At 68.7% G+C, this 113,259-nt stretch carries 99 protein-coding genes, 1 tRNA gene and 2 pseudogenes (2 of these 102 running past the window's edge); 47 read left to right on the plus strand and 55 right to left on the minus strand.

What is annotated here, in order from left to right; translation table 11 throughout:
* The 3 genes from FBZ87_RS01755 to FBZ87_RS01765 form a co-directional block, all read left to right on the plus strand.
* A protein-coding gene (locus FBZ87_RS01755; protein WP_145608663.1) for a substrate-binding periplasmic protein crosses the window boundary here: on the plus strand, positions 1-691 show its 3' portion. It extends 53 nt beyond the left edge of the window; 691 of the gene's 744 nt are visible here — the last part of the coding sequence; the start codon falls outside the window, past its left edge; the stop codon is at positions 689-691.
* 107 nt (positions 692-798) lie between these two features.
* Complete coding sequence (locus tag FBZ87_RS01760; protein WP_186291382.1) at positions 799-1,203, plus strand: hypothetical protein; 405 nt, start codon at positions 799-801, stop codon at positions 1,201-1,203.
* Positions 1,204-1,251: 48 nt separating this feature from the next.
* Positions 1,252-1,452, plus strand: a complete 201-nt coding sequence (locus FBZ87_RS01765; protein ID WP_088873784.1) for a helix-turn-helix transcriptional regulator — start codon at positions 1,252-1,254, stop codon at positions 1,450-1,452.
* Here the strand turns inward: FBZ87_RS01765 and FBZ87_RS01770 are convergent, their stop codons facing one another.
* Both FBZ87_RS01770 and FBZ87_RS01775 read right to left on the minus strand, forming a co-directional pair.
* Entirely contained in the window at positions 1,453-2,136 is a 684-nt protein-coding gene (locus tag FBZ87_RS01770; RefSeq protein WP_145608664.1) for an alpha/beta fold hydrolase, read from the minus strand.
* 88 nt (positions 2,137-2,224) lie between these two features.
* Positions 2,225-4,492, minus strand: coding sequence for a tetratricopeptide repeat protein (locus FBZ87_RS01775; protein WP_145608665.1), 2,268 nt, complete (start codon positions 4,490-4,492; stop codon positions 2,225-2,227).
* A gap of 177 nt (positions 4,493-4,669) precedes the next feature.
* On the opposite strand from FBZ87_RS01775, the gene FBZ87_RS01780 reads away from it, so the two are divergent.
* Complete coding sequence (locus tag FBZ87_RS01780; RefSeq protein WP_145608666.1) at positions 4,670-5,011, plus strand: BufA1 family periplasmic bufferin-type metallophore; 342 nt, start codon at positions 4,670-4,672, stop codon at positions 5,009-5,011.
* Positions 5,012-5,051: 40 nt separating this feature from the next.
* Here the strand turns inward: FBZ87_RS01780 and FBZ87_RS01785 are convergent, their stop codons facing one another.
* Entirely contained in the window at positions 5,052-6,878 is a 1,827-nt protein-coding gene (locus FBZ87_RS01785) for a tetratricopeptide repeat protein (RefSeq protein WP_145608667.1), read from the minus strand.
* Between the two features lie 277 nt (positions 6,879-7,155).
* On the opposite strand from FBZ87_RS01785, the gene FBZ87_RS01790 reads away from it, so the two are divergent.
* Positions 7,156-8,517, plus strand: coding sequence for a chloride channel protein (locus FBZ87_RS01790; protein ID WP_145608668.1), 1,362 nt, complete (start codon positions 7,156-7,158; stop codon positions 8,515-8,517).
* 111 nt (positions 8,518-8,628) lie between these two features.
* Positions 8,629-9,726, plus strand: coding sequence for an alpha/beta fold hydrolase (locus FBZ87_RS01795; RefSeq protein WP_145608669.1), 1,098 nt, complete (start codon positions 8,629-8,631; stop codon positions 9,724-9,726).
* A gap of 23 nt (positions 9,727-9,749) precedes the next feature.
* On the opposite strand, the gene FBZ87_RS01800 is transcribed toward FBZ87_RS01795, so the two are convergent.
* On the minus strand, positions 9,750-10,613 hold the full coding sequence (locus FBZ87_RS01800; RefSeq protein WP_145608670.1) for an MBL fold metallo-hydrolase: 864 nt from the start codon (positions 10,611-10,613) through the stop codon (positions 9,750-9,752).
* Between the two features lie 105 nt (positions 10,614-10,718).
* Between FBZ87_RS01800 and FBZ87_RS01805 the strand changes: the two genes are divergently transcribed.
* The 4 genes from FBZ87_RS01805 to FBZ87_RS01820 all read left to right on the plus strand — a co-directional run bounded on the left by FBZ87_RS01805 (position 10,719) and on the right by FBZ87_RS01820 (position 14,489).
* On the plus strand, positions 10,719-11,039 hold the full coding sequence (locus tag FBZ87_RS01805; RefSeq protein WP_211106812.1) for an ArsR/SmtB family transcription factor: 321 nt from the start codon (positions 10,719-10,721) through the stop codon (positions 11,037-11,039).
* Positions 11,036-11,461 carry a YeeE/YedE family protein gene (locus FBZ87_RS01810; RefSeq protein WP_145608671.1) on the plus strand — a complete coding sequence of 142 codons (426 nt, stop codon included), beginning with the start codon at positions 11,036-11,038 and terminating at the stop codon, positions 11,459-11,461. The genes FBZ87_RS01805 and FBZ87_RS01810 overlap by 4 nt, the downstream gene beginning before the upstream one ends.
* 4 nt (positions 11,462-11,465) lie before the next feature.
* Positions 11,466-11,912, plus strand: coding sequence for a DUF6691 family protein (locus FBZ87_RS01815; RefSeq protein WP_145608672.1), 447 nt, complete (start codon positions 11,466-11,468; stop codon positions 11,910-11,912).
* 135 nt (positions 11,913-12,047) lie between these two features.
* Positions 12,048-14,489 carry a methyl-accepting chemotaxis protein gene (locus tag FBZ87_RS01820; RefSeq protein WP_145608673.1) on the plus strand — a complete coding sequence of 814 codons (2,442 nt, stop codon included), beginning with the start codon at positions 12,048-12,050 and terminating at the stop codon, positions 14,487-14,489.
* A gap of 205 nt (positions 14,490-14,694) precedes the next feature.
* Here the strand turns inward: FBZ87_RS01820 and FBZ87_RS01825 are convergent, their stop codons facing one another.
* From FBZ87_RS01825 to FBZ87_RS01835, 3 genes and pseudogenes are all read right to left on the minus strand, one after another.
* Positions 14,695-15,303: a hypothetical protein gene (locus tag FBZ87_RS01825; protein WP_088873792.1), complete on the minus strand. Its 609-nt coding sequence runs from the start codon at positions 15,301-15,303 to the stop codon at positions 14,695-14,697.
* 302 nt (positions 15,304-15,605) lie between these two features.
* On the minus strand, positions 15,606-15,848 hold the full coding sequence (locus FBZ87_RS01830) for a hypothetical protein (protein ID WP_145608674.1): 243 nt from the start codon (positions 15,846-15,848) through the stop codon (positions 15,606-15,608).
* A 119-nt stretch (positions 15,849-15,967) separates the two neighbouring features.
* A pseudogene (locus tag FBZ87_RS01835) lies at positions 15,968-16,354 on the minus strand (DUF3291 domain-containing protein); the annotation flags it as partial.
* 315 nt (positions 16,355-16,669) lie between these two features.
* Between FBZ87_RS01835 and FBZ87_RS01840 the strand changes: the two are divergent.
* Entirely contained in the window at positions 16,670-16,987 is a 318-nt protein-coding gene (locus tag FBZ87_RS01840) for a chorismate mutase (RefSeq protein WP_145608675.1), read from the plus strand.
* 12 nt (positions 16,988-16,999) lie between these two features.
* Here the strand turns inward: FBZ87_RS01840 and FBZ87_RS01845 are convergent, their stop codons facing one another.
* Complete coding sequence (locus tag FBZ87_RS01845; RefSeq protein ID WP_145608676.1) at positions 17,000-19,408, minus strand: FecR family protein; 2,409 nt, start codon at positions 19,406-19,408, stop codon at positions 17,000-17,002.
* A gap of 184 nt (positions 19,409-19,592) precedes the next feature.
* Between FBZ87_RS01845 and FBZ87_RS01850 the strand changes: the two genes are divergently transcribed.
* Positions 19,593-20,264 (plus strand): hypothetical protein, encoded by a 672-nt coding sequence (locus FBZ87_RS01850; protein WP_145608677.1) that lies wholly within the window; start codon positions 19,593-19,595, stop codon positions 20,262-20,264.
* A gap of 386 nt (positions 20,265-20,650) precedes the next feature.
* On the plus strand, positions 20,651-21,646 hold the full coding sequence (locus FBZ87_RS01855; RefSeq protein ID WP_277908287.1) for a heme-binding protein: 996 nt from the start codon (positions 20,651-20,653) through the stop codon (positions 21,644-21,646).
* 98 nt (positions 21,647-21,744) lie between these two features.
* Here FBZ87_RS01855 and FBZ87_RS01860 read toward each other — a convergent pair whose 3' ends face one another.
* On the minus strand, positions 21,745-22,614 hold the full coding sequence (locus FBZ87_RS01860; RefSeq protein ID WP_145608679.1) for an alpha/beta hydrolase family protein: 870 nt from the start codon (positions 22,612-22,614) through the stop codon (positions 21,745-21,747).
* Positions 22,615-22,709: 95 nt separating this feature from the next.
* On the opposite strand from FBZ87_RS01860, the gene FBZ87_RS01865 reads away from it, so the two are divergent.
* The 3 genes from FBZ87_RS01865 to FBZ87_RS01875 all read left to right on the plus strand — a co-directional run bounded on the left by FBZ87_RS01865 (position 22,710) and on the right by FBZ87_RS01875 (position 24,606).
* Positions 22,710-23,258, plus strand: coding sequence for a TetR/AcrR family transcriptional regulator (locus FBZ87_RS01865; RefSeq protein WP_186454516.1), 549 nt, complete (start codon positions 22,710-22,712; stop codon positions 23,256-23,258).
* Between the two features lie 38 nt (positions 23,259-23,296).
* Positions 23,297-23,992 (plus strand): aspartate/glutamate racemase family protein, encoded by a 696-nt coding sequence (locus tag FBZ87_RS01870; protein WP_145608681.1) that lies wholly within the window; start codon positions 23,297-23,299, stop codon positions 23,990-23,992.
* An 86-nt stretch (positions 23,993-24,078) separates the two neighbouring features.
* Complete coding sequence (locus FBZ87_RS01875; RefSeq protein WP_145608682.1) at positions 24,079-24,606, plus strand: hypothetical protein; 528 nt, start codon at positions 24,079-24,081, stop codon at positions 24,604-24,606.
* 38 nt (positions 24,607-24,644) lie between these two features.
* On the opposite strand, the gene FBZ87_RS01880 is transcribed toward FBZ87_RS01875, so the two are convergent.
* The gene (locus FBZ87_RS01880) at positions 24,645-25,487 is read right to left on the minus strand and encodes a hypothetical protein (protein ID WP_145608683.1); all 843 of its coding nucleotides are present in this window, start codon (positions 25,485-25,487) and stop codon (positions 24,645-24,647) included.
* A gap of 186 nt (positions 25,488-25,673) precedes the next feature.
* On the opposite strand from FBZ87_RS01880, the gene FBZ87_RS01885 reads away from it, so the two are divergent.
* Entirely contained in the window at positions 25,674-26,105 is a 432-nt protein-coding gene (locus tag FBZ87_RS01885) for an OsmC family protein (RefSeq protein ID WP_004272298.1), read from the plus strand.
* 77 nt (positions 26,106-26,182) lie between these two features.
* On the opposite strand, the gene FBZ87_RS01890 is transcribed toward FBZ87_RS01885, so the two are convergent.
* Positions 26,183-27,577 carry a class II 3-deoxy-7-phosphoheptulonate synthase gene (locus FBZ87_RS01890; RefSeq protein ID WP_145608684.1) on the minus strand — a complete coding sequence of 465 codons (1,395 nt, stop codon included), beginning with the start codon at positions 27,575-27,577 and terminating at the stop codon, positions 26,183-26,185.
* Between the two features lie 341 nt (positions 27,578-27,918).
* Between FBZ87_RS01890 and FBZ87_RS01895 the strand changes: the two genes are divergently transcribed.
* The 3 genes from FBZ87_RS01895 (at position 27,919) to FBZ87_RS01905 (ending at position 31,660) form a co-directional block, all read left to right on the plus strand.
* Positions 27,919-30,297: a S8 family serine peptidase gene (locus FBZ87_RS01895; RefSeq protein WP_145608685.1), complete on the plus strand. Its 2,379-nt coding sequence runs from the start codon at positions 27,919-27,921 to the stop codon at positions 30,295-30,297.
* A 116-nt stretch (positions 30,298-30,413) separates the two neighbouring features.
* Positions 30,414-30,920: a DUF1993 domain-containing protein gene (locus FBZ87_RS01900; RefSeq protein ID WP_145608686.1), complete on the plus strand. Its 507-nt coding sequence runs from the start codon at positions 30,414-30,416 to the stop codon at positions 30,918-30,920.
* Positions 30,921-31,063: 143 nt separating this feature from the next.
* The gene (locus FBZ87_RS01905; RefSeq protein WP_145608687.1) at positions 31,064-31,660 is read left to right on the plus strand and encodes a glutathione S-transferase family protein; all 597 of its coding nucleotides are present in this window, start codon (positions 31,064-31,066) and stop codon (positions 31,658-31,660) included.
* Positions 31,661-31,802: 142 nt separating this feature from the next.
* Here the strand turns inward: FBZ87_RS01905 and FBZ87_RS01910 are convergent, their stop codons facing one another.
* The 3 genes from FBZ87_RS01910 to FBZ87_RS01920 form a co-directional block, all read right to left on the minus strand.
* Positions 31,803-33,107, minus strand: a complete 1,305-nt coding sequence (locus tag FBZ87_RS01910; RefSeq protein ID WP_145608688.1) for a metal-dependent hydrolase family protein — start codon at positions 33,105-33,107, stop codon at positions 31,803-31,805.
* A gap of 4 nt (positions 33,108-33,111) precedes the next feature.
* Positions 33,112-34,224 (minus strand): isoaspartyl peptidase/L-asparaginase family protein, encoded by a 1,113-nt coding sequence (locus tag FBZ87_RS01915; RefSeq protein WP_145608689.1) that lies wholly within the window; start codon positions 34,222-34,224, stop codon positions 33,112-33,114.
* A 102-nt stretch (positions 34,225-34,326) separates the two neighbouring features.
* Positions 34,327-34,776 carry a monooxygenase family protein gene (locus FBZ87_RS01920; protein ID WP_145608690.1) on the minus strand — a complete coding sequence of 150 codons (450 nt, stop codon included), beginning with the start codon at positions 34,774-34,776 and terminating at the stop codon, positions 34,327-34,329.
* A gap of 61 nt (positions 34,777-34,837) precedes the next feature.
* Between FBZ87_RS01920 and FBZ87_RS01925 the strand changes: the two genes are divergently transcribed.
* Positions 34,838-35,425: a TetR/AcrR family transcriptional regulator gene (locus tag FBZ87_RS01925; protein ID WP_211106813.1), complete on the plus strand. Its 588-nt coding sequence runs from the start codon at positions 34,838-34,840 to the stop codon at positions 35,423-35,425.
* 96 nt (positions 35,426-35,521) lie between these two features.
* Entirely contained in the window at positions 35,522-36,865 is a 1,344-nt protein-coding gene (locus tag FBZ87_RS01930; RefSeq protein ID WP_145608692.1) for an AmpG family muropeptide MFS transporter, read from the plus strand.
* On the opposite strand, the gene FBZ87_RS01935 is transcribed toward FBZ87_RS01930, so the two are convergent.
* Positions 36,835-37,404, minus strand: coding sequence for a hypothetical protein (locus tag FBZ87_RS01935; protein ID WP_145608693.1), 570 nt, complete (start codon positions 37,402-37,404; stop codon positions 36,835-36,837). The genes FBZ87_RS01930 and FBZ87_RS01935 overlap by 31 nt on opposite strands.
* Before the next feature lie 255 nt (positions 37,405-37,659).
* On the opposite strand from FBZ87_RS01935, the gene FBZ87_RS01940 reads away from it, so the two are divergent.
* Positions 37,660-37,734 (plus strand) — tRNA-Met (locus FBZ87_RS01940).
* Between the two features lie 97 nt (positions 37,735-37,831).
* On the opposite strand, the gene FBZ87_RS01945 is transcribed toward FBZ87_RS01940, so the two are convergent.
* From FBZ87_RS01945 to FBZ87_RS01975, 7 genes are all read right to left on the minus strand, one after another.
* Positions 37,832-38,353 (minus strand): META domain-containing protein, encoded by a 522-nt coding sequence (locus FBZ87_RS01945; protein WP_186454517.1) that lies wholly within the window; start codon positions 38,351-38,353, stop codon positions 37,832-37,834.
* Between the two features lie 113 nt (positions 38,354-38,466).
* Positions 38,467-39,396, minus strand: a complete 930-nt coding sequence (locus FBZ87_RS01950; protein WP_211106814.1) for an alpha/beta hydrolase family protein — start codon at positions 39,394-39,396, stop codon at positions 38,467-38,469.
* A 149-nt stretch (positions 39,397-39,545) separates the two neighbouring features.
* Complete coding sequence (locus FBZ87_RS01955) at positions 39,546-40,421, minus strand: class I SAM-dependent methyltransferase (protein ID WP_145608696.1); 876 nt, start codon at positions 40,419-40,421, stop codon at positions 39,546-39,548.
* A 10-nt stretch (positions 40,422-40,431) separates the two neighbouring features.
* Positions 40,432-40,743, minus strand: coding sequence for a helix-turn-helix domain-containing protein (locus tag FBZ87_RS01960; protein ID WP_145608697.1), 312 nt, complete (start codon positions 40,741-40,743; stop codon positions 40,432-40,434).
* Complete coding sequence (locus tag FBZ87_RS01965; protein ID WP_145608698.1) at positions 40,736-41,113, minus strand: type II toxin-antitoxin system RelE/ParE family toxin; 378 nt, start codon at positions 41,111-41,113, stop codon at positions 40,736-40,738. The genes FBZ87_RS01960 and FBZ87_RS01965 overlap by 8 nt, the downstream gene beginning before the upstream one ends.
* Positions 41,114-41,359: 246 nt before the next feature.
* Positions 41,360-42,496: a tRNA 2-thiouridine(34) synthase MnmA gene (mnmA, locus tag FBZ87_RS01970; RefSeq protein WP_145608699.1), complete on the minus strand. Its 1,137-nt coding sequence runs from the start codon at positions 42,494-42,496 to the stop codon at positions 41,360-41,362.
* A gap of 205 nt (positions 42,497-42,701) precedes the next feature.
* A complete protein-coding gene (locus FBZ87_RS01975) occupies positions 42,702-43,016 on the minus strand; it encodes a ferredoxin family 2Fe-2S iron-sulfur cluster binding protein (RefSeq protein WP_040848268.1) in 315 nt (104 codons plus the stop codon).
* Between the two features lie 214 nt (positions 43,017-43,230).
* On the opposite strand from FBZ87_RS01975, the gene FBZ87_RS01980 reads away from it, so the two are divergent.
* Complete coding sequence (locus FBZ87_RS01980; RefSeq protein ID WP_145608700.1) at positions 43,231-43,929, plus strand: hypothetical protein; 699 nt, start codon at positions 43,231-43,233, stop codon at positions 43,927-43,929.
* 110 nt (positions 43,930-44,039) lie between these two features.
* Positions 44,040-46,049: a CocE/NonD family hydrolase gene (locus FBZ87_RS01985; protein WP_246134184.1), complete on the plus strand. Its 2,010-nt coding sequence runs from the start codon at positions 44,040-44,042 to the stop codon at positions 46,047-46,049.
* A gap of 25 nt (positions 46,050-46,074) precedes the next feature.
* On the opposite strand, the pseudogene FBZ87_RS01990 reads toward FBZ87_RS01985, so the two are convergent.
* From FBZ87_RS01990 to cysE, 4 genes and pseudogenes are all read right to left on the minus strand, one after another.
* Positions 46,075-46,818, minus strand: a pseudogene (locus FBZ87_RS01990) (YoaK family protein); the annotation flags it as partial.
* Between the two features lie 173 nt (positions 46,819-46,991).
* Positions 46,992-47,672 carry a hypothetical protein gene (locus FBZ87_RS01995; protein WP_145608702.1) on the minus strand — a complete coding sequence of 227 codons (681 nt, stop codon included), beginning with the start codon at positions 47,670-47,672 and terminating at the stop codon, positions 46,992-46,994.
* Between the two features lie 81 nt (positions 47,673-47,753).
* Positions 47,754-48,989 carry a cysteine desulfurase family protein gene (locus FBZ87_RS02000; protein ID WP_246134185.1) on the minus strand — a complete coding sequence of 412 codons (1,236 nt, stop codon included), beginning with the start codon at positions 48,987-48,989 and terminating at the stop codon, positions 47,754-47,756.
* Positions 48,959-49,714 (minus strand): serine O-acetyltransferase, encoded by a 756-nt coding sequence (gene cysE / locus FBZ87_RS02005; RefSeq protein WP_145608703.1) that lies wholly within the window; start codon positions 49,712-49,714, stop codon positions 48,959-48,961. The genes FBZ87_RS02000 and cysE overlap by 31 nt, the downstream gene beginning before the upstream one ends.
* A 260-nt stretch (positions 49,715-49,974) precedes the next feature.
* Between cysE and FBZ87_RS02010 the strand changes: the two genes are divergently transcribed.
* A complete protein-coding gene (locus FBZ87_RS02010; RefSeq protein WP_145608704.1) occupies positions 49,975-50,631 on the plus strand; it encodes an alpha/beta hydrolase in 657 nt (218 codons plus the stop codon).
* Positions 50,632-50,722: 91 nt separating this feature from the next.
* Entirely contained in the window at positions 50,723-51,532 is an 810-nt protein-coding gene (locus FBZ87_RS02015; RefSeq protein WP_186454519.1) for a substrate-binding periplasmic protein, read from the plus strand.
* An 11-nt stretch (positions 51,533-51,543) separates the two neighbouring features.
* Here the strand turns inward: FBZ87_RS02015 and FBZ87_RS02020 are convergent, their stop codons facing one another.
* Positions 51,544-52,323 (minus strand): SDR family NAD(P)-dependent oxidoreductase, encoded by a 780-nt coding sequence (locus tag FBZ87_RS02020; protein ID WP_145608706.1) that lies wholly within the window; start codon positions 52,321-52,323, stop codon positions 51,544-51,546.
* Between the two features lie 157 nt (positions 52,324-52,480).
* Between FBZ87_RS02020 and FBZ87_RS02025 the strand changes: the two genes are divergently transcribed.
* From FBZ87_RS02025 to ybaL, 7 genes are all read left to right on the plus strand, one after another.
* Positions 52,481-53,383, plus strand: a complete 903-nt coding sequence (locus FBZ87_RS02025; RefSeq protein WP_145608707.1) for an AraC family transcriptional regulator — start codon at positions 52,481-52,483, stop codon at positions 53,381-53,383.
* A 152-nt stretch (positions 53,384-53,535) separates the two neighbouring features.
* Positions 53,536-54,807, plus strand: coding sequence for a tyrosine--tRNA ligase (gene tyrS, locus FBZ87_RS02030; RefSeq protein WP_145608708.1), 1,272 nt, complete (start codon positions 53,536-53,538; stop codon positions 54,805-54,807).
* A 29-nt stretch (positions 54,808-54,836) separates the two neighbouring features.
* The gene (locus FBZ87_RS02035) at positions 54,837-55,127 is read left to right on the plus strand and encodes a hypothetical protein (RefSeq protein WP_145608709.1); all 291 of its coding nucleotides are present in this window, start codon (positions 54,837-54,839) and stop codon (positions 55,125-55,127) included.
* Between the two features lie 258 nt (positions 55,128-55,385).
* On the plus strand, positions 55,386-56,579 hold the full coding sequence (locus tag FBZ87_RS02040) for a hypothetical protein (RefSeq protein WP_145608710.1): 1,194 nt from the start codon (positions 55,386-55,388) through the stop codon (positions 56,577-56,579).
* A gap of 138 nt (positions 56,580-56,717) precedes the next feature.
* Positions 56,718-57,608 (plus strand): ABC transporter ATP-binding protein, encoded by an 891-nt coding sequence (locus FBZ87_RS02045; protein ID WP_145608711.1) that lies wholly within the window; start codon positions 56,718-56,720, stop codon positions 57,606-57,608.
* Between the two features lie 53 nt (positions 57,609-57,661).
* On the plus strand, positions 57,662-61,294 hold the full coding sequence (locus FBZ87_RS02050) for an ABC transporter permease/M1 family aminopeptidase (RefSeq protein WP_246134186.1): 3,633 nt from the start codon (positions 57,662-57,664) through the stop codon (positions 61,292-61,294).
* 195 nt (positions 61,295-61,489) lie between these two features.
* Positions 61,490-63,235 carry a YbaL family putative K(+) efflux transporter gene (gene ybaL / locus FBZ87_RS02055; protein ID WP_145608712.1) on the plus strand — a complete coding sequence of 582 codons (1,746 nt, stop codon included), beginning with the start codon at positions 61,490-61,492 and terminating at the stop codon, positions 63,233-63,235.
* A gap of 54 nt (positions 63,236-63,289) precedes the next feature.
* On the opposite strand, the gene FBZ87_RS02060 is transcribed toward ybaL, so the two are convergent.
* Positions 63,290-66,619, minus strand: coding sequence for a S41 family peptidase (locus FBZ87_RS02060; protein WP_246134187.1), 3,330 nt, complete (start codon positions 66,617-66,619; stop codon positions 63,290-63,292).
* A gap of 310 nt (positions 66,620-66,929) precedes the next feature.
* Here FBZ87_RS02060 and FBZ87_RS02065 point away from each other — a divergent pair, with 310 nt between their 5' ends.
* Positions 66,930-67,823, plus strand: a complete 894-nt coding sequence (locus FBZ87_RS02065; protein WP_145608714.1) for an amino acid ABC transporter substrate-binding protein — start codon at positions 66,930-66,932, stop codon at positions 67,821-67,823.
* Positions 67,824-67,835: 12 nt separating this feature from the next.
* Here FBZ87_RS02065 and FBZ87_RS02070 read toward each other — a convergent pair whose 3' ends face one another.
* The 7 genes from FBZ87_RS02070 to FBZ87_RS02100 all read right to left on the minus strand — a co-directional run bounded on the left by FBZ87_RS02070 (position 67,836) and on the right by FBZ87_RS02100 (position 72,354).
* Positions 67,836-68,234, minus strand: a complete 399-nt coding sequence (locus FBZ87_RS02070) for a hypothetical protein (RefSeq protein ID WP_145608715.1) — start codon at positions 68,232-68,234, stop codon at positions 67,836-67,838.
* 1 nt (position 68,235) lies between these two features.
* Entirely contained in the window at positions 68,236-68,754 is a 519-nt protein-coding gene (locus FBZ87_RS02075) for a T6SS effector amidase Tae4 family protein (RefSeq protein ID WP_186454520.1), read from the minus strand.
* Positions 68,755-68,866: 112 nt separating this feature from the next.
* Positions 68,867-69,355 carry an arsenate-mycothiol transferase ArsC gene (locus tag FBZ87_RS02080; RefSeq protein ID WP_004272607.1) on the minus strand — a complete coding sequence of 163 codons (489 nt, stop codon included), beginning with the start codon at positions 69,353-69,355 and terminating at the stop codon, positions 68,867-68,869.
* Between the two features lie 8 nt (positions 69,356-69,363).
* The gene (locus tag FBZ87_RS02085; protein WP_004272608.1) at positions 69,364-69,864 is read right to left on the minus strand and encodes a UPF0262 family protein; all 501 of its coding nucleotides are present in this window, start codon (positions 69,862-69,864) and stop codon (positions 69,364-69,366) included.
* Between the two features lie 12 nt (positions 69,865-69,876).
* A complete protein-coding gene (gene hisD / locus FBZ87_RS02090; RefSeq protein WP_145608717.1) occupies positions 69,877-71,169 on the minus strand; it encodes a histidinol dehydrogenase in 1,293 nt (430 codons plus the stop codon).
* Complete coding sequence (gene hisG, locus FBZ87_RS02095) at positions 71,159-71,917, minus strand: ATP phosphoribosyltransferase (RefSeq protein ID WP_145608718.1); 759 nt, start codon at positions 71,915-71,917, stop codon at positions 71,159-71,161. The genes hisD and hisG overlap by 11 nt, the downstream gene beginning before the upstream one ends.
* A 155-nt stretch (positions 71,918-72,072) precedes the next feature.
* Positions 72,073-72,354 carry a cysteine rich repeat-containing protein gene (locus FBZ87_RS02100; protein ID WP_145608719.1) on the minus strand — a complete coding sequence of 94 codons (282 nt, stop codon included), beginning with the start codon at positions 72,352-72,354 and terminating at the stop codon, positions 72,073-72,075.
* A gap of 179 nt (positions 72,355-72,533) precedes the next feature.
* Here FBZ87_RS02100 and FBZ87_RS02105 point away from each other — a divergent pair, with 179 nt between their 5' ends.
* The 4 genes from FBZ87_RS02105 to FBZ87_RS02120 are packed head-to-tail and all read left to right on the plus strand — an operon-like array spanning position 72,534 to position 74,953.
* Complete coding sequence (locus tag FBZ87_RS02105; RefSeq protein ID WP_145608720.1) at positions 72,534-73,406, plus strand: sterol desaturase family protein; 873 nt, start codon at positions 72,534-72,536, stop codon at positions 73,404-73,406.
* Positions 73,403-74,017: a sigma-70 family RNA polymerase sigma factor gene (locus FBZ87_RS02110; protein ID WP_145608721.1), complete on the plus strand. Its 615-nt coding sequence runs from the start codon at positions 73,403-73,405 to the stop codon at positions 74,015-74,017. Before FBZ87_RS02105 ends, FBZ87_RS02110 begins: the two co-directional genes overlap by 4 nt.
* Positions 74,014-74,448, plus strand: a complete 435-nt coding sequence (locus FBZ87_RS02115) for a hypothetical protein (RefSeq protein ID WP_145608722.1) — start codon at positions 74,014-74,016, stop codon at positions 74,446-74,448. Before FBZ87_RS02110 ends, FBZ87_RS02115 begins: the two co-directional genes overlap by 4 nt.
* A gap of 46 nt (positions 74,449-74,494) precedes the next feature.
* Positions 74,495-74,953: a periplasmic heavy metal sensor gene (locus FBZ87_RS02120; protein ID WP_145608723.1), complete on the plus strand. Its 459-nt coding sequence runs from the start codon at positions 74,495-74,497 to the stop codon at positions 74,951-74,953.
* A gap of 18 nt (positions 74,954-74,971) precedes the next feature.
* On the opposite strand, the gene FBZ87_RS02125 is transcribed toward FBZ87_RS02120, so the two are convergent.
* On the minus strand, positions 74,972-75,679 hold the full coding sequence (locus tag FBZ87_RS02125; RefSeq protein WP_211106815.1) for a LysE family translocator: 708 nt from the start codon (positions 75,677-75,679) through the stop codon (positions 74,972-74,974).
* A gap of 482 nt (positions 75,680-76,161) precedes the next feature.
* Complete coding sequence (locus tag FBZ87_RS02130; RefSeq protein ID WP_145608724.1) at positions 76,162-77,643, minus strand: catalase; 1,482 nt, start codon at positions 77,641-77,643, stop codon at positions 76,162-76,164.
* A gap of 156 nt (positions 77,644-77,799) precedes the next feature.
* Here FBZ87_RS02130 and FBZ87_RS02135 point away from each other — a divergent pair, with 156 nt between their 5' ends.
* Positions 77,800-78,687: a hydrogen peroxide-inducible genes activator gene (locus FBZ87_RS02135; RefSeq protein WP_145608725.1), complete on the plus strand. Its 888-nt coding sequence runs from the start codon at positions 77,800-77,802 to the stop codon at positions 78,685-78,687.
* Positions 78,688-78,702: 15 nt separating this feature from the next.
* Here FBZ87_RS02135 and FBZ87_RS02140 read toward each other — a convergent pair whose 3' ends face one another.
* The 4 genes from FBZ87_RS02140 to FBZ87_RS02155 form a co-directional block, all read right to left on the minus strand.
* Positions 78,703-81,966, minus strand: coding sequence for a DUF3857 domain-containing protein (locus FBZ87_RS02140; protein ID WP_186454521.1), 3,264 nt, complete (start codon positions 81,964-81,966; stop codon positions 78,703-78,705).
* Positions 81,967-82,095: 129 nt separating this feature from the next.
* Positions 82,096-84,675 carry a DUF3141 domain-containing protein gene (locus tag FBZ87_RS02145; protein ID WP_246134188.1) on the minus strand — a complete coding sequence of 860 codons (2,580 nt, stop codon included), beginning with the start codon at positions 84,673-84,675 and terminating at the stop codon, positions 82,096-82,098.
* Between the two features lie 224 nt (positions 84,676-84,899).
* The gene (locus tag FBZ87_RS02150) at positions 84,900-85,313 is read right to left on the minus strand and encodes a hypothetical protein (RefSeq protein WP_145608727.1); all 414 of its coding nucleotides are present in this window, start codon (positions 85,311-85,313) and stop codon (positions 84,900-84,902) included.
* Between the two features lie 157 nt (positions 85,314-85,470).
* A complete protein-coding gene (locus FBZ87_RS02155) occupies positions 85,471-87,171 on the minus strand; it encodes a methyl-accepting chemotaxis protein (RefSeq protein WP_145608728.1) in 1,701 nt (566 codons plus the stop codon).
* Positions 87,172-87,640: 469 nt separating this feature from the next.
* Between FBZ87_RS02155 and FBZ87_RS02160 the strand changes: the two genes are divergently transcribed.
* Positions 87,641-88,597 (plus strand): hypothetical protein, encoded by a 957-nt coding sequence (locus tag FBZ87_RS02160; protein ID WP_145608729.1) that lies wholly within the window; start codon positions 87,641-87,643, stop codon positions 88,595-88,597.
* Between the two features lie 6 nt (positions 88,598-88,603).
* Here FBZ87_RS02160 and FBZ87_RS02165 read toward each other — a convergent pair whose 3' ends face one another.
* From FBZ87_RS02165 to FBZ87_RS02175, 3 genes are all read right to left on the minus strand, one after another.
* On the minus strand, positions 88,604-89,965 hold the full coding sequence (locus tag FBZ87_RS02165) for a DUF3667 domain-containing protein (RefSeq protein WP_186454522.1): 1,362 nt from the start codon (positions 89,963-89,965) through the stop codon (positions 88,604-88,606).
* A gap of 123 nt (positions 89,966-90,088) precedes the next feature.
* A complete protein-coding gene (locus FBZ87_RS02170) occupies positions 90,089-90,784 on the minus strand; it encodes an HAD family acid phosphatase (RefSeq protein ID WP_145608731.1) in 696 nt (231 codons plus the stop codon).
* A gap of 10 nt (positions 90,785-90,794) precedes the next feature.
* Complete coding sequence (locus FBZ87_RS02175) at positions 90,795-92,282, minus strand: metallophosphoesterase (RefSeq protein ID WP_145608732.1); 1,488 nt, start codon at positions 92,280-92,282, stop codon at positions 90,795-90,797.
* Between the two features lie 297 nt (positions 92,283-92,579).
* Here FBZ87_RS02175 and FBZ87_RS02180 point away from each other — a divergent pair, with 297 nt between their 5' ends.
* Complete coding sequence (locus FBZ87_RS02180) at positions 92,580-93,530, plus strand: beta-galactosidase (protein WP_145608733.1); 951 nt, start codon at positions 92,580-92,582, stop codon at positions 93,528-93,530.
* A 97-nt stretch (positions 93,531-93,627) separates the two neighbouring features.
* On the plus strand, positions 93,628-94,515 hold the full coding sequence (locus FBZ87_RS02185) for a DUF4349 domain-containing protein (RefSeq protein ID WP_145608734.1): 888 nt from the start codon (positions 93,628-93,630) through the stop codon (positions 94,513-94,515).
* Here the strand turns inward: FBZ87_RS02185 and FBZ87_RS02190 are convergent.
* Genes FBZ87_RS02190 through FBZ87_RS02210 form a run of 5 tightly spaced genes read right to left on the minus strand, consistent with a single transcriptional unit; the run spans position 94,512 to position 99,254 of the window.
* Positions 94,512-95,261 carry an SDR family oxidoreductase gene (locus FBZ87_RS02190; protein WP_145608735.1) on the minus strand — a complete coding sequence of 250 codons (750 nt, stop codon included), beginning with the start codon at positions 95,259-95,261 and terminating at the stop codon, positions 94,512-94,514. The genes FBZ87_RS02185 and FBZ87_RS02190 overlap by 4 nt on opposite strands.
* A gap of 9 nt (positions 95,262-95,270) precedes the next feature.
* The gene (locus FBZ87_RS02195; protein WP_145608736.1) at positions 95,271-95,990 is read right to left on the minus strand and encodes a histidine phosphatase family protein; all 720 of its coding nucleotides are present in this window, start codon (positions 95,988-95,990) and stop codon (positions 95,271-95,273) included.
* A 4-nt stretch (positions 95,991-95,994) separates the two neighbouring features.
* A complete protein-coding gene (locus tag FBZ87_RS02200; RefSeq protein ID WP_145608737.1) occupies positions 95,995-97,122 on the minus strand; it encodes a phosphotransferase family protein in 1,128 nt (375 codons plus the stop codon).
* Complete coding sequence (locus tag FBZ87_RS02205; RefSeq protein ID WP_145608738.1) at positions 97,119-98,006, minus strand: SDR family oxidoreductase; 888 nt, start codon at positions 98,004-98,006, stop codon at positions 97,119-97,121. Before FBZ87_RS02205 ends, FBZ87_RS02200 begins: the two co-directional genes overlap by 4 nt.
* A 3-nt stretch (positions 98,007-98,009) precedes the next feature.
* A complete protein-coding gene (locus FBZ87_RS02210; RefSeq protein ID WP_145608739.1) occupies positions 98,010-99,254 on the minus strand; it encodes an acyl-CoA dehydrogenase family protein in 1,245 nt (414 codons plus the stop codon).
* Positions 99,255-99,361: 107 nt separating this feature from the next.
* Between FBZ87_RS02210 and FBZ87_RS02215 the strand changes: the two genes are divergently transcribed.
* The gene (locus FBZ87_RS02215) at positions 99,362-100,315 is read left to right on the plus strand and encodes a LysR family transcriptional regulator (RefSeq protein WP_145608740.1); all 954 of its coding nucleotides are present in this window, start codon (positions 99,362-99,364) and stop codon (positions 100,313-100,315) included.
* A gap of 32 nt (positions 100,316-100,347) precedes the next feature.
* Complete coding sequence (locus tag FBZ87_RS02220) at positions 100,348-101,334, plus strand: tetratricopeptide repeat protein (RefSeq protein ID WP_145608741.1); 987 nt, start codon at positions 100,348-100,350, stop codon at positions 101,332-101,334.
* A 28-nt stretch (positions 101,335-101,362) separates the two neighbouring features.
* Here FBZ87_RS02220 and FBZ87_RS29040 read toward each other — a convergent pair whose 3' ends face one another.
* The 5 genes from FBZ87_RS29040 to FBZ87_RS02240 form a co-directional block, all read right to left on the minus strand.
* Positions 101,363-102,919 carry an EAL domain-containing protein gene (locus tag FBZ87_RS29040; protein ID WP_186454523.1) on the minus strand — a complete coding sequence of 519 codons (1,557 nt, stop codon included), beginning with the start codon at positions 102,917-102,919 and terminating at the stop codon, positions 101,363-101,365.
* A gap of 114 nt (positions 102,920-103,033) precedes the next feature.
* The gene (locus tag FBZ87_RS02225; RefSeq protein WP_211106816.1) at positions 103,034-104,623 is read right to left on the minus strand and encodes an MFS transporter; all 1,590 of its coding nucleotides are present in this window, start codon (positions 104,621-104,623) and stop codon (positions 103,034-103,036) included.
* A 98-nt stretch (positions 104,624-104,721) separates the two neighbouring features.
* Entirely contained in the window at positions 104,722-106,176 is a 1,455-nt protein-coding gene (xylE, locus tag FBZ87_RS02230) for a D-xylose transporter XylE (protein WP_145608742.1), read from the minus strand.
* A gap of 53 nt (positions 106,177-106,229) precedes the next feature.
* Positions 106,230-107,297, minus strand: a complete 1,068-nt coding sequence (locus tag FBZ87_RS02235; protein ID WP_145608743.1) for a LacI family DNA-binding transcriptional regulator — start codon at positions 107,295-107,297, stop codon at positions 106,230-106,232.
* A gap of 224 nt (positions 107,298-107,521) precedes the next feature.
* On the minus strand, positions 107,522-109,825 hold the full coding sequence (locus tag FBZ87_RS02240) for a TonB-dependent receptor (protein ID WP_246134189.1): 2,304 nt from the start codon (positions 109,823-109,825) through the stop codon (positions 107,522-107,524).
* Between the two features lie 352 nt (positions 109,826-110,177).
* Between FBZ87_RS02240 and FBZ87_RS02245 the strand changes: the two genes are divergently transcribed.
* Complete coding sequence (locus tag FBZ87_RS02245) at positions 110,178-111,833, plus strand: tryptophan halogenase family protein (protein WP_246134190.1); 1,656 nt, start codon at positions 110,178-110,180, stop codon at positions 111,831-111,833.
* Between the two features lie 19 nt (positions 111,834-111,852).
* On the opposite strand, the gene FBZ87_RS02250 is transcribed toward FBZ87_RS02245, so the two are convergent.
* Positions 111,853-112,902 carry a LacI family DNA-binding transcriptional regulator gene (locus tag FBZ87_RS02250; protein WP_004274201.1) on the minus strand — a complete coding sequence of 350 codons (1,050 nt, stop codon included), beginning with the start codon at positions 112,900-112,902 and terminating at the stop codon, positions 111,853-111,855.
* A gap of 280 nt (positions 112,903-113,182) precedes the next feature.
* Here FBZ87_RS02250 and FBZ87_RS02255 point away from each other — a divergent pair, with 280 nt between their 5' ends.
* Positions 113,183-113,259, plus strand: partial view of an MFS transporter gene (locus tag FBZ87_RS02255; protein WP_186454525.1) — the 5' end (the start) only. Its footprint extends 1,438 nt past the window's final position; only the first 77 of its 1,515 coding nucleotides appear in the window; the start codon lies at positions 113,183-113,185; the stop codon falls past the right edge of the window.

Raw genomic sequence — 113,259 nt, forward strand, 5'->3', positions numbered from 1 at the left:
GTTCTTATTGGCCGCCGCCTTATGGGGCGCGGCCGGACGCGATGCCGGGGCGCAGACGCCCGCCATCCGTATCGGCGGCAACCCCGCCTGGTTCCCCTACAGCTGGGAGGAGGGGGATCGGCTCCGTGGCCTGGGGGCCGACAAGGCACAGGCAGCACTGGATCACCTGGGACTGGCGGCCATACCTTTGACGTTCGGTCGCTGGCAAAGGGCACTGGCGGCGCTGGAGCACGGCCGGGTGGACCTGCTGGTCTCCGCGCTGTGGAACGCCGAGCGCACGGACCGCATGCTTTATACCGCCCCTTATGCCACTGACGACGTGCGCGCCTTCGTGCGCAGTCCCGATGTGGGCCGCTACCGCACCGTCGCCGATTTGTTCGGCCGGGCGGGTGTTGCCCCGCTGGGCAGCGCCTATGGCGCCGAGATGGACGCGCTGGAGTCCCGTGGCCTGAACCTGGAACGCAGCGGCACGACGGAGGGCATGCTGCAGCGCGTGCGCTACGGCCGGGCGGATTTTTGCGTCCTGGTTCATCGCAACGGACTGCATCTGCTGGAGACACTGCATTTGGCAGGCGAGTTGGCCCCCCTGCCCTTCGCGCTGACGCGTGTGCAAATCCGCATGCTGATCCGCCGCGACGGTCCCCTGGCCGACCGGCTGGACGCCTTGAACACCCTTATCACCGACGCGTGACGCACCACCAAGGCAACGACACCGCCATGTCGCGCATACTTGTCTGGGTGAGCGACCTGTCTGTATTCTCCGGGGGATAGCCCCCGCCCGTCCAACGGATCCCACGCATGCCCGGCAAACGCTATCTCATCGAATTCGTGGTGGCCCTGCTGGCCTACGGCCTGCTGATGACCCTGGCCCTGATGGCCTTGAACAACGGCTGGGTCCAGGGCGGCACCCGTACCGTGGTGGCCTTCGCCCCTATGGTGGCCTGCGTCGGCATCTGGTGGGCCGTGGTGCGCCACCTGCGCCGCAGCGGGCCGGAAGAGGGACGGGTGCAGCTGATCGCCATCGGCTTCGCCTTCGCCGGCACCGCCCTGCTGACCTTCACCTACGGCTTTCTGGAGGTCGCGGGCTTCCCGCGCCTGTCCATGTTCACGGTGTGGCCGCTGATGGTGCTGCTGCTGGTCGTTGGCCAGTTCCTGGGCCGCTGGCTGCAGGCGCCGGAGGGGGACGAGAATGACGAGGAGTGACGGCCCGCCCCGCCCTGGGAAGGGCCGCCATCACGACGGGGTGCCCGCATGAACAACCGCCTGCGTGAGATGCGCGCCCGCTATGGCTGGACCCAGGCCGACCTGGCCCGCCGGCTGGACGTATCGCGCCAGACGGTCAACGCGCTGGAGACGGGACGTTACGACCCGTCGCTGCCCTTGGCCTTCAGGATTGGGCGGCTGTTCGGCCTGCCCATTGAGATGATCTTCCGCGACGACGCGACGCCCTGATTAGGCCAGCGCCTCGGCCACGGCGCGCAGCACGTCCGGATTACGGCACATGGTGACGTGGGCACCATGCACCGCCACCACGCGGCCCTGTGGTTCCGGCACCCAGCAGCTTTGCCAGGCGACCACGCCATCGTCACGGCTGTATATGGCGGTGGTGGGCATGGACAGGGGTTGGGACAACTGCCCAGGCTCAAGATCCTCGGGATAACGGCGGGCAATGAGTCGGATCAGGGGTTCCAGGGGCGTGGCCGTGGGCAGGCGCACCGGGCTGCCGATGGTGATCACGCGACGCACCTGGTCCGGCCTGTGCTGCGCCAGGTCGCGGGCCAGCAGGCCGCCCAGGCTGATGCCCACCACATCGATGGTCGTGCCCGTCGCGGCGCAGATCTCATCCAATCGGCGGCGCAGGCCGGCACGCGCCGATGCCGTCGGCCCCCAGTTGATGCCCAGCCCCCAGGTCTGGGGCGCATGGCCGCACCGGGCCAGGAAAGCCCGCAAAGGCTGGGTAAAGAGATCGGCGGTGAGGAAGGCCGGTATGACCAGGACCGTGCGGTCGCCCGCCGGCAGGGGCGGTGGCGGCTCGGGACGATAGCTGGGCAGCGACCAGATCTCGCCCAATAAGCCGCGATAGGGAGGGCGGTCCATCGCCCCCGTACGATCGAAAACGTCTGTCAGATCCCGCATCACCACCTCACCCCTTAAACGATTGGCGGTGGGGTGGGGCGGTTCAAGCGCCACGATGGCACCCTAACCCAAAAGACCGGCCTTCCATTCAAACTGCGCCGGGAATCTTTCCTACAGGGGCGCCCATGGACGCCCCCACATAGGCGGACAGCGCATCCGCCAGGGCAGCGACCACGCCGGCCCAATCGCCGGGGTGGGCCTGGCGGAACAGGGTGGCGGTGGGGTACCAGGGGCTGTCCGTTCGCCGGGTCAGCCAGCGCCATTCCGAACCGGTATCCAGCATCAGCCACAGGGGCCGGCCCAAGCCGCCGGCGAGATGAGCCACGGCGGTGTCCAGGGTGATGACCACGTCCACCTGGGCCAGGATGGCGGCCGTGTCGGCGAAGCTGCGCAGGCCGTCGCCCACGTCCAGGAAGTCCTCGCGCACCGTCAAAGGCAGGTTCACCGTTTCCAGATCCCGGCGCCCATCGTCCGTCTGCACCGACACCCAGCCCACGCGGCCGGCCAGGCGCGCATCGGTCAGCAGCGGCAGCAGGGGTGCCAAGCGGGGCGCCCGGTGGCGGTGGTAGGGAAACAAGGTCGAGCCCGCCCAACTGAGCGCCACCCGCACCGGCGGCAGGGTGTCCAGCACCCCGGCCCAGCGGGCAACGGCATCGGCCGGCGGGGCCAGGTACGGCACCGTGTCCGCCGCCCAGCCCAGGCCCGTGCCCGCCAGGGCCAGCAGGGCCATGCAGTCCGCCTGCACCCACTGATGCCCTGGCCTGGGCGACGGCAAGGGGTCGCGTAGGGTGCCGACGTCCTCCACCAAATCAGAGGCCGCTAACAGGTCCAGCAGGATGTCCATGCCCCGGAACACCACCCGCATGCCCGCCGCCCGCAGCGGCCGCGCATAGCGGATGAACTGCATCACGTCGCCATGCCCCCGGGTGGCGGTGATGACCAGATGCGCGCCCGGCCTCACCACGCCATCCCAGGGCGGCACATCGGCCAAGCCTTGGCCCTGGCCGGGCATATGCCGACGCCAGGCGAAATGCGGGGCGCCGCGCACTACGTCGCCCAGCTGCAGCAGGGCCATGCCCAACCCCTGGTGCAACACCGCGATGTTGGCGTCGCGCGTTGGCGGATGACGGTCCAGCGCCGTGCGGAAACAGGATTCCGCCGTCACGGGATCCCCGCGCCGCAGGGCGATGAAACCCTGGTTGGCATGCGCTTCGGCCGAGTGGGGGTCAAGATCCAGGGCAGCCGCCACATGAGCGGCCGCCTCGTCAACGCGGTTGGCGTCGATGCAGGCGGCCGCCGCGGTCACGCGCAGATCCGCGCGTTCCGGCGCCGCCTCCACCGCCCGCAGGATGGGTGCCAGGGCGGCGTCCGGGTCATACGCCGCCAGCAAGACGATGGCCAGGTCGCGCCAGGCGTCCACCCCCGGTACGCCCGCCGCCCGCGTCTGCGCCACGGCCACCGCGTCGCGCGCCAGGCCACAGGCGCACAATGCCCGGGCCAGGTTACCCTGGACGCGGAAGGCGTCGATACCGGAGACCACCCCCTGGGCCTGTTCCTGCGCCAGATAATCCAGCGCCAGCCGATAGGCCGCGGCGGCGGCGACGCTGTCCCCCTGGGCGAAGCGGGCATCACCCAACTGGGCCAGCAGGCTGGCGCGCGCGCCGATAACCGCCAGGGCGTTATTGATCACCTCTGCCGCCTCGGCCGGCCGACCCAGCTGATACAGGGCGGCGGCTTGGTTGCTGTGGTGGGCCACATTCTGGGGCGCATGCCGCACCGCCGCCGCGAAATGCTCGACAGCGGCTTCGTCACGCACCTGCAGCGCCAGCACGCCCAGCATGTTCCAGGCGTCGGCATACGTTCCATCCGCGGCCAGGGCTTCGCGGCACAGGGCTTCCGCCGCCCCCAGGTCGTCCGTGCGCAGCCGCTGCCGCGCCAGGGCGAGCAAGGCCACAGCATCCCCCTGCGGCGGCGGCGCGGGAACCGCGGGCACGGCGGCCAGTCGCGCCGCCACCTCGGGCACCCAGGGGGTGCCGGGCGCCGCCAGCGCCAGGGCCCGCCGCCAACTGGCGGCAGCCTCCTCCAGCCGTTCCAGGTCCGCCAGCACCAGGCCCAGGCTGGCGTGCAGGTCGGCCATGGCGTCGAAGCGCGTCAGGGCCTGGCGGATATGGGACTCCGCCTCCCTTAGGCGGCCGGTCTGGGCAAGCAGCATACCCAGCAGATGGGCGGCGTCGCCCCGGCCGGGGTCGCGGTCCAGGACCTGGCGATAAATGGCCGCCGCCGCCTCGTGCTTGCCGGCCTTGTGCAGGCCCACGGCGTAACGGACGAGGTCATCGGTTTGGAAGGTGTCGGTCATGGGCGGAGGCTTTCCTTCAGGCTTTCCCGTCTTTCGAGACCTGCACGCACGATACTATCCGTTTTGTCGCACGATCCGCGCTAAAGGCTGTTTTGCAAGTATCGCCGCCTGCCCTATCTTCCCCCTAGCCGGAGGGGCCGACGCGGCCGTCACCCGGCCCCAACAGGAGGAAGGCCCATGTCTCAATCCCGTGTTTCGTCCACCGTCCGGCAGACCGCCGACGTTTCTGCCACGCCGCAGACGGCCGTCACCGTCGCGGCCGCCCTGGCCGGCGCCCTGGCGCTGGCGGCGTTCGCCGGCCCGGCCCACGCCGCCGACGCCACCGAGAAGTGCTATGGCATCTCCAAGGCTGGGCAGAACAGCTGCGCCAACGCCTCAGGCACCCATTCCTGCGCCGGCCAGTCCACCAAGAACTATGACGGCCAGGATTGGAAGGCCGTGAAGGCCGGCACCTGCGCCAGCATGGGCGGCAAGACCGAGGCGTTCAACGGCACCGGCACGCCGAAGGACGGCAAGTAAGTTCCGGCGGCGGGGCCCGGCCATCCAGGCCGCCCCGCCGCTATTCCGCGACATGGCCGCGCAACGCCGCGGCCATGTCAGCGACCACGCCCGGCCAATCGCCGGGGCGCCGCTGCCGGAACAGGCGGGCGGTCGGGTACCACGGGCTGTCCTCCCGCCCCGAGAACCAGCGCCATTCGCTGCCCGTGTCCAGCATCAGCCAAAGCCGGCGCCCCAGGGCCCCGGCCAGATGGGCCACGCCCGTATCCAGCGCGATGACCAGATCCGCCTGCGCCAGGATGGCCGCGGTGTCGGCCAGGCTGCGCAGTCTATCACCCAAATCCAGGAAATCCGCCCGGTCGGCCAAGGCGGCACCCACCGTCGCCAGGTCGCGCCGCCCATCGTCGGTCTGAACGCAGACCCAGCCCACCCGGCCCGTCAGCGCCGGATCGTCCAGCAGCGGCAGCAAGGGCGCCAGGCGCGGCGCCCGGTGGCGGTGGTAGGCCAGGCGGGTCGACCCCGCCCACACCAGCGCCACGCGGAACGGCGGCAGGCCATCCAGCACCCCCGCCCAGCGCTGGACCGCGTCCGCCGGCGGCGTCAGATAGGGCACGGTATCAGCGGCGAAACCCAGGGATGTCGCCGCCAGGGGCAGCAGCGCCAGGCAATCGGCCTGCACCCAGCCGGCATCCGGCGCAAGCGGCTGGGCCAAAGGCCCCGCCCCCTCCACCAGGGCGGATGCGTTCAGCAAATCCACCAGGGCCGCCATGCCCCGGAAGATGACCCGCATGCCCGCCTGGCGCAGGAACGGGGCATATCGGATGAAGTGCATGACATCACCCAGCCCTTGGGTTGCCGTCACCACCAGCGCGACACCGGGCCGGACCACGCCATCCCATACCGGGACGCCGGCCAGCGCCGGACCCAGGCCCGGGATCCGATAGCGCCAAGCGAAATGGGGGGCGCCACCGGCGATGTCGCCCTGGCGCAGCAGGGCCGTGCCCAGGCCCTCATGCAGGGCAGCCAAGGGAAGGCCACCGCCAGCGGGCGTGCCATCGAGGGCGGCACGGAAAGCGGCGGCGGCCCCGGCGGCATCGTCCCGGCGCAGAGCGATGAAGCCGCGGTTGGCCTGAGCCTCGGCCATGTCCGGCGCCAGGGCCAGGGCGGCCGCCACCTGGGTCGCCGCCTCGTCGATGCGGTTGACATCGATCAGCACGGCGGAGGCGACGACGCGCAAATCGGCCCGGTCGGGTGCCAGCGCCACAGCGGCCAGCGCCGGTTCCACCGCCGCGTCCACCTGGCCGGCTGCCAGCAGGGTATTGGCCAGGTCGCGCCAGGTGAGGGCGCCGGGCGCCGACGTCACCCTTTCCCGCGCCACCGCCACCGCCTCATCCCACCAACCGCAGGCGGACAGGGCACGCACGAGATTGCCCTGGACCCGTATCTTCTCAGGGCCGGGCGCCAGATGGTCCAGCCCGGCGCGATAGGCCGTGACGGCGCCCGGGGTGTCGCCCAGGGCCATCCGTGCGTCGCCCAGGGCCGCCAGCAGCCCGCCGTGGGGGCCCAGCAGGGACAGGGCGCGGCCGAGCGCCGCGGCGGCGTCCGCCGAGCGCCCCATCTGGTGAAGCGCGCCGGCGAGGTTGCGGTGATGCTCCAGCACCTGGGGGCCGTGGCGGACAGCCTGGGCGAAACACTCCGCTGCCGTCGCGTCCCGACGCTGCAGCAACAGGGCGCCCAGCATGTTCCACGCGGCGGCGCAGGCGGGATCCTGGGCCAGCGCGTCGCGGCACAGCGCCTCCGCCCCCGCGCCATCGCCCGCATCAAGCCGCGCGTGCGCCTGGGCCAGCAGTATACGCGCGCGCTCGTCGGCGTCGGGCATGTCTGTCATGGGCGATCACGTCCTTTGAGGCATGAGGGTCCGTCAATTCGCCGCACCTTACAGCCAGTGGACCCAATTGGCACTCGGGCCGAATTGAAACCGCCGCCGCGGCCTGGATATCGCCAGGGCCGCCCACCCCGAGGCCGCAGGCATGACAGGCCGACGGGCCTGCGTTCACCTTTATGAAGGACAGGATCAGGTCGCCCCCGGCCGGATCATGGTCTAGGGTGCGTCGACATCCTCACCGTCCCTCCAGACACAATTTCCCGAGAAGGGGCCCCCTCCCATGGCATTGGCAGCATACCGACGCACCCGCCGCCTGTGGCTTTCCCGCGAGGGGTGGCAACGGCGGCTGGTGTTCTGGGGTGGTGGCGTGCTGGTGGGTCTGGCGGCCGTCGTCTTCGCCGCCCTGGCGGACAAGGCGCAGGAACTGTTCGGCGGCGCCATCGCCGGCCGGCCTTGGCTGCCCCTGCTGCTCACCCCGGCGGGGCTGGCGCTGTCAGCCTGGCTGACGCGGGCCTATTTCCCCAATGCCGGCGGCAGCGGCATACCCCAGGCCATCGCCGCCCGGGAGCTGCGCGACCAGCGGGAACGGACAGCCCTGGTCTCAATCCGCTTGGCGGTGGGCAAGATCGTGCTGACCCTGGTGGGGTTGGCGGTCGGCGCCTCCATCGGGCGCGAAGGGCCGACGGTGCAGGTGGGCGCCTCGCTCATGCATCGGGTGGGCGCCACCTTCGGCGGACGCTTTCCCGGCCTGTTGCTTGCCGGCGGCGCCGCCGGCGTGGCCGCCGCCTTCAACACGCCCCTGGCCGGCATCGTCTTCGCCATCGAAGAAATGGGGCGCGGCTTCGACATGCGGACCGGCGCCCTGGTGCTGGCCGCCGTGACGGTGGCCGGCGCCGCCCCGCTGGCCATCCAGGGCGACTATCTCTATTTCGGGCAAAGCACGGCCCATATGGCCACCTGGCAGGACTGGGCGCTAGTGCCGCTGTGCGGCGCCATCGGCGGCCTGGCCGGCGGCGCCTTCAGCCGGGTGGTGGTCCGCATGGCCAAGGGCATCGGCCACTGGCCCGGCCACGCCGGCCGCGCCGGGCGCTGGATCAAGGCCCATCCCGTCCCCTTCGCCGCCCTCTGCGGCCTGGCGCTGGCCCTGCTGGGCCTGGCCACCGGCGGCGACACCTATGGCACCGGCTATGCGCAAGCCAAGGCCCTGCTGGAGGCGGCGTCCCATCCGCAGGCCGCCGCCGCGGTATCCCCCATCTTCGGGCCGGCCAAGTGGCTGGCCACGGCCCTGTCCTCCGTCAGCGGCATTCCCGGCGGCATCTTCTCCCCCTCCCTGGCCGTGGGGGCCGGCTTGGGTGCGGAACTGGGGCACCTGCTGCCGGGCGCCAATGCCGAGGTCGCGGTTCTGGTGGGCATGGTCGCCTACTTCGCCGGTGTGGTGCAGGCGCCCATCACCGCCTTCGTCATCGTGCTGGAAATGACGGGCAACCACGCCATGGCCGTGCCCATCATGGCCGGCAGCCTGATCGGTTGCGGCGCCGCCCGCATGATAGGGGCGGAGGCGGTGTACCACGCCCTGTCCCACGGCTTCCTGGACCGGGCGCACAAGGCCATCGCCGCGCGGGGACCGTCCGCCGCGCGCTGACCCTGGCAGGGTCGCACCCAGGGATGGGAACCGACCAACGGAATATACCGGGTTGGGTGAATGTCGGCGTATATTGCATACGATAAGAACCCCGCCTGGAGCCTTCACGCCATGATCCGATCCCTCGCCCGCGCCGTCGGCGCGCCCTTGTTGTTGGGCGCCGCCCTGCTGGCCACCGCTGCCGCGCTGGCCGCCGAACCGGTGAAGCCCGTCACCAAGGAGGGTGACGTGACGGTGAAGGACTTCAGGTTCAAGACCGGCGAGACCCTGCCCGAGGTGCGGCTGCACTACACCACCCTGGGCACGCCGCACCGTGACGCCAAAGGCCATGTCGACAACGCCATCCTGATCATGCACGGCACCGGCGGCACCGGCGCCCAGTTCCTGCGCCCGCAGTTCAGCGACGTGCTGTTCCAGCCGGGCGGCGTGCTGGACCCGGCGCGCTATTACATCATCCTGCCGGACGACGTTGGCCACGGTAAGTCCAGCAAGCCCAGCGACGGCCTGCACGCCCATTTCCCGCAGTATGACTACGACGACATGGTGGCGCTGGAACATCAGCTGGTGACCAGGCTGGGCGTGGACCATCTGCGCCTGGTCATGGGCACGTCCATGGGCTGCATGCACGCCTTCGTCTGGGGCGAGACCTACCCCGACGCCATGGACGCGCTGATGCCGCTGGCGTGCCTGCCGCAGACCATCGCCGGACGCAACCGCCTGTGGCGCCAGATGTCGATTGCCGCCATCAAGGCCGACCCCGCCTGGCAAGGCGGCGAGTACAAGGCCCAGCCCAAGGAGGGCCTGCGCACCGCCGCCGCGCTGTTGTCCATCGCCGGCAGCGCCCCCATCCAGATGCAGAAGGCCTATCCCACCCGCGAGGCGGCCGACGCCGCGGTGGACAAAATCCTGGACGTGAGCGGCATGGAGGCCAACGACCTGATCTATCAGCTGGACGCGTCACGCTTCTACGACCCGTCCCCCAAGCTGGAGACGATCAAGGCGCCGGTGCTGTGGATCAATTCCGGCGACGATTTCATCAATCCGCCGGAACTGGGCCTGGCCGAACAGCTCGTGAAGCGCATTCCCAAGGGCCAGTTCATCCTGATCCCGGCCAGCGACCAGACCCACGGCCACGGCAGCCACACCTGGGCGGTGCTGTGGCAGGACAAGCTGGCCGACCTGCTGGCCCGCACCACGCCCAAGAACTGAGCGGCGGATCGCTGAGCGACCGGTTACAGGGCGTCCAGCGGGATTTTCAGGTAGCGGACGCCATTCCCCTCGGGCGGGGGCAGGTTCCCCGCCCGCACATTGACCTGGACCGAAGGCAACAGCAGGCGGGGCGTGTCCAGGCCCGCGTCGCGCTGCCGCCGCAGGACGACGAACGCGGCCTCATCCACCCCGTCGCGCAAGTGGATGTTGCGGGCGCGCTGCTCCGCCACCGTGCTTTCCCAGGCATAATAGTCGCGACCCGGCGCCTTGTAATCGTGCGCGGTGAACAGTCGCGTGTCCGGCGGCAGGTCCAGCAGGCGCCGGACGGAACGGTAGAGCGTGGCGGCGTCGCCCCCGGGGAAATCCGTGCGCGCGCTGCCGTAATCCGGCTGGAACAAGGTATCGCCCACGAAGGCCGCGTCACCGATCACATAGCTGACGTCGGCCGGCGTGTGACCGGGCGTGTGCAGCACCCGCACCGTCAGCCCGCCCAAGGCCGCCGCCTCCCCATCCTGGAACAGATGGTCGAACTGGCGGCCATCGGTCGCGAAGTCACCCCCCAGGTTGAACAGGCGGCCGAAGATGGCCTGGGTCTGCCGCACCTCCGCCCCGATGCCGGTCCGGCCTCCCAACGCCCGCTGCAGATAGGGGGCGGCGGATAGATGATCGGCGTGGATGTGGGTCTCCAGAATCCACTGTACCGACAGGCTCCGCGCCCGCACGGCAGCAATGATCCGGTCGGCCGAGGCCGTGCCCGTGCGCCCCGATTTGGGATCGAAATCCAGCACGCTGTCGATGATGGCGGCCGCCCCGCTGGCGGGGTCGGTGACCAGATAGGTCACGGTGTTGGTGGCATCATCGAAAAAGGCCTGCACGTCGGGGGCCATGGCCGCTGTCCCTTTCAAGGAGATGTCCGGCAAGCGCCGGAACGCTTGCCTGAAGCTGATGCCTTCCTATATATTAGTCAAGTCTAATTTAGAAATTAGGAATGTATGATGGATTTGCCCGACCCCTCGTCCCTCGAGGCCCGCGCGGCTGAGGCGGAGGCCTTCCTGCGGTCGCTGGCCAGCCGGCACCGGCTGATGATCCTGTGCGCCCTGGTGCAGGGGGAGATGACGGTGGGCGCCCTGGGGCAACACCTGGGACTGGCGCAGTCCAACCTGTCGCAGCATCTGGCGAAACTGCGGGATGAGGGGCTGGTGGCCACGCGGCGGGAGGGGACGGTGATCCACTACCGCATCGGGTCCGACAAGGTACGCCCGATGCTGGAGGCGTTGTACGCCCTGTTCTGCGCGCCGGAGGAACAACCATGAACGGCTTCACCCCCGCGGATGCCCTGATGGGCGGCGCCCTGATCGGCGCGGCGGCAGCCGTGCTGTGGCTGGGCCTCGGTCGCATCGCCGGCATCAGCGGCATCGTGGGTGGCCTGATGACCGCCGCACGGGGCGATCGGGTTTGGCGCTTGGCTTTCCTGGCCGGGGTCATGGCGGCGCCGGTGATGTACCGTCTGGCGGGCGGCCCCGTGCCAACCGGCGCACTCGGGGCCAGCCCCACGCTGGTGATCGTCGGCGGGCTGCTGGTGGGGGTGGGCACGCGGTTGGGGGGCGGCTGCACCAGTGGCCACGGCGTCTGCGGCCTGGCCCGGCTGTCGCCGCGTTCCGCGACAGCCACCGGGGTCTTCATGGCCGTGGCCGCATTGACCGTTTTTCTCCACCGCCATGTCCTGGGGGGCTGAGCCCATGCGCGGTCTCATTCTAGCCTTGGCGGCCGGCCTGATGTTCGGGTTCGGCCTGACCGTGTCATCCATGATCAACCCGGCCAAGGTGTTGGCCTTCCTGGATGTGGCCGGCGGCTGGGACCCCAACTTGGCCCTGGTCATGGCGGCGGCGGTGCCCGTGGCGGCGGCCGGCTTCGCCCTGGGGCGCCGTCGGCAGGCGCCCCTGGCGGCACCCGCCTTCCAGCCGCCGGCCGCCCGTGCCATCGACGGCCGGCTGGTGGCCGGGGCCGCCCTGTTCGGCATTGGCTGGGGATTGGTGGGTTATTGCCCCGGTCCGGCGCTAGCGGCCCTGGGCGTCGCGATGGCCGACCCAAAGGGGGCGGACCTGGTGGGCGCGCCCCTGTTCATCCTGGCCATGCTGATCGGGATGGCCACCGTCGCCATCATCGATCGCCGCGTGCGGAAGTAGTTTAGGAAATTATTTTCCGAATGAACTGCCCGTATTCTTCGGTATAGGTTTGCGCCACATCAATCACAGATCGATAAAATAAACGACAAAGGCCGGACAACGCAGCCAGCGCCAATAATTGGCAGGACAAATGACATGCGCGACACCGGCCCAGTGACCCAAAACGAAATCCTGGTCGGCGAAGGGGAAATGCTCGTCTCCAGAACCGACGACAAGGGACGCATCACCTTTGTCAACCAGACCTTTATCGCCATCAGCGGCTTCAGCGAGGCGGAACTGCTGGGTGCACCGCATAATCTGGTGCGCCATCCCGATATGCCGAAGGCCGCGTTCGCCGACCTGTGGGCCACGGTCCAGGCGGGACAACCGTGGGAAGGGCTGGTGAAGAATCGCGCCAAGTCCGGCGACCATTACTGGGTGCGGGCCAACGTCACTCCGGTGCAGGAGGACGGCCGCATCACCGGCTATATCTCCATCCGCACCAAGCCCGGCCGGGCGGAGGTTGCGGCGGCGGACCGGTTATACACCGCCCTGCGGCAGGGCGGTGGCGGCGTCCGCCTGGCCGGTGGGCAACTGCACGGGACCGGAGTGGCGCACGCGATCGCACGCTGGCTGGGCGGCTTGAACGCCCGGCTGGCCGCCTTGGTGCTGGTGCCCACCGCCGGCCTGGCCGCCGCCACCGCCGGCCTGCCCGCCGGGTGGGCGGCGGCGTTGGCGGTGCCCCCGACCCTGGTCCAGTGCCTGACCCTGGCGCGGCGTCTGCGCACCATCCTGCACCGCCAGGTTCAGGACATCGACGCCCTGATCCAGGGCGACCATTTGCACGTCATCGACCTGCCGGCCCTGCGCGATTTCCAGGCCGCAGCCGGCCGGCTGCGGGCCCTGAGGGCCATCCTGGCCTATCAGGCGCGGGAGCGGGTGGAGTTGGAAGCGCGGGAGCAGGAAACCACCCGCCGCACCCTGCTGGAGACCTGTCAGCTGATCGAAACCGACCTGGAGGCCACTTGGCGCGACATCAACCGCACCTCCGCCGAGGTGGAGAACGCCGTGACCGGCCTGCTGGGTAACATCCAGGAGGTGCAGCAGGATACTGTGGTGGTGGCCGCCGCCGCGACGCAGGCCAGCGGCACCGCCGCCACCGTGGCCGCCGCGGCCGAGGAACAGGGGGCGGCGGGGACGGAGATCGCCCACCAGGCGTCACGATCCAGCGATATCGCCCGCCGCGCCGTGCTGGACGCCCGCAACGCCGCCCAGGCCCTGCACCGCATGGAACATGCGACGGCCGAGGTGGGCCAAGTGCTGGCCCTGATTGGCGACATCGCCAGCCAGACCAACCTGCTGGCGTTGAACGCCACCATCGAGGCGGCGCGCGCCGGCGATGCCGGCAAAGGCTTTGCCGTCGTGGCCGGGGAGGTGAAGAGCCTGTCCGCGCAGACCGCCAAAGCCACCGAGCAGATCGCCCAGCAGGTGACGGACATCCGCAGCGCGGTGGACGGCAGCGTTCAGGCCCTGCACGCCGTCATCCACACCATTGAGCTGATCGACCAGGCGGCTACCGCCACGGCGGCGGCGGTCGAAGAACAGGCCGCCGCCAACGCTGAGATCGGCCGAGGCGCCGCGCAATCCGCCGACGTCGCCACCCAGGTGTCGAGCAGCGTCAACCACATCCGCGGCCAAGCGGACACCGTGTGCTTGGCCGCCGGCACCGTCAGCCGCCAGGTGGCCGCCACCAACCAGGCCGTCAGCCAGATGAAGACGCGCCTGCTGATGGTGCTGCGCCAGTCGGTGGCGGGGGACCGGCGCGAGTCCGACCGCATTCCGTGCGACCTGGCAGCAGCGGTGACCCTGGATGGGCGACGTCATCCGGCGCGCGTCCTGGACCTGTCGCTGGGTGGGGCCGTGGCGGCGCTGGCGGATAAGGACGTCGCGTTGCCACCGGACGGCGCCGCCGCCGTGCTGCATCTGGACGGCGTGGGCAATCTGCCCTGCAACCTTGCGGCCCAGAGCCCCGCAGGCCTGCATGTACGTTTCCACCAACTGGATGCCGCTGTGCGGGAGCGCTTGAAAGGCACTTATTACGCCATGATCGCCGCGGATGAAGGGCTGATCACCGCCGCGCGGAAGGTGGCCACCGACATTACCGCGGCCCTGATCCAGGCGCTGCGGGACGGTCGCATCACCCACGACGCCCTGTTCAGCGAAGCCCTGGACCCCGTTCCCGGGACCTCGCCGGAGCAATACATCGCCCCCTACACCGCCTTGGCGGATGAGCTGTTCCCATCTCTGCAGGAACCTGCGCTGGCCCAGGACGGTCGTATCATCTTCTGCGTGGCCGCGGCCACCAATGGTTATGTACCCACCCACAACGCCCAACCGGACGGCAAAACCCGCAGCCGGCGCCGCTATCTGGATCGCACCGGCCTAGCGGCCGCGCGCAACAGCCGCCCCTTCCTGATCCAGGCCTACAACCGTGACCTGGGTGATGGCGGATCACGGCGCATGAAGGAGATCGATTGCCCCATCGTGGTCGATCGCCGCCTCTGGGGAAATGTGCGGTTGGGGTTCGTCTTCACCTAGGCCGGCTCAGGCTCGGTACCTTGGCCCGCCGCTCAGGCGCCCCGGGGGGAATGGCCCATGCCGGTCAGGTCGTCGCCGGCAATAAGAGGGCTGGTCACAACGAAACCCCCGGGGACGGGCCCCCGGGGGTTTCGCACAACGCGCCTGAAGGGAGATGGACGGTGCCTCACAAGCGCGCGTCCGGCCGCACCTTACAGACGGGGCCTTACAGACGGGGATTGTCCGGCTGGCTGGTCGAACCGGTGGTGCCGCTGTCCGGACTGGACGGAGCCGGGGGCGGCGGCGCGGCCTCCTCCGGGCTCTGGCCGGGATCGGTCTTCTTCTGGGCGGTGTGCTTGGCCGACTTCCTGGCCTTGGACGACTTCGCGGCCTTGCCCTTGTCGTCGTTGGGGTCATGCGGCGGCAGCGGTTGCACCACGGGCGGTTTTTCCGTCACCGCCTGCCCGGAGGACGAGGACATGGAGCCGCTCTGGTCCGACGGGGCCGGAGGCATGGTCGACGGCGACGAAACGTCCGGTTGGTTCATACCGGGCTGCTGGCCTGGCTGCTGGCCCATCCCGGCGCGGTCACCCGGCAGGCCGTGGGAATTGGACGGGCTGGGACTGGTGGCATCCGGCGCCGGCGGCAGGGTCGACGGCGTGCCGCTGCGGGTCGTGTCTTCGGATTGTGGTGTGCCCGGCATGGGCGTGCCCTCGGGCGGCGCGGTCTGCGCCCAGGCGGCAGCGCTCAAGACGGGGGCAGACGCCAGGCCGGCGGCCAGGGTCAGCGCGGTCGCCGTGCGGGCCCAGCCCGCGGTGGTCAACTTCGTGAACATGGGTCGTCCTCCATTCCTTGTAAGAAAGGCGTGACATCAGGGGACCGCCCAATGGTGGCGAAAAAACGTCGCAACACCGCAAACAATGTGGTCCGGGCGGGGGTATACCCTTTGCCCCAACGGCACCCCTGGGATGGGCCGGATCCTGGAACCGGGCCGGCGGGTAAGCGGAGCAGAACGGATATGAAAACGCCCTGGGGACCGTAAAGTTCCGCCAAGGCGTTTCATCTGGGGCCGAAAGCCGGCCAATTGGCGGGGTACCCCGCAAAAGTGGGCCGGCCCCCGGTCGCCGTTACCCGGCTTTAGCCATGGGGATGATGCACGGGGGCGTGATGCGCCACATGGTGCACGTGGTGATGGTGGTGATGATGGTGGCGGTGATGCACCACGCGATGATGGACCACCTCGGCCTGGGCGCTGCCGGCCGTCATGAACGGCGCCAACGCCAGGCCGAAGGCCAGGGCCAGGGCAGCGATCCCGCGACGACGCCAGGACAGGCCGACGGACGGGGAGGCGCTGGTGGTGGAGCGGGTCAGGACGGGCATGGTCTCGATCCTTTCGACATGGACAGGTCCCGGCCTCGCCGGGCACTTTCATGACACCGCCCAAAGGTGGCGAAAAAACGCCACCCCCCGGGATTTAATGCGACCTTCCCGGGGCGCGCTCACTCCCAGCCGACGCAATGCGGTTCCGGCGCCATGTCCTGAGGCGCCGCGGGCGGGGCGGCCGGGTGCGGGTACTTCTGCTTGAAGGTGAAAGCGTCGGGCGTGGCCCCGTGCCGTTCCAAATGGGCCAGACGCTCCAACCCCTCCCGCGGGGTGGGGCGATGGCCGGCGGGAACCCACCAGAGGACCTGGTACATGTCCACGGGCCGTTCGAACCACTCCCGCCGCCGCGCCATGACGGTGCGATGGGCGGATTTGTAAACGTAATCGAACAGTGCCTCGGCCGAGGCCCACACCGACATGTTCACCAAGAAGCGCGGATTGTCGCTGACCAGGATGTCGGTGGCGTTGCCGCTGTCGGACTGCAGGCGCCAGACGAAGCCGGGGCTGCCTTCGGAAGGCGTTGATCTCGTCCAGCTGGTTCACGAAATTGGCGATGCGCGGGTCATCCATGGCGTAGAGCGCCGTGCCGACGTTCATCTGCGCCAACTGCCAGCCGCCCGGCGCGGCCCCCGTCTCTCCCCCGGCCTCCATGGCCACCCCCGTAAATTTGGTTCAGGAAGGTCTGAATTTATGCATCGGCTGTTGCGGCTTCCAGCGCACACACGACCGTTTGTTATAAAAGCCCCTCATAATTTTCACTGACGACGGTCGGCGGCGGATTGTACTGTCGGGCCCGTCCGTGATCCCAAGGAGTGGCCATGTCCGGCGCCGAGCACCCTGCCCCCGCCATTCATCCCGAACTGAAGCGCCTGCGCGACAGCATCGACAACATAGACGCCGCCCTGATCTACATGCTGGCGGAACGGTTCAAGTGCACGCAGCAGGTCGGGGCGCTGAAGGCGCGTATTGACCTGCCCAGCAGCGACCCAGGCCGCGAGGCGGCCCAGATCGAGCGCCTGCGCCGCCTGGCCGAGGGCGCCCACCTGGATCCGGACTTCGCGGCCAAGTTCCTGAACTTCATCATCAAGGAAGTGATCCGCCACCACGACGGCTTCCGCACGGCTGAACAGGTCTGATCGCCATTCCCGTCAGTTGTGATGGGGCTGGCCGGGATCGTTGGGGCGGCCCGGCGCTTGCTGATGTTGCGGCTCAGCGTGCGGTTGAGGCTGTGGGTGCTGCTGCGGTTGTGGATGTTGCAGGGGCTGTGGATGCGGTGCCTCCGGCCGCGCCTGAGGCGGCGGCATGCGCTGCGGTTCGGGCCGGGGGGCCATATCCATATGCGGCCGGGGCTCCGGCGGTGACTGCGGCCGCATCTGCGGCTCCTGCGGCCGGGACGGCTGATGGACTTCGTGCGGAGGTTGGGGGCGCTCGGCCTGGTGCGGCGGCTGCGGCCCCCGCGGCTGGCGCCGTTCCTCAAAGTTTGGCGTGTCGGGCCGCTGGCGTTCCCCATGCGGGACCGCCGGCGCCCCCTGCGGACGTTCGGGCCCGGGCTGTTGGGCGGGGCCCGGCTGGCCCTGAGGCGGGTGGGCCGCCGAATGCGGGGGGCCGCCCGCCCCCCCTTCCTGGTGATTGGGTTGCTGTGGCGGTCCATCGGGCCGCTGCGCGGGAGGGGACGCCTGACCGGCTGTGGGTCCGGGGCGTTCCTGCGCCGCCTGATGAACCGGCGGCGGGCCGGGCGGCTGGTTATGGTCGCGCAAGGTCGGCAGCCCGCCAGGACCCCGGTTGGCCCAGGCAGCGCCCTCAGGTCGGTTCGTCCCTGGTTGGCCCGGATGGAATCCCGGCTCATCCGGCCGGCGGTCCGTCGGACGGAAACCACCAGGCTGGTCGGTCCCGGGCCCGTTGCCGTTGGCCCCGTTACCATTGGGCCCATTACCGTTGGAATGCGGATCGCCCGGCCGGAAAGCACCGGCCTGCGGACCTCCGGCAGGGGCACCATTAGGCCCGCGCAAATCCAGGGGCCGGGGACCTGCGCCTTCGGCCCGTGGCTCGAAACGGGGGCCGGGGTTGGCTGGGTGCGGGACGGGAGTGCCGCCCGGCGGGCCGGGCAGGTGCAGATGCTGCGCCACCTGCGGCGTCACACCGGCGGTGGCGACGGTGGGTTGCAACGGCGGTCGTCCCACAACGGCGCGCGCGTTGGCGAGCTGATGCTCGTCCCAAGGCCGGGCGCCGCCGTTATAGCGGCCGTAGCGGCCGGCCACCATGGCGTCCGCCGGCATCATCGAGGCGCCACGTCGGTTGGCGTAACTGTTGATGGTTATGTTGGTGACGTTGTTCACGACCGTCAGGTTGCGAACCACCGGCCGGTTCACATACTCCACATAGCGCGGGCTGGCCCGGTACCAGGGGTGGTATGGTTCCTGCCAGCCCAGCGGGCACCAGCCGACGGGTGGGTGCCCCCTGTCGTCATAATGGGGGCCGCCGATGCTGACGCCGATGGCCACGCCAGCCCCGAAAAAGGCGACCAGCGCCGGGGCGTAGACCGGCGGGGGCGGCGGCCCGCCGACAACGACGGTGCCGCCCGGTGCCCAGGCCCAGCGGCCACGGATATCCACCCACCGCCCGTAGTGGAAGGGGGCGAATCCCCACGGCGCATCATCGATCCAGGTCCATCCCCAGGGGGCGACATAGGCCCAGTGACCGTCGCGGTAGGGCGCCCAGTCAGGCGCGACCTGCGGATACCAGACCTGCCCATAGTCGGGCGTGGCCTGCCAGCTGCCGTATTCGCCCAGGTCGTCGGCGCCCGGCATGGCCATGACGTCCGGCGGGGGCGTGGAAGAGCCGACGCGGTCGGTGCGCAGCATGGCCGTCAAGAAGGGGTCGTGTTCGGCGGGTCGCACATTGACGTTGGGCGGATTGTCGCCCGTGATCTCCCCCGTCTGCCCACCATTGATCCGCAGGGACAGGCCCTGGCCGCTGAGTTGCGCCGACCCTTCCAGCACGGTGACGCGGGTGGGGGTGTCAGTATCCCCGGCCGAAACCTCGTACTTGCCGGGCCCCTCCAGCGTGACCAGGCCGCGCGGCGTGCGCAGGCTGTAGCGTTCGCCGGGCAACAGGCCCCGGATGCGCACATAGACCTGGCCCTGCGCGAGGTCGGCGGTGAAATCGCGGTCGTCCAGGCTGTCGATATCCAGCTCGGTGGTGCCGTCCATGATCAGCCGGGTGGTGGAGATATCGACCGTGGCGCTGGCCCCCGGCTCGGTCCACAGCGCGTTGCCGCTGGTGAGGGGGTAGTTGGGGGTGGCGGGGTCCCACTGGGTGCCGTCGGCGGTGTGGAAGGAGACGGTGCCCTGCACCCGTGCCAGCCGGCCCACCCGTGCCGGCGGATCGCCCGCATATTGGTCGCCGCCATCGTCGTAGGCCGGCGCACCCTCTTGGGCGCGCGCCAGATCGCCCATGAACGGGGGTATGGTCATCAGCAGCGCGAGCGCGGTCATGGCGCCGTAGCGAAGGCCGAGGCGCCGGGCCATGGGGCGTTCAGGTACCGCATAACTGGACATGATGGCAGGTTCCACCCTGGTTCTCGTCAATCCATGTCAGGCTGCGCGCGCATGGTGGCATAACTGCGACGAATGATGGCCCCTATTTGGACGGTGGGCGAATCCTATTGCCCGGGGCCAAACGCCGCGCGCAGAGTGCGCCCGCCCGGTCACGGAGGCCGGTTGGTGTAAGGGTTCCAGAATCATGCAGCAGTCGTTGGATACCGTGCGCGGCGCCTTCGAGGCCGATAACGCCCCCCTGGTCCCCCGTGTCCGGGCCTTCCTGGCCGATGTCCTGCGCACGCCCGCGTCCCATGCCCGCTTCATAAACGAGCTGTCGTTGATGGAGCATATGGGCAGCAACAAGATCATGGCGACCCAGCATGGCGCCGGCATGGACCTGCCCACCCTGAAGCACCTGGCGGAAGAGGCACGCCACGCCTTCTTCTTCAAGCGCCATGCCGAGGGCGTGGCCCGCCGCCCGCTGGACTATGTCCAGGCCGACCTGCTGTCGCCCGCCGCTGGGCGTCTGTATTTCCAGAAGCTGGACATCGCCGTGGAACAGGCCCTGGCGGGCGAACCGCCCCGCTCCAAAGTGCTGTACCTGCACATGTCGCTGATCGTGGAGTTCCGCGCCGTGTGGTTCTACCACCTCTATGAGACGGCGTTGCGCGGGGCGGGATCCAAAATCTCGCTGAAAAGCCTGCTGGCGGAGGAACAGGGCCACCTGTCCGACATGGCGACGCGGCTGGGCGCCCTGGGCGCGTGGGAACCCGCCCGCCTGGTGCGGATATGCCAGACGGAAACCGCCCTGTTCGGCACTCTGCTGGGCCGTCTGGAACGGGCGGTCGCCGCCCCCGCAGCCGTGGCGGCCTAACCTAAATCACCCATAGCGCCCAGGCGGTTGTGCGCTGCGGGCTGGGACGGATGAGTCCCGGCAGGTTGGCATCCATCGATGGCCAGCACGCCGCTACCTTGGCCGCCCGCCGGGTCAGCGGCGCGCCGGCGCGTAGCCTAGAGGCATCCCCGTTGCCGCCTGCTTGGATCCCCCGCGTGAGGGCGGCTTATTGCTACAGCTAAACCGTGCTTAACCTCCATTATTTGCAATTTACCTGTCACTTTTGATCACATATGCAATTAAGAGATGTTTTGACTCGCAGTAATCTTTTTTGGTGCTACACCCCGAGAATTGCACCTCTGTGGTTGTGTCGGCGGCCCCTTGCACCACCGGCACCCATGTGCAGCGATTCAGAGAGGCCGAATATGACGGGGGAAAATGCGCCTGGTTTGAGGCGCCGCATCTTAACCGCGCAACAGAATTCGCCGGCACTGGGGCCACTGGCCCAGTTGCCGGGTCATTGGGTGGGCAAGGGCCGCGGTTGGAACATGATCGCCTTGCCGGTCGATGCTGCGCATTCCGGGGGGGTGTCGGGCAAGTTCCGTATCCTGTTCAATCAATTCGATGAAAGCTTGTCCTTCACCCACGAACTAAACGACGTGCCCAATCGCGGCGCGCCCAATGATCAAAAGATCGTAGGGTTGCAGTACATCCAGAATGTCACGCAGGTTGCCGCCATCGACTCCATGGGATCGCAGATTTCGCCCCTGAAGGCCGGCGAGGGTATTCACCGTGAGCCGGGGTTCTTCCTGAACCTGACCAATGAAGTCACGATCAGCGCGAACACCCCGCCCATGAACGGCCTCCCGCTGAATGTCGCGCGTGTGGGCAGTATTCCCCACGGCGACACCATCACCACGCTGGGTGTGTCCATCGACGTCACCAACGCGCCCATCAGCCTGGCCCCGGCCACCATCGGTGATTTTTCCGCCCTGCCCATCGGGGCGGGACCACGCGACCTCAGCAACCCCTACCTGGCGCCCTACAAACAGTTTCATGACACCCCCTTTAAGGGTGATGTGCCCTCGTCGGGCTTCCCCGGCTTCGACCCGACCGACCCGCTCAGCCTGCTGACCTTCCCGGCGGCGGAAACCTTCTCGAAAATGACCGTGCTGCTGATGGATACGACGGTGCAGGGGGGTATCGAGAACCTGCCCTTCATCGTCAAGAACGCCAATGCCACGGAGATGCGCTTCGTCCTGTGGGTCGAGGAACTGCCCGGCCATACCCCGGACCAGCCGAAGCTGCAGTTGCAGTACGCCCAGCGCGTCATCCTGGAGTTCTTCGATTCCCCCGAGTTCCCGGGACGGAAGATCCAGTGGCCGCACATCACCATCAACACCCTGCAACTGGTGCCGTGATACCACTCGCGGCCGAGCCACCGGCCGCCCAACCTGCCGTGGAAGGGGGCCGGGTCAGCTCCGCCGTCCGGTCGCATGGTACCGGACGGCACCGGCCCTTACGCGGTGCCGTCCAGCAGCAGCGGCCAGGCCCAGGCGTTGCGCTCGGTGAACAGGCGCAGATGGCCAATAGCTTTGGACCCGGCCTCCGCCGGGGTGATGACCCGGTGGCTGATGGTGGCCGCCGGGTAGAAGTCCGCCAGGCGGCGCACCCGTTCCGGCGGCATCATCTCATCATCCGCGATGCCCACCAGGGTGACGGCCCCCGTCATGCGATCGGGCATCGGATAGGGCATGGCCCGGCCCCAATCCACCCGGTAAAAGGCGCGTGAGGTGCACCAGCGCCGCCACTGCCAGAACACCCCCTTAGGCAAATCCGCGCCCAGGCCCAGCAGCCGCCCCGGCAGATACCCGCAAAGCAGGGTAGCCAGCGGCCCCAGCAGGAACCAGAAAGCGATGACCGAGGGCATGTAGCTCAGCGGGTGCTTGGTCCAATGCGCGGGACCGGAGGCGACGGCGATCAACCGCGCCACCCGTCCGGCGTTGGCGTGGAAAGGCAGGCACATGCCACCCAGGGAATGGCCGACCACCCAGATTTCGGCCTCTGGATACCGATCGCATAGCCAGTCCAGCGCCGCCGCCTGGTCGACCACACCCCACACCGCCATGGTGGCGTCGGACCGGGTGACCGGCCCGGCGGCCGACGCGCCGAAGTCGCGGTAGTCATAGGTCAGCACCGCCGCGCCCCGGGCTGCCGCCAGCCAGGCGGCGAAACGCGTGTAGTAGTCGCGCGGCACGCCGGTGGCGCCATGCAGCACCACGGCCAGCCGGGGTTCACGCCCGTCCGGCGGCAGGGCCAGGCGGCCGGCCAATTGGGCGCCATCCGGGGTGGTGATGTGTACCGATTGGTCGCTTGTATCTTCCGCCATCGACGCGTCCCCCGTCCGCTGCGATCCGTTCTATGGTGACCGCCATAGAACGGGATATCACTAGACCGACCGACATACAATTGGCATTAAGGGGCATGCCGCGCCTGTCAGATGCCAAGAAGCTTTTCGTCGATACCGCCGTGACCCTGTTTCGGCGCAAGGGCTACAATGGCGTGGGCCTGAACGAGATCATCGCCGTCAGCGGCGCGCCCAAGGGTTCGTTCTACCACCACTTCCCAGGCGGCAAGGAAGAGCTGGCGGAAGAGGCAGCCCGCCTGGCCGGGCATCGCATCGCCCGCATGATCGACCAGGCCTTCACCGACGCCCCCACCTTCGCCGACGGCGTGTACGCCCTGGCCGACACCATCGCCGACTGGTTCGAGGCCTCGGACTGGCGCGATGGCTGCCCCGTCACGGCCTTGGTCATCGGCGCCATCCCCGACTCCGCGCGCCTGTCCGCCGTGGTGGCGGAGGTGCTGGAGGACTGGGCCGTGCGCACGGCAGGCCATGCCGAGCGCCTGGGCGTCAGCGACCCGCGGGAGCGGGCGGCGCGCTTTTTCATCGCGCTGGAGGGCGCCTGGCTGCTGGCCCGGGTGCAACGCACCCGTGCGCCGTTCAAGCTGGCGGCCGCCATGGTGCTGTGAGAGCGTTTCCCGTGCACGAGGCGAAGGGGGCGTCCACCATGCGTATGCTAGGCCTGATCGGCGGGATGAGCTGGGAAAGCACCACGCTCTATTACCGGCATCTCAACACCATTGCCCGTGACCGGCTGGGCGGGCTGCATTCCGCCCGCGTGCTGCTGTGGTCGGTGGATTTCGCCGAGGTGGCGGCCAAGCAGCATGCGGGTGACTGGGCAGGCGCCGGGGCCCTGATGGCCGATGCCGCCCGCCGCCTGCAGGATGCGGGTGCCGAGGCGCTGATGATCGGCACCAACACCATGCACAAGTCGGCGGACGCCGTACGCGCCGCGACCAGCATCCCCCTGCTGCACATCGCCGACGCCACCGGCCGCGCCCTGAAGGCCGCCGGCAGCACCCGCCCGGTCCTATTGGCCACCCGCTATACCATGGAGCAGGACTTCTACCGCGGCCACCTGGCCCAGCACTATGGCGTGGATGCCCTGGTGCCGGATGCCGCCGGCCGGGACACCGTCCACCGCGTCATCTACGAGGAACTGTGCCGGGGCATCGTGCTGCCCGGCTCCAAGGCCGCCATCCTGGCGGAGGTGGATCGCCTGCGCGCGGCTGGTGCCGATGGCGTCATCCTGGGCTGCACGGAAATCGGCATGATCATGGGTCAGGACGACAGTGATCTGCCAGTATTCGATACAACGCGACTGCATGCTGAAATGGCCATGGACTTCGCGTTAACAGATTAATATCTGAATGTTTTACGCCTATGGATTGCAATCCTCCATAGGAACGCTAGCATGGCGCCAGCGCGTCGGTTGGCGGGGTATGGGTGTTGTCCAGGTGGGTGAAGGGGGCCTTAGGCCTGGCCATCGTGGCCATCGTCGTTGCCGGATGGAATCTGGTCAGCGTCACCCTGCCCGTGGCCCGCGCGCTGGACCAGGATCCACGCAACACCCCGGTCCATATCGTCACCTATCACCGGGCCCTGGTGCTGCCGGGCACCCTGGTGGTGGACGTCTGGGGCACGGCGCCCACGGCCACACCGCTGGATGTGCTGCGCGTCCTGATGCAAGCCGCCGCCACCTTGCATGAGCGCAGTTATGACACCGTGGTCCTGGCCTATCGCGGCCGGCCCCGCTTCACCCTGCCCGGCTTTTACTTCCAACAGCTGGGCCATGATTACGGCCAAGGCGAGAATGCCACCGCCCTGATTCGGACCCTGCCGCAGAACGTGCGCACCCTGGACGGCAATGCCGCGTTCGAGACCTGGACCGGCGGCATGCTGGGTGTCCTGGACCGGCAGATGGACGACGTGCTGACCTTCAGCCGGCGCTGGTGGATGGAACCCCACACCTCTTGAGCCCGATACCTCTTGAGCCCGATACCTCTTGAAACGTGCTACCGCTCTCGCACAAGGTGCACGCCGCCCACGGTGCGCTCCAGACTGGCCAGCACGTCCGGAGGCAAGGGCCCCGCCGGCGCCTCCAGTCCCATCACCCCGTAGCGGCCGGCCAACAGGGCTGGCGCCAGGCACCACCACACCTGGTCGCGTGCCACGCCGGGATGATCGGCCAGATAGGCGTCGGCCGCTTGGTCAATATCATCCAACAGGGCCGCGGCGACGCCCCACTCCCCATAGAGCGCCGCGATGGCCTGGCGCAATCTGGCGGCGTTTTGGCGGCGGGCGGCCAGGATGGCTTCCACCGTGGCATCCCCCAGGTCAGGCGGCGTCACGGTCACGCCGTCCTGGGCCAGATTGGGAATCTGGCCACGGACAGCGTCCATCTGCGCCGTCAGGTGGGCGCGGGCATCGGCCGTGTCGCGCGGGTCCAGGCTGTTGGTCGAATGGAATTCCACCACCCCGCCGGGCGCCACAATCTTGCGCCGTCCCGCCAGGAAGGGCAGCAGGGCGCAGGCGGAGGCGCATCGCCCCTGGACCATCACGTCCAACTGCCGCCCATGGATCAGGCGGGCCATTTCCAGAGCGACCGCCACGTCGCCGCCCCCGGAATCCAACACCAGCGTCCGTGTCTCCGGCGTCAGGTTACGCGCCAACAAGTCAGCGTCGCCGAGCGGATGCTCGCCCGGCAGGAAGCGCCGGGGCAGGATTTCACCGTGGAAGGCCAAGGTGGCGGCGTCCACCCTCTGCCACGCCCTGTCCTGATAGGCCTGGGCGCGTACCACCATCGGATGCAGCAGGGCCACGGTCAGCAGGCTGGCCCACAGGAGCCGGCACCTCACGGCGTGGCCGGGGGACAATGCGGGCGGCGCGGAAGATCGTGCATGGACGGCCTGGAATGGTTGCGATCAGCGCATCACGGGGGTCGCCGCATGGAACTGACACGATAGCTTGCTACTCTACCCGCAGCGCCCAGGCCCCCGATAGAGCGGCCAAGGGTGTATTCCATTGCATCGAGGAGGATCGTCATGGCCCAGTTGAAGCGCACCGCGAACGCCGTCTGGCACGGGACCGGGAAGGATGGCGACGGCACCCTGACGACGCAGAGCGCCACGCTGTCCAGCGTGCCCTATTCCTACATCGCCCGCTTCGGCGATGGCAAAGGCACCAACCCCGAGGAACTGATCGCCGCCGCCCATGCCGGCTGCTTCAGCATGGCGCTGGCCTTCATGCTGTCAGGCGCCGGCTTCACCCCGGAAGAGATCAAGTCCGACGCCGTGCTGACCATGGAAGGCGAAGGCGGCGGCTGGCGCATTTCCGCTGTCAAGCTGACGGTGCGCGCCAAGATTCCGGGCATCGAGCCCGGCAAGTTCCAGGACCTGGCCGCCGAGGCCAAGGCCAACTGCCCGGTGTCGCGGGTGCTAAACGCCGAGATCACGCTCGACGCCGCCCTGGCCTGATCAGAACGGCCCAGCGCCAAAAACAACGGGCGGGGCCTCGCGCTCCCGCCCGTTTTATTTCGATGGCGAAACAGTCCTTATTCGGCTGCCTCGGTCCGGCGCGGCTGGCCGGACCGGCTGGCCTTCAGTCCCTCGGCCACCAGGAACGCCAATTCCAGCGCCTGGTTCGCGTTCAGGCGCGGGTCGCAGGCGGTATGGTAGCGCTGGGCCAACGCGTGCTCGGTGATGGCCTGGGCGCCGCCCGTGCACTCCGTGACGTCCTGGCCCGTCATTTCGAAATGCACGCCGCCGGCATGCACGCCCTCGCCCCGGCAGGCGTCGAAGAAGCCGCGCACTTCGGCCAGGATGCGCTCGAACGGGCGCGTCTTGTAGCCGGTGGCCGACTTGATGGTGTTGCCGTGCATGGGGTCGCAACTCCACACCACGGTGCGGCCTTCGTCGCGCACCCGGCGCAGCAGCGGCGCCAGCTTGTCCGACACCTTGTCATGGCCCATGCGGGCGATCAGGGTCAGGCGGCCGGCCTCGTCCGTCGGGTTCAGGATGTCGATCAGGCGGATCAGCTCATCCGGGTCCGTGGTCGGGCCGCACTTCAGGCCAATGGGGTTCTTCACGCCACGCAGGAATTCCACATGCGCGCCATCGGGCTGGCGGGTGCGGTCCCCGATCCACAGCATGTGGGCGGAGACGTCGTACCAGTCGCCGGTGGTGCTGTCGACGCGGGTCAGCGCCTGCTCATAGGGCAGCAGCAGCGCCTCATGGCTGGTGAAGAACTCCGTCTCGCGGATCTGGGCGGTGGTCTCCGCCGTGATGCCGCAGGCAGCCATAAAGGCCAGCGCCTCATCCAGGCGGTTGGCCAGGTCGCGGTACCGCTCTCCCTGCGGGCTGCGGTCGACGAAGCCCAGGTTCCACTGGTGCACCTTGTGCAGGTCGGCATAGCCGCCCTGGGCGAAGGCGCGCAGCAGGTTCAGCGTGCTGGCGGCCTGGTTGTAGGCCTGCACCATACGCTCCGGATCCGGCACCCGCGCCTCGGCCGTGAAGTCGAAGCCGTTGATGATGTCGCCGCGGTAGGAGGGCAGTGAGACGCCGCCAATATCCTCCAGGTCGGCGGAGCGCGGCTTGGCGAACTGGCCGGCCATGCGGCCCACCTTCACCACTGGCGTGGCGCCGCCGAAGGTCAGCACCACGGCCATCTGCAGCATCACGCGGAAGGTGTCGCGGATGTTGTTGGGATGGAACTCCGCGAAACTTTCGGCGCAATCGCCGCCCTGCAGCAGGAAGCCCTGGCCCTTGGCCACTCGCGCCAAGTGGTCCTTCAGGCGCCGCGCCTCGCCGGCGAAGACCAACGGCGGATAATTGGCGAGGCGGGCCTCCACGGCTTGCAGGCGCTGGGTGTCCGGATAGGCCGGCATCTGCCGCACTTCCCGAGACCGCCAGCTATCGGGCGCCCAGCGCCCCGCCTTATCCAGTGCCATGACCCACCTCGTGAAACCCGAAAGCCAGCCTGAATTCCAAGACTTTAAGAGTAGCGACGGAGGTATCCGACGGTCGCGGGCGCGAACGCCCCTTCAAGTCTGGCAGCAAGCCGGTCTCGTTATGTACTGCCCTGTTTTATACTTTTCCAGTCTTCTTGAGGCCCTTTCACGCATTACTGTTACCCGGCAAACGCGGTTGCCGGTCGCGCCACCCCTTGAACAAAGCCCTACCCTATCCAGATGGCCGAGTCCCGGCCTAGGCAAGATGGCTTAGACTGTTCCCCTTCACGGGTCCAAAACGGGCCGGCCATGGGTCGTCAAAGGCGATCGGGAGAGGCGGTATGATGGTCCAGAACACGCGCGCCCGCGCGTCCCTGACGCGGCTGGTCCGGGTCGGCCTGCTGGCGGGCGCCTGCCTGCCCAGCGCCGCCGCGGCGCAAACCTACGCCACCGGCTACTCCGCCGGCTGGTGGTCGCAACTGGGCCTGACCAACGCCATCGAGGTGGCGGCCACCGGCGGCAGCGGCATCACCATCGGGCTGGTCGATACCGGCGTGGTGGCGACCCAGGCGGACGTCACCGGCCGCGTGTCCACCGCCTCCGCCTGCGCCGCCCGCACCTTCACCTGCCCCAGGGGCTACACCGACGACAACGGCCACGGCACTGCCACGGCCGCCATCGCGGCTGGCGCCGTCACCAGCACCGGGGCCGGCATGGCCGGTGTGGCGCCCAAAGCCACCATCCTGTCGGAGAAGGCGCTGAACGTCGGCGGCAGCGGGACGGACACGGATGTGGCCAATGGCATCATCAAGGCCGCCGACGCCGGCGCCAAGGTCATCAACCTGTCGCTGACCTACCTGCCCACCAACGCCATCGTCACCGCCATCAACTACGCCGCGGCCAAGGGGGCGGTGCTGGTGTTCGCCGGCGGCAATTCCGCCACCGCGCTGAATGGCGGTGCCAATTCCACCGGCCTTTCCGCCGCGGCCCTGACTCACCTGGCCTTCGCCGGGTCGGTCAGCGGCGCCAACAAGCTGTCCAGCTTTTCCAACACGCCCGGTTCCGGCTATGCCGTCGCCGGGACGACGCGGGTCAGCTACGCCTCCCTCTGGCTGATGGCCCCGGGCGAAAGCATCGTCGCGCCCGGCATCCAGTACGGCGTCAATGCCCTGGCCTATTGGAGCGGGACATCCATGGCCGCCCCCATGGTGTCCGGCGCCGTCGCCCTGCTGGAGGCCACCTGGCCCGTGCTGTACCGCAACGGCACCGCCACCGCCGTCCTGTTCGCCTCGGCCGCCGACATGGGCACCAAGGGCGTGGACTCGACCTATGGCAACGGCCTGATGAACCTGACGACGGCGTTCAAGCCGTTGGGCACCCTGTCGGTGGTGGAGGCCAACGGCAAGTCCCTGCCCGTCACCAGCCTGACGGGCAGCCTGATCACCGGCGGCGCCCTTGGCGCGCTGGGTAGTGTCAGCGCCCAATTGGCCAGCTATACCGCCTTCGACGGTTACCAGCGCAACTTCACCGTCAACCTCAGCGGCCTGATCGCCAAGCAGCCGGTCTCCGCCTCCTCCATCACCGCGGCCCTGCCCGCCCCCACCGTCACCACCAGCAGCACCAAGTTCGCCGACGGCGGCGGCCTGACGCTGGCTTATACCGACAGCCCCAGCCTGGGCACCACCGGCCGCCCCCAGGCCCTATCGTCCCGGGACGGCTATGCCGGCCATGACGGCTGGGCCCTGTCCTACAGCCAGGGCGGCATGACACTGGCCGCCGGCCAGGGCTTCCCGGCCGCCGCCTCCTTCGCCCAGGCGCTGTGGGGCGACGCGACGTCGGTGGCGGATGCCGCCGGCACGACCGCCGGCACGCTTGGCGTGTCCACGGCCCTGACCGGCCTGGCCCAGGGCGGCGGCTTCGCGGCCCTGGGCACGGATCTGGACGGTTGGGTGGGCCGCGCCCTGGGTGGCGCCCGCCTGGCGCTCAGCTGGTCGGGCGCGCCGGGGACGGACAGTTTATCCCGCCGCGACCTGGCGGGCGGCGACTGGAACCCGTGGCGCGGGCCCGTGCTGACTGGCGGCGGGCTGGACCGCCAGGCCGACGCCGTGGCCGCCGGCCTGAACTGGACCCTGGGGCCGGGCTGGACCACCAGCCTGTCGGCCAGCCTGCTGGATGAGCGCAACGGCCTGCTGGGCAGCCGCTATCGCGGCGGCGGCGTGGTGGGCCTGGGCGACCATAACGATACCGTGTCCCTGGGCTTGGCCACCGCCGTCACCCTGTGGCCGGGCGGCAGCCTGATGCTGGACGCCAGCTTGGCCCGCACCGGCGCCGCCGACAACGCCCACGGCGTCGTCAGCGGCATCGGGCCCCTGCTGGCGCGGTCTTACGGCCTGGCGCTGGCCCAGCGCGACACGGTGACGGAGGGCGACAGCCTGACGGCCGTCTGGCGCCGTCCCCTGCGCGTGGTCGCCGGCACCGCCACCCTGCTGATGACCAGCGTGGACGACCAGGGCTATGCCACCACCACGCCTATGCGGGTGTCCCTGCGGCCGGACGGGGCGGAGACGGACATGGCGCTGAGCTACGCCGCCCCCGTGGCCACCGGCCGCTGGGGCCAGGCGCTGAGCGTGACCGGCAGCCTGGAACTGCGCCAGGACGCCGGCAACATCCGGGGCCTGACCGATCAGGTGGCGCGGGTCGGCCTCAACTTCCGCTTTTAAAAGCTGTTCGCCACATCGGTCATGTAAAATTCAAGCGCCAGGGTGACCGCGCGCACATCCGCCACCTGGGGCGCCCGTATCTTGGCCGCCATCCCAACCCTATCGGAGTGCACCCGATGTCGCTTTCCATGTACCAGGCGTCCGTGCCGGTGTTCCTGCGCCTGCTGGGCAATCTGTCCGCCATCCTGGACAAGGCCGTCGCCCATGCCGAGGCCAAGAAGATCGACCCGGCGGTGCTCGTGAATGCCCGCCTGGCCCCCGACATGCACCCGCTGGCCCGCCAAATCCAGATCGCCAGCGATGCCGCCAAGGGCGCCGCCGCCCGCCTGGCCGGCGTCGAGGTCCCCAGCTTCGCCGATACCGAGAGCACCTTCGCCGACCTGCAGGCCCGCATCGCCAAGACGGTCGATTTCCTGAAGAGCGTGACCCCGGCCCAGATCGACGGCAGTGAAGAACGCACCATCACCCTGAAGATCCGGGGCGAGGATGTGCCTTTCCCCGGCCAGGCCTTCCTGCTGTTCTTCGCCATCCCCAACTTCTTTTTCCACGTCACCACCGCCTACGACATCCTGCGCCACAATGGCGTGGAGCTGGGCAAGATGGACTTCCTGGGCCGTCCGTAAGCGACATCCGGGTCTTACCAGTGCGGAAGGCGGCGTCCCCGGGGCGCCGCCTTTTTCATGCGCGCGCTACTGCCATATTCTGTCAGCAGCATATCGTAAAGTGACCCCCAAGACAACCACCGACACCCTTGGGAGACGTCGCGATGCTCACCTTCTTCCACTGCCCCAGCACCCGCTCGTCCAGCATCCATTACCTGCTGGAGGAACTGGGCGTGCCCTATGAGAGCGAACACATCGACATCCGGGCCGAAGGCGGCGCGCCGGAAAGCTATCGCGCCATCCAACCGCACAAGAAGGTGCCGGCCGTCCGGCATAACGGCGTGGTAGTGACGGAGCGCGCGGCAATCACCCTCTACCTGGCTGATGCCTTTCCGGAGGCGGGCCTGGCCCCCGCGCTGGACGACCCGCGCCGCGGCCCCTACCTGACCAGCGTGGTCTACATCGATTCCGTGGTCGACCCCTGCCTGGTGGCGCACATGAACCAGTGGCCCTACGACGGCAAGGGGGCGGCCTACGGCAAGTTCGAGGACATGGTGACCAACCTGGAGCGCACCTTGAGCGCCCACGACTACGCCGTCGGCGACCGCTTCACCGCCGCCGACACCCAGTGGGGCGTCATGATGTACTGGGCCCTGGACGTCATGGGCCTGTTCAAGGACAAGCCCGTCTTCCGCGCCTACCTCAGCCGCCTGGCCGAACGTCCCGCCTTCCAACGCTTCGTCCGGGCCATGGCCGGATAATTCGGAGACCCGGAATCTCCCGCTGGCTGGCCGAGGGGGGCCTTAGCCCCCCATCGGCGCATCCCAGGGATTCAAAATGGCGGCCCCGCTATGTCTCATGTCCTGGACGCTACCCTAACACCATTCGCGACACCACCAGCCCTCATGGCTTGCGGACCACCGCGCCACCCTTCATGACAAAGACGACGTTGGCCACGGCGCCGATGTCCTGGGTGGGGTCGCCGGTCACGGCCACCAGGTCGGCCAGCAGGCCGGCGTGGATGCGGCCGAAATGGTCGGCTTGGCCCAGGATGCGGGCGTTGGTGGCCGTGGCCGCCGTCAGCGCCTGGACCGGGGTCATGCCGTAGCGCACCATCCACACCAGCTCACGCGCGTTCTCGCCATGGGCGAAGACGCCCACGTCGCTGCCGCAGCCGATGGTGACCCCCACCTTCAGCGCCCGGCGGAAGGCAGCCTCCGCCGCCTGCATGGCCGGCGTGGGCGGGGTCTGGCCGGGGACGTAGCCCTTGAAATAGCGGCTGGTGGCCTCCGGCGCCGTCAGGGTGGGCAGATAGGCGACGCCGCGCTTGGCCATTTCCTTGAAGGTGGTGTCGGTGCCGTCATAGCCATGCTCGATGGTGTCCACGCCGGCCAGCACCGCCCGGCGCATGCCCTCATCCGACGCGGCGTGCGCCGCCACCGGGCGGCCGGTGTCGTGGGCGGCGGCGATCAGGGCCGCCATTTCCGCCTGGCTGAAGGTGGGGCGGGTGCCGCCGTCCGGCCCTGTGCGATAGTCGGCATAGAACTTGATCCAATCCGCGCCGCGCGCCGCCTGACCCCGGGCGGCGGCGGCCACCGCCGCCTCACCGCTCGCCTCTTCCGCCCCCTGGGGCAGGTCCATATCCTCGCGGAACTTGGCAACGGAAGGTCCGTAGGCGCCGCTGGCCACGATGGCACGGGTGGCGACGAACAGGCGCGGTCCAGGGATCAGCCCATCCTCGATGGCCTTCTTCAGCCCGATGTCGGCATAACCCGCCCCCTCCGTCCCCAAGTCACGCAGGGTGGTGAAACCCGCCAGCAGGGTGGCCGTGGCCTGACGCCCCGCCCGCAGGGTGCGGTAGGACAGGCTTTCGCGCAGCACCTGGTCGTCCCACGACGCCTCGTTATAGGGGTGCAGGAACAGGTGGGAGTGCAGGTCGATCAGGCCGGGCAGCAGCGTGGCGTCCGGCAAATCCAGCACCGCCACATCGGCCGGCGCGCCCAGGGACGCCTCAGGCCCCACGGCCTGGATGTGGTCACCCTTGACCAGGACGGCCCAACCGGCGTGGGGTGCCGTCTCCTCCGCCGTCCAAACCCGTGCCGGGCGGATCAGCAGCAAGGCATCGTCCGCCCGTGCCACCAGCGGCAGCAAGAACAGGACCGTGGCCACGCAGGCCGCGAGCAGCCCCCTTGGAGTGAACCGTCGCATGGGATCAGGGCTCGTTCTTCGGATGGGCCTTGGCGACGCCCTCGTCCTTGAAGATGCCGAATTCCGGCGTCCCGCCCTGCTTCACCCGGATGCGGTACATGCCGGTGGTGTTGAAGCCCCAGGCCAGCGTGCCGTCGGGGGCGGCGGCGATGACGCCGCCGTCGCCGCCCAGGGCCGTCAGGCGGTGCTGGATGACCTCATCCACCGCCGCCTGCAGCTTCATATGCTGGTACTGCACCAGGGCGCAGATCTCCCGCGCCACCGTCAGGCGGATGAAGTACTCACCCGACCCGGTGGCGGAGACGGCGCAGGATTGGTTTGAGGCATAGGTGCCGGCGCCGATGATGGGGCTGTCGCCGATTCGGCCCGGCCGCTTGGCGGTCATACCACCGGTGGAGGTGGCGGCGGCCACGTTGCCCTTGGTGTCCACCGCCACGGCGCCCACCGTGCCGAAGCGATGGGCGTCAGCCGGCTCGAAGTTTCTGAGGTCCAGCAGGGTATGCTTGTCCGGCTCCGCCGGCGCCCCGGCCGGACGCGGCGGTACCGGCACGCCCTTGTCCGTCAGTTCCTTCACCAGCGCCTGCCAGCGCCGTTCGGTGAAGAACCAGGCGGGGTCGGCCTGTTCCAGGCCCGCCTCCTTGGAAAAGGCGTCCGCCCCCTCGCCCGCCAGCAGGACGTGCGGCGTCTTTTCCATGACGGCGCGGGCCAGGCTGATGGGGTGGCGGGTATGGGTGACGGTGGCGACGGAACCGGCCTTCAGGGTGGCGCCGTCCATGATGGCGGCATCCATCTCATTGCGGCCGGCGGCGGTGAAGACGGCCCCCCGGCCAGCGTTGAACAGGGGGTCATCCTCCAGCACCTTGACCGCGGCCTCAACCGCGTCCACCGCCGCGCCGCCGGACTTCAGCACGGCGGTGCCGGCCTCCAGCGCCGCGGTCATGCCGGCCTGGTAGGCGGCCGCTGCTTCCGGTGTCAGCTTGGCGGGATCGACCGTGCCGGCACCACCATGCAGCTCCAGCGCCCAGGGATGCGTTTTTTCGGCCGCCAGCGCCGTGCCGCCCAGCAGCGTCCACCCTAAAGCCACACCCGCCAGCATCCGCGCACCGGTCGTCGCCATGCCCCTGTCCCCTCAACGCCGTTATCCCTGACCGTCCCTCAAGGACGGCCGCCGATCATCCCGCAGAACGGATAAGGGATAAAGGCCCATCAGCCAGGAACGTCAGCCCGCGGCCAGGCGCTCCCGCGCGCTCATGAACGGACCGGTGGGGGTGCGGGCGGTGGCGAAGGCGCCGAAGCCGATGGGGCGGGGCATGTTGACGTACACCGCCTCCATCCCGCCCTGGCGGCGGTAAGTCTCATGCCAGAAGCCCGCACCGGCATCCTTGGCCAGGAAATCCCGCCACCAGGTCTTGTGCGGCTCGCTGCGGGTGAAGCGCTCCAGGCTGTCCAGGTCGCGCCAGTACTGCCGCATGCCGATGTGGCGCAGGCCATAGATCATCCGTTCATGCGCCAGCAGGCCCTCGGGAAAATCCCGGGCGATGCGATTCAGGCCCTGGCCCAGCCGCATCAGGCCCCGGATGCCGCGCAGGCTGTTCACATGAAAGCCCAGGTAGATCACCACCAGGTCGGGATAAGCGGACAGGTCGACCGAGGCGCGGCGCTGTTGCATGACAGCCTCTCAATGAAGTTTACTTCGTAAACATACGGCATTTAAAACAGGGATGTTTACAGTGTCAACTGAGAAGGCTGCCTATCATCACGGCAATCTGCGCGACGCCCTGGTGCGCACGGCGCTCAGCCTGCTGGAGGAAAGCGGGGTGGAGGCCCTGACCCTGCGGGCGGCGGCGCGGGGGGCGGGGGTGTCGGCCATGGCGCCCTACCGCCATTTCGCCGACAAGGCCGACCTGCTGGCGGCGGTGGCGGAGCAAGGCTACGCCGATCTGCGCGACAGGCTGGCCCGGGCCGACACGGCGGCGGACCCGCGCCAAGCCCTGGTGGAACAAGGCGTGGCCTATGTGCTGTTCGCCCTGGAACGCCCGGCCCTGTTCCGCATCATGTTCGGGGCGTCCCTCGGCAGCGGCCTGCCGCCGAAACCACCACCCACCGCTGGAAGCGCGTACGGCATCCTGGCCGCCCGGGTTGCCGGCCTGGTGCCGGAGGAGAAGCGCGAGGCCGCCGTGGTGGCCGCCTGGTCGCTGGTCCACGGCCTGGCCTGCCTGACGGTGGACGGCCGACTGACCCCCCAGGCCGATGCAGCGTCGCCCGAGACCCTGGCGCGCCAGGTGACCGGCCTGTTCGCGGCGGGGCTGCCGGCGTGATGGCGTGAAGCCTGGACGGGGGCATGCCGCGCAGGCGATGATGCCGCCGTCCCAGACGTCCCCGACAAGGGCCCCATCAAGGGCAGCGCCGCCTCCATGACCGTACCGTCGACTCCGCCATCCGCCGCACCTGCCCCCGCATGGACCCTCTGGCTGGATCGCCGCGTGCTGACGGTGCTGTTCCTGGGCTTCGCCAGCGGCCTGCCCTATTTCCTGCTGTTCTCCACCCTGTCGGCCTGGCTGACGGAGGTGCACGTCAGCCGCACCGCCATCGGCCTGTTCGCCATGGTGCGCAGCCCCTTCACCTTCAAGCCGCTGTGGGCGCCGCTGATTGACCGGCTGCCCCTGCCCCTGCTGACGCGCGCGCTGGGCCAGCGGCGCGGCTGGGCCCTGGTGACCCAGGCGGCCCTGATGCTGGCCCTGCTGGCCATGGCGTCCAGCGACCCTGCCGCCAACCTCTATTGGCTGGCGGTGGCTACCGTCGCCACCTCCTTCGCCTCGGCCAGCCAGGACATCGTGCTGGACGCCCTGCGGGTGGAGTTGCTGCCCGACACGCTGCAGGCGCCGGGGGCCGGCGCCTATCTGGTGGGCTATCGCCTGGGCATGATCGTCGCCGGCGCCGGCGCCCTGTATCTGTCCACCCTGGTGCCCTGGTCCACCGTCTACGTAGTCATGGCGGCGCTGGTGGCCATCGGCATGGTGGCGGTGCTGCTGGCGCCGGAGCCCGCGCGTCCGCCGGCCCCGCCCCGCCAGCGCTTCGATGTCTGGGTACAGGATGCGGTGGTGGCGCCTTTCACCCGCTTCGCCACACGGCGCGGCTGGCTGGCCATCCTGGTGTTCGTGGCCATTTACAAGCTCGGCGACGTCTATGTGAACGTCATGGCCACCAACTTCTTCCTGAGCGACGGCTACACCAAGGTGGAGATCGCGGCGGTGACGAAGATGCTGGGCATGGCCTGCGCCATAGCCGGCGCGATAGCCGGCGGCACAGTGGCCGGGCGCACCGGCGCGGTGCGCGGCCTGTTCCTGTGCGGCAGCTTCATGATCATCACCAACCTGATGTACGCCGTGCTGGCGACCCAGCCGCACAGCGTGACCCTGCTGGGCTTGGTGGTGGGGCTGGAGTTCTTCGCCGGTGGCATGAGTGCCGCGGCCTTCACCGCCTTCCTGTCCCGCCTGTGCGACACGGGCTTCACCGCCACGCAATACGCTCTGCTGTCCAGCCTGGCCACCCTGCCGCTGGACATCCTGTCAGGCGGCACCGGTTGGCTGGCGGACCAGCTGAATTCCTGGCCGCTGTATTTCGCCGTCAGCGCCGGCCTGGGCATCCCCGGCCTGATGCTGCTGGCCTGGCTGGCGCGGCGGGCCGACATCCATCACCGGCCGGCGGAAGAAGAAGCCGTTGCCGGTCAGGACGGGCCGCGACCCCTGCCGGCGTGATCGGCAAGCGGTGCCGCCTCCACCGTCACCGCCCCCAGGTCGATGCCAGCCTCCCCTCCCTTGCCCGACAGCCTTACGCTGCCACCCACCAGGCTGACGCTGTTGCTGATCCCGGCGCCGCCCAGGGTGCGATTCACGCCCGCCAGCAGACCGCGCAGATTGATGGGCCGATCGGCATAGATCACCGGGTCCAGCACCTGGGTGCGCAGCACCAGCCGGCCGCTGGTCAGCGAGGCCAGCGGGTCCACCTCCACCACCGCGCGGGCGGCGGTGATGGACGGCCGGTCGGGCGTCAGGGGATTGGCCAGGCTGAGGTCATGCAGCACCAGGCGGGCGATGACCCCGCGCTGCACCTCCGGCTCCGCCCGCACCACCACGCCGCTGGCGGGGTCGTCGCTCAGGCGCGCCATGACGGTCTGGGCCCAGCCGGGCAGATCCACCGCGTAGGGGAAGACCACCACCAGGACGACCGCCATGAGAATGAGGAACCCCACCAGGCGGAACAGCAGGCGGAAGGGGGCCGTGATCAGGGACAGCATGCGGGTTTGGCGGCGTCCAGGCGGATAGGATGCGGCGGTGACTGTATCGGTGGTACCCTTGCCCCGCCACCTGTTCTTCGCGGCGCCGATCGCCCGGCGCGGGAGGGATTGGCGCTTGATAAGGGCCGCGTTCGGCGGCGCATCGGACCCATGCCGAAAAATGCGCCGTGGCTTTGGCGAGGGCCTTGACAGGCCCCGGTCAGGTGTCCTACATGACGGCCCTCACCAACGCCGGCCCGTCCGGCGGTGGTTTATGGCAGCGTAGCTCAGTGGTAGAGCAGGGGAATCATAATCCCTTGGTCGGGGGTTCAAATCCCTCCGCTGCTACCAATTCGGTGGTGTCTAACCCGCACCCGCCGCTTACACGAACCCCTGGGGCGACCTGCACGGACCCCAGGGGTTTGTTGTTTCTGAACATCGCGATAGCTTACTGGCCCACGGTGTTGCCGACCGACCCCGGTTCCGGCGTCTCCCCACCCAGGACACGCACGAACAGCAGTTCGTCGCCCTCGCTGCTGGCCAGCGTCAGGGTATCCAGATCGCGGCCGGGATCACGCTCGCGGGTCAGGGTGGTGGCGTTGGCCAGGACGTTCAGGTAGTCCTGCTCCAGCTTGGCGCGTTCCGGCGACAGGCAGGCCATGCGGGTGGTGGCGGCCGGCAGCACCTGCAGGTATCCCCCGCCCAGGGTATAGCCACCGCGATAGCGGTTGCAGCCGGCACTGCCCGACAGGATGTTGGCCGCCCCATCGCGGCTGAAGCGTATGCTGATAGGCCCGCCGTTGCCGCCGGGCATGAGGGGATAGGCGCCGCCGTTGCGCTGCTGCCAGTGCTGCAGTTCCCACCCCGTGCCGGCCAGGTCCTCCGCCGAGACGTTGGACACGGGCGTGGGCATGGAGCACCCGACCAGGGCCAGAGCCGCCAGGCACATGATCGCAACGGTACGCAGCATCCTCATCCTCCCCAAGGTGTCGGCAAGCCCTTGTTCCGCATGCCGAATGTGGTGAGGTCAGACTACGCGCGGGCAAAACCGCTGGCGATACCCCTTAAGCGTGCGCCGTCCGGCTAGGGGGCCTTGCCCTCCGGCCTAAGCGGGTCCGTTTTCCAGAACCAGGCGAAGGCGCGGGCGTATTCCGCCGCCGTCTCCGCCGTGCTGCCGGGCGTGGTCGCCAGGCTGTGGTCGGCACCGGAAATGCGCCGCAGGGTGACGTCGCGTCCATTGGCGAGCAGCGTGGCGGCCGTCAGTTCCAGTGACAGCAGGGGTGTGGCCTGGTCCTCCGTCCCGCCGGCCAGGTAGACCCTCGCCTTGGACCGCCGCAGTTCCTCCGCGGCCGAAACCCGCAAGAAGGAACTCCACCGCCGATAAGGGTGGCCCCAGACGAAGGTGGTGGCGTTGTCGGGGTCGGCGTTGATGGCCCGTACCTGGTCCGCCAACCCGTCCAGCCCGTCACGCCCGACATGGGCCCAGCCGCCGCCCAGGTAGGCGAAGGCGATGATGTCGAACAGTTGCGTGGGCCCGCCGGCGCCGAAGGCCGCGACATCGGTGATGGTGGCGTCGTGCCCCGCCAGCAAGGCCGCCATCACCGCCCCTTCGGAATGGCCGAAAGCCAGGGTGCGGGCCCCGTCCACCCCCGGCTGTCCCCGCGCGTCGGCCAGCGCCGCCTGCAGCGCGGCCAGCCAGCGCTCCGCCGTGAAGTCCTGGTTGAAACGGGCATCGCAGCCTTCCGCCCCCGTGCCCTTCGCCCCCTCGGGCAGGCCGGCATAAGGCTTGTCCACCGCCAGCACGGTGAAGCGGCCATCCTTGAGGGCGGCACCCAAGGCGAAGAAGCGGGTGCTCCTGCGGCCGTCCGTGTCATGGAACAGCGCGGCGCAGCCGGACCCCTGGATGATGACGGCCAACGGCCGCGGCCGCCCCTGGGGTATGGACAGATAGTAGGTGATGTCGCGTCCCAGAGAGTCGGTGACATGGTGTTCCAGCACCGGCCAGCCCGGCACCGCCGTTCCGGCCGAGGGGGCCGCAGCCGCCCATCCCGCGCACATACAGCCCATGCATGCCCAGCCCGTCAGGGCCAGGCGGCCCATCCGTCCCCGCATCATCCACCCCCATGTCGTCCACTTACCGGAGAGTGTATGAGGCGCCAGAGCTACAATCCATGTGATGTTGGTGACGGCTCGGTAACAGCCGCATGCACCAGACGGCTGATACCGCCCAGGACCAAGCCATCGGCGCGTCCCGCGAAGTAGCGGGGGTTCAGCTCCACCGGGCCTACATCCTCCACCGCGCCGTAGCCCAGGCGGCGCAGCTCGGCCCCCAGCGCATCAGGGGTGAAGAAGCTCCGCCACGGCTCACCCTCCGCCGCCGCGCGGTCGGCCATGGCCTGGAAGGTGGTCTGCTGGGCCTTTGTCAGGCGGTCGGGCGGCAGGCTGTAGTCGAAGACGATGGCGCTGCCGGCGGGCAGGGTCGCCACACGGCGCAGGGTATCCAGAATGGCGTCCCGCGTCAGGTAGACGGTGACGCCCAGCCAAGCGATGAAGGCCGGACGGTTCCAATCGAACCCGGCGCGGGTGAGGGCGTCCGTCAGCGTGTCGCGCTCGAAATCGATGGCGGCATAGGCCACGCCGGCGGGCGGCGCGATACCCGCCGCCTCCAGCATCGCGCGTTTCCAAGCCTGGGTCGCCGGGTGGTCGACCTCGAACACCCGCACACCGGGATGGGGGTTGCGATAGGCAAAAGTGTCGAGCCCGGCGCCCAGCACCACGTACTGGTCCACGCCGGCGGCCACGGCCATCGCCAGCCTATCCTCGGCGAAGCGGCTGCGCGCCACCAGGGCCGCGCGCAGGAAGCGGGCGGGCGGCGCGTGCAGCCGCGCCTCATCCGCCCGGATGCGGGCCTCGGCGTCCGGCCCCAGGATGGGCAAGGCCACCGGGTCGGCGAAAATGACGGGCGCATCCATCACCTGATGCGCCGCCCGTAACGCGGCAACCGCCAGGGCGGTACGGCTGGGACGGCCGGCTTCCATTAAAGGAACCTCAAGCAGCAACGGCGGTGTGCGCCTTGCCCTTGGCGGGCGTCAGGCGAATTTCCACATCCACATCCAGATCATTCAGGAAACGCAGCAACCGATCCAGGGTGAAGCCCGACAGCTTGCCCCGAACCAGGGCAGACACCTTGGGCTGATCAATGCCTAGGATTTGCGCTGCCTGGACCTGGGTCAGCTTACGTTCTTCGATCACGTCACTGATGCGCGACGCAATTTCCGCCTTGACCTGGCGTATCTCCGGGTCAGGCAATCCCAAGTCCGCGAAGACGTTGCCGCTACTCACCATTACGTCGTCATTCATTGCGCTTATCCTTTTGGCGCCGACGATGATCTTCTTCAGCCAACTTCAGGCGGGTCCTAATTAAATCCATATCCGCTTGAGGGGTCGCGATCCCCCTCTTCGATTTCTTCTGAAAGGCATGAAGGACATAGATGGCATCTTCAAAGCGGACCGTATAAACGCACCGGTACGCATCCCCATCATGGTCATCAAGCAATTCTAAAATCTGACTTCCGCCAAAGCCCTTAAGCGGCTTCGCATTGGGGTGCTTTTTCCCAATTTGGGCTTGGTAAAGTCCAAAGCCCACCAAATCTTGAACATCCTCAGGGAATTCCCTCAAATCCTTATGGCTTGAGGCTATCCATCGGACTTCTCGCCTTCCCAAAACCATAACCAGTATGCCCCTCCTTAGGGCCGGCTGAATGGGTGGTCATTTCAGCTTCTCCTTCATCGTCAGGTCGTCAGGTCGTCAGGTCGTCAGGTCGTCAGGTCGTCAGGTCGTCAGGTCGTCAGGTCGTCAGGTCGTCAGGTCGTCAGGTCGTCAGGCACAATATGCCAAATTTAGCATTCCTTCAAGCGCACAGCGCTCCGCTGGATTCCTAGCTGGGTCTACGGGCTCAATTTGTGTCGCGGCAGCTTAGGCCGCGCCCACGATCCAGCCGCCGCCCAGCACGCGGTCGCCCTGGTAGAAGACGGCGGCCTGGCCGGGGGCGACGCCGAACTGGGGCTGGTCCAGTTCAACGGTGGCTGCCCCCTGGGTATCCAGGAACAGGCGGGCCGCCAGGGCCGGCTGGGCGGAGCGCAACTTGACCGTCACGGGCACGCCATCGGTTGGGATGGCACCGCCCAGCCAGTTCACCTCGCGCACGGTCACGCGGGTCCTGGCCAGGGCCGCGCGCGGGCCCACCACCACCTGGGCGCTGGCGGCATCCACGCGCACCACGTAAAGCGGGTCGGTATCGCCGCCGGGCTCCACCGCCAGGGTGGCGTTGCCGCCCAATCCTAAGCCCTTGCGCTGGCCCACGGTGTAGTGGATGACGCCGTCATGCCGGCCCAGCACACGGCCGTCGACATGCACGATCTCACCCGGCGTGACCGCGCCGGGACGCAGGCGGTTCACCACCGCCGCGTAGGAGCCGTTGTGGACGAAGCAGATGTCCTGGCTGTCCGGCTTGTCGGCCACCGGCAGGTTGTAGCGGTCGGCCAGCGCCCGGGTTTCCGTCTTGGGCATGCCGCCCAAGGGAAAACGCAGGAAGTCCAGCTGCGCCTGGGTGGTGGCGAACAGGAAGTAGCTCTGGTCCTTGGACGGGTCGGCGGCACGGTGCAACTCGGCGCCGTTTGCCCCTTGCACCCGGCGCACGTAATGGCCGGTGGCCAGCGCCTCCGCCCCCAGGTCGCGGGCCTGGTCCAGCAGGTCACGGAACTTGACCCGCTGGTTGCACCGCACGCAGGGGATGGGCGTTTCGCCGCGCAGGTAGCTGTCGGCGAAATCCTGCATCACCGCGTCGGAGAAGCGGGATTCGTAGTCCAGGACGTAATGGGGGATGCCGATGGTCTCGGCCACGCGCGAGGCGTCGTAGATGTCCTGGCCGGCGCAGCAGGCGCCCTTGCGCCCCACGGCCATGCCGTGGTCGTACAGCTGCAGGGTGACGCCAACCACGTCGTAGCCCTCCTCCTTCAGGAGGGCCGCGGTGACCGAGCTGTCCACCCCGCCGGACATGGCGACCACCACGCGGGTGTCGGCCGGCGCCTTATCGAAGCCTAGGGAATTCATGGGCCCGCATATGGGCCAAGATGCGCCAAAGCGCAAGCGCGGCCTGGCGGTCATTCCCGCAAGGCCGGCCTGTGTGTTTGCACGCCCTCAGACGCCGGGCGCCCGCATCCGCGGGCTTGGCTTCCTCGCTCCGCCCTTCGGTGCTCGCTCCGGCGCCCGCGGTCGCGGGCTACAACGGCATGAGGAGAACCTCATGCCGTCGGCATCACTTGGCGCCCGGCAGCTGCACGACCAGGCCGTCCAGCTCTTCGGAGATGCGGATCTGGCAGCCCAGGCGCGAGGTCTTGGTCAGGCCGAACGCCAGGTCCAGCATGTCCTCCTCATCTTCCTTGGCATCCGGCAGCAGGTCGTACCATTCCGGCGCCACGACGACGTGGCAGGTGGAGCAAGCCAGCGAGCCCTCGCAGGCGCCTTCCAGATCGATGTTGTGCCGACGCGCGACCTCCAGGATCGACAGGCCCAGCGGCGCGTCCACCTCGCGGCGGGTTCCATCGGTCTCAACGAACGTCATCTTGGGCATGGGATCTGGATCACTCTGATAAGGGTTGGCCAATAAATGGATCGTCACCGGCGGGCGCCCCGGACGCCGCCCGGATCAGCCTGCTTTGGTAGAGGGCGGCGGCCCACTTGTAAAGATGGCGTCACGCATGCCGGCCGCCAACGGTGCGCCTGCGGCCGGGCGCGTCATGGAATCGACACGGACGGCGCTGTATGAAGGTCGGGAATCGCTGCCCATGACAGACAAGGCCCGTCCCATGCTGCCCCTTCGCTGGCTGTTGCCATCATTCCTGGCCCTCGCCCTGATGGCCCAGCCCGCCGTCGCGGCCAAACCCCAGGGCACAAAAGCGGCGCCGGGCGATGGTCCCCAGGGCATCGCCAACCTAAATCCCATCGCCCTTGAGTACGGCGTCAACACGCTGGACAACTTCGCCCCGGACGGCCGGACGGCCATCGTCATCCGCGCCTGGCGCGATAACGGCAACGCCTGGGGCCACGCCACCTACATGGTGTTGATGAAGCCGGCCGGCGGCGACCGCCACGGCTGGAACCTGGTGTCGGTGGAGGCGGAGACACCGCCCGGCGTCGCGGAAATCGTGCGGGACAGCCCGCACACCGGGGAGGACGCATTGCGATCCGTCGTCTTCGCCCACGGCACGGTGGAGGGCAAGCCGCAGACCTTGCTGTTGATCGCCACCCGCAAGATGGGTGACTCCGTCCCCGACCCGGCCCCCACCACCATCGCCGTCTATCAGCTGACCGCCAACGCCCAGGACGACGACCCCGTGGGCACCACCCCCGACACCTTCCGCCGCATCCGCAGCTGGCAGACCAAGAAGCCCTATTGCAGCAGCGACGCCGCGCTGGCAACCGAGCTGCACATCCCCCGCCCCGCCGACAGCGAGGCGCCGGAGACGGCCGACGGCTGTTCCTGACCCCATCCCAATCGCCGCTTCCGCCAGGATCCGTAATGGCTTAGCTTGACGGCCAAACGGTTCGGGCGCCGGATCGCCCGCAATTGGGCATTGGCTGGATGGGGAATGGCATGACGATGGGCAAGGGCGCGGCGTGCGCGGTGGCCGCCTTGGGTTTGGCGTTGACGCTGGCGGGGCCAATGGCGGCACCGGTGGCCCTGGCCCAAGGGGCGGCCCAGGGGGCCGCGCAACAGGGGCAGGACAAGCCCTACAGCGTGCCGGAACACTACACCAAGTATGAGTACCGCATTCCCATGCGCGACGGCGTGGAGCTGTTCACCGTCGTCTATGTGCCCAAGGACCAGTCCAAGACCTATCCCTTCCTAATGGTGCGCACGCCCTATGGTGTCGGCGCCCGGGTGGGCAGGGAGCTGTGGTACGGCAGCGAGGCCTATCCCAAGCAGCTGGGCCCGTCACCGGACTTCGACAAGTCCGGCTACATCTTCGTCTTCCAGGATGTGCGCGGCCGTTTCATGTCCGGCGCCAGCTGGGTGGAAATGCGGCCGCACATCGACGTCAAGAAGTCCAAGACGGACACGGACGACAGCAGCGACATGCACGACAGCGTGGATTGGCTGCTGAAGAACGTGCCGGGCAACAACGGCAAGGTCGGCATCTGGGGCATCAGCTACCCGGGCTTTTTCACCTCGGCCAGCATCATCGACAGCCATCCGGCCATCAAGGCGGCCTCGCCCCAGGCGCCGGTGACGGACCTGTACATGGGCGACGACGCCTATCACGGCGGCGCCTACATGCTGGCGGCCAACTTCAGCTTTTACGCCGCGTTCAAGCCGCAGAAGAACCCGACCACGGAACCGCGCGGCTGGTCGGACTATGATTTCGGCACCACCGACGGTTATGACTTCTACCTGAGGAAGGGCAGCTTGGCGCAGATCAGCGACCTGTTCAGCAAGGAGGACGGGATCAACTGGCGCGAAATGGTGGACCACCCCACCTACGACGATTACTGGAAGCCGCGCGCCATCGCCCCGCACCTGAAGAACATCAAGGCCGCCGTGCTGACCGTGGGCGGCTGGTTCGACGCGGAGGATCTGCACGGCCCCTTCACCACCTACAACGCCATCGAGGCGCAGAACCCCGGCACGCCCAACAACCTGGTGATCGGCCCGTGGGTGCACGGCGGCTGGGCCCGGTCCTACGGCCGCAAGCTGGGCGCGGTCGACTTCGCCTCAGACACCGGCGATTATTACCGCAAGAACATCCTCTTCCCCTTCTTCGAACAACACCTGAAGGGTGCGCCCGACCCCAAGCTGGCCAAGGCCACGGTGTTCGAGACGGGAACCAACGTCTGGCGCCAGTATGCCTCCTGGCCGCCCAAGCAGGCGCAGACCCGCACCCTGTACCTGCAGCCCGGCGGCGGCCTGGCCTGGACGGCGCCGACGGCCAAGAACGGGACCAAATTCGACGAATACGTCAGCGACCCGGCCCATCCCGTGCCCTACGTCGGCTACGTCACCACCGACGTGCCCAAGGAGTACATGGTGGCCGACCAGCGCTTCGCCACGACCCGGCCGGATGTGCTGGTCTACCAGACCGCCCCGCTGGAGAACGACGTCACCATCGTCGGGCCGGTGTCGCCCAAGCTGTTCGTCTCCACCTCGGGCACCGACAGCGACTGGGTGGTGAAGCTGATCGATGTCTATCCGCAGGAGCTGCCGCCCGGCCAGGCCGGTGGGGCGGAGGGATCGACCGACCCCAAGGCCGACGTGCCGCCGCCGTCGGTCGATCTGGGCGGATACCAGCAGCTGGTGCGCGGCGATCCGCTACGGGGCAAATTCCGCAACAGCTTCGAAAAGCCGGAACCCATGGTGCCGGACCAGGTTACGCCCATCCGCTACGCCCTGGCCGACGTCAACCACACCTTCCGCCGCGGCCACCGCATCATGGTGCAGATTCAAAGCAGCTGGTTCCCGCTGACCGACCGCAACCCGCAAACCTTCGTCGATATCCCCAACGCCAAGCCGGAGGACTTCAAGGCCGCGCGCGAACGCGTCTACCGCAGCCCCGACTACCCGTCGGCACTGGAGGTGCGGGTGATGCCGGGGGTGGGCGCGCCCTGAGCCGTCAGCGCCGAGCGGGCGCGCGCCGCAGGTCGTCGATCAGTGGCACGATGGCCAGCAGCAAAAGCAGCAGGGCCAACGGCACGGTCACGGAAAAGCCGATGGCCTTGAAGCCCAGGGCGCCCAGCACCCCGCCGATGAAGAACGACCCGACCAGGCTGGACAGCAGGCGCAGCTTGGCTAGGTCGGCGTGGACGCGGGTGGCGTCCTGGCCGGCGGCCCTGACGGCGTCCGGCGCCCGCCGGTTCCAATAGAGCATCTTGCCCAGCTCGATTCCGATATCCGTCACCATCCCCGTCAGGTGAGTGGTGCGGATGCGGGCGCGGGATATCTTGGTGATGATGGCGTTCTGCAGACCCATGATGAAGCACAGCAGCGGCACGGCCACGTCCAGGAAATAGGGAACCGCAGGGCGCAGCACGCCCAGCGCGCCGAAAAGCAGCAGCAGGGCGGCCTCAAGCAACAGGGGCAAGGCGTACTGGCTGGTGTTGGCCCGGCGCCGGCCCCAGTTGATCAGGATGGCGGAACAGGCGGCGCCGGCCAGGAAGGCGCCCAGGGCGCGCAGCCCCATCAGAACCATGTCGGTGGCGCCCAGCACCAGGTTGTCGGCCAGGCCCGACACCACCCCCGACATGTGCGACGTGTACTGACCCACCGCCAGGAACCCCCCGGCATTGGTCATGCCGGCGACGAAGCACAAGGCCACGGCCAGCTGCGTATCCTCCCGGTCGCCGCGTTCCGGCGCGATCAGGCGTCGCAGACGGTCCAGCGGCCCCGCAGGGCCCGGCCGCCGGGCGCCGTCGTCAAAGGAGGAAACGCTGGCGTAAGTCTTGTCCATGCCCCGCACCCGGTGGCTGCCGGGCGGCCCAGGCGCCGCCCATCCCCAAACATAGCGCCCGAGGGCGGGGGGTGATCAAGGATGGGGATCGACGGGGGCGTGTCTCAATCCAGGTCAGGCGGCGTCACGGCGCCCAGCGCCTCACCCAGCTGCTGGCACAGGGCCAGGCGCTCGGCCAGTGCCGGCACGGCGGCGAGGTTGTCGTTGTGGAAGGCTGCGGACAGGTCCACCAGGGTGCCGGCGATGGCGCCGATGACGCCCAGGGTCGCCTGCTCCAGCTGGTCCTCATCCACCGGGTTGGCGGCGTGCAGTTCCGCCACCTGGGCCGCCAGATCAGCCATGTCGGCATCCTCCGGCCCCTTGCCCGGCGTGCCCGGCAGGTCGCCGTCCGGGCGCACCAAGTCCAGGAGATAGCGGGCGCGGGCCGCGGGATCGCGCAGGGTGGCGTAGGCCTGTTCCACCGCCTGGCGGTGCCGGTCGGCCAAGGCGCGTTCCTGGGGCCCGCGCGACTTCAGCCGTTCCGGATCCAGGATGCGGATGAAGCCGGTCCGCTGGCGGTCCAGCACCGCGCGCTCAACATCGAAGCGGCGTTCCAGATTCAGGCGTGCGAAGGCGTCCAGGTCGGCCGGCGGCTGGATGGAGCCGCAGTTGTGGCAGAACAGCGCCCGGCCGGAGACCGGCTTGCCACAGGCCCAGCAATCCCCCATGCCGCCCGGCACCACGCCGGAGACACCCTGTCCCGCTCCGTTCTGCGGGGCTTTGTTCCCACCACTACCTTCGGCCATGCGCCCGCCTACCCCTGCTTCACCCCGCCCCCGGGGAGTCATACCCTAGCCCGGCCTTCTTAAGCCAGCCGGGGCGCAACCCTACTGCTGCCGCACCGTCTGCGAAATGACAGACTGCCTATCCTGTGGCGATAGATGGGCCTGCTGTGCCGCCGGTGCCGGCGCACGACGGCCGTGCAGAGCCGTCCAGGCGTCGGCGAACTGGTGCACCTCATCTTCGGTGGTCGACCAGCCCAGGCTGACGCGGATGGCGCAACCGGCCAGATCCGGGCCCATTCCCATGGCCGCCAGCACGTGGGAAGCCGCAACCTTGCCGCTGGAACAGGCGGAGCCACTGCTGACGGCATAGCCCGCCAGATCCAGCGCCATCACCTGCGTTTCCCCCCGCCAGCCGGGCGTCACCAGGCAACTGGTATTGGCCACGCGCTCCGCCCTGGCGCCGGCCACGACCAATTCCGGCGCCGCCGCCCGCAGGCGCGCCTCCAACCCGTCGCGCAAGACCGCCAGCCGGTTGAAGGCGCCGGCGTCGCAGGCCGCCGCCGCCGCGCCGAAGCCGACGATGCCGGCCACGTTCTCCGTCCCCGCCCGCCGCCGCCGCTCCTGTCCGCCACCGCGCAGGATGGGGGCCAGGGGGGCGCCGTCGCGCACGGCCAGGGCGCCCACGCCCTGGGGCCCGCCGATCTTGTGGGCGGAAACGGTCAGGTAATCGGGCGCGAGGGCGGCCCAGTCCCAGGCCAGGCGGCCCACCGCCTGGCTGGCGTCGCAATGAAACAGGGCGCCGTGGCGCCGCACCAGGGTCGCCACCTCGGCCACCGGCTGGATGACGCCGGTCTCGTTGTTCACCGCCATGAGCGACAGGAAGGCCGGGCGGCCGGCATTCCCCAGCATCGTGTCCAGCGCGCCCAAATCGACCACGCCATCCGGGTTGACTGGGCAGCGGCCGGCCCCCGGGGTCGCCTCCAGCACGCTGGCATGCTCGATGGCGCTGGTGATGACGGGGCGCTCGCCGGCGCTGGCCAGCGCCAGGGCGTTGGCCTCCGTCCCGCTGCCGGTGAAGATCAGGGTGGCGGGGGGGAGGTTCAGCAGTGCCGCCACCTGGCGGCGCGCCACCTCCACCCGCCGCCGCGCCTCACGCCCCTGGGCATGGACGGAGGAGGGGTTCCCCGGCAGGGACAGCGCCGCCACCATGGCCGCGACGGCCTCGGGCCGGGGCGGGCAGGTGCCGTTATGGTCGAGATAGATCGACGGCATCAGGGTGAACCGGTTGGAAGGGACGGTCAGGCCGTTCAGCAGGGTGGGCGGCCGGACTTGCCGCACTCCTCATCCCCGACGCCGGCCCGGGCCATCTGGGGGGCGATCATCTCGGGGGTGACCAAGGGGACGATGGGGGCCGCCTGCTCCAGTTCCTCGATGCGGCGGCTGAGGGTGCTGACCTGGTCGGTCAGCGCCTGCAGGGCACGGGCCACGGGGTCGGGCAGGTTGTTGCAGGGCGTGCCGTAGGCCAGGAACTGGTCCTTTTCCGTCTTGGCCTTGGCCGTGACGGCGCGGGCCGGGATGCCCACCATGGTGGCGCCCGCGGCGACGTCGGCCACCACCACCGCGTTGGCGCCGATGCGCGCCCCCGACCCTATGGTTATGGCGCCCAGGATCTTGGCACCCGCGCCGATGATGACATTGTCGCCCACGGTGGGATGGCGCTTGCCCTTGCTGAGCGAGGTACCGCCCAGGGTGACCGCGTGATAGAGGTGGACGTTGCGGCCGATCTCCGCCGTCTCGCCGATCACCACGCCCATGCCATGGTCGATGAAGAATCCCTCGCCTATGGTGGCGCCGGGGTGGATTTCGATGCCGGTGCCCATGCGGGCCAGGTGCGAAATGAATCGGCCCAGCGTCGGCCAGCCGTTACGCCAGCAGTGGTTGGCCAGGCGGTACAACAGCACAGCATGTAGGCCCGGATAGCACAGCAGCACCTCCAGGGTGGAGCGCGCCGCCGGGTCGCGGGCTTTAATACCCTCGATCTCTTCTTGAAGACGCTTGAACACCGATGCGCTCGCTGTGGTATAAATCGCGCCCGGAATGGTCGTCTGCCATCATTGCAGCCTGGCCGTCCCGAGAAACGGGGGGTCAGATTGTCCGATGCGTCCGCACATGGCTCCAGGAGGCCCAGCCTTGCGATATAAGATCGCGTGCCTGCGGGGTCAAGCGATGCCAGCGCCACGGGCCTTGATGTGGCTGTTTTCCCCCCGTGCAGGTTCCAACGGTACGGGTACCACGTTCCATACAGCAGCGGAAACGGAGCACGATGCCTGAAGTCATCATCAATGGACCGGCCGGCCGGATCGAGGGGCGCTACCTTCACGGCAAGTCGACCAACGCCCCCATCGCCCTGCTGCTGCATCCGCACCCGCAGTACGGCGGGACCATGAACAACAAGGTGGTCTACACCCTGTTCCACGCCTTCGCGCAGCGCGGCTTCTCTTGCCTGCGCTTCAACTTCCGTGGCGTCGGCCGCAGCCAGGGTACCTATGACCGGGGCGAGGGCGAGCTGTCGGACGCCGCGTCGGCGCTGGATTGGCTGCAGACCTACAATCCCAACGCCACGGCCTGCTGGATCGGCGGCTTCTCCTTCGGCGCCTGGATCGGCATGCAGCTGCTGATGCGCCGGCCGGAGATCGACGGATTCGTGTCGGTGGCCCCGCCCGCCAACATGTTCGACTTCAGCTTCCTGGCGCCCTGCCCCTCCTCCGGCCTGATCGTCCACGGCGACAAGGATGAATTGGTGCCGGACGCGGCGGTGACCAAGCTGGTCAACAAGCTGTCCAACCAGCGCGACATCAAGATCGACTTCAAGAAGGTCGAGGGCGCCAACCACTTCTTCAACGACCGGTCCGACGCGTTGAATGAGGTCGTGGGCACCTACCTGGACAACAATCTGGGCAAGACGCTTGCCGCCGAATAGAAACGGACCAGCGTTTTCCCGAGTACGCACCCGGCCCGGACGACGTGCCCTGGCGGCCGTTTTCCGGGTGGCGGTCCTGATATCATGCGGCATGGCGCTGGGCTATCCGCCGCCGGCGCGCGCGGTCATCGATGACGCGCCCCCACCCAACCCCACGCTGGTGATGGTCTTCGCGGAGCAGCCGCCCGTGCTGAACTGGAACCGCGAAACGCAGCAGCCCTACGGCCCCCTGGTCGACACCATGAACCGGGTGGCGGCCCGCGCCGGCCTGACCCTGGTGTGGCAGGAGCCGTGGACCCGGCGACGGCTGCTGAACGACCTGGACTCCGGCCGCCAGCCCCTGTGCACTCTGAACTGGGCGTTGACGCCCGACCGGGCCCGCCGTTTCAAATTCACCGATCCGTTGGGGCCGGCACCGGATTGGGTGCTGCTGGTCCGGGCGAGCGACCCGCGCATCGGCACCAACCCGACGCTGGCGGACCTGCTGACCCGCCCGGACCTGGTCTTCGGCTTTTCCGACGGGTCATGGGCGGACGAACGCTACGTCCAGCCGGGGCGCCCTCACCAACCAGGGGCTGACCAACCAGGGGCCGGCCAACCAGGGGCTGCCCCCACGCCCGACGCCCCCAACCGGGAGCGGGTGCGCGGCGGCCAGAGCACCCTGGTGGCCATGGTGGCCAAGGGCCGCATCGACTTCGCCCTTATCAACCGCCTGGCGTTGGACCGCATGCTGGCGGAACGGCACATCTCCCCGGCGGACCTGCGGATCATCCCCACGCCCGACGCCGGCCCCAGCCAGCCGGGCCGCGTCATGTGCACCCAGTCGACCGCCAGCGCCCTGATCGACCGCCTGAACCAGGCCATCGCCGAAGAGGCCCGCGTGCCCATGGCCGGCGATTGAGGCCTTCCGCCTCACAGCACCATGCCGCCCGACACCTCGATGCGCTGGCCGTTGACCCAGCGGTTGGCCTCGGTCAGCAGGCCGGCGATCATGGGACCGATGTCCTCGGGCAAACCGGGACGGCCCAGGGCGGTCATATCCGACACCCGCTTGTTGACCTCGGGATTGTCGCGGACGATGCCGCCGCTGAAATCGGTCATGACGGCGCCGGGGGCGACCGTGTTGGCGGCGATGCGGCGCTCGCCCAATTCCTTGGCCAGATAGCGCGTCAGAACCTCGACCGCTCCCTTCATGGCGGCGTAGGCGGCGCTGCCGGGAACACAGACGCGGGTCAGGCCGGTGGAAACATTCACGATGCGGCCGCCGTCGTTCATGAGGGGCAACAGCGCCTGGGTCAGGAAGAACACGCCCTTGAAATGCACGTTGTAGAGGGTGTCCAGCTCCGCTTCCGTCGTCGTGGCGATGGCGTTGTGGTGCGAGGTGCCGGCGTTGTTCACCAGGAAATCAAAGCGCTCCACGCCCCAGTCCGCCAGCAGGGCCCGCACCTGGTCGACGAAGCTGCCGAAGGTGACGGGCGCACCGGTGTCGAGCCGCAGGGCCGCCGCCTTGGCGCCCAGCCCTTCGACCGCCGCCACCACCTTGTCCGCCTCAGCCCCATTGGCGTGATAGGTGAAGATCACGTCCATGCCGTCGCGGGCCAGGGCCAGGACGGTACTGCGGCCCAGGCCACGGCTGCCACCCGTCACGATCGCCACCTTGCCCTTTGACACCACTGAATTTTCCAAGGTCATCGCTCATCTCCGTGCGAATGGGTGTTGACCTGGAAGATAGGCGCCGGCCCGTTTCGCTTGAATGCCGGAACCCCGCTAGTTCTTGCCTGATCCTGCTCGGCTTCCCACTTCCTGACGCAACGGCCCCCAAGCGGGGCGCCAAGCGAGAGTATGGGACATGTTGGACGCCCTGGTTGAGGCGGTGACCCGCTATACGGACGCGCAAAGCGGAACCAGCCCCTATCCCACCGCCATCGACGGCTTCATCGTCATGCGCACCAACCAGCAGAAGCCGCCTTCGCACATCATCCACAAGCCGGCCCTGTGCCTGGTGGTTCAGGGCGCCAAATGGACGGCCTTCGGCGACCGGCGCTATCATTACCGTGCCGGACAGGCCCTGATGGTCAATGTGGAGATGCCGGCCTCCGGCCAGGTCAGCGAGGCCAGCCCGGACAAGCCCTACCTGGGCATCGTCATCCAGCTGGACCTGGGCATCCTGCGTGAGGTGTGGGAGGGGCTGGACAATCCCCTGCCCGTCAGCGACGCCACCGGGCCCGGCGTCTTCGTCACCGACTTCGACGGCCCCCTGGCCGACTGCGCCCTGCGCGCCGTGCGCCTGCTGGACCGGCCCCAGGCCATTCCGGTGCTGTATCCCACCATCATGCGCGAGATCTGCTACTGGCTGCTGAGCGGCCCGCATGGCGCGGAGGTCGCGCGCATGACCTTGGCCCAGAACCACACCCAGCGTGTCATCAACGCCATCCACATGCTGCGGGCGCGCTACACCGACGCCATCCGGGTGGACGAGCTGGCGGCCGTCGCCCAGCTCAGCCCCTCCGCCTTTCACCGGCATTTCAAGGCCCTGACCTCCATGACGCCGCTGCAGTACCAAAAGCGGCTGCGCCTGCTGGAGGCGCGGCGCCTGATGGTCTCGGGCGCGGCCAACGTCGAGGACGCGGCCTTCCAGGTCGGATACGAAAGCCCGTCGCAGTTCAGCCGCGAATACGCCCGCATGTTCGGCGCGCCGCCCCGGCGCGACACGGAAGCGTTGCGCCGGCTGGAAGGCAGCCGGGCGGCCTGATCAAGGGTGCGACACCGACACACGCGGTGCCGACACCCATTCCCGACGAAGAACCCGGCTGGCTTTACGGGCCGGCGTTTTATAGGAATGGGGGATGTGATAACAGACGTCTTCCTTTTCGACAGACGTTTCCCAGCTGGCAGAGTTCATCCATGAACAGCGCGTCCCCCTACGCCCCCAAGTCCGAGTTCCTGCGCGTCATGACGGAGCGCGGGTTCTTCCACCAGTGCACCGATATGGAGGCGCTGGACGCCGCCTTCCTGGCCGGGCCGGTGACGGGCTATATCGGCTTCGACGCGACGGCGGACAGTCTGCACGTGGGCAGCCTGGTGCAGATCATGATCCTGCGCTGGCTGCAGCGGACGGGGAACCGGCCCATCGCGCTGATGGGCGGCGGCACCACCAAGATCGGCGACCCCTCGGGCAAGGATGAATCCCGCCAGCTGCTGACCAACGACGCCATCGCCCAGAACATTCTGGGCATCCGCAAGCCCATGGATCGGCTGCTGGATTTCAACGACGGGCCCAACGGCGCCATCCTGGCCAACAACGCCGATTGGCTGGATGAGCTGGCCTACATCCCCTTCCTGCGCGACGTGGGCCGCCACTTCACCATCAACCGCATGCTGACCTTCGATTCCGTGAAGACGCGGCTGGACCGGGAACAGCCGCTGACCTTCCTGGAATTCAACTACATGATCCTCCAGGCCTACGACTTCGTGGAGCTGAACCGCCGCTTTGGCTGCCAGCTGCAGTGCGGCGGGTCGGACCAGTGGGGCAACATCGTCAACGGCGTGGAGCTGGGCCGGCGCGTGTCGCAGGCGGCCCTATTCGGCCTGACCGCCCCGCTGCTGACCACCGCGTCCGGCGCCAAGATGGGCAAGACCGCCAACGGCGCCGTCTGGCTGAATCCGGAGCGGCTGAGCGACTGGGACTTCTGGCAGTACTGGCGCAACACCGAAGACGCGGACGTGGGCCGCTTCCTGCGGCTGTTCACCGAGCTGCCGCTGGATGAGATCGCGCGGCTGGAGGCCCTGCAGGGGGCCGAGATCAACGAGGCCAAGAAGATCCTGGCCAACGCCGTCACCGCCCTGATGCGCGGGGAAGAGGCGGGGGCCGCCGCCGCCGAGACCGCCCGCCAGACGTTCGAGCAGGGTGCGACCTCAGAAGGCCTGCCCAGCATCGACGTGGGCCTGGCGGAACTGGAGGAGGGCATTCCCGCCTACGCCCTGCTGCTGCGTTCCGGCCTGGCGGGCAGCAACGGCGAGGCCCGGCGCCTGATCAAGGGCGGCGGCGCCAAGGTCAACGACATCCGCATCGCCGATGAGCAGGCCAAGATCACCGCCGCCGACATCACCGACGGCGACATCATCAAGCTGTCGTCCGGCAAGAAGAACCACGCCCTGGTGAAGGTCGCCCGCTGATGCCCTTCCAAGTGAACGGGGGCCGGGGCATGATCTTGCGCCTGGTGCTGGTGGGCATGGCGGCGCTGGTCGCTCTGTTCGGCACGCTGGGCGTGGTCGTGGGCCTGCGGGTGTCGGCGGTTCTGCTGGGCCTGGGTTTCCTGGCCGCCCTGTTGCGGGTGTGGACCAAGGTGAAGCCGGAACGGCGCCTGCGCGCGACCCTGCGGCTGGTGCTGTTCTCCGCCCTGATCCTGGTGCTGATCGAGCGGCTGGCCGTGCTGGGCGGCTATGGCGTGCAACTGCATGAGGGCCTGCGCCTGGCCTTCGGCCTGGCGCTATGACCCCCGCCTGTCCATAGGACTCAAGGCCCCCCGGGCGCGACGGCGTTGCCCGTCCGAACGGCATAGGTGCAGCACCTTGCGGGCTGCCGCGAACCTGCCAGACTGTGCCCTTGGGTGGTCGCCAGGGGCGGCGCCACCCCGGGGATAGGCGGGGGCGCCATGTCGGGGGACGGCAGGGATCAGGGGGCCGCGATCGCGCAGACGGTCGACGCGGCCATAACCGGGGCGGCGGTTTCGGCACACCCGCCGGCCGGCCCCGTGGCCCGTTGCCTTTACCGCGCCCGCGCCGGCCTGGGCCGGCGGGGGACCATCGCCTGGACCCTGGCCCTGATCTGGCTGCGCGCCCTTCGGCACCGTGCAGGTGCCGCCCTGTTCGGACGTACCCGCGCCTGGGGGCAGCGCCTGTCCTTGTTCCTGACCCTGACCGGCCCGCAGGCCGCCGCCGGCACCTTGCGCCACTGGCGCGACCGTGCGCTGGACAACGCCGCCCGCCACATGCGGGACCCGCGCGGCACCGGCGCGTCCGCCCGCCTGCGCCGCGCCTGGATTGCCCTGGCCGTACGGGCGGGCTATGTCCTGGATCACCAGGCGAGCCGCCTGACCTGGCGCCTGGCCCGCACCCTGCGGGTGATGGAGCGGCAGGCCGCCGCCCCGGCCCGGCTGGGCCCGCCGCCCCGCAGGGGCCCGGGCGCCCCGTCGCGCCTGGCCGCCCGCCTTGCAGCCATAGGCTGGGGCGTGCTGGAAAGGCTGGCCAAGGGCCTTGACAGGGGGGGCCGGCTGGTTTGGCGGATCAGCGCGGCAGGCAACGCGGTCACCGGCCGGTTCGGTCACGCCATCCTGCGCCTGGGTCGAACCTGGGGCGCGACGGGTCTGGCGCTGCTGCGCCGACTCCACGCCCGTCTGCGGCCAGCAACCGCATCCGCCCGGCAGTGGCCGGCGCACCATCTGCGCCCTGTGGGGCGGATGGCGCGTGATATCTTCCAGACCGCCCTGGCCCGCGCCCGCATCTATCCGTGGCGCCGCCTGGGCGCCCGCCTGCTGGTGCCCGCACAATGCGCCGCAGGCATTCTGTTCGGCCTCAGCCTGCTGCGCCGGGGCGACACGGTGCACATGCTGGCCGGCGGCCTGCTGGTCACCGCCTTCGTGCTGATGGCCATCATTTACACCTGGATGCAGGCCCACCAGCCCAAGGTGGAGGCGCCCGGCGCGGCAGCGGCCGAAGAGACGACCGGGCCGGCGGACCTGCCGGAACCGGCGCCGATAGCGGAGCCCCCCGTCGAAAAGACGATCGACCCGCCGCCCTTGGCGGCGCTGCAGACGGTGGCGCCGCCCGAGATATCGTCGCCCGAGACGCCCCTGCCCAAGCCCCGGCGCAAGCGGACGCGGCGTAAGGCCGCGGCATCGCCACCGTCCGCCCCGCCATTGGCCGGCGATCTGGCAACGGGCGCCTGAGCCAAGGCGGCGCACAAGTGGCAGCTGAAATTGGCCCCCTGCCATCACCTCATAATGGCATTGATTTGCGTCGCCCCTGCAATACCATGGACGCTAACACCCTGATTTGCAGGGATGAACGCGGGGGATACTGAAACCATGCTGCAGATCGACGGTCTGACGCACACCTATGCCAACGGCGTGCAGGCACTGCGCGGGCTGACCCTGGACATTCCCCGGGGGATGTTCGGCCTGCTGGGCCCCAACGGCGCCGGCAAATCCACGCTGATGCGCATCGTCGCCACCCTGCAGCAGCCGACCGGCGGCCGCGTCACCTTCGACGGTGTCGACGTGCTGGCGGAACCCCAGCGTCTGCGCCAAGCCCTGGGTTACCTGCCCCAGGAATTTGGCGTCTACCCCCGCGTCTCGGCGGAGGACATGCTGGACCACCTGGCCGTGCTGAAGGGCCTGTCCAACAAGGCGGAACGGCGGGAGCAGGTCACCGCCCTGCTGCAGCAGACCAATCTGTACGACGTGCGCAAGAAGGCGCTCTCGGGCTTTTCCGGCGGCATGCGCCAGCGCTTCGGCATCGCCCAGGCCCTGCTGGGCGACCCGCGCCTGATCATCGTGGATGAGCCCACCGCTGGCCTGGATCCGGAGGAGCGCAACCGCTTCCACGGCCTGTTGTCGGAGATCGGGGAGAATGTGGTGGTCATCCTGTCCACCCACATCGTCGACGACGTGGCCGACCTGTGCCCGCGCATGGCCATCATCGAGGGCGGGCAGATCGTGGCCCAGGGCGACCCCGCCGCCCTGATCGAGGGCATGCGCGGCCGCGTCTGGCGCAAGGTGGTGGCAAAGGTGGAGGTTGAGGCCTACCGCCAATCCTACCAGGTCATCGCCACCCGACTGGTGGGCGGGCGCAGCGTGCTGCATGTCCTGGCCGACAGTGACCCCGGTGCCGGGTTCGAGGCGGTGCCGGGTGATCTGGAGGACGTCTATTTCGCGGCCCTTCACCAGCGGCGACATCCTGCGGTGCTGGCCGCCTGATGCCGCCGGCCCCTGGCCACCCTTATCCTTTTCCGCAACGGACAGGTCACCCCATGGCCGCGCTGTGCCTTATTGCCCGCATCGCCTGGTTCGAGCTGCGCTATCAGCTGCGCCAACCAGCGTTGATCATCAACTTCCTCATCTTCTTCCTCATCACCTTCCTGGCCACGACGGTGGAGCAGATACAGGTGGGCGGCCGCAGCAACGGCGTCCACATGGACAGCCCCTTCGTCGTGCTGCAGATCGCGGGCATCCTCAGCCTGTTTGCCATGACCATGGTGCTGCGCGGCCTGACCGACCCGGTGCTGCGCGACGCCGACACGGGCATGGCGGGCATGGTAGGCGCGACCCCGGTGCCCCGTCCCCTGCTGCTGGGCGGGCGCCTGGTGGGCGCCATCATCGCCTGCACCATCGCCATCTCCTCCTGCCAGTGGGGCGTCATCGTCGGACGCCTGGCCTGGTGGGTGGATCCGGAGCATTTCGGCGCCTTCCGCCCGCTGGATTACCTGTACGCGCTGGGCGTGTTCAGCGTGCCCAACATGCTGGTCACGGGCGCGCTGTTCTTCGCCGTGGCGGCCTTCACCCGCCGCCAGATGGCGACGTACGTGGTCATGATCGCCCTGATCGGCATCTATGCCGTCAGCAGCAATGCCATGTCCGACCCCAGCTATCGCACGCTGGTCGGTTATCTCGACCCCTTCGGCCTGTCGCCCTACGCCAACATCACCCGCTATTGGACGGTGGTGGAGCGCAATACCCAGCTGCCGCCCCTGGCCGGCATCCTGCTGGCCAACCGGGCGATATGGGTCGGGGTGGGCCTGGCGCTGTTCGGCATCGGGCTGGCGGGGGACGCCTGGGCCCTGCGGCAGGGGGCCCGCCCGCCCGCGACGCCCAAACCGGCCACGGACGCGGCCCTTCCAGCGGCCGTGCTTCGGCCCGTCCCGCCCCGCCTGGGTTTGGGCGCGGCGTGGCTGATGCTCCGCCGCCGCCTGGCGTTCGAGGTGGGCGCCACGCTGCGCAGCCCCAGCTTCTGGATCCTGCTGGCGCTCAGCACCATCAACATGACGGCGTCGCTGCTGCTGCAGAACAAATGGTACGGCACGGAAACCTATCCCGTGACCCGCCTCATGGTGTTGCTGATCCTGGGCACCTTCACCATCGCCCCGCTGGCCATCGCCAGCTATTACACGGGTGAACTGGTGTGGCGGGAACGCCAGGCGGGCATGGCCGACATCGTGGGCGCCACGCCGGCTCCCGGCTGGGTCTTCACCTTGTCCAAGTTCCTGACGGTGGCCCTGGTCATGGCCGGCCTATGGCTGGTCGCCATCCTGCCGTCGGTCGGGGTGCAGATCGCCCGGGGACCCGTGGCCATCGAGCCCGGCCTGTACCTGACGCCCCTGATGGGCATGGCCTTCCCCGACATGCTGATCGTGGCGGCGTTGACCCTGTTCGCGCAGGTGCTGTCGCCCAACAAGTTCGTCGGCTATGCGGTCATGGTGGTCTACACCGTCCTGCTGGCGACGGCGCAGCGCCTGGGGCTGGAGGACAACCTGCTGCTGTACGGCGGCACGCCGGACCTGCACCTGTCCGATATGAACGGCTATGGCCATTTCCTGGCGGGCCATACCTGGTTCAGCGTCTATTGGGGGGCGGCGGCCGTGCTGTTGCTGCTGCTGACCCATCTGATGTGGCCGCGCAGCCGCACCCTGACCTGGCGCGACCGGGGCCGGGCACTGGTGACGGGGTGGACCCTGCCCACCGGCGCCCTGGCCGGCCTGTTGCTGGCGGCCTTCATCGCCAGCGGCGTATGGATCCACCACAACACCCACGTCCTGAACACCTTCCACAGCCGGGACGGGGACGAGGCCCGCGACGTGGCCTTCGAGCATGCCTACCGCCAGTACGAGACCCTGCCCCAGCCGCGCATCACCAGCGTGTCGGTGGATGTGGACCTTTATCCCGCCGTCCAGGGCTTTGACGCCCGCGGACGCTATGTCCTGGAGAACCACACACAGGCACCCCTGTCCCAGGTGCACATGGTCCTGCCAACCGGCATCGACTTGGGGAAAGCGTCGCTGGAGGGGGCGCGGCTGACGACCGAGGACCACGCGCTGAACTACTATATCTTCACCCTGGACCGGCCGTTGGCGCCGGGGGAGCGCCGGCAACTGGACTTCACCATCAGCCAGCGCCACCCGGGTTTCACCAACAACGCCCGCGCCCCCATGGTGGTGGATAACGGCAGCTTCATCGGCTATGGCCGCGCCCTGCCGGTCATCGGCTTCACCAAGGCCCGGCTGCTGCAGGACCGGTTCCGCCGCCGCAAGCACGGGCTGGAACCCATCGACCGCATGGCCAAGCTGGAGGATCAGAGCCAATGGACGGTGTCGGACCTGGGGCCCGACGCCGACTTCGTGGATTTCGAGACCACCATCTCCACCGTGCCGGACCAGATCGCCATCGCACCGGGCTACCTGGAAAAGGAATGGACGGCCAAGGATGCGATGGGCTGCGACCGCCGCTATTTCCACTATCGCACCGACACCCCCATCGCCCATTTCGAATCCTGGCTGTCGGCCCGCTACACCGTGGCGCGCGACACCTGGGGCGAGGGCGGCCGCGCCGTCGACCTGGCGGTGTATTACCATCAGCCCCACGCCTGGAACGTGGACCGCATGATGCTGGGCATGAAGCGGGCGTTGACGTACGCCAGCCAGAACTTCGGCCCTTATCAGCACCGGCAGTTGCGGGTGCTGGAGTTCCCGGACTACAGCCGCTTCGCCCAGAGCTTCCCCAACACGGTTCCCTATTCCGAGGGCATCGGCTTCGTCAGCGACCTGCGCGACAAGACCAAGATCGATCCGGTGTTCTACGTCACGGCGCACGAGGTCGCCCATCAATGGTGGGGTCACCAGTTGATCGCCGCCAACGTCCAGGGCGGCACCCTGCTGGTGGAAAGCCTGGCGCAGTACACCGCCCTGATGGTGATGGAGCATGAATACGGCCCCCACCAGATCCGCAAGTTCCTGAAATTCGAATTGGACCGCTATCTGGGCGCGCGCGGGCGCGAGGATCTGGAGGAACTGCCGCTGGTGCGGGTGGAGGGGCAGCCCTACATCCACTACCAGAAAGGCTCGCTGGCCATGTACGCGCTCAAGGATTACCTGGGCGAGGAGACGGTGAACCGGGCGCTGGCCCGCCTGCTGAAGGAAAGCCGGGCTCGCACCGACCGCTACGCCCTGTCCACCGACCTGGTGGCGGCCTTGAAGACGGAGGCGCCGGACCAGGCAGACCTGATCAGCGACATGCTGGAAAAGATCGTCCTGTATGACCTGAAGGTCACGGCCTCGCACGCCGAGGCCCTGCCCGACGGCCGGTACAAGGTCAGCGTGACCGTCAGCGCCGCCAAATTCGAGGCGGACGGCCAAGGCAAGGAGGCGCCCATTCCCTTCATCGCCATGCCCATCGACATCGGCCTGTTCAGCGCCGAGCCGGGGAAAGGGGCCTTCGGTGACCACGACGTCATCCACCTGGCCAAGCATCCGCTTCATTTCGGCGATCAGACCATCGAGCTGGTGGTGGACAGGAAGCCGGCGTTCGTCGGCGTCGATCCCTACAACAAGCTGATCGACCGCAATTCCGACGACAACGTGGCGCGGCTCGGGTCCGTAAGCCTGGGCCCATGACGACGTGAACAACGGCAGTGACGCGGGGGTCCCGGTGCCCCCCGTCACTGCCGTTTCCATTCCGGCCCATAAAATGGCAGCGCCAGGCGAATTCCGCCCGTTGTAGGGTGGGATGGGACGGCCCGGCCTGCTAGGGTGCCCCGCGAAGCCGGGGCATAAGCCCCCAAAACCATATCCGGAGGCCACCCCCCGCCCATGGTGCATGAGACCCCCCTGATCGCCATCATCGTCGGCGGCCTCGGCTGCGCCTTCGTCCTGGGCGCCATCGCCACCCGCCTGCGCATCTCGCCCCTGGTGGGGTATTTGCTGGCGGGGGTCATCCTGGGCCCGTTCACGCCGGGCTTCGTCGCCGACCAGCACCTGGCGTCGCAGCTAGCGGAGATCGGCGTCATCCTGCTGATGTTCGGGGTGGGCCTGCATTTCTCCCTGTCCGATCTCATGTCGGTGAAGCTGATCGCCATTCCCGGCGCCCTGGCGCAGATCGGCGTCGCCACCCTGATGGGCATGGGCCTGGCCCGACTGATGGGCTGGGGCCTGGGGGCGGGGCTGGTCTTCGGCCTGGCCCTGTCGGTCGCCAGCACGGTGGTGCTGCTGCGTACCCTGCAGGAACGCCGCCTGATGGAGACGCAGGGCGGCAAGATCGCCATCGGCTGGCTGGTGGTGGAGGATATGGCCATGGTGCTGGCGCTGGTGCTGCTGCCGGCGCTGGGCGACCTGATGGGCGGCATGGGCTCGCCCCCCCTGTCCCAGTTGGCCCTGACCCTGGCGCTGACCCTGGGCAAGGTGGCCCTGTTCGTCGCCCTGATGCTGGCGGGCGGGCGCCGGCTGATCCCCTGGGTGCTGCACCGCGTCACCCAGACCGGCTCACGCGAGCTGTTCCGCCTGGCGGTGCTGGCGGTGGCGCTGGGCGTGGCCTTCGGGGCGGCCGAGCTGTTCGGCGTTTCCTTCGCGCTGGGCGCCTTCTTCGCCGGCATGACCCTGGCCGAATCCCCGCTGGCGCATGAGGCGGCAGAGGAATCGCTGCCCCTGCGCGACGCCTTCGCCGTGCTGTTCTTCGTGTCGGTGGGCATGCTGTTCGACTGGCACATCCTGATCGACCACCCCCTGCCCCTGCTGGGCACCCTGGCCATCATCCTGGTGGGCAAGGTGGTGGCGGCCTACGTGTTGGTGCGCGCCTTCCGCCATACCATCCCAACGGCGCTGACCATCGCCGGCGGCCTGGCGCAGATCGGCGAATTCTCCTTCATTCTGGCGGCGTTCGGCGTGGATCTGGGCCTGCTGCCGCCCACGGGGCAGAGCCTGATCCTGGCGGGGGCCATTCTGTCCATTCTTTTGAACCCGCTGGTGTTCATTGGCCTGCAGCGCCTGGCTGCCCACCGCCCGCGCAAGGCGGCGGCCACCACCGGCGAGGCGGAAACGGCGGAGGCCCCGACCAAGGTCAAAACCCTCACGGCCCCCGAACCGACCGCCCTGGCCGACCACGCCATCATCATCGGCTATGGCCGTGTCGGCCGCCTGGTCGGCGAGGCCCTGCGCCAGGACGGCACGCCCGTGCTGGTGGTGGAAGAGGACACCGGCATCCTGGAACAGCTGCGCGGCGCCGGGCAGGAGGTGATTGCCGGCAACGCGGCCCAGCCGGACGTGCTGGCCGCCGCCAACCTGGAGGGTGCGCGGTGGCTGTTCGTGGCCGTGCCCAACAGCTTCGAGGCGGGGCAGGTGGTGGCCCAGGCGCGCAAGCGCAACCCACAGCTGGACATCATCGCCCGCGCCCACACCGACGCCGCCGTGGACCATCTGCGCCAGCACGGCGCCAGCCTGGTCATCATGGGCGAGCGGGAGATCGCCCAGGCCATGCTGTCCCACACCCACGGCCTGCGTATCCCCGACCCCGCGCCCAGCCGGACGGATCCGCCCGATGGGCTGGTGGCGGAGGCCGTCTGAAAGACTTAGCGGAGAAACGGGCGCGGATGATGGTCCGCGCCCGTTACCGCCAACCTATCGACCCGTCTCCGGCAGCACCGGCTTGCGGTCCGGGTAGGCCGGGCGGGTGAAGGTCTGCGGCGGGTTCTTGGCCAGCTGGTCCAGCGCCACGGCCACCGCCTTTTCCAGCTGCGGGTCGTGGCCCTGGCGCACCAGGGCCGGGTCCTGCTCCACCTCCACATCCGGCGGGATGCCGATGTTCTCCACCTCCCACTCGCCATGGGTGCCGTAGAGCGCCCAGCGCGGCGCGGTGATGGAGCCGCCGTCCATCAGCGGGGGATAGCCGCCGATGCCCACCAGGCCGCCCCAGGTGCGCACCCCCACCAGGGTGCCCAGCTTGGCCTTGCGGAACAGCCAGGGCAGCGCGTCGCCGCCGGAGCCCGACATCTGGTTGATGATCATGACCTTGGGGCCGTAGATGGCCTGCGCCGGCTCCACCATCTCCTCCCCCTCGCGGGTGGCGTCGATCATCTGCGGCGTCTTCTTCATCTGTTCGACGATGAAGTCCGCGATCTGGCCGCCGTGGTTGAAGCGCTCATCCACGATGGCGCCCTGCTTGCCCACTTGCGAGTAGTAGTAACGATTGAAGTTGGCGAAGCCGCCCGCCGCCGTGTCCGGCAGGTAGACATAGGCCAGGCGCCCGCCCGACAGCTGGTCAACCTTGCGCCGGTTCTCCTCCATCCAGGTGTGCAGGCGCAGCTTGGTTTCCGAGGGCAAGGGCACCACCGTGACCTGGCGCGACCCGCTGCCGTCGGCCTTGGGACCCACGGTCAGCACTGTCTGCTTGCCGGCCGTGCCCAGGAAGTAGCGGTAGACCTCCTGGTCCGCCTTCACCTCGTTGCCATTGACCGCCAGCAACAGGTCGCCCACGGCGACGTTCACACCCGGCTGGGTTAGCGGCGCCCGGGCGCCGGGCGTCCAGTTCTCCCCCTCCAGGATGCGGGCAAACTGGTAGCGGCCGGCCACGACGCGGTAGTCGGCGCCCAGCAGGCCGACGCTGACCTTGTCCTGCTTGGGGAAGGCGCCACCGCCCACGAAGGTATGGCCCAGGCCGATGTGGCCGGTCATCTCCGCGAACAGGGTGTTAAGGTCCACGCGGCCGGCCAGCGCCTCCAGGAAGGGGGCGTAGACCTGTTCGGCCTTCGCCAAATCCAGGCCCTGGGCCTTGGGATCGTAGAGGAAGTCGCGCTCGATGCGCCAAGCCTCGTGGTACATCTGCCGCCACTCGGCCCGGGGGTCGACCCAGACCTGCATCTCGTCCAGCTTCAGGGCGCCGGCCCCGGCGTCGGGCGCCTTGTCGGCACCGTTCACGAACCAGCGGCCGTGCTGGGCGTACAGCACCTTGCGCCCGTCGGCAGAGACGAAGAAGCTGCCGGCGTCCACGCCGTCCACGAACTTGTCGGTCTTGCGCGTCTTCAGGTCGAAGCGCGCGACCTCCAGGCTGGGCGGGCCGTTCTCGTCACCCTCCAGGTAATCCTCATCCGTCAGGGCTACCGGCTGGGCGGCGGCGAAGACGATACCCTCCGTCCCGACCTCGATGCCCGCCAGGTTCACGCGCGGGATGGGCAGGGCCAGGGTGCGCTGGTCCAGGCCGGCGAAGTCGATGCGGACCTCCGCGGCCTTCTTGCCATCGCCCTTCTTGTCATCCCCTTTCTTGTCGCCCTCATCCTGGCCGGACTTCTTGCCGTCGGCGGCCGCTTCCTCGTCACTCTCCGGCGCCAGGGGCGAGGGCAGGTCGCGGCGCAGCACCATGACATAGACGCGCCCGTCGGTGGCGCGGCCCATGCTGGACATGTCCAGCCAGCCCTGGTCCAGGCCATTGTTGGTGAAGGCCACGAAGTACAGGTACTTGCCGCCGCGATCGAAGCGCGGGGAGGTGGCGTTGCTGCGCCCGTCCGTCACCATCTGCGCCTTCTTGTCGGCCAGGCTGTAGACGAAGATGCCGTGCAGGTGGTTGGGCAGCTGCTTGGCGTAGGCGATCCAGCGGCTGTCCGGCGACCAGGCCGGGTTCAGCTGGCTGGCCGGGCTGTCATAGCGGTCGGTGTCCACCTTCACCGGGGTGGGGTGGTCCAAATCGACGACCCATAGGTTCAGCCGCTTGTCGGTATAGGCGATCTTCTTGCTGTCGGGGGACCAGAGGGGGCCGTAGAAATAGCTGGGCGGCTGGCCCAGGCCGATGACCTTCACCGGGCCCAGGCCGTCGGCGGAGCGCAGGTGCAGGGCGTACTCCCCACCCTGGTCGGAGAACCAGGCCACGGTCTTGCCGTCCGGCGACCAGGCGGGGTCGCGGTCGGCCACGCCGGGGCTTTGCGTCAGGTTGCGCACATCGCCCTTTTCCGCCGGCACGGACAGGATCTCGCCGTGCGTCTCGAACAGCACCCGCTTGCCGGTCGGTGAAATGGCCGCGTGCAGGATCTGGCCCGGGTCCAGGGTTTCCAGGTGGGCCCGGGTCTGCGGCAGTTCGCCGGAGATGGTCACCGGCACGGCATGCGCCTGGCGGGTCGTGGTGTCGTACAGGTTCAGGGTGCCGAACTGGTCATAGACGATACCGCCCGGGCCGGCCGCTGCCGACTGGATGTCGAAGCCCCTCTCATTACGGACAACGGACGTGACCTTGGCCGTCTTGACGTCATAGGCGTAGAGGGCTACCGGCCCCTCGCGGTCCGACAGGAAATAGACGGTGTCGCCCACCCACAGCGGATTGCGGTCGTTGGAGTTGTCGCGCGGGATCTTGACCACGCTGCTGTCGCTCAGCGCGGCGATCCACACGCGCGAGGTCTGGCCGCCGCGATAGTGCTTCCAGGCCGGCTGCCACTGCGAGAACGGCACGTAGGCCAGGCGCCCGCCGTCCGGGGAATAGCTGGCCTGGAAGCCGGAGGGCAGCGGCAGCTGGGTGGCCGCCCCGCCGGTGATGGGGATGGTGTAGAGCTGATCCAGGTCGCGCGGCGTGGTGCGCGGCGTGCGGAACAGCACGTTCTTGCCGTCCGGCGTCCAGCCCACCGCCACGTCGCGGCCGGGGTGCCAAGTCAGGCGTTGCGGCTGGCCGCCGGTGGCGGGCACGACATAGACGTCGGTGTTGCCGTCATAGGTTCCGGTGTAGGCAACCAGGCTGCCGTCGGGGGAAAAGACAGGGCCGCTGTTCTGCCCCTGCCCCGCCACCAGCAGGGTGGCCTGTCCGCCCGCACGCGGCACGGTCCAGATCTGCCCGCCGTAATCGAAGGCGATCAGGCTGGCCGACAGGCTGGGATGCTGAAGCATCAGGGGCGGTGGGGCGGTGGCGGGCTTGGCCCCCGGGGACGGCGCTTCGGGCGGCTTCGTCTGGGCATGGGCATTAGAACCGGACAAGGAAACGGAAACCAACAGGCACGCGAGCGCCACGCCAAGCCAACGCATCAGACACCGCCGGGTTGTGAAAGGTCTGACAGTAATTGTTCCATACCGTGTCGGCCGGCGCCACGGCGCTTAGACGGCGCGCAACGATTTCTGACGCCGGCACCTGTGAACGATTTCATTTGTCAAAATACGCGCCGCAAATGGTGCCGCCATAAGGCAAGATCAGGGGTCACGCCGCCGCCGGGGGGATGCGGCGCGGCCTGCGGGGGACGGTTCGATGGGGTGGACAAGGGTGGCCACGGCACTATTGTGCACGGCCTTGGTGACGACGAACACGCGGGCGGCGGGCAACGCCGTGCCGCCCGCCGATGACGCTTCCCCACCCCCGGCGCGCGTGCAGAACGATGAGGTCTTCACCATCGTCTATCCCCGCGCCACGGAAAGCGCCACCGACCCCCGCGACGAATACCCCCTGGGCCTGCTGCGCCTGGCCCTGGACAAGGTGGGTGCGCGCTACACCATCCGGCCCAGCGCCACGGTCATGGAGCAGGCGCGCGCCGCCGTGGCCCTGCAACAGGGAACGGAGGTGACGCTGCTGTGGAACGGCATGTCCGCCAAGCTGGAGCGGGAGTTGCGGCCCATCCGCATCCCCCTGTTCCGGGGGGTGCTGGGCTATCGCCTGTTCATCATCAACAAGGCGGCGCAGGCCAAGTTTTCCGCCGTCCGTACCCTGGACGACCTAAGGCGCCTGACCGCCGGCCAAGCCCTGGGCTGGCCCGATGTCGACATCCTGCAGGCCGCCGGATTGCCGGTGGAGGCCTTCCGCTATGACCTGCTGTTCCGCCTGGTGGGCCTGCACCGCATCGACTATTTCCCCCGCGGCGCCAACGAGATCTTCGCCGAGGTCGCCCAACGCACGCCCGACGTGCCCGACCTGGCGGTGGAAAACGACCTTGTCCTGGTCTATCCCTTCGACAGCTTCTTCTACACCAGCAAAGCCAACGAGGCCCTGGCCGCCGCCATCGAGAGGGGGCTGCTGAAAGCTTATGAGGACGGCAGCTTCCTGAAATACTTCAACGACAGCCCCTACATCCGCCAGATGCTGACCGAAGCCCATCTAGAGGGCCGACGGCGCATCGAGATTCCCAACCCGCTGCTGTCCCCGGAAACGGCGGCCCTGCCGGATCGGTTCTGGTATGGGAAGGATGGGCGCTGACCGGGCTAAGCATCACCGGCCATTACCCAGCTTGGCCAGAACCTTTGTGATCGCGGCGCGCACGCCCGGCTTGTCGATGATCTCCCCGCAATAGAGAACGGGTAGGGCTTTGCCTTGCTGCGGGTTGCCTTCATCCCGCGCCACCGGCATGTCGCCCTTGGCCAGGGCCGCCGTAACGGCCGCCCTGACCGGCGCCAACATCACAGGATCACGGCCTCTGCCTTGCACGATAGTCTCGCCCCAGCCATAGCCCTGCTCCTTCAGGTAAGGCTGATCCTGAGCCACCAAACAGGTGGCGACGGCGTAGCCCTCCACGTCCCGCTGCGCCTCACTACGCCCCGCGGCGAAGGCAACGGAGGTGTAACCGAGGAGACCAGCCGCCAGTAACAGGCCATAGTGTTTGGTCATCATGTCACGGCAACTCCCAGAATTCGCCCTTTGATGTCTTAACCTTGGTATTTACCGGGTCGACGTAAGCCGCGTAATTGTCGTGGCTCGGTTCACGGTAGTTGGAGCCGTTCCATAGCGCGATATGCCCCGTAGCATTCGACCAATTCACGCTGAAGGCGATGATGCCCTGCTTGTTAAGGAAAGCGTCGTCGAATGGACTTGTGTTGTCCAAAGATGGCTTACCCAGCGTATGCCGCAGATACGTGCGCAGGTCCGACACCGCGTAGATGATGCGGGAACCATCGGCCGTGCCAATGGTGCGGGCACCGGCTGCAATCGCAGTGGAACTAAGGATCGGGACACCACTTTGATTCAGCGCCACGCTCATCCGGCTGGCGCAGGTATTTCCATTGGGACCGAAGCCAGGCTCATTGATGTTATTGGCGGCGGCGCCACCCAGCCAAGTGTAAAGGTCCTTCAACGTCGGATATGTCGCATGGTCGGGAAACGCCGCCCACATGCGATTGAAGTTCGCTTTCATCCGTTTCCTCCCAACCCTAAACAGGCTGTTTGGACACTCGGGCATTTACCCTGAGCGACCCGGGACGATGAACTAGAGCGAGAAACATTCCCTTCAAGCACAGCCGGATGGGCTACAACACCGGCACAGGCCCCAACGGGAAGCGCTGTTTGATGCGGGCCAGCAGGCTGTCGCGCACCTGGCGGTAGGCGGCCAGGCGGGTCTCGCGGTTGCCTTCGATGAAGCTGGGGTCGAAGGTGTGCCAGAATTCCACGTCGCAGGCGGTGGTGCGGGTCATCTCCACGGCGCGGTGCTGCGCCTCCGGCGACAGCGACACCACCAGGTCGAAGCTGGTGTCCTCCAACTGGTCGAAGGTCTTGGCGCGGTGGCGGCTGATGTCGATGCCCATTTCCTCCATCACCGCGGCGGCGAACGGGTCGGGGTCGCCCTCGCGCACACCGGCGCTGTCGACATAGAGGCGGTGGCCGTGCAGGTGGCGCAAAAGCGCCGCCGCCATGGGGGAACGGATGGAATTGTGGGTGCAGGCGAACAGCACGCTGGTGATCTGGGCCGGGTGCACGGCAGGGGCGAAGGCGGCGAAAGGATCCGGGCGCTCCGCCATCTTTCCCCTCAGCCCCGGATATGCAGGACGCAGATGAGGGTGAAGAGGCGGCGGGCGGTACCGTGGTCCATGGTCACCTTGGCGGCCAGCCGCTCACGCAACAGGTCGGAGCCCTCGTTGTGCAGGCCCCGCCGGCCCATGTCGATGGCCTCGATCTGCGACGGGCTGGCGGTCTTGATGGCCTTGTAATAGCCCTCGCAGATCAGGAAATAGTCGCGGATGACCGTGCGCAGGGGCGTCAGCGGCAGGGTGATGCGGTCAACCTCCGCATCTCCCTCGTCCCGCAGGTCGAAGACCATGCGGTTGTCCTCGATGGACAGGAACAGGCGATAGGGCCCGGCGTCCGGATGGTCCACCAGCTGAAACTGCTGGTTTTCCTCCACCAAGTCGAACAGTGCCACCGCCCGCTCATGCTCCACCTCCGGCCGGCGGCGGATGGCCGTCTGTTCCACCAGCTCGACGTGGACGATGCGCTGGCGGCCAGCGTCCGGCTTCGGGGCATCCGACATCCGGGCGTTCCCTCAGCGGCCCAGCCGGACGCGAACCGACAGCGCGTGCGCGCCCAGCCCCTCCGCATCGGCCAGAATGGCGGCCTGCGGACCCAGCCGGCCCAGGCTGGCAGCGTCGCAGCCCACCAGGGTGGTCCGCTTCATGAAGTCCAGCACATTGAGGCCGGAGGAGAAGCGGGCGCTGCGGGCTGTGGGCAGCACGTGGTTGGGGCCCGCGATGTAGTCGCCGATGGCCTCGGGCGTATAGCGGCCCAGGAAGATGGCGCCGGCGTGGTTGACCTTGGCCGCCAGCGCGTCCGGATCGGCCACTGCCAGTTCCAGATGCTCCGGCGCCAGGCGATCGACCAGGGCCACCGCCTCGTCCAGGTCGCGCACCAGGACGGTGGCGCCGTTGTTGCGCCAGCTGGCCCCGGCGATGACGGCGCGCGGCAAGGTCTTCAGGTGGGTGTCCACCGCCGTGCGCACCGCCTGGATGAAGGCGGCGTCATCGCTGATCAGGATGGACTGGGCGCTGCTGTCATGCTCGGCTTGGGACAACAGGTCGGCCGCGATCCAGCTGGGGTCGTTGGCGCCATCGGCCACCACCAGGATTTCCGAAGGGCCGGCGATCATGTCGATGCCCACGGTGCCGAACACCTGGCGCTTGGCGGCGGCGACATAGGCGTTGCCGGGCCCCACGATCTTGTCCACCGGGCGGATGGTGGCGGTGCCATAGGCCAGCGCCGCCACCGCCTGGGCGCCACCCACGCGGTAGATCTCATCCACGCCGGCGATGCGGGCGGCCGCCAGCACCAGGGGGGACAGCGCCCCTTCCGGCGTCGGCACCACCATCGCCAGCCGCTTCACGCCCGCGACCTTGGCCGGGATGGCGTTCATGAGGACGGAGCTGGGGTAGGAGGCGAGGCCACCGGGCACATACAGACCCACGGCCGACAGCGGTGTCCAGCGGGCGCCCAGGCGCACGCCCGCCTCGTCCACGTAATCGTATGTATCGGGCGTCTGGCGGCGGTGGAAGGCCTCGATACGGCCGGCGGCGACCTTCAGCGCCTCGATCACCTCGGGGTCGCAGGCGGCCACGGCGGCCTCGATCTCGCACTCGGCGATGCGCAGCCGGTCGGGTGTCAGGTCCAGCTGGTCCCAGCGGCTGGTGTATTTGATCAGCGCCTCATCCCCGTGCAGGCGCACGTCGCGCAGCACCTCGGCCACAGCGTCGGCCACGTCGCTCTGGGATTCCCGCTTGGCATGCAGCAGCCGGTCGAAGTCCGCCTCGAAGCCGGCATCGGTGGTGCGCAGTTCACGCGGCATGGGTGACAACCTCCGTGAAACGGTTGATCCAGTCCTGGATCTCCGGATGGCGGGTCTTGAAAGCGGCGCGATTGACGATAAGGCGCGAGGTCACGTCGGCAATATGCTCGATCTCCACCAGGCCGTTGGCCTTCAGGGTGGCGCCACTGGACACCAGGTCGACGATGCGCTGGCACAGGCCCAGGCTGGGCGCCAGTTCCATGGCGCCGTTCAGCTTGATGCATTCCGCCTGCACGCCGCGGCGGGCGAAGTGGCGGCGGGTGACCTCGGGATACTTGGTGGCCACGCGCACGTGGCTCCAGCGCGACGGATCGTCGCCCTGCGCCTCGGCCACCGGCTCGGCCACGGCCAGGCGGCAATGGCCGATGCCCAGGTCCAGGGGCGCGTAGATTTCGGGATAGTCGAATTCCATCAGCACGTCGTTGCCGCACACGCCCATCTGGGCGGCGCCGAAGGCGACGAAGGTGGCGACGTCGAAGCTGCGCACGCGGATGATCTCCACATGCGGCAGGTTGGTGGCGAAGCGCAGCGCCCGGCTTTTGGGATCGTCGAACGCGGCCTCGGGCCGCAGGCCCACGGCCTCCAGCAGCGGCCGCACCTCATCCAGGATGCGGCCCTTGGGCAGGGCCAGGGTCAGCCGCTCCGGCGCGCCGGACGCGGCGGCGCTATGCGCGTGCCCGGATGTCGAAACCGGGGCGGTAGCGACCGGGGACAACGGGGCGGATGGTGGCGGCGCGGCGGCAGGCATGGAAACGCGGGCTCCGAAGGACGAACCCCATTCCGGGTCCGGAGGGCCGCAGAATAGCAGATCGTCCGCCCCCGCCAACGCCTTGGGTTGGAGGGCAGCCCTGTCTGTTTGCACAGGGCGGGGCTGCCCGCGGACCCGTCCTTGTTGGCCCGGCCTTACTGGTTCTGGGGCGCCTGGCCCTTGGCCGGCAGGGTGGCCAGCGCCGCCTTGCAGTCAGGCGACAGCTTGTCCTCGTGCGCCCTCAGGCAGGCGAGGATGCGGCCGCCGCCGGGCTGTTCGTCTTTGCACAGGGCCTGGCGGTCGGGCTGGCAGGCTTTCATGGCGGCGCGCGCGGCGGGGTGGGCCGGCTGGCCATCCTGGGACTGGGCGAGGGCCGCCACGGGTGCCAGGACCAACGACAGGGCGAGGGAAGTGCCAACAATCGTCTTGGACATCATATGGGGTATCCATGTTGAAGGGGACAGGGACGGCCATTTCCGCCGCCTGGCCCTGGTACGCCGCGGCCCCCGCCAACTATTCGATCCCGTTTTTCAAAAATCCTGCGACCCCGCCCGAACACGGGAAGGCTCGGCCTGCGTATCAGCGCCAAATCCACCGTTTCCCGCGAGGTTCGGCCATGGCCATCCTGGGTGGCGCCAGCGTCCTTCCCCTGAAGTTCTACCCCGTTGTCGCGGCCGCCGTGGCGGCGGAGGTGGCGTGGTACGCCGCGCGGCGGCGGCCCTATCCCTGGTCGGAAACGGCGACCTCGGTGGCCGTCCTGCTGATGCGCATACCCATGAAGCTGGCGCTGGCCGGTGTCGTGGCGCCGGTGGCCTGGTATGCCTGGACCCACCGCATCGCCACCGTGCCGCTGGACCGCTGGTGGGGTCTGGCCCTGCTGTTTGCGGGAGAGGAGTTCTGCTACTACTGGGGCCATCGCCTGGGTCATGAGGTGCGCTGGGTCTGGGCATCGCACAGCGTCCACCATTCTCCCACCGCCTTGCATCTGGCCAGCGCCTTTCGGCTGGGGGTGACGGAAGTGCTGTCCGGCGGCTGGCTGGTCTACGTTCCCCTGTATTTCCTGGGCTTCAACCCGGTGGCGGTGGCGGGGATGCTGGCGCTGAACCTGTTCTATCAGTTCTGGCTGCATACCGAGGCGGTGGGCACCGTGGGCCCGCTGGAATGGGTGCTGAACACCCCCGCCCACCACCGGGTGCACCATGCCAGCAACCTGGAATACCTGGATCGCAACTACGGCGGCGTGGTCATCGTCTGGGACCGGCTGTTCGGCACCTTCGCCCAGGCGTCGCCCGATGTGCCGTTGACCTACGGCCTGGCCCATGTCGCCCCCAGCGGCAATCCGCTGGTGGTGTGCCTGCGCGAATGGAGGGCCATGGCCCGTGACGTAGCCCGGGCGCGGGGGGTGGGCGCCCGCCTGCGCCAGCTGTTCGGCCGCCCCGGCGACAGCCTGAGCGCGCGGGTCACGTCCTTGCGACAGGACATCCCGTGACGGGCCAGCAGCCCTGGGGCCGCCTGCCCGCCCCCGACGGGGACGATGGGGCGGACGACGACACCCTGATGGCCCGGGTCGCCCAGGGGGACGAGCGGGCGCTGCGTCAGGTGGGCCAGCGCCATTATGCAGCCACCTGGCGGCTGGCCAAGCGCCTGCTGACCTCGGAGGCGGAGGCCGACGACGTGGCGCAGGAGGTGCTGGTGCGGGTGTGGAACCATGCGGCACGCTGGACGCCTGGTCGCGCCCAGCTGTCCACCTGGCTTTACACCGTCACCTATCGGCTATGCCTCGACCGCCTGCGCGGCCGCCGGCACGCCCCGCTGGAGGCGGCGATGGACGTGGCCGACCCCAGCGACGGCGCCGCCGAGACAATGGAACGCCGATCGGAGCAACGGCGGGTACGCGATGCCCTGGCCAGCCTGCCGGGAAAGCAGCGCGCGGCCCTGGTGCTGTTCTATTACCAGGAAATGCCGGGGCCCCAGGCGTCGGCCGTGCTGGGCCTGAACCTGCGGGCCTACTGGTCGCTGCTGTACCGTGCCCGGGGCGCGCTGGAACGGGCGCTGGCCAAGGGCAGCAGGGAGCCTTTTGGAAGGAAGGGTGAGCCATGACCATTGAGGAATTCGCCCGGTTGCTGGCGGCCCACGGGCCGGACATCGACCACTGGCCGCCGGAGACCCGGCGCACCGCCCGGCGCCTGCGTGCCCAGGACGCGGACGCGCGCGACCTGTGGGAAGCCGCCTTGCGTCGCTGGGCCCCCCTTGCCGGCGACGGCCTGGAAGAAGATGCGCCGGGCGCGGCCCGCGTCCAGGCCGGCATCGACGCCAGCCTGCGCCGCATCCGCCAGCGGCAGGGTCCGGCCCCGTCGACCCCATGGCTGTCCTGGCGGCCGGCCGGCGCCGTCTTCGCCACCATGGCGGTGGCCGGCTGGCTGGCCGGCACCTGGCTGACGCCGCCGGCCGAGGCGACGGCGCCAGCCACAGCCTCGCTGGCCACCCTGTTCACCCTGGCGGGTGTGGGCGGCGACTGGCTGGTGCAGTAGCGCCCCCGTTCCCGTCCGCCCAATTCTTCACCGAAGGTTTGCCCCCATGCGCTCACCGGTTCTGCGCTTCCTCTTCCTCCTGTCCCTGGCCCTGAACCTGTTCCTGCTGGCCTTCCTGGGCGCCCAGCAATGGCGCCAGCGGACGGCCCTGGGCAGCCTGCCCCCGGCGCTGGCCCGCTCCGCCGCCGGAAACGCGCTGGCCACGCTGGTGGGGCAGTTGGCGGAACCGCTGCCGGCGGGGGATCGCAGCCTGCTGCGCGGCGCCATCGTCAGCCACATGGCGCAGTTGGAGGCGGCGCAGGGTCGCTTCACCGCCGCCATGGATCAGGTGCGGGCGGAAATCGACCGCACGCCGCTGGACCCCGACGCCCTGCGCGCCGCCATGGCCAACGCCCGCGAACAGCGCCAAGCCATCGGCCCTGTGCTGGAGGACATCATGATGGAGGTACTGCCCAAGATGTCGCCCGAGGGCCGGCATGTCCTGGCCCGATACCGCGGACGCTGACCTCAAGGCACGCGCCTCTCACGGCAGGACCGCCCGGCGCAGCTCCACCGCCGCGAAGGCCAGGAAGGCCAGACCGGCGGTGAAGTCCAGCGCCCGGGCCACGCGCGGCGCCATCATGCCGCGCAGCGCCCCCACACCCGCCACCAGCACCACCCACCACAACAGGGAACCCGCCGCCACGCCCGCCACCGTGGTGGCGATGCGCAGGCGCGCCACCACCGCGCCGGAAAGGGCCGAGAGGGGGACGAAGGCGGTCAGCATGGCGGCAAAGACGATGATGGTGGGCGGATTGGTCAGCGTCAGCAGGAAGGAGGAGGCCCAGGCGCGCGGCAGGGACAGCGTCGAGAGGGCGGCCGGCCGGCTATTGCCCTCTAGCGTTTCAGGGCCGGCGGGCTTCCGCCGCAGGGCGGCATAGGCCAGCCAGCCCAGGAACAGCCCCGCCAGCAGGTGCAGCGGCCGGCCATGGTCGGTGACGAAAGCCGAGACCTCCGTCAAGCCCAAGGCGGCGACACCGGCGTAGACGCCGTCGCCGGTGGCGATGCCGGCCCCGGTGGCCAGGCCCAGGCGCCAGCCGCCGGCCAGCGTCCGCCGCATGCACAGGAAGGCCATGGGGCCCACCGGCGCCGCCACGCCCAGGCCCAGCAGCATGGCCTTCAGGAAGACGCCGGCGAAAGCGGCCGGCAGGAACAGGTTGGGCGCGATGGTGATCAGCGTGTCCAAGTCCATGAGAACCATCCCAATTTTAAAAGGTCGTTCCCGCGCCGCGCCGGCATTGCCAGGGTGGTGACGCCACCGCCCCGCAAGGGATGGGACGGCGGCATCGGCGGGATTGGGGCACAACAAAAAGCCCCGCGGGCAGCTGCTCGCGGGGCCTGTTATCGGGTGTGTCGGGGACGGTGCTTAGCCGTTGCCCCCAAAACCCCGTGTCATAAACAGACAAAGCCCCGCCCCAAGCGGCACAGCGGTTTGCTGGCTGAATTGGGTGACGAGGCGCATCGGAATATGACCCTTTGTTGTGATGGGCTGGAGGCTAAGCTGCCGGGCCGCCCGGCCACAACCTGAAAGTGCGCGATTGTTAAAGAAAAATGTGACCGGGTGGCTTTTCGGGCACACCCGGTCACCAGGTTCCCTGGTGCCAAGGCCAGTTCCCGGTGGGGGATCACGGGAGGGGCCGGTTTGGGGGACGGGCTCCAGGGTGGGATGGGGTGTCAGGGGATGGCCGTCTCCGGCCGGTCGGCGCCCTCGCCCTGGGCCAGGGCCCGGCGCACACCCGCCGCGTAGTCGGCATGGACCAGGGCGAAGTGGCCCAGCTGGCGCTCCACGATGGCCTGCGGCACGCCCTGCATGGCGGCAGCGATGTTGGCGAACAGCCGCTCTCTCTGGCCCTGGTCCATCAGGGTGAACAGGGCACGCGGCTGGCTGTAGTCGTCATTGCTCGCACGGTGGTCATGCCGACCGACCTCGCCCGACAGGCGCAGCGGCGGTTCGGCCACGCTGGGGTCCTGGGTCGGGCCGCCCAGGCTGTTGGGCTCGTAATAGGCGTCGGGGTTGCCGGTGTCGTTGCGGAAGAAGCGCATGGCCCCGTCCTTATGATAGTGGTGCACCGGGCACTTGGGCTGGTTCACCGGCAGCGCCTCGTAATGCGTGCCCAGGCGATAGCGGTGGGCGTCGGCGTAGGAGAAGATGCGGGCCTGCAGCATCTTGTCCGGGCTGTGGCCGATGCCGGGCACCACGTTGGATGGGCTGAACGCCGCCTGCTCGATCTCCGCGAAGTAGTTGTCGGGGTTGCGGTTCAGCTCCACCACGCCCACGTCGATCAGCGGATAGTCGGCGTGCGGCCACACCTTGGTCAGGTCGAAGGGGTTGTAGGGCGTCTTGTCGGCGTCGGCCTCGGGCATCACCTGGACCTGCAGGGTCCACCGCGGGAAGTCGCCCGCCTCGATGCTGCCGAACAGGTCCTCCTGGTAGCTTTCGCGCGAGCGGCCCACCACCTGCGCCGCCTCGTCATTGGTCAGGTGCTTGTGGCCCTGCTGGGTCTTGAAGTGGAACTTCACCCAGAAGCGTTCGCCCTGGTCGTTCCAGAAGCTGTAGGTGTGGCTGCCGTAGCCGTTCATGAAGCGCGGGCTGGGCGGCAAGCCGCGGTCCGACATCAGGATGGTGACCTGGTGCAGGCTTTCCGGCGACAGGGACCAGAAGTCCCACATGGCGGTGGGGCTGCGCAGGTTGGTGCGGGGGTGGCGCTTCTGCGTGTGGATGAAGTCCGGGAACTTCAGCGGGTCGCGGATGAAGAAGACGGGGGTGTTGTTGCCGACCACATCCCAGTTGCCTTCCTCGGTATAGAACTTGACGGCGAAGCCGCGCACGTCCCGCTCGGCATCCGCGGCCCCCAGTTCGCCGGCAACGGTGGAGAAACGGATCAGCAGATCGGTCTTCTTGCCCACCGCCCCGAACACCTTGGCGCGGGTGTAGCGGGTGATGTCGTGGGTCACGGTCAGGGTGCCGAACGCGCCCCAGCCCTTGGCATGCACCACACGCTCCGGAATGCGCTCGCGGTTCTGGTGCGCCAGCTTTTCCATCAGTTGATAGTCTTGCATCAGGACAGGGCCGCGCGGGCCGGCGGTCAGGCTGTTCTGGTTGTCGGCGATGGGGGCGCCCGCGGTGGTGGTCATGCGGGGTGGCTGGCTGGTCATGACTATCGTCCCTCGTCGTCTTCTGATGGGCTTGGGCGCCTTGGCGCCCGACGAGGAAAAGCTACGCCGGCCGGCGTTCATGCGTAAAATCGATTGTTCGTATCGTGACGATAGACCATCTATATCGTCGGCGTGTTTTCAGGAGTTCGCCCGCCCGTGAACCTGCGCGATCTGCGATACCTTCTGGCCGTGGCCCAGCACCGGCATTTCGGCCGGGCCGCCGCCGCCTGCAACGTCAGCCAGCCCACCCTCAGCAGCCAAGTGGCCAAGCTGGAGGCGCGGCTGGGCGCGCCTTTGTTCGAGCGCACCAACAAATGGGTGGCGCCCACGCCGCTGGGGGAGGAGGTGCTGGTCCACGCCGCCCGGGCGGTGGCGGAGGCGGACGCCATCGTGGCCCTGGCCGGCGCGCGCGACCCGCTGGCCGGGCCGTTGACCCTGGGCGTCATCCCCACCCTGGGGCCCTATCTCATGCCCCGGGTGTTCGCCCCCTTGCGCCGGCGCTGCCCCGCCCTGACCCTGGAATTGTGGGAAGACACCACCGACGCGGTGGTGGAGCGCCTGCGCCGCCGCCAATTGGACGCCGCGCTGATCGCCACGCCCGCGGCGGGCGATGACCTGGTGGAGCGCCCTCTGTTCCACGAGGATTTCCTGGCGGCACTGCCGCCCGACCATGCCCTGGCGGAGGGCGACGGGCCGGTGGACGAGGCGGCGCTGGCGCCCGACCTGTTGGTGCTGGCCGATGGCCATTGCCTGCGGGACCAGGCCCTGGCCGCCTGCGCGCGGCCCGACCCCGGCGGCTGGTCCCTGCGCGCCACCAGCCTGGAGACCCTGCTGAACATGGTGGCGGCCGGTTACGGCACCACCCTGGTGCCGGCGCTGGCGGCCGAGGTCCACGCCGGACGGCGCGACGTGGTCTTCCGTCCCCTGGCCGGCACGGGGACCGGCCGCCGGATCCGCCTGGTAAGCCGCCCCACCTTTACCCGCCAGCCGGCGCTGGACGCGCTGGCGGACCTGGTGACGAGGGTGCCCCCCAAGGCGGTGTGAGCCCAGCAACCAGCCTTATGGTGTGACGCCATATTCCTTGAACGTCTCATCGACCCGGGAATCGGCAGCCCGGGCGGCGGCGAGGTCGGCCTGCCCTTCCGCTGCCATGCCCTTGCGCAGCTTCGCCAGGCCCCGGCCATAGAGACTGGAACCGCTGGCGGGGCGGTCCTTCAGCGCCGCGTCGTATTGGGCGATCGCCTCGTCATAGCGTCCCAGACGCAGCAGGACGAAGGCCCGGCTGTCTTGGATGGGGGTGGCGGTGGGCAACAGCCTCAAGGCCTCGTCACAGTCAGCCAGGGCGGTTTCCAGCGCGAAGCCCGCCGTTGCCTGCACCCAGCAAAGCTCATTCAACCCCGATGCCTTGTCGGCCACTTTCTCGCGGACCTTGGCGAAGTCCTCGCGCGCCTGCTGGTCACGATGGGTCTGGGCATAAAAGCGCCCGCGCGCGTACAGGACGTTTTCCTCGCCCTTGCTGCCAGCTTGGCTCAGGGCCTGGGTGAACGCCGCCTCGGCCGCGGCGTTGTCGCCCAGCCGCGCCTCTGCCGCCCCCAGGGAGGCGAGATACTCACTCTGGTTCGGCGCCAACGCCACGGCGGCTGTCAGGTCAGCGACCTTGCCCTTCTGGTCGGACGACGATCGCGCACGGGCGCGCTGGGCATAGACGGAGGCGGTGGGCTTCAGCGCCAGGGCGTGATCGTAGGCAGCCACCGCTTCATCCTTCCGGCCTAGGATTTCCAGGGCTACCCCCTTCAGGGCATAGGCTTGAGCGTCGTTGGGCCGCGCGGCGATGGCCGCGTCACCCTCCGCCGCCATGGCATCCGTGTCGCCTCGCTGACGCAAGACGTTGGCCCGTACCTCATAGGCATCCAGGCGGTTGGGATCTAGCCGCTTCAACTCGGTGGCGTCCGTGAAGGCTTGGTCAAATTTATGCAGCCGATAGTAGGCCAACATGCGCTGTCCCATGGCGGCAAGATCGAGCGGCCAAACTTGCAGGGTCCGCGAGGCGAAGAGGACCACGTCGTCATTGCGCCCCTGGTCCAGGGCCAACTGGCCGATGCCAACCATCGCCTGCTCACAGGCGGGATCAAGGGCTAATGCCTTGTCAAAGTCCGCCTGGGCTGCCTTGGCATCACCTGTTTCCATGCGGACATACCCGCGCATGCCGTAGGCTGGCGCCCAGTCTGGTTTCAAGGCGACGGCCTTCTCCGCATCCGCCAGAGCGCCCGCCTTATCACCCCGGCGGAAGAGGACGCCGGCGCGATTCACCAATCCCTCGGGCGTAGGGGGCGCCTTTTCCAGGAACGCCGCTTGCTCCTTCTCCGTGGGACGGTAGTTCAGGGGAGAGATCAGGAAGACGGTCTCTTCCGACAGGGCGCGGATCTGCGCGGCGGCGGCTTCGACTTCCACCGCGGAAGCCATGTATTCCGGCTTCAGGGCACGGGTGCTGACATCCAGTGTCAGGACGTTGCGCTCCACCTTCAAATCGCGGTGGAACGCCATTTCCATTATCGTCTTGTCCACGTTACCGCCTTGAACCGTGGCGCCTAAGGCGTCCGGCGGCAGGATGATGGTCTCGCGCGTCTGTTCAAAAAAGGGATAGGCGACAGCGAAGGGGGCATCCTGGTGCGGGCCCGGTTGCCGCTTGGCGTCCGCCTTCCAGCCCAGTTCCCCTTCCTGCAGTTGCAGGGCCACGGCGGTGGTGGCCCCCAGGCGCTTCCATTCCAGCGTCTGTTCCCCATCCATCAGCAGTGTCTGCCGCCCCGTGGCCACGTCGAAATCGGCGCTGACCGTCTGCGGTCGCAGGTTGGGATAACGCTTAGTCCAGAAGTTCCGCAGCGTCCGTTCACGCGCGTCGGCCGTCAGGTTGTCCAGGCCCTGCTTGACCTGCAGGGCGCCGTCACCGGTCAACAGCTGTTCACCGTGGACGCGGGCAGGCACGCTGATCCCGGCGGACGCGTCGATGGCAAGCGTCGTCAACGCCGATGGCTCATCCGGGGCGGGCGGCACCACGGGCACCAGGGCCGCCCCTTGGGGCAGCAACGGCAGGGCCCAATGGAAATAGGGCACGGGCAGCCGATCCAGATCCCGGCCGGCATCGCCCGACCGGGTGCCATCCAGCCAATAGTCACGGCCGTCGATGTGGGCCCGCACCAGCACGTGGTCGAACAGGCCCGGCATGGGCAGGCGGGCATCCAAGCCGTCACCGCCTGTCGAGCTGACCAGGGCGGGTTCAGCCAGGATGTCCAGGGCGTGCAGTAGGGCCAGCAGCAGCGCTGTCTTGCCCTTGCAGTCACCGAAGCGGCGCGTCCAGGTCAGATCGGCCACCGCCGGCACCAGGGCCCCGTTGTTCATACCCAGGAACAGGTAACGCACCTGATCCTCCACCAGGGCCAGCGCCAGGCCGGCGCGCACCTTGGGCTCGGCCGACGCGGCTCGGATGCGTGCCACCTCCGCGTTAAGGGGCGAGTCCGGCGCCAGCACCGCCGCCTTGGCGTACAGCGCTTCCATCTGGGTGGAGAGTTCGGCCCAGGAGGCATAGGTGCTGAATTCCAGTTGGCGGAAATTGAAGTAGCGGGCGGGCGCGCCCTCTGGCCCGTGCAATTCCGCCACGTCCTTCATGTCCAGGCTCAGTTCGCCCGGAGCTGTCCTGGGCTTGTCCAGTCCATCGGTGACGCGCCAGCGCAAGGGCTGGGACCGGGGCCAGTTGGCCCGGACATGGACACGGGCGACTGGTTCTTTCCAAACCTCGGTGAACAGTACTCCCGCCTGACCTTGCAGGACGGGGTCGTTCCGCGTCAGTGTATAGGCGGCTTCCAGCACATCGCCCACCTGCAAGCCCGGGGGCTGCAGGGTGACGGTCAGGGTGCCGTCCAGGGCCGCCGCTTCCAGATTGCGTTCCCGCCGCAGGATAGTGAACGGTTGGGACGACGCCAACAGGTCGATGACCTGGTCACCCCGGCGGATCTGGTATTGATGCAGGGTGAGGACTTCGGTATCGGGGTTCCAACTCAATTGCAGGGAGCCCATGGCCCCCAGCCCCTGCGGTGTCTGCGCCCGCAACACGTCGTGACGGTAAAGCGAAAGGCCGCCAGCCGCCTGGTTCATCTGCCAGTCGGTCAGCAGCACCTGGATCGCGGCCGAGGTGCTGCCCCCCGCCAGGGCCACGGGGGCGGTGACCAGCTTCACCCAGGACTCCGGCGGGGCCACGACGGGCTTATCCGCCGCCAAGGCGTAATTGAAGCCGCCGCCCAGGCACCAGGCCAGGACCGCACCCGCCAAACACCCACGCATATCCATCCCCCACGCCAACCAACCCGGCCAACACCACCGGCCCCGGGACAGCATTCTAGACGGGAGGGCGGATCAGACCAACGGCATTTGCCCGCAGGACGTGTGAATGCGCGATCCTTACCGCCGGGGCGCCTTGGCGCGGCGGGGGGTCGGGGCGCGCTGGGGCACGGTCACCGGGGCCGTGGCCACGGGGCCGGGCTTGGGTTCGGCCGCCACCTCCACCGGCGGGCTGGTGGTGGGTTCTTCAGTGATGACGGAGGTCTCGGCGGGCGGGGGCTCCGTCGGCGTGGGGGCCGCCTTGGCCCGGCGCACCTTGGCGGCGGTGGGTTTGGACCGGGGCGGCGTCGGCGCGCTGGGCTCCGCCGCGGCGGCGGGGGCAGCCGCCGCCGGTGCCTGGTCCAGCACCGGGTTGGGCAGGCTGGTGTCGGGCGCCGGCGCGGTGGCGGCGGGAGAGGCCTTGCCCGGGGCCCTGGGCGCCCTGGCGGCCAGGTCCTGGAACAGGGCCACCATGCTGTCCAGCCGTTCCTGGCCCTTGGTGTCCAGCGGCCCGGCGGCGCCGGCCACCATCACCAGATCTTCCGAGACGCGGGTGATTTCCTCCACCGTGGCGCCAGCCAGTAGGTCGGGCAGGGTCTCCAGTGCCGCGGCCGGGTCCAGCAGCAGCATCAGGAACTGGTCGCGCACCAGCCGCTTGAACTCCGCCAGTTCCAGGCCCCGGCCGTGGGTGTCGCGCAAAGCCCGCAGGGCGTTGAAGCCCCGGGCGTCGGCCATGCGCTCCGCCAGCGCCACATGCAGCAGGGCGCGCATGCCGGCCTCGCGCAGGCCGCCCACATGCAGGCGCCGGCGCAACTCCGCCCCCTGTTCCGCCAGGAAGCGGCGGTGTTCCGGGGTCTCGCCGGGATGGCTCCGGGGCGGGGCGTCGTCGGCGTTCAGGCCGAACAGCGCCTGGGTCAGCGGGTGCCCGTAGATGCCCATGAACAGTGCCTCCGCCGTCGCGTCGCGGCGGTCGCGGTAGACGTCCAGCGCCGTTTCCATCTGGCGGGCCAGGCGCTGTTCCAGGTTGCGCCAGATGTTCTCCGACCCCACCGGGCGACGGTCGCGCCGGGCGGCGGCGGCCAGTTCCGGCACGCCGTTCAGCCAGGGGTTGGTATCGGAAAACAGTTCGTAGCTGAGGCGCAAGGGGTGAAGGCTGCGCAGGATTTCCGCCGTCGTCTCCCCCACCAGCTGGCGCACCCAGGGCTGCACCAGGTCGCGGTACAGACCCAGTGTTACGCGCGAGAGACGGGACACGGTGGCGAAGCGGCGTTCGTCATCCGGCAGGGGTTCGACGTGGGCCGCCACGTCATTGATGCTGCGGGCGGCGAAGCGCAGGACGTTGGGGTCGCCCTCCTGCCCAGACTGGCCGGAGGGGGCGGCCTCGGCCGGCAGGATCTGCGCCTCGTACAGGCCGGGGGGCAGCACGTCGATGAAGTCGATGTTGGACGCGAACTCGCGATGCTCCTTCCGCGCCACGGCGGCGGAGACGAAGATGCCCAGGTGGCCGACGCTTTCATGCACGGCGTAGACGATGGTCTGGCCGTGGCAGCGGATGTCGTCCACGCTTTCATACAGGTCGCAAATCCAGCCCAGCGCCTGCGGCGGCGGAGAGATGTTGTCACCCTTGGAGCAGAAGACGATGATGGGGGAGCGGATGGCCCGCAGGTCCACGCGCACGCCGTCCTTGGTGACGATGTCGGCGGTGGCCAGGCGATTGCCCACGAACAGCTTGTCGACGATGTACTGGATTTCCTCGCCGTTCAGCAGGACGTGGCCGTTCCACCACTTCTCGAAGCCCAGGTAGCGCGGCGCCTCGGTGTCGACCTTGTCCCATAGGGCGTACTGCTTGCCCACCAGGGTGTTGGCGGGGTTCAGGTTCTCGAAATTCTGCACCAGCCAGGCGCCGTCGAACAGGCCGGCGCCCAGGTCGCTGGCGAAAGCCGTCAGCCAGCTGCCGCCCAGCAGGCCGCCGCTGTAGCGCATGGGGTCCTGCCCGCGATGGCCGGCCCAGAAGGACAGCGGCGTGCCGGCGATGATGATGGGGCCGAACAGGTCGGGGCGGATGGCCGCCGTCATCATCAGCTGCCAGCCGGCCTGGCAGTTGCCGATGACCACCGGCTTGCCCTCGGCCTCCGGATGCAGCGCGATGACCTTTTCCAGGCAGGCGGCCTCGGCCGCGATCACGTCCTCCACCGTCTGGCCCGGCACCGGGCGCGGCAGGAAGCCGATGAAATAGCAGGGATGGCCGGCGGCCAGGGCCACGCCGATCTCGCTGTCCGACTTGAAGCCGCCGATGCCGGGGCCGTGGCCGGCGCGGGGATCGACGATGACGAAGGGGCGCTTCTTCAGGTCCAGCTCGACGCCCGCCGGCGGAATGATGCGCTGCAGCGAATAATTCACCGGCCGGGGCAAGGTGGCGCCATCTAGCACCGTCTCGCTTTCGAAGCTGAGCACCGTGGGCGCCGTCTGGGCCATGTGCTCATGGTACTGGGCGCCGCGCTGCCGCAGCACGTCCATCACCAACGCGGTGCGCTGGAAGGCGTCGACCGTGTAGGCCAGCCCATCCTGCCACAGGCGGAAAGGCCAGTGATTGGTGGGATCCAGGAAGCCCTCGGGCATCTCGAATGACCGCTTTGGGCTGGTCGCGTCGGTAAAGGCCATCAGCTTTCCCTCTTCGTCTTTCCCATACGCCGGCCGCTCAGGCGCCAGGGATAACCCCGCGAGGCCGCAGTATAACCAAGCGCTCTCGCAGGTGCGAAGAAGGTTTTGCGTCGCACAAAGGGAATAGGCCGCCGGGGGGTCTGGACCGGCGGCCTACCCAGGGCGGGGCCAACCTCGCGCCGCACCGGCCGAAGCGGTACCCCGCCCGCAGGACAGGCAGAAGATCAGAAGCTGAGGCAGCGGCTGCCCTCTTGGCCGGCGGCGCGCTCCAGCACCAGGGCCAATTCCGCCGCCACGGTGCGGGCCTGCCGCCAGGAGGCGCAGGGGATGCGGTAGCGCCAGGGCACCGGCTCCCCCGCCCACAGGACCACCTGGGCCAGCGCCTCGGGCCGGGCGATGTCGGCCGGCCGGATGGGCTGCACCGCCACCTCGGCCAGGGGGAAATCGCCGGCACGGCGGGGATCACTGATCCACACCCGGCCTGCGGCCAGGTCGACGCACACGGAACCGCCGGCCGGCAGGTGGGCCGGCGTGGCGAAGAACCAGTCGGCCGCGCGCGGCGACGGCGGCGTCTGGTCCGCCGTGGCGATGTCGGGGGTATGGGTGATGAGGTCGATCAGGGTGGTGAAGCCCAACATGGCGGCGTGTCCGGCAGGGGTCGTCCAGGCCCCCATTGAGCCGCCATCAGGCCATTAAAATTCCATAGCAGAAGGCGCCGCCGTTCATTAAAGCCCCGAAAAGGAACGGCCCGGCATCCTGCGATCCCGGGCCGCTGGAGCAGGCGTCACAGCAGGATCAGGCCGCCTTCACCCCGATGATGAAGCGCGACACCTCGGCGCTCAGATCCTCCGCCTGATGCGATACGTCGCGGGCGGAGTCCTGCAGCTGGCCGGCAGCGGCGCCGGTGGCCACCGCCGCCTGGTGCACACCGGTGATGTTGCGTGACACGTCCTCGGTGCCCTTGGCGGCCTCGTTCACGCTGCGGGCGATTTCCGAAGTGGTGGCCGACTGCTCCTCGATGGCGGAGGCGATGGCCATGGCGATGTCCGACATCTCGTTGATGGTGCGGCTGACGCTCTCGATGGCGGCCACGGCCTGGGTGGTCAGGCCCTGGATCTCGCCGATCTGGCTTTCGATGTCGCCGGTGGCCTTGGCGGTCTGGTTGGCCAGGCTTTTCACCTCGCTGGCTACTACGGCGAAGCCCTTGCCCGCCTCGCCCGCCCGCGCCGCCTCGATGGTGGCGTTCAGCGCCAGCAGGTTGGTCTGCCCGGCGATGGCGCTGATCAGCTGCACGATCTCGCCGATGCGCTGGGCGCTGTCGGCCAGGCGCCGGGCGGTGCCGCTGGTGTCGTTCGCCTCCCGGATGGCTTTGGTGGCGATGGTGCGCGACTTTTCCACCTGGCTGCTGATCTCCTGCACCGTCGCCACCATCTCATCCGTGGCGGAGGCCACGGTCTGGACGTTGGCGGAGGCCTGCTGGGCGGCGGCGGCCACGGCACTGGACTGAGTGTTTGTCTGCTCCGCCGTGCTGGCCATACTCTCGGCCGTGGCCTGCATTTCCGTCGCGGCACCGGCCAGGGCGTCCACCAACTGGGCCACCTTGGCCTCGAAGCCCTGGACCAGGCCTTCCAGCGCCACGGCGCGGCGCTCCTTAGCCTGACGCTCCAGCTCCTGCGCCTGGGCCAGGTCGCGGGCCTTGACCATGCCGTCGCGAAACACCTCCAGCGCGCGGGCCAACGTGCCCACCTCGTCCCCCCGGTCCGTGTCGGTGACGGTGACCCCCAGGTTCCCGGCCGCCATGGTCTCGACCACGCCGGTGGTGCGGGCGATGGGACGGACGACGCCCGAGACGATGACCACCGTGGCGCCGCCGCACAGCAGGGCGGTGACGGCGATGGCCACCCAGGTCATCCACACCGCATTGTCGGACAGGGCCTGGCCCGCGTCGGCCGCCTTCTTGCCCTCTTTCCCGTTGAAGTCGTTGTCCGCGATGATGGCATCGCGCGCCGCCTGGTATTGTTTCAGGCCCTCGCCCAGGTAGAGCGGCAACGCCTGCGCCACCTCGCCCTTGGTCACCATGTCCTGGACCCGCGCGGCGATGGCCCTGTACTGCACCCAATTGGCGTCGAATTCCTTCATCAGCCGCTCGTCATCCGTGCCGGCGGTTATCAGCGGCTGATAATCGGCGCGCGCCTTTTCCACGGCGGCGGTCGCGCCGGCGTACTGCTTGACCGTGGCCTGTATCAGCGTCGCGTCGTTGGCGCTGGCGGCGATGATCACCCGCCCCTCAACCACGCGGGCGTCGGCCACGGCCACACCCAGACGGCCCAGCAACGCCGTCGATGGCAGCCAGTTGTCGCGCATGTCGGCTGCGGTGCCGCTTACCGCTTCCGTGCGGCTGAGGCCGAACAGCCCCAGGCCCAGCGTCGCCAGGAAGACCACCAGGAACGCCGTCAGGACCTTCAGGCGGATGGAGAGGTTGCGCCAGGCTGTCATGATAAGGGGTCCTTTCCTGGATGCGGCTTGCTGTGGACGGCCAATGGCGGTCCGATGAGATGACGCCCCCTTGATCCCCCTCCCCCAATTAAAGAGGGATTAACAGACACTTGTCGAAATCTGCTGCAAAAATCATATTAATTCATTGATTATTATAGAAATTTTTCTCAATGCTTTAGCTGTACTGTGGGATAGCCGGAGGGTGCGTGCGTAAATGTCGCACCCCCACAAGACGGCGGCACGCGATGACGCCAAGTTTACCCGGGCGACCTAATGCTCAAGCCTTAACGACTGGTTAGGACTGGCGGCGTAGTCTTCAATCCCTTGGGCAACCCTGGCCCCCGGGATCAGGGGTCCCTCAGGAAAAAAGCCGCCGATAAGGTCGGCCGTACCAAGGCCCAGAAGGGCCCGCCACCACCAAGCGACAACGGCCCTTTGGCAGAAGGGGCCGAAGGGATGTGTTTGCGCCATGATGCCCGCCCCGCGGTTCAGCCAGCGGCAGCCCGTCTTGCGGCTGACCCTCGCCTTCCTGATCCTAGCCTTCCTGACCCCCGCCTGCTGGGCCGTGTCCGCCCTGGCCGCCAGCGATGATCCCGTCGATACCGGCGGCCTGGCCATGCCTGGCGCCTCCGTCCCGGCACCGCTGGTGGTGCACGCCCTGAACCAAGGCACAGCCCCCGCCTACGTGCTGAAGGTGCTGAAGCTGGCCCTGGACAAGAGCGGCCGGCCCTATGTGCTGAAGGTCGACAACCACGCCCTGCCCACTGCGCAGGTGCTGCGCCTGCTGGAGCAGCCGGACAACGGCACGGTGGATGTCTATTGGCTGCCCACCGCGCCGGCGCTGGAGGCGCACTTCCAGCCGGTGCGGGTGCCGCTGGATCGGGGCCTGATGGGCTATCGCCTGCTGGCGGTGAATGAGGCGACGCAGGCCAAGATCAATGCCGGCACGCCCCTGTCGCCGGGGCAACTGTCGCTGGCGCAGGGGCAAGGCTGGCCCGAAGCCCATCTGCTGCGCGCCGCCGGCCAGACGGTGCATGAGACGGCGGGCAACCTGTACAACGAGGTCGCCACCGGCGGTGCCGACGCCGTGCCGCGCAGCAGCCTGGACATCGACCAGGAGGTGGAGCGGGCGCGTGAGGCCGGCGTGCCGGTGACGGTGGCCCGCGACGTCGCGCTCTTCTACCGCGACTTCTATCTCTACTTCTTCGTGGCCAAGCATGACGACCGGCTGGCCGACATGCTGCAGGACGGGCTGTATCAGGCCTACGCCGACGGGTCCTTCATGGCGCTGTTCCGCAACGACCCGCAGATCCGCGCCGCCATGGCCTACACCCGCCAGGGCCGCCGTGTGCTGGCCCTGGCCAACCCCGACGCCACCACACCCACCCGCGCCATCGCCGCCAGCCTGACCGAAAGCCTGGAGTAGGCGCCCTTACTCCACCAGCCCCATGGAGACGATGAAGACCAGGTAGAAGGTCAGCGCCAGCAGGGCCACCCACAGCAGCACCATGGTGCGCCACAAGGCGCCGAAGGTGCCGAGGCGGTAGGCCCCCTTCAGATGGGCGTACATGTGGACGGGCGGGGCGAAGCACATGAGGCTGCCGATGGCGGCCGCCCCCAGCCCGGCGCGGGAGCCGAGAGCGGCCACCGCCGTCAGCACGGCCATGAAGGACAGGGAGTGCAGCGCGAAGACCACGTGGTCGTAGAGGTAGATGCCGCGCTTGAACAGGAACATCAGCCAGATGAAAGGCACGGATAGCGGGACCAGCAGGAAGGACAGCTTGGAGGCCGATTCCTTCATCTTGTAGAGCGTCAGCTCGGGGTTGCGCAGGGCGTGGCGGATGTGTTCCTCCAGCTTCGGCATGCCGAGGTCGACGTCGAACATCTCCTTGGAATCGGCCAGGCGCTTGGCCGCCCGCGCCCAGGACGGCTCATCACCCGTGGCCGGCTCCTCGTCCGTGGCGCCGAACAGCTTGGCCACCTGTTGCTGGCGATGCTCTTCCTTGGTGGGTTTATGGGGCTGGGCCTGGGGCTCGGCTGAAGATGCCGCCGCATCGGGGGCGGCCGTAGGCGCTGGCGGCGGTACCCCTTCCGCCGGAGCCGGGGCGCCGGCCGGGGCCGGAGCTGAAGCGGTGGACGCCGCTTGGCCAACCTTCTCCGCCGCCACATCGAAGGCCTTCAGCACGGCCTCCGCCACCTTCAGTTCCTGCTGGCGCTTGTCCCGGCGGACGGTGGCCTTGTCGATGTTGCCGCCGTCCTGCCGCGCCTCGGCCAGGTCGTTTTCCGCGTCCTGCAGTTCCGCCTTCGCGTCGTTCACCGCCGATTCCAGCTCGACCCGGCCGTCGGCCATGGATCCGTGGTCCAGGTTCTTCAACGCGTTGCCGTTGATCACCTTGTTGGGGGTATCGATGAAGGACAGGGAGAAGAACATGAGGAAGACGCAGAACAGGAACAGCGCCAGGGGCGAGACATAGCGCACGCGGTGGCCGTGAACATAGTTGCGCGTCAGCTTGCCCGGCCGGAACGCCAGCATGGGAAAGGTGCGCCAGACCTTGCTGTCGAAATGCAGGATGCCGTGGAAGAACTCTTCCGCGATGTGCAGCATGGACCGGTGGACGTGCCCCGGCTGTCCGCAGGCATGGCAATAGGCGCCGGCCAGATGCGCACCGCAGTTGGCGCAACGGTGGTGCCCGTCCTCATGGCTGACGGCCGTGTGGTGCCGTTCGCCCTCGATGGCCCTGGCCACCAGGCTGGCTTCCGCCAGGCCACCGGCCGCGTCGATCTCCCCGCTCATCCCCGCCCCCCAAGGCATCCACTCCGCCGCCACGCGGCGCTGGCCCCCGCGGTTGCGCGGGGTCGTGGCCGAGGATGCGGGCGGCCCGCTTTAATTGCAAGATTGACAGGCCGGCTTAAGGATTTAGGGGATGAAGTAGAAGGGATTGGCCAGCTTGAAGGTGCGCTCGGCGTGGCCGCCGGCCAGGTCGCTGTCCTGGTCGCCCATGTTGGCGATGATGGTGTAGCCCTGCGCCTCGATGCGCGCCCGCTCCGCCGCCTTGTAATCCGCCGCAGAGCCATGGGCACCGGCGGCTCGCAGCACCAAGCCGGCCCAGCCCTCATACCCGGCGGCCGCCAGGTTGCGGGCGGTGGCCTCGCGCTCCGTCTCCGGCCGGCCGGTGATGAAGAACACCGCGACGCCCGCCGCCCGCGCCTGGCGGTAGAGTTCCAGCGTCGGCGCGATGACGGCGGCGCGTCCCATCATCTCCCACGCCGGGGCCGCGCAGGGCCCCCGGTCCAGATCGCAGCCGCCGGCCTTGATGTAGCCGAAGTCGTTGATCTTCAGCTGCAGCCAGTTGCTGAGCGAGGTCTCGTCAATGTCCAGCACCAGGGCGGGGTGGGATCCGGCCGGCAAGGTGGCGGCGCGCGCCGTGATCCAGGCCCCAGCCTCCCCCGCCACGCGTGCCAGGTCGCGATCATAGGCGCCACTGTCGTGATAGGCCACCAACTGGGTCTTCACCACGCCCAGGTTGGGCAGGTCCGCCACCGGCCCCGCCTGGTTGGCGCAACCGGCCAGCACCGTCAGGGACAGGGCGAGGATGAGGGCGCGGACGGACATGGTTGCTCCTTCAGGGGGCCGGGCAGGCGCAGCGGGTGTAGGCCTCCGCCAGGGTGTTATCCAGGGCACAGAGGTACAGCGCCTGGTTATCCGGAATCATGGCGGAGGCCTGGGGCCGGGCGACGCTGTAGATGCTGCGGTAGAGCGCGCGGGCGGGGCCGCTGTCACGGATATGCGCGATGATGCCGCGCAGGGCATCGGGACTCAGCGGCTTGGCGCCCCAGGCCTGCGCGGTGTCGTATTCCGGCACCCAATGCGCGTTGGCCACGCTGGGCTGATCGCTCAGGTTGGTCAGGTAATAGGTGGTCAGGTGGGTGATGGTGCCGTCGGGCGCCGCCTGGCCCAGCTTGAACGACGGGCTTTGCTGGTAGACCGGGCTGACGGCCGGAGTCACCAGCACGGGCACGCCGGCACCCGGCGGCCCCACCAGGCGCAGGTCGTCCATATGGATGTGGCCGGCGAACAGCACCTTGATGATGTCGTGATACTGCGCCAGCTCCGCCTCGAACCGCGCCTCCATGCCGGGGGCGAACAGTTCCACGGGCGCGGTGCAGGCAGGTATCGGTTGGCCGGCCACCGCCGCCGCCTTGGCCGCCTTGGACCAGTTGTTGGCGGTGGCGAAGCCATCGATGCCCGGCACCACGTGTGTGATCAGCCAAACGCTGTCGCCTGCAGCCCTGGCGTCGGCCAGGGCTTGGTGCAGCCAGGCCAGCGTGGTGTCCTGCGGCGTGTCATCCGCCCGGCCGCAGTTGTTCTTGTATTTGCGGGTCAGCATCACCGTATCGAAGGACAGGATGCGCACGCCCTTCAGCGTCGGATGCGGAATGACGTAGTTGCCGGCCTGGCGCCAGTCGCGCCCGATGCCGGCCTGGTCCGCCCGGCCGTTCAGGGTACGACCGAAGCCCTGGGTCAACAGCGGCAGGGTGTCGCCCAGGAACTGGCCGCTGGGTTCCACGGCGTAGTCGCCGCAATAGCTGTCGTTGTTGCCCAGCGCCGTCAGCACCGGCACGCCGGGGAAAGTGCGGCGCAGGGTTTCCAGCAGGGTGGTGACCGTTTTCAGGGCGAAGGCGCGGTAGGCGGCCTCATCCCCTTTGTGCGCCGGCAACGCCGCCTCGAACGTGTCGCGGAAATCGTGGGCCAGCATGTCGCCGGTGTGCAGGATATAGGCCGGGTGCGGCTGGGCGTGCCGCATGGCGGCCAGGGCGGAGCGCAACACGAACCAGTTGCTGTCCCGGCCGAAGGGCGACAGGCGGCGGCCGGCCGTGCCGTCCAGGATGGCCGGCCAGTCCTTGGCCGGCGCCGCGTCCAGCCGTGCGGCCAGACTGGTGTCGTCCAGCGGGTTGAAGTGCATGTCGCTGACGACCAGGAAGGGCGCCGATTCCCCCGCTGCCGGCCTGGTCGTCCCGGACTGGGCCGCGCGGGCGCCGGTGGCCCCTAGCAGCGACAGCCCCATCGCCACCACCACGGCCATGACCGGCCAGGTCCTTGCCTTCACCACCAACCGCCCCCTTGGTTTCGCAACCGCAGTATCGCGCCCCGTTGATGGCGGGCCATCCCCGCCCTGTCAATGGCCGCCGGCCCTGCGGCCGAAAAAACATGACCAGATGGACAGGATTTGTCACAACCATTGAATATTTGTTTCCGCGAACCCTTTGGTATTCCTGGTTGTATTCAGCCGAAAGGCCCGATACCGTTTCGTATTAACGCTGCGTTTCAGCGCGGGCGGCGTTACCAACCCTTTGAGAATGCGAAGCCGCACCGCAGGCGATACCGGCCCGCGCCCGTATCACGCGCCATGACCCGCCTGATCCCCGGCCTTCTCGCCCTCCTGCTGTTCAGCCTGCCCGCACAGGCGGCGGCGCCCCGCACCTTCCTCTACATGCCGGCCGACGCGCTGGGCCGGTATGACGCCATGCTCTACCGGCCGGAGGTCGAGGGGGTGCAACTGGTCTATTCCTGGAAAGGCCTGGAGCCGGCGCGGGGCGAGTACGACTTCGGCGCCATCGACGCGGCGCTGGCGCGGCTGGAGCCCCTGGGCAAGAAGCTGGTCATTCAAGTGCAGGACCGCTTCTTCACGCCCAAGGCGCGCAACCTGCCGGACTATCTGCTGACCGACCCTACCTATGGCGGTGGGCTGGTGGCGCAGATCGATCGGCCGGGCCAGGGCAAGCCCGTTGCCCAGGGCTGGGTGGCGGCCCAGTGGAACCCGCCCCTGCGTGCCCGCTACCAGGCCCTGCTGGCGGCGCTGGCCGAGCGCTTCGACGGCCGGGTGCTGGCCATCACCCTGCCGGAAACGGCCGCCGACATCGATCCCAGACAGCCCAACGCCGGCTTCAGCTGCGACGCCTATGTCGATGCCACGCTGGACAACCTGGCCGCCACCCGCCGGGCCTTCACCCGGTCCCGGGTGGTGCAATACGTGAACTTCTGGCCCTGCGAGTGGGGGGACGACCACCACTATATGTCCCGCCTGTTCGCCTTCGCCGCCGCCAACGGCGTGGGCCTGGGCGGGCCGGACATCGTCCCCGGCCGCAAGGCCCAGATGGCCAACGCCTATCCCTTCTTCAACCGATATCGGGGCCGCCTGCCCCTGGTCGCCATGGCGGTGCAGGAACCCACCCTGACCTACACCAACCCCGAGACCGGCAAGCCCTTCACCAGGCAGGCGCTGGTGGACTATGCCGAGCGCTATCTGGGCGTGGACATCATCTTCTGGACACCGGCCGCCCCCTGGCTGCGGCGATAGATGAATCGAGGCGATAAAGCCACGATTCCTTCCGAGATTTGCCACTAAGGGCTCTAAGGATCCACCAACGTTCAATTTCTGCGATGGGGATCGTACCATGATGCGATGGAGGGGCCAGCGGCGCCTGCTGCTGGTGGCGGCCGCTTGCCTGGCGCTGGGGGCCTGCGGCAAGGCACCGGAAAAGAGGGAAATGGCGGCGGTACCCCGGCCGATGGGGCCCGTCCCAGGATCGAAGGAGGATTTCGTCCCCTCTTTTGGCATGGCGCCACAGCCGGGCCTGGAGGCCATGAAGCGTCGATATGTGGCCCTCAGCCACAGCTATACCCTGCGCCTGCCGGCCGAGGCGGTGGAGATGGCACAGCGCCGCGACTTGGACGCCTGCGCCAAACTGGGGTGCGAGATTCTCGAGTCCCAGCTGAACCGTACCGGATTCCGGGGCCAAGTCACCGCCCATACCAGCCTGCGGCTGCCACCAGCGGCCTTGGCCCCTTTCACCGCCGGCCTGGCGGCCCCGCCAGCGGAGATCGCCGCCCATTCGGAAACCAGCGAGGACAAGACGCTGGCCGTGCTGGACGTCGACAAGCGGCTGGAAACCAAGATCGCCTTGCGGGAGCGGCTGACCGCGCTGTTGCATCAGACCAACACCAAGAACGTCAGCGACCTGCTGAACGTGGAACACACCCTGGCCCAGGTGCAGGGCGACATCGAAAGCGCCACCGCCCAGCGCGACTATCTGCGCACCCAGACCGAGATGGTGAAGGTCGACATCCGCTATGACGGCATCCAGCCGGATGAGCCCAAGCCCAACGGCGTGGATTGGCGGCCACTGAAAACCGCCGCCAAGGATTTCGGCGACATCCTGGTGGACTCGTTGGCCAACGTCATGACCTTCACCGCCCGCATCCTGCCCTGGCTGCCGCTGGCGGCTTTGACCGGCTGGCTGCTGCGGGTGGTCTGGCGCCGCTGGCGGCGCAAGGGCACTTAAGCCAGCTTGGCCACCAGCGACAGGGGCAGCAGTTTCATGATCGGCGCCATATAGGCCCAGGGCCAGGCGGGGACATAGGCCTTGGCCGGCTCCCGCTCGATGGCGCGCACCAGCAGGCGGCTGCCCACGTCGCCGGGGACGGCGAAGGGCAGGCGCTTGGCGCCCTCGTTCAGTTCGGTGCGGATATAGCCGGGCAGGATGCTGCTGACCCGGATGGGGCTGCGCAGCAGGTCGGCCTGGATGCCCTCCGTCAGGGCGGCCAAGCCGGCCTTGGTGGCGGCGTAGGTGGTCATATGCTTGGGCAGGCCACGCAGCGCGCTCATGGAAGAAATGACCACCAGATGGCCTTTGTTCCGGGTCCGGAACAGCTCAAGCGCCGCCTCGCATTGCGCGAGGGCCGCCACGAAGTTGGTCTGGGCCGTGGCCAGGTTGTCGGCGAAATGTCCGGTGCCGATGCGCCGGCCGGAGCCGATGCCGGCATTCACGATGACACGGTCCAGCCCACCCATTTCGGTATCGAAAGCACGAAAGGTTTCGAACACCGCCGCATGGTCGGTGACGTCCAGCGGGCGGATGGATACCCGGATGCCGGGGTGGGCCCGCAGCAGCTCGTCCCGCAGCGCCTCCAGCCTGTCGGTGCGGCGGGCGCACAGGGCGAGGTCGCGGCCCAGGGCGGCGAATTCCCGGGCCATGCCCAGGCCCAAGCCGGAGCTGGCGCCGGTGATGAGGATGGTCTTGGCCGGCATCTCGGTTCCTCAGCGATACGTCAGCAGGCCGCCCGGGCCGTCCAGGCCCGCCTGCTCGTTCAGGCTGGACAGCGACCAGCCCGTCCCCACCCGGCCCACGGCCTTGGATGAGGCCAGCAGCTTGGTGACGCCGCCGTTGACCAGGGCCCAGTGCACCTGCCGGGCGCCGGCATCATCCAAACCCAGCACCGCCTGCACCGCCGCCATGATGGGCCCGCCGGAGGTGAAGACCAGGACGGTGTTGCCCGCCTGGGCGCCCGCTTGCGCCGCCCGGGCCAAGCCGGCCAGCACACGGTTGCGGAACACCGGCCAGCATTCGGTGTAGTCGCCATCGTGCTGGCCTCCCATCCAGCGGGCCACCGCCTCGGCGAACAAGGCCTGGTAGGCACGCCGGGGATCGGGCGCGGTGGCCAGTTCCGCCCTGAGCGCGGCGGCGTCGGCCAAATCGGGACGATGGCAGGCGACCACGTCGGCCGGGTCGTACTCATTCAGGTCGGGATCGATGGACAAGGCCGTGCCGCCCCGGCCCATGGCCTCAAGGCAGGCGGCGGCGGTGTCGCGGTGACGGTTCAGGCTGCCGCTGATGGCGACGATGTCCGCCGCCCCCAACCGGGCGCCCAGCTGCCGGCCCACCACCCGGCCCTGGGCGATGCCCAGCGCCGACAGCCGGTCGTAATCGTCCGCCCCGAAGGAGGCCTGGCCATGGCGGATCAGGTGCAGCGCCACCATGGGATCAGCGCCCCGCCCGGCGCAGGATGCGGCGGCAGCGCCAATCCAGGTAGGTCACAAGCAGCCAGAAGCGCTTGAAGGCCGGGTTGCGGGTCTGGCGGTGGTGATAGCGGTAGTAGATCTGCTGGGCGATGACGGCCAGGCGGAACAGGCCGAACACCTCATAGAAGGTCCAGTCCACCGCCTTCGCATCCAGCCGGTCACCCATGGCCGCCAGGTAGTGCGCCACCACCTGGTCCCGCGTCAGCATGCCCGGCAGGTGAGTTGGCTGGCGGCGGATGGAACGCATGAAGAAGTCGTCGTCCGCCTGCACCCAGTAGGCCAACGCCCCGCCCAGATCCATCAGCGGGTCGCCGATGGTGGCCATTTCCCAATCCAGCACGCCGATGACATGGGTAGGGTCGGCCGCGTCCAGCACCAGGTTGTCGAAACGCCAGTCGTTATGGATGACGCATGCGGCGCTGTCCGCCGGCGTGTTGGCGGCCAGCCAGGCCCGCACCTTGGCGAAGGAGGGCACGTTCCAGGTGCGCGCCTTCTGGTAGCGGCCGGACCAGCCCTCCACTTGGCGGCGGCAATAACCGTCGCCCTTGCCTAGGGCCGACAGGCCGGCGGCGTCCGGGTCCACGCGGTGCAGGGCCACCAGCTTGTCCACCATCGCCAGGCACAGGCGGCGCACGGCATCCGGCCCCATGTCCAGGCCGCGCGGCAGGTTGGCCCGGGGGATGATGCCGGCGATGCGTTCCATGACATAGAAATCGGCGCCGATGACCCGTTCGTCCTGGCACAGCCCCACCATGGTGGGCACCCAGGGGAACACGGGCTTCAGCGCCTGCTGCACACGGAATTCGCGCGCCATGTCGTGGGCGGACTTGGCCTTGGTGCCGACCGGTGGCCGGCGCAGGATGAAGTCGCCCTCCATCCCGTCCTCGCCATAGGCCAGGCGGTAGGTCCAGTTGCTGGCCCCGCCGGAATATTGCGTCACGGCCGGCAGGCCCCGCAGGTCCGGCCGCCGTTCCTTCAGCCAGCGGTCGACCACCGCGACGTCCAGATCCTCGCCCGGCCGAACCGGGCCCGCCCGGTCGGTCACGGGACGGGGCGGGGCCTCCCCCGCCGCCACGGACGCCGCCGTCATCCGCGCGACCCGGTTGGGGTCGCCGGCTGCGGGGGCCCGGCGGCGGCGGTGCGCGACGGGGTCGCCATGCTGCGTGCCCGCTTGTCGATCATGGCCACGTACCAGGCGCGCGGCATCAGCCGCTTCATCAGCCAGAAGCGGCGGCCCTCCTTGTGCGGCAACAGATGGCAGCGGCCCGCGGCCACGCCCTGGTAGACATACTCCGCCACATCGTCGGCCGTGATACCGGGGCGGTTCAGCAGCTTGTCCACCCGGGCGCGCAGGCGCGGGTCGGTGGTCCGCAGGCTGCTGGCCAGGTTGGTCTTGAAGAAGGAGGGGCAGATGACGCTGACGCCGATGCCGCTGGGCGCCAGTTCGTGCTGCAGCGTTTCGGAAAGGGAAACCACCGCCGCCTTGGTCGCGTTGTAGGCGCTCATCGTCGGCATATCGAGCAAGCCGGCCATGGAGGCGGTGTTCACGAAATAGCCGTGACCCTGCGCCTTGAACATCGGCGTGAAGGCCTTGCAGCCCCGCACCACGCCCATCAGGTTGATGTCGATGATCCAGCGCCAATCATCCAGCGGCGTGTCGTCGATATTGCCGGCCTGGGCCACGCCGGCGTTGTTGACGACGATGTCGACCCCGCCCCAGCGCTGGGTCAGGGCCTGGGCCGCCGCGTCCAGCGCCGCGTCATCGCGCACGTCGCAGGGGATGGAAAAGGCATCGGGAGCGATGGCCGACAGTTCCGCCACCGCCGACGCCATGGCGTCGGGGTTGATGTCGCCCACGGCCACGCGCCAGCCGGCGCGGGCGTAGCGCTTGCCCAGCGCCAGGCCCAGGCCGCTGGCCCCGCCGGTGATGAAGATACGCCCGCCCTGAGGCCCCGTCTTCGGCGTGATACCCATCCCTCAACCCTCCCCTTTTGTCTTTTTGTAGCCGCGCCTGGCCAGCTCGATACGGGCGATCATGGCCTTGTGCACCTCATCCGGTCCATCAGCCAGGCGCAGGGACCGCGCCTGGGCGTAGAAGCCCGCCAGCGGCGTATCGCCCGACACGCCGGCGCCGCCGTGCATCTGGATGGCATCGTCCACCACCCGTTCCAGCACGCTGGGCGCCACCACCTTGATGGCGGAAATCTCTGTCAAGGCCGCCTGGGTTCCCACCTTGTCCATCTTCCAGGCGGCGTAGAGGGTCAGCAGACGGGCTTGGTCGATGGCCACGCGGGCCTCCGCCACGCGTTCGCGGTTGCCGCCCAGATCGATCAAGGGGCGGCCGAAGGCAGTGCGGCTGGTGCCTCGGCGGATCATGAGGTCCAGCGCCGCCTCGGCCGCGCCCAGGCAGCGCATGCAGTGGTGGATGCGGCCGGGGCCCAGGCGCCCCTGCGCGATTTCGAACCCCATGCCAGGGCCGGCGATCAGGTTGGACGCGGGCACGCGCACCCGGTCGAACACCACCTCGCCATGGCCGTGGGGGGCGTCCCAGGCGCCGAAGACGGGCAGCATGCGTTCGATGCGTACGCCCGGCGTGTCCAAGGGCACCAGGACCATGGAATGCTGGTGATGGCGGTCGCGGCTCTCATCCGGCGTGCGGGCCATGACGATGGCGATGCGGGCGCGGGGATCGCCGATGCCGCTGGACCACCATTTGCGCCCCGTGACCACCACCTCGTCCCCCTCCACCACCGCCGTGGCGGCCATGTTGGTGGCGTCGGAAGAGGCCACCTCGGGCTCGGTCATGCTGAAAACGCTGCGGATTTCCCCGGCCAGCAGGGGTTTCAGCCACCGTTCCTGCTGCTCCTTGCTGCCGTACCGCCACAGCACCTCCATATTGCCGGTGTCGGGGGCGTTGCAGTTGAACACCTCCGGCGCCATCAGGCTGTGTCCCGTGGCCTCGGCGATGGGGGCGTATTCCAGGGTGCTGAGGCCGGCGCCCAATTCCGCGTCAGGCAGGAACATGTTCCACAGGCCCTCGGCCTTGGCCCGGGCCTTCAGCTCTTCCATCTTGGGGGGCACGCGCCAGGCGGTCCAGTCGGGGCCGTCATGAGCGGCCACGTCGCGCCAGTACTGGGCCTCCACCGGGGCGATATGGTCGGCGATGAAGCGGCGGACACGATCCAGGTAATCCTGGCCACGGGCGCTGGGCTGGAAGTCCATCGGCGTTCTCTCCCTTTTTTTCCGGCGGACGCCGTGGCGTCCCAGGTTTGAAAGGAGTGTAGCGCCGGATTGACATGAACCGATGGGAAGTTTATGCGCGATAAACCATGAATGACGTTCATGATATCCGCCTGCTGGCCAGGCTGGACCTTAACCTGCTGCGGGTGTTCGATGCGGTCTACCGGGCGCGCAGCCTGACGCGCGCGGCGGATGAGCTGGCGCTGTCGCAATCGGCTGTCAGCCACGCCCTGGCCCGGCTGCGGGACCAGTTGGGCCCGCATCTGGGTACCGAAAACGAACCGTTGTTCCCCCGCGACGGCCGGGGCGTGGCGCCTTCCGCCCTTGCCCGCCGGCTGGCCCCCCGGGTGCGCGAGGCGCTGGCGGCCCTGGGCCGGGCCCTGGCCGACGCCCAGGATTTCCAGCCGGACCGCGACCTGCGCCAGGCCGTCATCGCCATGCCGGAGGCCGTGGAACCCGCCTTGTTACCAGCCATGATGGCCCGCCTGCGCCGGCACCTGGCGGAGGGGTCCAGCCCCCGGCTGGACAGCGTGCGGCTGGACCGGGCCACCATGAAGGCGGACCTCGCGCGGGGCCGCATGGATCTGGCGGTGGACGTGACCCTGGCGCCCGACCCGGACCTGCGCCATCTGCCGCTGTTGAGCGACGATTACTGCCTGGTCGCGGCCGCGGGCCATGCCCCCGTTGATCTGGAGGGGTATATGGCGGCGGGGCACATCGCCGTCTCCTCCCGCCGCAGCGGTCCGGCGGTGGAGGACTACGCCCTGTTGCGCCTGGGCATACAGCGGAAAATTTCGCTGCGCTGCCAACGGTATGAGACCGCCTGCCGCGTGGTAGCGGAGGCGGGCCTGAAAGGCGGCGGCTTGCTGCTGACCATGGGCCGGCATCACAGCCAGCCTCTGGTGGACGGCAGCCGGGGGGCCCTGGTCACCCTGCCCCTGCCTCTGGACATGCCGCCATTGGCGTTTAATCTCTACTGGCATCGCGCCAGTGACGATGACCCCGCCAACCGCTGGCTGCGCGACGTTCTGCGCCCGACCTGACGGGCCCCATTTTCGGCCAAGGACCTGACCCCATGCCGCGATCCCCGCACCAAACCGCCCATCACCGGTCGACGCTGGCCATGGCCCTGGCCGTCTTCGCCCTGCTGGCGTTCGGCGGGGGCGCCAGTCCAGCCTGGGCCGACAACGCGTCCGACCTGGCCATGGCGCGCCTGGCCATGGCCAGGCACGATTACGCCGGGGCACTGCCCACGCTGACCCAGTTGGCCAACCAGGGTGACGCCGGCGCCATGGTCGAGCTGGCCAAGATTTACGGCCAGGGCCTGGGCGTGACGGTGGACCAGGACAAGGCGCTGGCCTATCTGCGCCAGGCGGTGGAGAAGGGCAACGCCCAGGCCCAGGTGGGGCTGGCCGTGCTGTACGACCAGGGCAGCAACGGCCTGCCCAAGGACCCGGCGGAGGCCGCGCGCCTGTACAAGCTGGCGGCCGACCAGGGCAACGCCCGCGGCCAGGTCAGCCTGGGCTGGCATTACGAGAACGGCAGCGGGGTCCCCAAGAACGTGGCCGAAGCGGTGCGCCTCTACACCCTGGGCGCCCGCCAGGGCGACCCCGCCGGCCAGACCAACCTGGGCTGGATGTATCAGAACGGTACCGGCGTACCCCCCAACCCGACGGAGGCGGCGCGCCTGTACAAGCAGGCGGCCAGCCAGGGCTTCGTCCGCGCCCAGGGCCAGATGGGGGCCATCTACCTGGCCGGCGTGGGCGTCACCAAGGACCCGGTGGAGGCCGCGCGCTGGAACATGATGGCGGCCGAACGCGGTTGGGTTCCCGCCCAGTTCGCCCTGGGCTTCCAATACCGCCAGGGCGAGGGCGTCGCCCGCGACGACGCCCAGGCGCTGCACTGGCTGCGCAAGGCGGCGGACGGCGGCGAACAGGGCGCCATAGCCCTGCTGGCGCAGATGTACGAGAACGGCGACGGCGCGCCCAAGGACCCGGCGGAGGCGCGGCGCCTCTGGGCCAAGCTGCCCCCCGATCGGCGGCCGGGGGCCAAAGCGCAGTAGGAGCCGTCTCCGTTAAGGGCTCTGCTTTCTAAGAGGGCGGCTGCCGGGAATTGGCCAGCAGATCGACGCGGGACATGCGCACGATGTGTTCCGGCGCTTCCGTCCAACCACCGATCAGGTCGCCGGCAATGAAATCGGCGCCCACGCGGTCCACCAGCCCCTCCGTCTCCACCGAATCCACGCCCTCGACATAGAGTTTCAGGCGATGGCGCCGGGCCTCGGCCGCCACCAGGCCCAGGTCGGTCGCCACCCGTTCCGGGCTGGGGCGCTCCGCCCCGGGGTGATCAATGGCCGTCCTGTCCCCGGCGCCGGGCAGGATGATGCCCACGCCCTTGACCCCCGCCGCGGCCAGCGTGGCCATGTCCTGGCGCCCCAGGGCCACGCCCACCATCAGGTTGCGGCCAAAGGGGCGCAGGGCGGTGACGAAGTCCGCCAGCCGCCCGGTGGGCGTGCCCTCGGGCAGGCCCACCAGATGATAAGTCAGGAAAGGGATGAGGTGGGACGGGATGCGGCTGGCCAGCGCCACGTAGGACCGGCGGCGCTGCAACCCGGCCAGCGTCTCATAATGCACCGGTAGGGAAAGGAAGAAGCGGAAGCGGTTGTCGTAAAGTTCCAGGTAGGTGGCGATGGCCTGGCGCATCGCTTCCTCATCCAAATCCAGGATGGCGTTCAGGGTCTCGGCCGACAAGGTCCCACCAACCGAAGTCTTGGAGACCGAGTCGTAGCCATAGACAGCCTGCCCGCCCCGGCGCATGCGTCGCCCCCGGGTGATGTAAAGACATAGCGCCTGGTGGTTGGCGTCCCAGACCGGGCGGTAGACGATTTCCAGCGGCCCGAGCTGACCATGCGCCGCCCAGGCGGCCGTGACCTCGCCCTGGCTGAAGCCTGTCCGGCCGCCCTGGCTGGGCAAGGGCATCCAGCCGGGGGCGCCGGCAACGCCGGCCGCGCCCTGGATGAGGGTGCCGCCGCCCACGTCGCGGCCCGGCGCGCCGTGCAACTCGGTCCAGCCGGGCGCGGCCCTTCCCGACGCCGCTGCCTCCTCCCGTCCCTTGGCCACGGCCTCGGCGCGGGCGGTGCCGGCCAACAGGTCGGCCAGGCGATGGGGTTTCAGCACCAGGTCGCCCGTGACCTGGCGCACGGCGGTGCGCACTACGATGGTGGCGGTGTCGGCATCGCCCAGAAGCAGGCGCTGCAGGTCCTGCAGCACGCGGGCGCACAGCAGGCCGGCCGCGCGCTCGTCCATCTGGGCGAAGACAACCAGGTAGGTGTCGGGTCCATAGGGAAAAACCACGTCGCCGGGGCCCAGCGACTGGTTCAGCAGGCGTTCGGTCAACTGGTGTACGCGGTCGCGTACCGAGGGCCAGCGGGACCCGAGCTTTTCCTTCAGGCTTTCCAGGCCGAGAAGCTGGACGGTTCCGGCACTGACCCGCGCCTGATGCTCCAGGATGGCGCCCAGCCTGCCCTGGATATCGTCCGGGCCCGCGTCGGGCGTGATTGGCTCAACGGCGTCCGGACGGGTGGGACGGGCAGGTGTCACCGGCTGCTCGCCCTCGCCCAGCCACCAGGTCGCAATTTTGTTGATCAAATTTGGCATGCCGTCGCCAACACTCCCGTTCGCACAGCGCCGAATGGCTATGGTGCCGCTACCGCAAGCCGGGGAGAACTCGCACGATCGGGGTACCCCTCTGGAGAGAGTGGCTCAAGCGCCGCTGGTTTCCGCCGCCGCGGCCGTCGGCGGCGGATCCGCATCCCGCCGGCCAACCCGTGTTTCGGATCCAAAATAGATGACCAGCAGCAGCGCGGCCGCCATCAGGCCGCCGATGGCCAGCGCCAGGGTCCCCAAGCCGGGCACCAGCGCCGCGATGGCGAGGCATTGGGTCACCAGGCCGCCGGCCTTGCTGCAGCCGGCGACCCAGCCGGTGGCGCGGCCGCGCAGGCCTACGGCGTAGTTCTCGGCCGTGTAGGGCAGCAGCACGGCCAGGATGCCGTTACTGCCGACGATCAGCAGCGCCACCGGCGCCACCACGTCCAGCAGGCCGGCCCCGTCGCCCAGGCGCATGACGCCGCCCAGGCCGGCGATGGCGACGACGATCATCAGCGCCAGCGTCCACTTCGTGCTCCAGCGGAAATAGAGCAGCGCCGCCACCGCGATGGTCGGGCAAGCGATAAGGGCGGACGCCGCCAACAGGCGGCTGGACATGACCACGTCCATGCCCCTGGCCGTCAATTCGGCCGGCAGCCACAGCAGCAGCCCGAAATTGGTGAAGCTCCAGGCCAGGGCGGTGACCGTCAGGGCCAGGGTCCGGCCGCTGAGGAAGTGGGTTTCGCCCCCCTTGGACGCGGGCGCGCCCTCCGCCTCGCGCGTCAGGGCGGCGCCGAAGCGGGCCAGCGTGCGCTCCGCCTCGCGCAGGCGGCCGCGCAGCAGCAGGAAATGGGGCGATTCCGGGATTTGGCCGTTGAGAAAGACCAGGATCAAGCCCGTGGGCAGGTTCAGCAGCCACATGATGCGCCAGCCATACAGGGGCTGGAGCAGGGCCGACAGGCCGCTGGCCGCCAGGTAACCGCCAATGCCCCCCAGGCCACCCACCAGCACCAGGTTCCAGCCACGGTGGCGCAGCGGCATGGTTTCCGCCAGCAGCGCGTAGGCCACCGGCAACATGCCGCCCGCCGCCGCCCCCATGAGGAAGCACATGGCCACGTTCCACCAGAAATCGGGCATGGCCCCGCAGATGGATGTGCCGACGAACATGACGGAAGACAGCAGGATGGAGGCGCGGCGGCCATAGACGTCCGCCAGCGCCCCCCATATCAAGGAGCCCACGACCGTGCCCGCCAGCGCCGCCATGGGCAGCCAGGCCACCGTCATCTTGTCCACGCCGTATTCATCGCGCATGCCGGGCAGGACGAAGCCCAGGCTGGCCGGCTTCATGACGTCGATGACCAGGGCCACGACGATGACCGCCATCAGCCGCCAGTGCGCCGCGCGCAACGGGCCGTCGTCATGCACCACGGCGAGGTCGACGGCCGCCACCGCCGTCTTGCGCGGCAGCAGGCCATAGGCGGCGATAAGGACGCCCACGATGATCAGGCCCATGCCGATGGTCATACCCATGTCCATCGGCATGTCGGCCAGGCGATAGCCGACGTCCTTGGCCATCAGGAACATGGGCAAATGCAGGACCACGCCCGCGGTCACCACGGCGCACCCGACCCAGAAGGCCAGCACCGCCCGCCGGTCGGCCAGCACCCTGTCCCCGTCCCCGGGACTAGTCTCGAACAACGACGCCACCGGAACCACCCTGTCGGAGAAAAGGAAGCGGCGCGCCCATGCCCAGGCGGGCCGCCCAACCTATAGCTGTGACCGCTATCAACCGCCAGAAGGAAGGCTCAGCGACCGGCCGCTTTCCACACGCCCTCCATCTCCTCCAGGCTGCGTCCCTTGGTTTCGGGGACGAAGCGCCAGACGAACAGGCCGGCCAGGATGCTGAAGGCGCCATAGAGATAATAGGCGAAGCCATGGTTGAACATGGCGTTCAGCGCGGCGTTGCCATCCAGCACCTTGAACGACCAGGACACCACCCAGTTGGCGATCCACTGCGCCGCCACGGCGATGCTGAGCGCCTTGCCCTTGATGGGGTTGGGGAAAATCTCCGCCAGCAGCACCCAGACGACCGGGCCCCACGAGAAGGCGAAGCCGGCGACGTAGACCACCACCGCCACCAGCGCGCCGATGCCCATCTGGTGCTGGTTCAAGAGGAAACCCAGGGCCAGCATGGCGACCGCCATGACGGCGGCGCCGGCGATCAGCAGCGGCTTGCGCCCCAGCCGGTCCACCGTGACCATCGCCACCAGGGTGAACAGCACGTTGGCCGCCCCCACCACCACGGTCTGCAGCAGCGCGCTGTCGGTACCCGCCCCCATGTTCTCGAACATCAGCGGAGCGTAGTAGAGCACAGCGTTGATGCCCACCAGCTGCTGGAACAGCGACAGCATGATGCCCACCACCAGCACCAGGACGCCGTAGGCCAGCAGGCGGTCGGTATGCTGCACCAGGCTGCCTTCGATCTCGCGCCGGGTGAGGGCGGCCTCGGCCGGCCCCATCAGACGGGTCAGCGTGGCCTCGGCCTCCGCCGTGCGGCCCACCTTGATCAGCCAGCGCGGCGTGTCGGGCACGAAGGCCAGCAGCACCAGGAACAGGGCGGCGGGCAATGCCTCCGATCCCAGCATCCAGCGCCAGCCGACGCTGTTCAGCCAGGCGGTGTCGCCCTGGGCGGCGATGGCCCAGTTGACGAAATAGACGCCGGCGATGCCCAGCACGATGGCCATCTGGTTGAAGGAGATGAGGCGGCCGCGGGCGTGCGGCGGCGCGATCTCCGCGATGTACAGCGGCGACAGCATGCTGGCGATGCCCACGCCGACGCCGCAGATGACGCGGTAGATGATGAAGGGCGTCAGCGCCGCCGGCCCCATCCGCCCGACGGTGCCCAGCCCCAGTTCCGGCAAGGCCGACCCGATGGCGGAGACCAGGAACAGCACGGCCGCCAGGAACAGGCCGCGCTTGCGCCCGAAGCGATCGGCCACCCACCCGGCGATCATGCCGCCGACGATGCAGCCGATGAGGGCGCTGGAGATGGTGAAGCCGGACAGGCTGTCGCGCGCCGTGTCGGCCAGGCCCAAGGGGTCGATGAAGTTGGCGTCGATGGACTTCACAGCCCCCGAGATGACGGCGGTGTCGTAGCCGAACAGCAGGCCGCCCAGGGTGGCGACCAGGGTCAGCATCACCACCAGGCCGGAGCCGGCATGCGCGTCATGCCCGCCCTTAAGTCTCACATCACTGGCCATGACAGTCCTCCCGCGCGGAACCGGTGCCCGCGCGCCTTGGGTGTTGGGTTGGATCAGCGCCGGGCGCGGCCGAGGGACGGCACGCTGGAGGGCGGGGCGGTCGATTCCCGCACCACCACCTCGAACTCCAGCAGACGGCGGGGCATGGGATGGGTCCAGGGCTGGCGCCGCACCGCCCGGTCGATCAACAGGTCGGCCGCCGCCGCCGCCATGCGGCTGATGGGCTGGCGGATGGTGGTGAGCTGCGGCCAGATGATGCGCGCCACCGGCGTGTCGTCGAAGCCCGCGACCGACAGGTCGGCCGGCACCGACAGGCCCAGACGCTGGGCCACCGCGACGGATGCCGCCGCCATGTCGTCGTTGCTGGCGAAGATGGCGGTGGGACGGTCGGCCAGGGTCAGCAGCTGTTCCGCGCATGCCATGCCGGTGCGGTAGGAGAAGTGACCGGGACGCACCAGTTCCGGATCCAGGGGGATGCGGTGTTCCGCCAGTTCATCCCGGAAGCCGCGGTAGCGCTGTTCAGTGGCGCCGTGTTCCGGATGGCCCAGCAGGAAGCCGATGCGGCGGTGGCCCAGGCTGATGAGGTAGGCCGCCATCTGGCGGGAGGCCGCGTAGTCGTCCATGTAGACGAAGGGCGCCGTCTCGCGGTCCGTGTCCGGCGCTATGCGCACCAGCGGAATGCGCGAGGCGCGCAGGGCGTCGAGCACACCGGCGTGGTCGACCAGCGGCGGCGTCAGGATGACACCCTCCAGCCGCAGCTGGGAAATGAGGTTCAGGACCTGGTCGCCCACGTTGGGGTCGGTGCTGTCCCAGGGCTCCACCAGCAGGTGGAAGCCGCCCTCGCGGCAGCGGGCCACGGCGCCGGCCTGCACGTCGCTCATATAATGGGCGCTGGGGTTGTCATAGAACAGGCCGATGAGGAAGGAGCGGTCGCCGGCAAGGCCCCGGGCGTTCAGGTTGGGGCGGTAGTCCAGGCGGGCGATGGCGTCCATGACCCGGGCGTGCGTCTCGTGGGAAACGCCGGCCTCGCGGTTGATGACCCGCGACACGGTCTTGATGGACACCTTGGCCAGGTCCGCGACCTCCCGAATTGTGATCGACCGCTTCTCTGGCTGGGCCAATGGGGTCTCCCAAATCAGGGGCGACATCAGGCGACGTGACGCGTTGTCATCGTGGCGTCGGACGGCGATGGCGACAGGGGGATAAAGGGATGGGCGGTGCGGGGGCACCGCCCATCAAGGCGCAGGATTCGGGGAGAGAGTATCCTGCCAAGAAGGGAAAACACCGGGGCGCGGGAGAGGAGAGCCCCCGCGCCCCGGGGGTCGAACAACGCGAACGAACCGGATCAGAAGCTGGCGTGGGCCCGCACACCCCAGGTCTGGGGCGGCTGGTACACGGCCGTCCACACCGGGGTCGCCGGGCCGCCGAAGGCACCGGCATTGGACTTGATGTTGGCGTTTTCCACGTTCTGGACGAAGCCTTCCAAGGACCACTTGCCGCTGGGCGCGTCGTAACGGACGGCCAGGTCGGTGCGGGTATAGGCTTTCTGCTCGTCGTACGTGCCAGCGTTGAAGAAGGACAGGTAGCTGCGGGTCTCGAAATGGGTGGAGACGCGGGGGGTCAGCGTGCCGCCGTTGGGCAGGTCGAACACGTGCTCGTACCCGACGGTGCCCGACAGGGCCGGGGCGTGGGGCAGCTCGTTGCCCTTCAGCTCGACCAGGTGGGACACATCGCCGCCGCTGTACAGGCGGGCGTCGATGCTCTGCAGCTCTTCCATCTCGGTGTGCTGGGCGGACAGCGACAGGTTGATCGTGTCACGCGGCGTGACCTTGGCGGCCAGTTCAGCTTCCAGGCCGTAGGCCTTGGCGCCCTGGGCGTTCTGGGTCACGATCTGCGAGCCGATGACATGGCCGGCGGCGTCACGGGTGGTGACCGCCTGGTTCACCTGATAACCCGTGAAGTCTTCATAATAGGCCGCCACGTTGAAGGTGGCGCGGCCGCCGAACAGCGTCGTCTTGGCGCCGACTTCATAGTTGGTCAGCGTCTCGGGGCCGGCCAGCTTGCCGCCGTCCTCGATGTTGCCCGACTTGAAGCCCGTGCCGACGCTGGCATAGGTCATCAGCACGTCCTTGATGATGTCGGCATCGGCGCGGACCAGCCACGTGGCCTTGCTCCACTGGCCATAGACGTCGTTGGGCGACGCCGTGTAGCCGGGGATGGAGTAGGGATCGCGGCCGAAGATGCCCTGGGTGCAGCCGTTGCAGGTGACGTTGCGGCCACCGATGTCTTCCTTGTCGTCGCGGGTGTAGCGCACACCACCCGTCAGGCGGATGTCGTCGGTGACATGCCAGGTCGCTTGGCCGAAGCCGGCGGCCGACTCGATCTCACGATCAGACTGGATGAAGCTGCCGGCCCAGCTGAAGGTGCCCAGGCGATAGCCGTTGGCCTGGTCGATATCGAAGCGGATCTTGTTGGTTTCGTGCGAGTAGTACGCGCCCAGGATCCAGTCGATGGTGTGCACGCCCGACGACTTCAGCTGCAGTTCGTGGCTGAAGAAGTCGTAGCTGGACCAGACGGTGCTGTTCTGCTCGAACGCGCCGGACGGCGTGGTGGCGCTGGTCGGCGGCAGCACGCCGCTGTCGGCGTCCACCTGGTTGTTGCCGCCCAGCCAGGACGCGCCGGCGATGTAGGACAGCTGCAGGTAGTCGTTGATGTCGTAGTCCATCTTGCTGTGGACGGACTTCGCGGTGCGGTCCTGGAACGGCGCGGTGTCGGCCTGCACCGACCACAGGTTCGTGCCCGGACGCGGGGTCTGCATCAGCGGCTCGACCGGGGTGCCGGTGTCTTCATACCATTCGAAGTTCAGGTCCCAGCTGAAGCTGTCCGTCGGGCGCCAGGCGCCGCTGACGCGGAACGACTTCTGGTCGCCGGCGTAGTACTTCGGGCCGCTGGTCACGTAGGCGGCCGGGTTCACGCCCGGCACGTTGGGGGCCGGCTGGTAGTCGACATAGCCATCGTGCTTGTCCGTCACGAAAGCGACGCGGAAGGCCAGCTTGTCGGAGACGGGCATGTTGAACATGCCGCGGGTGCCGAAGCGACCGTAGGAGCCGGCCACGACCTCGGCGTTGCCGTATTCCTTGTCGAAGGTCGGCTTGGCGGAGATCAGGCTGACGGCGCCGACGGTGGCGTTGCGGCCGAACAGGGTGCCCTGCGGACCGCGCAGCACTTCCACGCGTTCCATGTCGTACATCAGCACCGAGGCGCCCTGGGCGCGCGGCGAGTAGATGCCGTCGACGTACATGGCGACCTCGGGGTCGGCCACTTCGGTGTAGGCGCTGTCGTTGCCGATGCCGCGCAGGGTCAGGGTGATGGCGTTCTGGTCGCCCTGCTGACCGAACTGCAGGCTGGGCACGAACTTGGACAGATCGGTGATGTCTTTGACCTGCTGCTTGTCCAGGCTTTCCTGGCTGAACGCCGAGACGGCGATCGGGGTTTCCTGCAGCTTGGTTTCACGCTTGGTCGCGGTAACGACGATTTCGGCAATGGTGTCGGAGGGACCGGCCGGGGCCGTCGCGGTCTGCGCGTACGCGCCACCGGACAGGGCAATCACAGCCGCTGCTTGCAGATAGAGTCCGAGTCTCGCCTTCATCTCGCTTCCTCCCTTTTATTCTAGCCTGGTTGCTCTAGGCGGATATTCGACGGTCACCGCCCACATCCAATGGATGCGGCGCCGTTGTGGGTCGCATGTTTAGCGGGGCTGACAATGCTGTCAACAAAATTATGACAACGTTGTCGCACAGCGCTGTCATATGGCGGCAACCGTGGTATTCTGGCCTCATGCGCGGGACAAAGCCTGCGGCAGCGCAACGAACTGGCCGGCAACCCCTGGGTGACGGGGCGGCGGGCGCCGCCACGAAAAGCGACGATCCCGCCGTAACGGTTTGAGAAACATAAGAACTGCCGCCGTTCCGCCAAGGGGACAGGCGGCCATGAGGGAGGAAATGATGACCGCAGCGGATGGCGCCCGGCGCCGTATCCTGATCGTGGGCGGGGGCACCGCCGGCTGGCTGACCGCCGCCTACCTGGCCAAGACCTTGGGCGCCAACCTGTCCGGCGGGACAGAAATCACCCTCATCGAATCGAGCGACATCGGCATCATCGGCGTGGGCGAGGGCACCTTCCCCACCATCCGTTCCACCCTGGCCGCCATCGGCATCGACGAGGCGCGCTTCCTGCGGGAAAGCAGCGCCACGTTCAAGCAGGGCGTCCATTTCGTGGACTGGGCGGAAACACCGGCGCCGGACGCATCGCCGACCCAGGCCCTGGGAGCCGTGCCCGGGCACACCCACTATTTCCACCCCTTCAACTTCCCTCACCAGGGTAACGGGCCGGAACTGTTGCCCTACTGGCTGCTGGGCGAGGCGGGGGACCTGCCCTTCGCCGAGGCCGTAACCCTGCAGAAGGCGGTGGCGGACGCCGCGCGCGGGCCCAAGCGGCCCATCGACCCGCCCTATGCAGCGCCCCTGAACTACGCCTATCACTTCGACGCCAACCGCCTGGCCGTGCTGCTGCGCACCGTGGCCATCGAACTGGGCGTGCGCCACCGGGTGGGCACCGTCACCGACGTGGTGCTGGACGGCAGTGGTGCGGTGGCGCGGGTGGACACGCGCGAGCACGGCAGCCTGAGCGCCGACCTCTACATCGACTGCAGCGGCTTTAGGGCGGAGATCATTGGCCGGGCGCTGAAGGTGCCCTTCAAGTCCTATCAGGACGTACTGTTCAACGACCGGGCGGTGGCGCTGCAGGTGCCCTACGACCGGCCCGACGCGCCCATCCCCTCCTACACCGTGGCCACGGCTCATGAAGCGGGGTGGACCTGGGACATCGGCCTGAACGACCGCCGGGGCACCGGCTATGTCTATTCCAGCCGTCACACCGACGACACCCGGGCGGAGGAAGTGTTGCGCCGCTACCTGGGCCTGGTGGCCGAAGGGCGCGACGTCCGCCTGCTGAAGTTCGACTCGGGCTGCCGTGCTGCCCAATGGGTGGGCAACTGCGTGGCCGTGGGCCTGTCCGGCGGCTTTTTCGAGCCCTTGGAATCGACCGGCATCATGCTGATTGAGGTGGCGGCCCACATGATCGCCCAGTACTTCCCCTGGGGGGAAACAGGCCTGGACAGCGCCCAGACGGCCGCGTCCATGGCCGCGACGGCCCGCACCTACAACGCGCTGATGGGCAAGCGGTATGAGCGCATCGTCGATTTCCTGAAGCTGCACTACTGCATCACCCGCCGTACCGACAGCGCCTATTGGCGGGACAACGCCGACCCGGCCACCATACCGGAGAGCCTGCGCGACCGCCTGGCCGCATGGGCGCATCGGCCGCCCGGGCGCTTCGATTTCGTGGCCGACCACGAGACCTTCCTGCCGGCCAGCTACCAATACGTCCTGTACGGCATGGGCTTCAAAACCGACCTGGAGCCGGCGCACGCCCTGCACCGCCGCATGGATGAGGCGCGGCACGAGTTCCGGGGCCTGCGCACCGTGACCCCGCAGGCGGTGTCCAGCCTGCCCACCCATCGCGACTTGGTGGAGGAGGTCTACCGCAACGGTTTCCGCCCGCCCCAGGCGGCACCGGCCGTGGGCGGACGCCGCTAGGCGTCCTTGCCGCGGGGAATCAGGCCTTGCCCGGCGGGCGGGCCGTGGATTGGCGCAGCAGGATGGTGTGGGCCAGCACCTGGTGCGGCACGGGCTTGGGCCAGTCCACCTTGCCACGCTGGGACAGCAGGCCGATCAGGATGTCGGCCGCTGTTTCCGCCATTTCCCGCACCGGCTGGCGCACCGTGGTCAGCGGCGGCCACATCATCTCGGCCAGCGGCGTGTCGTCGAAGCCCACCACCGACAGGTTGGCCGGCAGGCTGAAGCCGCGGTTATGCGCCTCCGCCACCACGGCGGCGGCCATTTCGTCGTTGCTGGCGAAGATGGCGGTGGGACGGTGGGGCTGGTCCAGAAGGCGGCGGGCGCAGGCCACGGCGGAGGCATAAGTGAACTCCCCCTGCTCCACCAGCACCGGGTCCACCGTCACGCCGGCGTCGGTCAGCGCCTCGCAATAGCCGGTGTAGCGCAGAATGGTGGCGGTGTGGTTGGCCTTGCCCTTAATGAAGCCAATGCGCCGGTGGCCCAGGGCGAGCAGATGCTGGGTCAGGGTATAGGCCGCCTGCCGCTCATCGATGCGGACGGAGGGAGAGGTTTCCGATTCCTGCTGCGGCGTGACGCGGACATAGGGGACGCCCGCCTCCTCCAAAATCCGCAGCACGATGGGGTTGTCGGTCACGGGGGCCGTCAGCACCACGCCGTCCAGGCGCATCTGGTTGACGATGGCGCTGGCCCGCTGTTCCACGTTGGGGCTGCGATAATCGATTTCCTCGATCATCAGGTGGTAGCCGTGGGCCCGGCAGCGGTTCAGCAGGCCCACCTGGATTTCCAGGGTATAGGGGCCGCCGGCATCGCCGTAGAGGTGGCCGATGAGGTTGGAGCGTTCGCTGGCCAGGCTGCGGGCCATCATGTTGGGCTGGTAGCCCAACTCGGCCACAGCCTTCTCGATGCGCTCCTGCATGTCGGGGCTGACATAGCGTTCCTTGTTGATGACCCGCGACACCGTCTTGATGGACGCCCCCGCCAGGCGCGCCACATCGATGATCGTCGGCTTGCGGTCAGGCCCCGCCATATGTCCACTCCCATCCTTATATCGGCGCCGCTTCCCCATTCGTGGGACCGGCGCGGGCCCACAATCGCCCAAAGCGCCGGGCTGCGGCAATCCTGCATCGATGGCGCAAAAAAGCGCGCCCGTCCATCATTTGACCGCCACCGTCCGAAAGGCATGCTGGCGTGACCGCCACCGGATGTTGTTTCCTGGGGTTGGCCTGGGTCGGAAGGGGGAGGACGGCACCGCTGTCATTTCCGCCGCCGCCACCCCGGCCCCAAGAGAAGAATTCCCCGGGGGGAAGATGGCATACGGACAGGCGCCCGTCGCCTTGAAGACCAAGCTGGGCTACGCCATCGGTGACTTGGGCCTGAACCTGCA

The organism is Nitrospirillum amazonense (assembly GCF_007828035.1).
Lineage (GTDB): Bacteria > Pseudomonadota > Alphaproteobacteria > Azospirillales > Azospirillaceae > Nitrospirillum > Nitrospirillum amazonense.

Bases quoted from the DNA above. Each gene is read 5' to 3' on its own strand.
- FBZ87_RS01780 (WP_145608666.1), top strand. From the start codon at position 4,670: ATGTCTCAATCCCGTGTTTCGTCCACCGTCCGGCAGACCGCCGACGTT.
- FBZ87_RS02130 (WP_145608724.1), bottom strand. From the start codon at position 77,643: ATGACCAGCCAGCCACCCCGCATGACCACCACCGCGGGCGCCCCCATC.
- FBZ87_RS01910 (WP_145608688.1), bottom strand. From the start codon at position 33,107: ATGCGACGGTTCACTCCAAGGGGGCTGCTCGCGGCCTGCGTGGCCACG.
- hisD (WP_145608717.1), bottom strand. From the start codon at position 71,169: ATGCCGCGTGAACTGCGCACCACCGATGCCGGCTTCGAGGCGGACTTC.
- FBZ87_RS01815 (WP_145608672.1), top strand. From the start codon at position 11,466: ATGCGCGGTCTCATTCTAGCCTTGGCGGCCGGCCTGATGTTCGGGTTC.
- FBZ87_RS01955 (WP_145608696.1), bottom strand. From the start codon at position 40,421: ATGGAAGCCGGCCGTCCCAGCCGTACCGCCCTGGCGGTTGCCGCGTTA.
- FBZ87_RS01795 (WP_145608669.1), top strand. From the start codon at position 8,629: ATGATCCGATCCCTCGCCCGCGCCGTCGGCGCGCCCTTGTTGTTGGGC.
- FBZ87_RS01845 (WP_145608676.1), bottom strand. From the start codon at position 19,408: ATGTCCAGTTATGCGGTACCTGAACGCCCCATGGCCCGGCGCCTCGGC.
- FBZ87_RS02215 (WP_145608740.1), top strand. From the start codon at position 99,362: ATGAATGACGTTCATGATATCCGCCTGCTGGCCAGGCTGGACCTTAAC.
- FBZ87_RS02240 (WP_246134189.1), bottom strand. From the start codon at position 109,825: ATGAAGGCGAGACTCGGACTCTATCTGCAAGCAGCGGCTGTGATTGCC.
- FBZ87_RS01860 (WP_145608679.1), bottom strand. From the start codon at position 22,614: ATGGCGGAAGATACAAGCGACCAATCGGTACACATCACCACCCCGGAT.
- FBZ87_RS02250 (WP_004274201.1), bottom strand. From the start codon at position 112,902: ATGGCGGGGCCTGACCGCAAGCCGACGATCATCGATGTGGCGCGCCTG.
- FBZ87_RS02025 (WP_145608707.1), top strand. From the start codon at position 52,481: ATGTTGGACGCCCTGGTTGAGGCGGTGACCCGCTATACGGACGCGCAA.
- FBZ87_RS02045 (WP_145608711.1), top strand. From the start codon at position 56,718: ATGCTGCAGATCGACGGTCTGACGCACACCTATGCCAACGGCGTGCAG.
- FBZ87_RS01980 (WP_145608700.1), top strand. From the start codon at position 43,231: ATGACAGACAAGGCCCGTCCCATGCTGCCCCTTCGCTGGCTGTTGCCA.
- hisG (WP_145608718.1), bottom strand. From the start codon at position 71,917: ATGCCTGCCGCCGCGCCGCCACCATCCGCCCCGTTGTCCCCGGTCGCT.
- FBZ87_RS02205 (WP_145608738.1), bottom strand. From the start codon at position 98,006: ATGGGTATCACGCCGAAGACGGGGCCTCAGGGCGGGCGTATCTTCATC.
- FBZ87_RS01855 (WP_277908287.1), top strand. From the start codon at position 20,651: ATGACGGGGGAAAATGCGCCTGGTTTGAGGCGCCGCATCTTAACCGCG.
- FBZ87_RS02165 (WP_186454522.1), bottom strand. From the start codon at position 89,965: ATGAGCGGGGAGATCGACGCGGCCGGTGGCCTGGCGGAAGCCAGCCTG.
- FBZ87_RS01900 (WP_145608686.1), top strand. From the start codon at position 30,414: ATGTCGCTTTCCATGTACCAGGCGTCCGTGCCGGTGTTCCTGCGCCTG.
- FBZ87_RS02015 (WP_186454519.1), top strand. From the start codon at position 50,723: ATGGCGCTGGGCTATCCGCCGCCGGCGCGCGCGGTCATCGATGACGCG.
- FBZ87_RS02100 (WP_145608719.1), bottom strand. From the start codon at position 72,354: ATGATGTCCAAGACGATTGTTGGCACTTCCCTCGCCCTGTCGTTGGTC.
- FBZ87_RS02150 (WP_145608727.1), bottom strand. From the start codon at position 85,313: ATGTTGGGCTTCACCACCCTGATCGACCTCATCACCCATACCCCCGAC.
- FBZ87_RS02190 (WP_145608735.1), bottom strand. From the start codon at position 95,261: ATGCCGGCCAAGACCATCCTCATCACCGGCGCCAGCTCCGGCTTGGGC.
- FBZ87_RS01935 (WP_145608693.1), bottom strand. From the start codon at position 37,404: ATGCTGTCCCTGATCACGGCCCCCTTCCGCCTGCTGTTCCGCCTGGTG.
- FBZ87_RS02075 (WP_186454520.1), bottom strand. From the start codon at position 68,754: ATGAAAGCGAACTTCAATCGCATGTGGGCGGCGTTTCCCGACCATGCG.
- FBZ87_RS02020 (WP_145608706.1), bottom strand. From the start codon at position 52,323: ATGACCTTGGAAAATTCAGTGGTGTCAAAGGGCAAGGTGGCGATCGTG.
- FBZ87_RS02200 (WP_145608737.1), bottom strand. From the start codon at position 97,122: ATGACGGCGGCGTCCGTGGCGGCGGGGGAGGCCCCGCCCCGTCCCGTG.
- FBZ87_RS02125 (WP_211106815.1), bottom strand. From the start codon at position 75,679: ATGGACTTGGACACGCTGATCACCATCGCGCCCAACCTGTTCCTGCCG.
- FBZ87_RS01885 (WP_004272298.1), top strand. From the start codon at position 25,674: ATGGCCCAGTTGAAGCGCACCGCGAACGCCGTCTGGCACGGGACCGGG.
- FBZ87_RS01895 (WP_145608685.1), top strand. From the start codon at position 27,919: ATGATGGTCCAGAACACGCGCGCCCGCGCGTCCCTGACGCGGCTGGTC.
- FBZ87_RS01805 (WP_211106812.1), top strand. From the start codon at position 10,719: ATGATGGATTTGCCCGACCCCTCGTCCCTCGAGGCCCGCGCGGCTGAG.
- FBZ87_RS02210 (WP_145608739.1), bottom strand. From the start codon at position 99,254: ATGGACTTCCAGCCCAGCGCCCGTGGCCAGGATTACCTGGATCGTGTC.
- FBZ87_RS02085 (WP_004272608.1), bottom strand. From the start codon at position 69,864: ATGTCGGATGCCCCGAAGCCGGACGCTGGCCGCCAGCGCATCGTCCAC.
- FBZ87_RS01865 (WP_186454516.1), top strand. From the start codon at position 22,710: ATGCCGCGCCTGTCAGATGCCAAGAAGCTTTTCGTCGATACCGCCGTG.
- FBZ87_RS02050 (WP_246134186.1), top strand. From the start codon at position 57,662: ATGGCCGCGCTGTGCCTTATTGCCCGCATCGCCTGGTTCGAGCTGCGC.
- FBZ87_RS01840 (WP_145608675.1), top strand. From the start codon at position 16,670: ATGTCCGGCGCCGAGCACCCTGCCCCCGCCATTCATCCCGAACTGAAG.
- FBZ87_RS01920 (WP_145608690.1), bottom strand. From the start codon at position 34,776: ATGCAACAGCGCCGCGCCTCGGTCGACCTGTCCGCTTATCCCGACCTG.
- FBZ87_RS01830 (WP_145608674.1), bottom strand. From the start codon at position 15,848: ATGCCCGTCCTGACCCGCTCCACCACCAGCGCCTCCCCGTCCGTCGGC.
- FBZ87_RS01930 (WP_145608692.1), top strand. From the start codon at position 35,522: ATGACCGTACCGTCGACTCCGCCATCCGCCGCACCTGCCCCCGCATGG.
- FBZ87_RS02180 (WP_145608733.1), top strand. From the start codon at position 92,580: ATGACCCGCCTGATCCCCGGCCTTCTCGCCCTCCTGCTGTTCAGCCTG.
- FBZ87_RS02120 (WP_145608723.1), top strand. From the start codon at position 74,495: ATGCGCTCACCGGTTCTGCGCTTCCTCTTCCTCCTGTCCCTGGCCCTG.
- FBZ87_RS02105 (WP_145608720.1), top strand. From the start codon at position 72,534: ATGGCCATCCTGGGTGGCGCCAGCGTCCTTCCCCTGAAGTTCTACCCC.
- FBZ87_RS02195 (WP_145608736.1), bottom strand. From the start codon at position 95,990: ATGGTGGCGCTGCACCTGATCCGCCATGGCCAGGCCTCCTTCGGGGCG.
- FBZ87_RS02035 (WP_145608709.1), top strand. From the start codon at position 54,837: ATGATCTTGCGCCTGGTGCTGGTGGGCATGGCGGCGCTGGTCGCTCTG.
- FBZ87_RS01870 (WP_145608681.1), top strand. From the start codon at position 23,297: ATGCGTATGCTAGGCCTGATCGGCGGGATGAGCTGGGAAAGCACCACG.
- FBZ87_RS01890 (WP_145608684.1), bottom strand. From the start codon at position 27,577: ATGGCACTGGATAAGGCGGGGCGCTGGGCGCCCGATAGCTGGCGGTCT.
- FBZ87_RS01770 (WP_145608664.1), bottom strand. From the start codon at position 2,136: ATGCGGGATCTGACAGACGTTTTCGATCGTACGGGGGCGATGGACCGC.
- FBZ87_RS02170 (WP_145608731.1), bottom strand. From the start codon at position 90,784: ATGTCCGTCCGCGCCCTCATCCTCGCCCTGTCCCTGACGGTGCTGGCC.
- FBZ87_RS02160 (WP_145608729.1), top strand. From the start codon at position 87,641: ATGATGCCCGCCCCGCGGTTCAGCCAGCGGCAGCCCGTCTTGCGGCTG.
- FBZ87_RS01975 (WP_040848268.1), bottom strand. From the start codon at position 43,016: ATGCCCAAGATGACGTTCGTTGAGACCGATGGAACCCGCCGCGAGGTG.
- FBZ87_RS01915 (WP_145608689.1), bottom strand. From the start codon at position 34,224: ATGGCGACGACCGGTGCGCGGATGCTGGCGGGTGTGGCTTTAGGGTGG.
- FBZ87_RS02245 (WP_246134190.1), top strand. From the start codon at position 110,178: ATGATGACCGCAGCGGATGGCGCCCGGCGCCGTATCCTGATCGTGGGC.
- FBZ87_RS01825 (WP_088873792.1), bottom strand. From the start codon at position 15,303: ATGTTCACGAAGTTGACCACCGCGGGCTGGGCCCGCACGGCGACCGCG.
- FBZ87_RS02220 (WP_145608741.1), top strand. From the start codon at position 100,348: ATGCCGCGATCCCCGCACCAAACCGCCCATCACCGGTCGACGCTGGCC.
- FBZ87_RS01960 (WP_145608697.1), bottom strand. From the start codon at position 40,743: ATGAATGACGACGTAATGGTGAGTAGCGGCAACGTCTTCGCGGACTTG.
- FBZ87_RS01760 (WP_186291382.1), top strand. From the start codon at position 799: ATGCCCGGCAAACGCTATCTCATCGAATTCGTGGTGGCCCTGCTGGCC.
- FBZ87_RS01810 (WP_145608671.1), top strand. From the start codon at position 11,036: ATGAACGGCTTCACCCCCGCGGATGCCCTGATGGGCGGCGCCCTGATC.
- FBZ87_RS02185 (WP_145608734.1), top strand. From the start codon at position 93,628: ATGATGCGATGGAGGGGCCAGCGGCGCCTGCTGCTGGTGGCGGCCGCT.
- xylE (WP_145608742.1), bottom strand. From the start codon at position 106,176: ATGGCCAGTGATGTGAGACTTAAGGGCGGGCATGACGCGCATGCCGGC.
- mnmA (WP_145608699.1), bottom strand. From the start codon at position 42,496: ATGAATTCCCTAGGCTTCGATAAGGCGCCGGCCGACACCCGCGTGGTG.
- FBZ87_RS02155 (WP_145608728.1), bottom strand. From the start codon at position 87,171: ATGACAGCCTGGCGCAACCTCTCCATCCGCCTGAAGGTCCTGACGGCG.
- FBZ87_RS02115 (WP_145608722.1), top strand. From the start codon at position 74,014: ATGACCATTGAGGAATTCGCCCGGTTGCTGGCGGCCCACGGGCCGGAC.
- FBZ87_RS01945 (WP_186454517.1), bottom strand. From the start codon at position 38,353: ATGCTGCGTACCGTTGCGATCATGTGCCTGGCGGCTCTGGCCCTGGTC.
- ybaL (WP_145608712.1), top strand. From the start codon at position 61,490: ATGGTGCATGAGACCCCCCTGATCGCCATCATCGTCGGCGGCCTCGGC.
- FBZ87_RS02010 (WP_145608704.1), top strand. From the start codon at position 49,975: ATGCCTGAAGTCATCATCAATGGACCGGCCGGCCGGATCGAGGGGCGC.
- tyrS (WP_145608708.1), top strand. From the start codon at position 53,536: ATGAACAGCGCGTCCCCCTACGCCCCCAAGTCCGAGTTCCTGCGCGTC.
- FBZ87_RS01995 (WP_145608702.1), bottom strand. From the start codon at position 47,672: ATGGCCGAAGGTAGTGGTGGGAACAAAGCCCCGCAGAACGGAGCGGGA.
- FBZ87_RS01905 (WP_145608687.1), top strand. From the start codon at position 31,064: ATGCTCACCTTCTTCCACTGCCCCAGCACCCGCTCGTCCAGCATCCAT.
- FBZ87_RS01965 (WP_145608698.1), bottom strand. From the start codon at position 41,113: ATGGTTTTGGGAAGGCGAGAAGTCCGATGGATAGCCTCAAGCCATAAG.
- FBZ87_RS01785 (WP_145608667.1), bottom strand. From the start codon at position 6,878: ATGACAGACATGCCCGACGCCGACGAGCGCGCGCGTATACTGCTGGCC.
- FBZ87_RS01800 (WP_145608670.1), bottom strand. From the start codon at position 10,613: ATGGCCCCCGACGTGCAGGCCTTTTTCGATGATGCCACCAACACCGTG.
- FBZ87_RS02145 (WP_246134188.1), bottom strand. From the start codon at position 84,675: ATGGCCTTTACCGACGCGACCAGCCCAAAGCGGTCATTCGAGATGCCC.
- FBZ87_RS01820 (WP_145608673.1), top strand. From the start codon at position 12,048: ATGCGCGACACCGGCCCAGTGACCCAAAACGAAATCCTGGTCGGCGAA.
- FBZ87_RS02070 (WP_145608715.1), bottom strand. From the start codon at position 68,234: ATGATGACCAAACACTATGGCCTGTTACTGGCGGCTGGTCTCCTCGGT.
- FBZ87_RS01790 (WP_145608668.1), top strand. From the start codon at position 7,156: ATGGCATTGGCAGCATACCGACGCACCCGCCGCCTGTGGCTTTCCCGC.
- FBZ87_RS01775 (WP_145608665.1), bottom strand. From the start codon at position 4,492: ATGACCGACACCTTCCAAACCGATGACCTCGTCCGTTACGCCGTGGGC.
- FBZ87_RS01985 (WP_246134184.1), top strand. From the start codon at position 44,040: ATGACGATGGGCAAGGGCGCGGCGTGCGCGGTGGCCGCCTTGGGTTTG.
- FBZ87_RS01765 (WP_088873784.1), top strand. From the start codon at position 1,252: ATGAACAACCGCCTGCGTGAGATGCGCGCCCGCTATGGCTGGACCCAG.
- FBZ87_RS01850 (WP_145608677.1), top strand. From the start codon at position 19,593: ATGCAGCAGTCGTTGGATACCGTGCGCGGCGCCTTCGAGGCCGATAAC.
- FBZ87_RS02080 (WP_004272607.1), bottom strand. From the start codon at position 69,355: ATGGCGGAGCGCCCGGATCCTTTCGCCGCCTTCGCCCCTGCCGTGCAC.